This window comes from Kitasatospora sp. NPDC094019, from assembly GCF_044764505.1.
Lineage (GTDB): Bacteria > Actinomycetota > Actinomycetes > Streptomycetales > Streptomycetaceae > Kitasatospora.
The window spans coordinates 54,834-170,176 of record NZ_JBIWIF010000017.1 but is presented as its reverse complement, the minus strand read 5'-3'; the positions used below and the strand labels follow the sequence as shown (position 1 = coordinate 170,176).

At 74.1% G+C, this 115,343-nt stretch carries 89 protein-coding genes (2 of these 89 cut by a window edge); 68 read left to right on the top strand and 21 right to left on the bottom strand.

Translation table 11 applies throughout. The annotated features are described in order from the left end of the window. The 7 genes from ACIQ9P_RS30930 to ACIQ9P_RS30900 form a co-directional block, all read left to right on the top strand. Positions 1–164: the 3' end of a DNA translocase FtsK gene (locus ACIQ9P_RS30930; RefSeq protein WP_402363424.1), read on the top strand. It extends 2,530 nt beyond the left edge of the window; 164 of the gene's 2,694 nt are visible here — the last part of the coding sequence; its start codon lies off the left edge, out of view; the stop codon is at positions 162–164. A gap of 285 nt (positions 165–449) precedes the next feature. Beyond that, positions 450–1,322: a helix-turn-helix domain-containing protein gene (locus ACIQ9P_RS30925; RefSeq protein ID WP_402363421.1), complete on the top strand. Its 873-nt coding sequence runs from the start codon at positions 450–452 to the stop codon at positions 1,320–1,322. Between the two features lie 96 nt (positions 1,323–1,418). Beyond that, entirely contained in the window at positions 1,419–2,891 is a 1,473-nt protein-coding gene (rimO, locus tag ACIQ9P_RS30920; RefSeq protein ID WP_402363418.1) for a 30S ribosomal protein S12 methylthiotransferase RimO, read from the top strand. Continuing rightward, positions 2,888–3,526 (top strand): CDP-diacylglycerol--glycerol-3-phosphate 3-phosphatidyltransferase, encoded by a 639-nt coding sequence (gene pgsA / locus ACIQ9P_RS30915; RefSeq protein ID WP_402363414.1) that lies wholly within the window; start codon positions 2,888–2,890, stop codon positions 3,524–3,526. The genes rimO and pgsA overlap by 4 nt, the downstream gene beginning before the upstream one ends. Before the next feature lie 253 nt (positions 3,527–3,779). Beyond that, entirely contained in the window at positions 3,780–4,256 is a 477-nt protein-coding gene (locus ACIQ9P_RS30910) for a CinA family protein (RefSeq protein ID WP_402363457.1), read from the top strand. A 395-nt stretch (positions 4,257–4,651) separates the two neighbouring features. Continuing rightward, the gene (locus tag ACIQ9P_RS30905) at positions 4,652–5,020 is read left to right on the top strand and encodes a helix-turn-helix domain-containing protein (protein WP_402363411.1); all 369 of its coding nucleotides are present in this window, start codon (positions 4,652–4,654) and stop codon (positions 5,018–5,020) included. 52 nt (positions 5,021–5,072) lie between these two features. Then, complete coding sequence (locus ACIQ9P_RS30900; protein WP_402363408.1) at positions 5,073–5,366, top strand: hypothetical protein; 294 nt, start codon at positions 5,073–5,075, stop codon at positions 5,364–5,366. A gap of 93 nt (positions 5,367–5,459) precedes the next feature. Here ACIQ9P_RS30900 and ACIQ9P_RS30895 read toward each other — a convergent pair whose 3' ends face one another. Beyond that, a complete protein-coding gene (locus tag ACIQ9P_RS30895; protein WP_402363405.1) occupies positions 5,460–10,253 on the bottom strand; it encodes an ATP-dependent helicase in 4,794 nt (1,597 codons plus the stop codon). A 203-nt stretch (positions 10,254–10,456) separates the two neighbouring features. On the opposite strand from ACIQ9P_RS30895, the gene ACIQ9P_RS30890 reads away from it, so the two are divergent. The 7 genes from ACIQ9P_RS30890 to rny all read left to right on the top strand — a co-directional run bounded on the left by ACIQ9P_RS30890 (position 10,457) and on the right by rny (position 18,510). Beyond that, positions 10,457–12,154 (top strand): S8 family serine peptidase, encoded by a 1,698-nt coding sequence (locus tag ACIQ9P_RS30890; protein WP_402363402.1) that lies wholly within the window; start codon positions 10,457–10,459, stop codon positions 12,152–12,154. Between the two features lie 129 nt (positions 12,155–12,283). After that, entirely contained in the window at positions 12,284–12,835 is a 552-nt protein-coding gene (locus ACIQ9P_RS30885; RefSeq protein WP_402363398.1) for a GNAT family N-acetyltransferase, read from the top strand. Between the two features lie 52 nt (positions 12,836–12,887). Further along, a complete protein-coding gene (locus tag ACIQ9P_RS30880) occupies positions 12,888–13,082 on the top strand; it encodes a DUF3046 domain-containing protein (RefSeq protein WP_402363395.1) in 195 nt (64 codons plus the stop codon). 126 nt (positions 13,083–13,208) lie between these two features. Continuing rightward, positions 13,209–14,510 (top strand): AI-2E family transporter, encoded by a 1,302-nt coding sequence (locus ACIQ9P_RS30875; RefSeq protein WP_402363392.1) that lies wholly within the window; start codon positions 13,209–13,211, stop codon positions 14,508–14,510. Positions 14,511–14,664: 154 nt separating this feature from the next. Further along, a complete protein-coding gene (recA, locus tag ACIQ9P_RS30870; RefSeq protein ID WP_402363389.1) occupies positions 14,665–15,789 on the top strand; it encodes a recombinase RecA in 1,125 nt (374 codons plus the stop codon). 4 nt (positions 15,790–15,793) lie between these two features. Next, on the top strand, positions 15,794–16,816 hold the full coding sequence (locus tag ACIQ9P_RS30865; protein ID WP_402363386.1) for a regulatory protein RecX: 1,023 nt from the start codon (positions 15,794–15,796) through the stop codon (positions 16,814–16,816). Positions 16,817–17,058: 242 nt separating this feature from the next. Then, positions 17,059–18,510, top strand: a complete 1,452-nt coding sequence (gene rny / locus ACIQ9P_RS30860) for a ribonuclease Y (RefSeq protein ID WP_402363383.1) — start codon at positions 17,059–17,061, stop codon at positions 18,508–18,510. 89 nt (positions 18,511–18,599) lie between these two features. On the opposite strand, the gene ACIQ9P_RS30855 is transcribed toward rny, so the two are convergent. The 5 genes from ACIQ9P_RS30855 to ACIQ9P_RS30835 form a co-directional block, all read right to left on the bottom strand. After that, positions 18,600–20,435: an FAD-dependent monooxygenase gene (locus ACIQ9P_RS30855; protein WP_402363380.1), complete on the bottom strand. Its 1,836-nt coding sequence runs from the start codon at positions 20,433–20,435 to the stop codon at positions 18,600–18,602. Positions 20,436–20,569: 134 nt separating this feature from the next. After that, the gene (locus tag ACIQ9P_RS30850; protein WP_402363377.1) at positions 20,570–21,421 is read right to left on the bottom strand and encodes an amino acid ABC transporter permease; all 852 of its coding nucleotides are present in this window, start codon (positions 21,419–21,421) and stop codon (positions 20,570–20,572) included. After that, the gene (locus ACIQ9P_RS30845; protein ID WP_402363374.1) at positions 21,418–22,071 is read right to left on the bottom strand and encodes an amino acid ABC transporter permease; all 654 of its coding nucleotides are present in this window, start codon (positions 22,069–22,071) and stop codon (positions 21,418–21,420) included. The genes ACIQ9P_RS30850 and ACIQ9P_RS30845 overlap by 4 nt, the downstream gene beginning before the upstream one ends. 58 nt (positions 22,072–22,129) lie before the next feature. Next, entirely contained in the window at positions 22,130–23,038 is a 909-nt protein-coding gene (locus ACIQ9P_RS30840) for a glutamate ABC transporter substrate-binding protein (protein WP_402363371.1), read from the bottom strand. 151 nt (positions 23,039–23,189) lie between these two features. Next, positions 23,190–23,963, bottom strand: a complete 774-nt coding sequence (locus ACIQ9P_RS30835; RefSeq protein WP_402363368.1) for an amino acid ABC transporter ATP-binding protein — start codon at positions 23,961–23,963, stop codon at positions 23,190–23,192. A 413-nt stretch (positions 23,964–24,376) separates the two neighbouring features. Here ACIQ9P_RS30835 and ACIQ9P_RS30830 point away from each other — a divergent pair, with 413 nt between their 5' ends. Together ACIQ9P_RS30830 and ACIQ9P_RS30825 are read left to right on the top strand one after the other, a co-directional pair. Continuing rightward, a complete protein-coding gene (locus ACIQ9P_RS30830; RefSeq protein WP_402363365.1) occupies positions 24,377–25,132 on the top strand; it encodes a response regulator transcription factor in 756 nt (251 codons plus the stop codon). Between the two features lie 6 nt (positions 25,133–25,138). Beyond that, positions 25,139–26,578 (top strand): sensor histidine kinase, encoded by a 1,440-nt coding sequence (locus tag ACIQ9P_RS30825; protein WP_402363362.1) that lies wholly within the window; start codon positions 25,139–25,141, stop codon positions 26,576–26,578. 22 nt (positions 26,579–26,600) lie between these two features. Here the strand turns inward: ACIQ9P_RS30825 and ACIQ9P_RS30820 are convergent, their stop codons facing one another. Then, positions 26,601–27,608, bottom strand: a complete 1,008-nt coding sequence (locus ACIQ9P_RS30820; RefSeq protein WP_402363360.1) for a TAXI family TRAP transporter solute-binding subunit — start codon at positions 27,606–27,608, stop codon at positions 26,601–26,603. An 85-nt stretch (positions 27,609–27,693) separates the two neighbouring features. On the opposite strand from ACIQ9P_RS30820, the gene miaB reads away from it, so the two are divergent. Both miaB and ACIQ9P_RS30810 read left to right on the top strand, forming a co-directional pair. Continuing rightward, on the top strand, positions 27,694–29,196 hold the full coding sequence (gene miaB, locus ACIQ9P_RS30815; RefSeq protein WP_402363357.1) for a tRNA (N6-isopentenyl adenosine(37)-C2)-methylthiotransferase MiaB: 1,503 nt from the start codon (positions 27,694–27,696) through the stop codon (positions 29,194–29,196). 89 nt (positions 29,197–29,285) lie between these two features. Then, positions 29,286–29,984, top strand: a complete 699-nt coding sequence (locus tag ACIQ9P_RS30810) for a class III extradiol dioxygenase subunit B-like domain-containing protein (protein WP_402363354.1) — start codon at positions 29,286–29,288, stop codon at positions 29,982–29,984. A 49-nt stretch (positions 29,985–30,033) separates the two neighbouring features. Here the strand turns inward: ACIQ9P_RS30810 and ACIQ9P_RS30805 are convergent, their stop codons facing one another. Then, on the bottom strand, positions 30,034–30,321 hold the full coding sequence (locus tag ACIQ9P_RS30805; protein WP_402363351.1) for an antitoxin: 288 nt from the start codon (positions 30,319–30,321) through the stop codon (positions 30,034–30,036). A gap of 138 nt (positions 30,322–30,459) precedes the next feature. Between ACIQ9P_RS30805 and miaA the strand changes: the two genes are divergently transcribed. The 5 genes from miaA (at position 30,460) to hflX (ending at position 37,438) form a co-directional block, all read left to right on the top strand. After that, on the top strand, positions 30,460–31,419 hold the full coding sequence (miaA, locus tag ACIQ9P_RS30800; RefSeq protein ID WP_402363348.1) for a tRNA (adenosine(37)-N6)-dimethylallyltransferase MiaA: 960 nt from the start codon (positions 30,460–30,462) through the stop codon (positions 31,417–31,419). Positions 31,420–31,646: 227 nt separating this feature from the next. Beyond that, a complete protein-coding gene (locus ACIQ9P_RS30795; protein WP_402363345.1) occupies positions 31,647–32,195 on the top strand; it encodes a hypothetical protein in 549 nt (182 codons plus the stop codon). Between the two features lie 67 nt (positions 32,196–32,262). Next, a complete protein-coding gene (dapF, locus tag ACIQ9P_RS30790; protein WP_402363342.1) occupies positions 32,263–33,174 on the top strand; it encodes a diaminopimelate epimerase in 912 nt (303 codons plus the stop codon). Positions 33,175–33,389: 215 nt separating this feature from the next. After that, complete coding sequence (locus ACIQ9P_RS30785) at positions 33,390–35,822, top strand: RelA/SpoT family protein (protein WP_402363339.1); 2,433 nt, start codon at positions 33,390–33,392, stop codon at positions 35,820–35,822. Positions 35,823–35,929: 107 nt separating this feature from the next. After that, a complete protein-coding gene (gene hflX, locus ACIQ9P_RS30780; RefSeq protein ID WP_402363336.1) occupies positions 35,930–37,438 on the top strand; it encodes a GTPase HflX in 1,509 nt (502 codons plus the stop codon). A 107-nt stretch (positions 37,439–37,545) separates the two neighbouring features. Here the strand turns inward: hflX and ACIQ9P_RS30775 are convergent, their stop codons facing one another. Next, the gene (locus tag ACIQ9P_RS30775; RefSeq protein ID WP_402363333.1) at positions 37,546–38,724 is read right to left on the bottom strand and encodes a trypsin-like serine peptidase; all 1,179 of its coding nucleotides are present in this window, start codon (positions 38,722–38,724) and stop codon (positions 37,546–37,548) included. A gap of 329 nt (positions 38,725–39,053) precedes the next feature. Here ACIQ9P_RS30775 and ACIQ9P_RS30770 point away from each other — a divergent pair, with 329 nt between their 5' ends. The 5 genes from ACIQ9P_RS30770 to ACIQ9P_RS30750 are packed head-to-tail and all read left to right on the top strand — an operon-like array spanning position 39,054 to position 46,913. Further along, positions 39,054–40,922, top strand: coding sequence for an IucA/IucC family protein (locus ACIQ9P_RS30770; protein ID WP_402363330.1), 1,869 nt, complete (start codon positions 39,054–39,056; stop codon positions 40,920–40,922). Then, positions 40,814–41,539, top strand: coding sequence for a GNAT family N-acetyltransferase (locus ACIQ9P_RS30765; RefSeq protein ID WP_402363454.1), 726 nt, complete (start codon positions 40,814–40,816; stop codon positions 41,537–41,539). Before ACIQ9P_RS30770 ends, ACIQ9P_RS30765 begins: the two co-directional genes overlap by 109 nt. Positions 41,540–41,554: 15 nt before the next feature. Beyond that, a complete protein-coding gene (locus ACIQ9P_RS30760; RefSeq protein WP_402363327.1) occupies positions 41,555–42,964 on the top strand; it encodes a lysine N(6)-hydroxylase/L-ornithine N(5)-oxygenase family protein in 1,410 nt (469 codons plus the stop codon). Next, positions 42,942–44,768, top strand: a complete 1,827-nt coding sequence (locus tag ACIQ9P_RS30755) for an IucA/IucC family protein (RefSeq protein WP_402363324.1) — start codon at positions 42,942–42,944, stop codon at positions 44,766–44,768. The genes ACIQ9P_RS30760 and ACIQ9P_RS30755 overlap by 23 nt, the downstream gene beginning before the upstream one ends. Positions 44,769–44,780: 12 nt before the next feature. Further along, positions 44,781–46,913, top strand: a complete 2,133-nt coding sequence (locus ACIQ9P_RS30750; protein ID WP_402363321.1) for an ATP-dependent DNA helicase — start codon at positions 44,781–44,783, stop codon at positions 46,911–46,913. Positions 46,914–47,132: 219 nt separating this feature from the next. On the opposite strand, the gene lexA is transcribed toward ACIQ9P_RS30750, so the two are convergent. After that, positions 47,133–48,014: a transcriptional repressor LexA gene (gene lexA, locus ACIQ9P_RS30745; protein ID WP_380301925.1), complete on the bottom strand. Its 882-nt coding sequence runs from the start codon at positions 48,012–48,014 to the stop codon at positions 47,133–47,135. 345 nt (positions 48,015–48,359) lie between these two features. Here lexA and nrdR point away from each other — a divergent pair, with 345 nt between their 5' ends. The 15 genes from nrdR (at position 48,360) to ACIQ9P_RS30670 (ending at position 68,186) form a co-directional block, all read left to right on the top strand. Continuing rightward, positions 48,360–48,857, top strand: coding sequence for a transcriptional regulator NrdR (gene nrdR, locus ACIQ9P_RS30740; RefSeq protein ID WP_402363318.1), 498 nt, complete (start codon positions 48,360–48,362; stop codon positions 48,855–48,857). Positions 48,858–49,071: 214 nt separating this feature from the next. Beyond that, positions 49,072–51,984: a vitamin B12-dependent ribonucleotide reductase gene (locus ACIQ9P_RS30735; RefSeq protein WP_402363315.1), complete on the top strand. Its 2,913-nt coding sequence runs from the start codon at positions 49,072–49,074 to the stop codon at positions 51,982–51,984. Between the two features lie 136 nt (positions 51,985–52,120). Continuing rightward, positions 52,121–52,360 carry an RNA polymerase subunit sigma-70 gene (locus ACIQ9P_RS30730; RefSeq protein WP_402363312.1) on the top strand — a complete coding sequence of 80 codons (240 nt, stop codon included), beginning with the start codon at positions 52,121–52,123 and terminating at the stop codon, positions 52,358–52,360. Positions 52,361–52,363: 3 nt separating this feature from the next. Further along, positions 52,364–52,927, top strand: a complete 564-nt coding sequence (locus tag ACIQ9P_RS30725) for a Clp protease N-terminal domain-containing protein (RefSeq protein ID WP_402363309.1) — start codon at positions 52,364–52,366, stop codon at positions 52,925–52,927. A gap of 188 nt (positions 52,928–53,115) precedes the next feature. Next, the gene (locus ACIQ9P_RS30720) at positions 53,116–54,942 is read left to right on the top strand and encodes a sensor histidine kinase (RefSeq protein ID WP_402363306.1); all 1,827 of its coding nucleotides are present in this window, start codon (positions 53,116–53,118) and stop codon (positions 54,940–54,942) included. Then, positions 54,939–55,385 carry a roadblock/LC7 domain-containing protein gene (locus tag ACIQ9P_RS30715; RefSeq protein WP_402363303.1) on the top strand — a complete coding sequence of 149 codons (447 nt, stop codon included), beginning with the start codon at positions 54,939–54,941 and terminating at the stop codon, positions 55,383–55,385. Before ACIQ9P_RS30720 ends, ACIQ9P_RS30715 begins: the two co-directional genes overlap by 4 nt. Then, complete coding sequence (locus ACIQ9P_RS30710) at positions 55,382–55,771, top strand: DUF742 domain-containing protein (protein WP_402363300.1); 390 nt, start codon at positions 55,382–55,384, stop codon at positions 55,769–55,771. Before ACIQ9P_RS30715 ends, ACIQ9P_RS30710 begins: the two co-directional genes overlap by 4 nt. Continuing rightward, on the top strand, positions 55,752–56,414 hold the full coding sequence (locus tag ACIQ9P_RS30705; RefSeq protein WP_402363297.1) for a GTP-binding protein: 663 nt from the start codon (positions 55,752–55,754) through the stop codon (positions 56,412–56,414). The genes ACIQ9P_RS30710 and ACIQ9P_RS30705 overlap by 20 nt, the downstream gene beginning before the upstream one ends. After that, a complete protein-coding gene (locus ACIQ9P_RS30700; RefSeq protein ID WP_402363294.1) occupies positions 56,411–57,655 on the top strand; it encodes a cytochrome P450 in 1,245 nt (414 codons plus the stop codon). Before ACIQ9P_RS30705 ends, ACIQ9P_RS30700 begins: the two co-directional genes overlap by 4 nt. Before the next feature lie 74 nt (positions 57,656–57,729). Beyond that, on the top strand, positions 57,730–58,956 hold the full coding sequence (locus tag ACIQ9P_RS30695) for a cytochrome P450 (RefSeq protein ID WP_402363291.1): 1,227 nt from the start codon (positions 57,730–57,732) through the stop codon (positions 58,954–58,956). Positions 58,957–59,217: 261 nt separating this feature from the next. Beyond that, a complete protein-coding gene (locus ACIQ9P_RS30690) occupies positions 59,218–60,630 on the top strand; it encodes an ABC transporter substrate-binding protein (RefSeq protein ID WP_402363288.1) in 1,413 nt (470 codons plus the stop codon). 225 nt (positions 60,631–60,855) lie between these two features. After that, positions 60,856–61,848 (top strand): carbohydrate ABC transporter permease, encoded by a 993-nt coding sequence (locus ACIQ9P_RS30685; protein ID WP_402363285.1) that lies wholly within the window; start codon positions 60,856–60,858, stop codon positions 61,846–61,848. After that, the gene (locus ACIQ9P_RS30680; protein ID WP_402363282.1) at positions 61,845–62,762 is read left to right on the top strand and encodes a carbohydrate ABC transporter permease; all 918 of its coding nucleotides are present in this window, start codon (positions 61,845–61,847) and stop codon (positions 62,760–62,762) included. Before ACIQ9P_RS30685 ends, ACIQ9P_RS30680 begins: the two co-directional genes overlap by 4 nt. A 335-nt stretch (positions 62,763–63,097) precedes the next feature. Then, positions 63,098–66,160 (top strand): Ig-like domain-containing protein, encoded by a 3,063-nt coding sequence (locus ACIQ9P_RS30675; protein WP_402363280.1) that lies wholly within the window; start codon positions 63,098–63,100, stop codon positions 66,158–66,160. A 406-nt stretch (positions 66,161–66,566) separates the two neighbouring features. Next, positions 66,567–68,186, top strand: coding sequence for a DUF4153 domain-containing protein (locus tag ACIQ9P_RS30670; RefSeq protein WP_402363277.1), 1,620 nt, complete (start codon positions 66,567–66,569; stop codon positions 68,184–68,186). A gap of 127 nt (positions 68,187–68,313) precedes the next feature. Here ACIQ9P_RS30670 and ACIQ9P_RS30665 read toward each other — a convergent pair whose 3' ends face one another. Further along, positions 68,314–69,861, bottom strand: a complete 1,548-nt coding sequence (locus ACIQ9P_RS30665; protein ID WP_402363274.1) for an MFS transporter — start codon at positions 69,859–69,861, stop codon at positions 68,314–68,316. A 172-nt stretch (positions 69,862–70,033) separates the two neighbouring features. Between ACIQ9P_RS30665 and ACIQ9P_RS30660 the strand changes: the two genes are divergently transcribed. The 3 genes from ACIQ9P_RS30660 (at position 70,034) to ACIQ9P_RS30650 (ending at position 72,521) form a co-directional block, all read left to right on the top strand. Then, positions 70,034–70,729 carry a TetR/AcrR family transcriptional regulator gene (locus tag ACIQ9P_RS30660; RefSeq protein ID WP_402363450.1) on the top strand — a complete coding sequence of 232 codons (696 nt, stop codon included), beginning with the start codon at positions 70,034–70,036 and terminating at the stop codon, positions 70,727–70,729. Between the two features lie 270 nt (positions 70,730–70,999). After that, the gene (locus tag ACIQ9P_RS30655) at positions 71,000–71,710 is read left to right on the top strand and encodes a ribonuclease HII (protein ID WP_402363271.1); all 711 of its coding nucleotides are present in this window, start codon (positions 71,000–71,002) and stop codon (positions 71,708–71,710) included. Positions 71,711–72,143: 433 nt separating this feature from the next. After that, complete coding sequence (locus ACIQ9P_RS30650; RefSeq protein WP_402363268.1) at positions 72,144–72,521, top strand: hypothetical protein; 378 nt, start codon at positions 72,144–72,146, stop codon at positions 72,519–72,521. Between the two features lie 376 nt (positions 72,522–72,897). Here ACIQ9P_RS30650 and ACIQ9P_RS30645 read toward each other — a convergent pair whose 3' ends face one another. Both ACIQ9P_RS30645 and ACIQ9P_RS30640 read right to left on the bottom strand, forming a co-directional pair. Then, entirely contained in the window at positions 72,898–73,554 is a 657-nt protein-coding gene (locus ACIQ9P_RS30645) for a hypothetical protein (RefSeq protein ID WP_402363265.1), read from the bottom strand. Positions 73,555–74,080: 526 nt separating this feature from the next. Next, positions 74,081–76,279: a RecQ family ATP-dependent DNA helicase gene (locus tag ACIQ9P_RS30640; protein ID WP_402363262.1), complete on the bottom strand. Its 2,199-nt coding sequence runs from the start codon at positions 76,277–76,279 to the stop codon at positions 74,081–74,083. 231 nt (positions 76,280–76,510) lie between these two features. Between ACIQ9P_RS30640 and ACIQ9P_RS30635 the strand changes: the two genes are divergently transcribed. Further along, the gene (locus tag ACIQ9P_RS30635; protein WP_402363260.1) at positions 76,511–78,178 is read left to right on the top strand and encodes a DUF4192 domain-containing protein; all 1,668 of its coding nucleotides are present in this window, start codon (positions 76,511–76,513) and stop codon (positions 78,176–78,178) included. 28 nt (positions 78,179–78,206) lie between these two features. Here the strand turns inward: ACIQ9P_RS30635 and ACIQ9P_RS30630 are convergent, their stop codons facing one another. Continuing rightward, positions 78,207–79,523 (bottom strand): alpha/beta fold hydrolase, encoded by a 1,317-nt coding sequence (locus ACIQ9P_RS30630; RefSeq protein WP_402363257.1) that lies wholly within the window; start codon positions 79,521–79,523, stop codon positions 78,207–78,209. Between the two features lie 679 nt (positions 79,524–80,202). Between ACIQ9P_RS30630 and ACIQ9P_RS30625 the strand changes: the two genes are divergently transcribed. The 7 genes from ACIQ9P_RS30625 to ACIQ9P_RS30595 all read left to right on the top strand — a co-directional run bounded on the left by ACIQ9P_RS30625 (position 80,203) and on the right by ACIQ9P_RS30595 (position 90,756). Next, complete coding sequence (locus ACIQ9P_RS30625) at positions 80,203–82,338, top strand: glycogen debranching N-terminal domain-containing protein (RefSeq protein ID WP_402363447.1); 2,136 nt, start codon at positions 80,203–80,205, stop codon at positions 82,336–82,338. Positions 82,339–82,509: 171 nt separating this feature from the next. After that, complete coding sequence (locus tag ACIQ9P_RS30620) at positions 82,510–83,268, top strand: NUDIX domain-containing protein (protein WP_402363254.1); 759 nt, start codon at positions 82,510–82,512, stop codon at positions 83,266–83,268. A gap of 286 nt (positions 83,269–83,554) precedes the next feature. Next, a complete protein-coding gene (locus tag ACIQ9P_RS30615) occupies positions 83,555–85,276 on the top strand; it encodes an ATP-binding cassette domain-containing protein (RefSeq protein WP_402363251.1) in 1,722 nt (573 codons plus the stop codon). Positions 85,277–85,279: 3 nt separating this feature from the next. Next, positions 85,280–86,200: a hypothetical protein gene (locus ACIQ9P_RS30610; protein WP_402363248.1), complete on the top strand. Its 921-nt coding sequence runs from the start codon at positions 85,280–85,282 to the stop codon at positions 86,198–86,200. Between the two features lie 110 nt (positions 86,201–86,310). Next, positions 86,311–87,243: a FadR/GntR family transcriptional regulator gene (locus ACIQ9P_RS30605; protein ID WP_402363245.1), complete on the top strand. Its 933-nt coding sequence runs from the start codon at positions 86,311–86,313 to the stop codon at positions 87,241–87,243. Positions 87,244–87,982: 739 nt separating this feature from the next. Further along, positions 87,983–89,635: an RNA polymerase sigma factor gene (locus tag ACIQ9P_RS30600; protein ID WP_402363242.1), complete on the top strand. Its 1,653-nt coding sequence runs from the start codon at positions 87,983–87,985 to the stop codon at positions 89,633–89,635. A gap of 311 nt (positions 89,636–89,946) precedes the next feature. Next, a complete protein-coding gene (locus ACIQ9P_RS30595) occupies positions 89,947–90,756 on the top strand; it encodes a S1 family peptidase (RefSeq protein WP_402363445.1) in 810 nt (269 codons plus the stop codon). A 225-nt stretch (positions 90,757–90,981) separates the two neighbouring features. Here ACIQ9P_RS30595 and ACIQ9P_RS30590 read toward each other — a convergent pair whose 3' ends face one another. Continuing rightward, positions 90,982–91,212 (bottom strand): hypothetical protein, encoded by a 231-nt coding sequence (locus tag ACIQ9P_RS30590; protein WP_266274372.1) that lies wholly within the window; start codon positions 91,210–91,212, stop codon positions 90,982–90,984. A 584-nt stretch (positions 91,213–91,796) separates the two neighbouring features. On the opposite strand from ACIQ9P_RS30590, the gene ACIQ9P_RS30585 reads away from it, so the two are divergent. From ACIQ9P_RS30585 to ACIQ9P_RS30560, 6 genes are all read left to right on the top strand, one after another. Then, positions 91,797–93,908: a type IIA DNA topoisomerase subunit B gene (locus ACIQ9P_RS30585; protein WP_402363239.1), complete on the top strand. Its 2,112-nt coding sequence runs from the start codon at positions 91,797–91,799 to the stop codon at positions 93,906–93,908. 152 nt (positions 93,909–94,060) lie between these two features. Further along, positions 94,061–94,534, top strand: a complete 474-nt coding sequence (locus ACIQ9P_RS30580) for a DUF1453 domain-containing protein (RefSeq protein WP_402363236.1) — start codon at positions 94,061–94,063, stop codon at positions 94,532–94,534. 30 nt (positions 94,535–94,564) lie between these two features. Next, positions 94,565–95,731, top strand: coding sequence for a sensor histidine kinase (locus ACIQ9P_RS30575; RefSeq protein ID WP_402363233.1), 1,167 nt, complete (start codon positions 94,565–94,567; stop codon positions 95,729–95,731). Next, positions 95,728–96,468 carry a response regulator gene (locus tag ACIQ9P_RS30570; RefSeq protein WP_402363230.1) on the top strand — a complete coding sequence of 247 codons (741 nt, stop codon included), beginning with the start codon at positions 95,728–95,730 and terminating at the stop codon, positions 96,466–96,468. The genes ACIQ9P_RS30575 and ACIQ9P_RS30570 overlap by 4 nt, the downstream gene beginning before the upstream one ends. 123 nt (positions 96,469–96,591) lie before the next feature. After that, positions 96,592–97,089, top strand: coding sequence for a DUF485 domain-containing protein (locus ACIQ9P_RS30565; RefSeq protein WP_402363227.1), 498 nt, complete (start codon positions 96,592–96,594; stop codon positions 97,087–97,089). Further along, positions 97,086–98,861 (top strand): cation acetate symporter, encoded by a 1,776-nt coding sequence (locus ACIQ9P_RS30560; RefSeq protein ID WP_402363224.1) that lies wholly within the window; start codon positions 97,086–97,088, stop codon positions 98,859–98,861. Before ACIQ9P_RS30565 ends, ACIQ9P_RS30560 begins: the two co-directional genes overlap by 4 nt. A gap of 93 nt (positions 98,862–98,954) precedes the next feature. Here the strand turns inward: ACIQ9P_RS30560 and ACIQ9P_RS30555 are convergent, their stop codons facing one another. Together ACIQ9P_RS30555 and ACIQ9P_RS30550 are read right to left on the bottom strand one after the other, a co-directional pair. After that, complete coding sequence (locus tag ACIQ9P_RS30555; RefSeq protein WP_402363221.1) at positions 98,955–99,863, bottom strand: sucrase ferredoxin; 909 nt, start codon at positions 99,861–99,863, stop codon at positions 98,955–98,957. A 202-nt stretch (positions 99,864–100,065) separates the two neighbouring features. Continuing rightward, entirely contained in the window at positions 100,066–102,516 is a 2,451-nt protein-coding gene (locus ACIQ9P_RS30550; RefSeq protein WP_402363218.1) for a DNA topoisomerase (ATP-hydrolyzing) subunit A, read from the bottom strand. Positions 102,517–102,779: 263 nt separating this feature from the next. Between ACIQ9P_RS30550 and ACIQ9P_RS30545 the strand changes: the two genes are divergently transcribed. The 3 genes from ACIQ9P_RS30545 to ACIQ9P_RS30535 all read left to right on the top strand — a co-directional run bounded on the left by ACIQ9P_RS30545 (position 102,780) and on the right by ACIQ9P_RS30535 (position 107,085). Beyond that, positions 102,780–104,138: a M16 family metallopeptidase gene (locus tag ACIQ9P_RS30545; protein ID WP_402363215.1), complete on the top strand. Its 1,359-nt coding sequence runs from the start codon at positions 102,780–102,782 to the stop codon at positions 104,136–104,138. After that, positions 104,135–105,526, top strand: coding sequence for a M16 family metallopeptidase (locus ACIQ9P_RS30540; protein WP_402363212.1), 1,392 nt, complete (start codon positions 104,135–104,137; stop codon positions 105,524–105,526). The genes ACIQ9P_RS30545 and ACIQ9P_RS30540 overlap by 4 nt, the downstream gene beginning before the upstream one ends. Before the next feature lie 365 nt (positions 105,527–105,891). Beyond that, positions 105,892–107,085, top strand: coding sequence for an RtcB family protein (locus ACIQ9P_RS30535; RefSeq protein WP_402363210.1), 1,194 nt, complete (start codon positions 105,892–105,894; stop codon positions 107,083–107,085). Between the two features lie 115 nt (positions 107,086–107,200). Here the strand turns inward: ACIQ9P_RS30535 and ACIQ9P_RS30530 are convergent, their stop codons facing one another. Next, complete coding sequence (locus tag ACIQ9P_RS30530) at positions 107,201–107,638, bottom strand: MarR family winged helix-turn-helix transcriptional regulator (protein WP_402363207.1); 438 nt, start codon at positions 107,636–107,638, stop codon at positions 107,201–107,203. A gap of 214 nt (positions 107,639–107,852) precedes the next feature. On the opposite strand from ACIQ9P_RS30530, the gene ACIQ9P_RS30525 reads away from it, so the two are divergent. Continuing rightward, on the top strand, positions 107,853–108,560 hold the full coding sequence (locus tag ACIQ9P_RS30525) for a DUF4386 domain-containing protein (RefSeq protein ID WP_402363204.1): 708 nt from the start codon (positions 107,853–107,855) through the stop codon (positions 108,558–108,560). A gap of 358 nt (positions 108,561–108,918) precedes the next feature. Here ACIQ9P_RS30525 and ACIQ9P_RS30520 read toward each other — a convergent pair whose 3' ends face one another. Next, positions 108,919–109,548: a TetR/AcrR family transcriptional regulator gene (locus tag ACIQ9P_RS30520; protein ID WP_402363201.1), complete on the bottom strand. Its 630-nt coding sequence runs from the start codon at positions 109,546–109,548 to the stop codon at positions 108,919–108,921. 170 nt (positions 109,549–109,718) lie between these two features. Between ACIQ9P_RS30520 and ACIQ9P_RS30515 the strand changes: the two genes are divergently transcribed. Next, on the top strand, positions 109,719–110,741 hold the full coding sequence (locus tag ACIQ9P_RS30515) for a medium chain dehydrogenase/reductase family protein (RefSeq protein ID WP_402363198.1): 1,023 nt from the start codon (positions 109,719–109,721) through the stop codon (positions 110,739–110,741). 200 nt (positions 110,742–110,941) lie between these two features. Then, positions 110,942–111,211 (top strand): hypothetical protein, encoded by a 270-nt coding sequence (locus ACIQ9P_RS30510; protein ID WP_402363195.1) that lies wholly within the window; start codon positions 110,942–110,944, stop codon positions 111,209–111,211. Positions 111,212–111,432: 221 nt separating this feature from the next. Here ACIQ9P_RS30510 and ACIQ9P_RS30505 read toward each other — a convergent pair whose 3' ends face one another. Continuing rightward, positions 111,433–112,089: a response regulator gene (locus tag ACIQ9P_RS30505; RefSeq protein ID WP_402363192.1), complete on the bottom strand. Its 657-nt coding sequence runs from the start codon at positions 112,087–112,089 to the stop codon at positions 111,433–111,435. 130 nt (positions 112,090–112,219) lie between these two features. After that, positions 112,220–113,059, bottom strand: a complete 840-nt coding sequence (locus ACIQ9P_RS30500) for a sensor histidine kinase (protein ID WP_402363189.1) — start codon at positions 113,057–113,059, stop codon at positions 112,220–112,222. A 422-nt stretch (positions 113,060–113,481) separates the two neighbouring features. Between ACIQ9P_RS30500 and ACIQ9P_RS30495 the strand changes: the two genes are divergently transcribed. After that, positions 113,482–114,468 (top strand): thiamine pyrophosphate-dependent dehydrogenase E1 component subunit alpha, encoded by a 987-nt coding sequence (locus ACIQ9P_RS30495; RefSeq protein ID WP_402363186.1) that lies wholly within the window; start codon positions 113,482–113,484, stop codon positions 114,466–114,468. A 22-nt stretch (positions 114,469–114,490) separates the two neighbouring features. Then, positions 114,491–115,343 carry the 5' portion of an alpha-ketoacid dehydrogenase subunit beta gene (locus tag ACIQ9P_RS30490; protein WP_402363183.1) on the top strand. It continues 137 nt past the right edge of the window, so 853 of the gene's 990 nt are visible here — the first part of the coding sequence; its start codon is at positions 114,491–114,493; its stop codon lies off the right edge, out of view.

Sequence of the window (115,343 nt, the reverse complement as noted above, 5' to 3'; positions counted from 1 at the left end):
CGATGCTGCAGCGCAAGCTGCGGGTCGGCTTCGCCAAGGCGGGTCGGCTGATGGACCTGATGGAGTCGCGCGGCATCGTCGGGCCGAGCGAGGGCTCCAAGGCCCGGGACGTGCTGGTGAAGCCGGACGAGCTGGACGCGGTGATCGTCACCATCCGGGGGTGAGGCCGCCGCGGTGGCCCGGGAGTGTGTTCACCCGTCCGGACGGGGGTAGGCGGCCGGTGCGGAACCGATCGGGTGCGGACGGCGTCCCACGGGCGACGGACGAAGCGAAACCCCGGCGCGGGGGCTCCGGAGACGGCGGGCCCCGCGCCGACGGGCAGTCAGTGCACGTTCGGCCCCCGGCCGGGGCGGGCGAGCGCATTCGGGCCTGTTCCGCTTGAGAAACGATCCGCCCCCGCCCCTAGACTGTTCCCCAGCAGGTGGCCAACCGCTCGAAAGGCGTGCACCGTGACCATCGGCAAGTCTCCCGACCGCGAGAACGCCCCGTCGTCCGCGCTGCCCTCCGGCACCGCGGAACAGGCGGCCGATGCGCCGAGCATCGGCCGGGTGCTGTCCGCCGCCCGGATCGACGCCGGGCTCACGGTGGATCAGGTGAGCAGTGCCACCCGCGTGCGGGTGCCGATCGTGCACGCCATCGAGGAGGACGACTTCGGTCGCTGCGGCGGTGACTTCTACGCCCGCGGCCACATTCGCGCGATCGCCCAACTGGTCCGCGTCGACGGCGAGGCCCTGGTGGCCCGCTACGACGCCGCGCACGGCGGCTCCCCGGCCTCCAAGCGGCCCACCGAGCTGATCGAGAGCGGCCCGATCAAGGTCCCCGGCCGGGGCCGCCCGAACTGGACGGCGGCGATGGTCGCCGCGATCGTCGCGGTCGTCGGGGTGATCGGCTTCAACCTGGTGAGCGGCAAGGCCGGGACCGGCACCACCGGCTCCGCCAGCGCCCCGCTGCCCTCGGGCTCCGGCACCGGCTCGACGGCCGCGGTGGCCCCGGCGCCCACCCCGGCGGTCCAGCCGCCCGCGCCGGCGCCCAGCGCCGCCGCGATCGCCGCCGTCCCGGCCGACAAGGTCACCGTGAAGCTGGTCGCCGAGAAGGACACCAGCTGGGTCTCGGCGGTGGACGGAACCGGGAAGTCGCTGTTCCAGAACAACATCGAGGAAGGTCAGGACCAGACCTTCACCGATCCGAAGCAGATCAAGCTGGTGATCGGCAACGCCGGCGCCGTGCACGTGTACGTCAACGGCAAGGACCTCGGTCCGGCGGGCCGGAACGGCCAGGTGGTGCACGTCACGTACACCCCCGGAGACCCGCAGGCGGGCTGATGGCGAGGGGCGTCGGACCGGTCGGGAACCCGGCCGGAGCCAACGCGTGGCCTCCGGGGCGAACGGCTCCGGCGGCCGCGCGTTAATCTTGGCCCTATGCCTGATCGCCGTACTGTCGCCCTTGTCACGCTCGGATGCGCCCGCAACGAGGTGGACTCCGAGGAACTCGCCGGGCGACTGGAGGCCGATGGCTGGTTGCTCGTGGACGACGCAGCCGAAGCCGACGTCGCCGTCGTCAACACCTGTGGCTTCGTCGAGGCCGCCAAGAAGGACTCCGTCGACGCCCTCCTGGAGGCCAACGACCTCAAGGGTCACGGCCGCACCCAGGCCGTCGTCGCGGTCGGCTGCATGGCCGAGCGCTACGGCAAGGAGCTGGCCGACGCGCTGCCCGAGGCCGACGGCGTGCTCGGCTTCGACGACTACTCGGACATCTCCGACCGTCTGCAGACCATCCTGTCCGGCGGCCACCACGCCCCGCACCTGCCGCGCGACCGCCGCAAGCTGCTCCCGCTGAGCCCCGTCGAGCGCCAGGCCGCCGCCACCGAGGTGGCCCTGCCCGGTCACGGCGCCCCCGAGGACCTGCCGGCCGGCCTCGCGCCCGCCTCCGGGCCGCGCACCCTGCGCAAGCGCCTGGACGACAACCCGGTGGCCTCCGTCAAGCTCGCCTCCGGCTGCGACCGGCGCTGTTCGTTCTGCGCCATCCCGGCCTTCCGGGGCTCGTTCATCTCCCGCCGTCCCTCGGACGTGCTGCACGAGGCCCAGTGGCTCGCCGGTGAGGGCGTCCGCGAGGTCGTCCTGGTCAGCGAGAACAACACCTCGTACGGCAAGGACCTCGGCGACATCCGGCTGCTGGAGACGCTGCTCGCCGAGGTCGCCTCGGTCGAGGGCGTGGAGCGGGTCCGGGTGTCCTACCTCCAGCCCGCCGAGATGCGCCCCGGGCTGATCGACGCCATGACCGGCACCGCCGACGTGGTGCCCTACTTCGACCTGTCGTTCCAGCACTCCGCGCCGGCCGTGCTGCGGCGGATGCGGCGCTTCGGCTCCACCGACCAGTTCCTGGAGCTGCTCGGATCCATCCGCGGCAAGGCCCCGCAGGCCGGTGCCCGGTCCAACTTCATCGTCGGCTTCCCCGGCGAGACCGAGGCCGACTTCGCCGAGCTGGAGCGCTTCGTGACCCATGCCGGGCTGGACGCGATCGGCGTCTTCGGCTACTCCGACGAGGAGGGCACCGAGGCGGCCGGCTACGACGGCAAGCTGTCGGAGGACGTGGTCGCCGACCGCCTGGCCCGGCTCACCCGGCTCGCCGAGGAGATGACCGCGCAGCGCGCCGAGCAGCGGATCGGCACCGAGGTCGAGGTGCTGGTCGAGTCGGTCGACGGTGACGTGGTCGAGGGCCGCGCCGCCCACCAGGCGCCCGAGACGGACGGCCTCACCACCCTGCTCGGGGCCGAGGACGCCGAGGTCGGGCAGTTCTACCGGGCCCGGGTGGTCGCCAGCGAGGGCGTCGACCTGGTCGCCGAGGCGCTGGAGCAGGTGCGGGTCCTCCGGGCGCCCGGAGCGGGGGAATGACCCAGGGGCCCGGCGCCCCGGCCACGGCCCACCCGGGCAGACCGGCGGCCGCGGTGCCTCCGGCGCCGGGGATCTGGAACATCGCGAACGTGCTGACCATGGTCCGGCTGCTGCTGGTCCCGGTCTTCGTGTCCCTGCTCTTCGCCGAGGGCGGGCACGACCCCAAGTGGCGCTCGGTGGCGTGGGCCACCTTCGCGGTCGCGATGATCACCGATCTGTTCGACGGCGAGCTGGCCCGGCGCAAGGGCCTGGTCACCGACTTCGGCAAGATCGCCGACCCGATCGCCGACAAGGCGATCATGGGCGCGGCACTGATCGGGCTCTCGGTGCTGGGGGACCTTCCCTGGTGGGTCACCGCGGTGATCCTGGCCCGTGAGCTCGGCATCACGCTGATGCGGTTCTGGGTGATCCGCTTCGGGGTGATCCCGGCCAGCCGGGGCGGCAAGATCAAGACGCTCACCCAGGGCATCGCGGTCGGCATGTACGTCCTGGTGCTGACCGGCTGGCTGGCCACCGGCCGGGCCCTGCTGATGGGGGTCGCGGTCCTGCTGACCGTCGGCACCGCGCTGGACTACGTGAGGCAGGCACTGCGCCTGCGCCGGGAGGGTCTGGCCGCGCGACGCGCGACCGGGTGAACCCGGGCCGAAGCGGCCCCCCGGCGGCCCCCCGGGCCCACAATGACGGGTACTCCGGGGTGGGCCCGGGGGAACGCGAGGGAGGGACGTCGGGATGAGCGGCAGCGCCGGGCCGGGGCCGGAGGACGTCGGGCCGGGCGGTTCCCGGCCGATCGACCGCGGACCGGGCGGCTCCGGTCCGAGCGGTTCCGGTCCGGCCGGTACCGGGGTGTCCGGTACCGGGGTGGCCGATGCACGGGGGTCCGATTTCGGCCTGGCCGAGCGGGTGCACGCCGGACTGCGGGCGGAGGGCGGCACGGTGGCCGTCGCGGAGTCGCTGACCGGTGGACTGCTGGCGGCCGCGCTGGTGGACGTCCCCGGGGCGTCCGCGACCTTCCGGGGCTCGGTGACGGCGTACGCGACCGAGCTCAAGGCCGCGCTGCTCGGCGTCGACGAGGGACTCCTGGCGGTGCACGGGCCGGTCCACCCGGTGGTGGCCCGGCAGATGGCCGAAGGCGTGCGCAAGCTGCTCGGCGCCACCTACGGGATCGCGACCACCGGAGTGGCCGGTCCGGAGCCGCAGGACGGGCAGCCGGTCGGCACGGTACACCTCGCGGTCGCCGGCCCGGGGGGAAGTCTGGTCAGTTCGCCCCGGCTGTCGGGGGAGCGTGCCACAATCCGTCACGGGGCGGTGACCGCCGCTCTGGAGCTGCTCGTCGGGCGGCTCCCGTCCGGTACGCCCACGCACTGAGCTTCGTCCGCGCCGTCGCCACCGGGCCTCCGACCGTCCACGCACCACCTCCGCACCGGCTCCGTCCCGGCTCCCGCCGACGGCCGCCCACAGGATCTCCACCGAACCGATATCCGCCGAACTGGCGTGCGGGCATCGGACAACTGCGGGATCGTGTTACATCGGAGGCCCTGGTTGGGCAGAAACCAGGTGGCGAACGAGTGGCGCGGTGGTGGCCCGGTGCCGCCCGGAGGGTACGACGGGGTGCCCGTCGGCCCGGGCGCGACACCGAAACAGGGGAGGGGACAGCCTTGCAGCCCAGAGTGAACACGACCATGGTCCCCGCACGCGAAGCGGGCAAGGCGGTACGGTGGGGGCGTGACATCTCGATCCGCAGTCCGAGGAGGGAGGCACCGATGATCCTGCTTCGTCGCCTACTGGGCGATGTACTGCGTCGGCAGCGCCAGCGCCAGGGCCGCACACTCCGCGAGGTGTCGGCGGCCGCCAGGGTTTCGCTCGGATACCTCTCCGAGGTCGAGCGGGGTCAGAAGGAAGCCTCCTCGGAGCTGCTCTCCGCCATCTGCGACGCACTCGACGTCCGGATGTCCGAGGTCATGCGCGAGGTCAGCGACGAACTGTCGCTCGCCGAACTTGCGGCGATGGCCTCCCTCTCCGAAGGTGAACTGCTGAGGCCGGTGCTCGAACCGGTACCGCTGCCGGCCCCCGGTGCCGACCGGGCGAACATGTCGCCCAAGGCCGCCGCCATGGACGTGGTCGCCGCCTGACCCGGCCTCGGAGCGGGCCGTCTGCGGCCCGGATCGAGCGAAGGAGACGGTCGTGCGGAATGCGGCGGCGATGCGTGCCGGGGCCCGAATACGGCTCCGGCGGCTGCGGCCCCGGCGGATCCCGGCGCTGCTGGCGCTCCTGACGGTCCTGGCCGTCGGGTCCGGCTGGTGGCTGTCGGCAGGCGTCGGACGGCTGCCCGACGGGGCGATGCTGGGACTGCTGGCGGCCGGAGGCTGGGGCCTCGGGCTGATCCCGGTCCACGCCGACCGGTGGTCCACCGGCCCCTCGCGGCGCCGAACGGCCGAGCCGGTCGGACCGGTCGAGGCTGAGACCCCGATCGGGTGAACAGAACGCGGATGAGGGCCGCGGGAGCTTGGGCTCCCGCGGCCCTCGTCGCGTGTCCGGCCCCTTCGGCCGATACCGCCGGTGCCGCCGGGGTCAGGGGCGCAGCCGCAGACCGCGCGGGGTGGGGTGGAAGCCCGCCTCCTCCAGGGCGCTGCCGAGCGCGGAGCCGAGGGCGGGCTCACCGTTCGCCCGCTCGACGGTCACACTGCCGAGCGCCCCTGCCCGGGCCGCCCCGGCCAGCGCGGCCGCCGCCGCGGCCAGCGTCGCCCCGTCCTCCGGCCAGGCCAGCAGGGACTTGCCGCCGCGCTCGATGTACAGGCACAGGTCGCCGTCGACCAGGACCACCAGGGCACCGGCCTTCCGGCCCGGCCGGTGCGCCTTGCCCGAACTCTCGGCGGTGGGCGGCTCGGGCCAGGACAGCGCGGCCCCGTAGGCGTTGGCCGGATCGGCGGCGGCCAGCACCAGGGCCTGCGGGGGCTCGGCGGCCGGGGCGGCCGGCCACTCCGCGCTCCCGGCCCGCTCCAGCCGGCCGTTGACCGAGCGCAGCCGGTCGGCGGCGCCCTCCATGGCGAACTGGGCGCCGCCCAGCCCCTCGACGAAGTAGCCCCGGCGGGCCCGGCCGCGTTCCTCCATGGCGGCCAGTACCCGGTAGACCCCGGCGAAGCCGCCCGGGACCCGCTCGGCGACGACCGTGCCCCGGGTGAGCAGACCGTGCCGGTCCAGCAGGCTCTGGGCCCGGGCGGTGGCCCGGAGGGTCGGGTCGGGGGCGAACGGGGGCAGCAGCGACCAGCGCCCGCCCACCGTCGGCGGGCCGCTGCGCAGGGCCCCGCCGAGCCTGCCGTGGGGCCGGCCCGCGCCGCCGTAGCGGCCGCGCGGGGTGGCTCGGGGCGCCCGGTGCGCGGTGGCGCCGGCCGTCCGCCCGGAGCCGAGCAGGGCCCGCAGCGGGGCCAGGGTGTCGTTGCTGACGTAGCCGGCCCAGACGAGGTCCCACAGGGCCTCGACGATCTCGGGCTCGGGCGTCTCCGGGAGGTGGGCGACCAACTGGCGGAAGAACAGGCCGTAGCCGCCGGCCAGCGCCTCCAGCAGTGCGGTGTGCACCGGGGTGACGGTGGGCGGGACGGGTTCGGTCCGCAGCAGGTGGGCGTTCTCGGCCAGGTGCAGACTGATCCAGCCGTCCTTGCCGGGGAGCGCGCCCGCGCCGGCCCAGCCGATCTCGCCGGCCGCCGTCAGCTCGTCGAGCAGGCCGGGGGAGTAGTCGGCCAGCCGGGCCGGGAGGATCAGCTTCTCCAGTGCGGAGGCGGGCAGGGCGGCGCCCTGGAGCTGCTCGACCACCCGGAGCAGGCCGTCCGGTCCGCGCAGCCGATGGCCGGCCAGGTGCTGCCACTGCGGCAGGAAGGCGGCCAGCGCGCGGGGCGGGACGGGCTCGACCTCCTGCCGCAGGGCCGCCAGCGAGCGGCGGCGCAGTCGGCGCAGCACCTCGGCGTCGCACCACTCGACCGCGCCGGTGTGCCCGGGCGGGAGGGCGGGACCCGGCGCCTCCGGGGCGGGGTGGGCGCCGGACGGGCGGAACTCGCCCTGGACCAGGCGGCCGGTGGCGGTGAGCCGGTGCAGGGTGCCGGTGACCACGGCGGTGCCGAGGCCGAAGCGGGCGGCGGCCTCGGCGGCGGTGAACGGTCCGTGGGTGCGGGCGTGCCGGGCGAGCAGGTCGCCGAGCGGGTCCTTGACCGGTTCGGTGAAAGCCTCGGGCACGCCGACCGGGAGCGGGGTGCCGAGGGCGTCGCGCAGTCGGCCCGCGTCCTCGACGGCGGCCCAGCGCGGCTCCCCGGCGATCCGGACCTGGATCACCCGGCGGGCGGCCTCCAGTTCGAGGGCGAGGAGCGGTTCGGCGCCGCGGGCGGTCAGCTCGGCCTCGCTCAGCGGGCCGAGCAGGCGCAGCGCGTCGGCGACGCCCTCGGCGTCCTTGATCCGGCGCTCGGGGGTGAGCCGCTGGAGCTCGGCCTCCAGCTCGGCGAGGACCTCCGGGTCGAGCAGCTCCCGCAGCTCGGCCTGGCCGAGGAGTTCGGACAGCAGCCGGGAGTCGAGCGAGAGGGCGGCGGCGCGGCGCTCGGCGAGCGGGGAGTCGCCCTCGTAGAGGAACTGCGCGACGTAGCCGAAGAGCAGTGAGCGGGCGAACGGCGAGGGCTCGGGGGTGGTGACCTCGACCAGGCGGACGGCCCGGGATTCGAGGTCGCCCATCAGCTCGACCAGGCCGGGCACGTCGAAGACGTCCTGGAGGCACTCGCGGACGGCCTCCAGGACGATCGGGAAGGATCCGTACTCGGCGGCGACCTCCAGCAGCTGGGCGGCGCGCCGGCGCTGCTGCCAGAGCGGGGTGCGCTTGCCGGGGCTGCGGCGCGGGAGCAGCAGGGCGCGGCCGGCGCACTCGCGGAAGCGGGAGGCGAACAGGGCGGAGCCGCCGACCTGGTCGGTGACCAGCTGCTCGATCTCCTGCGGGTCGAACAGGGCGGCGTCGGCGCCGACCGGGGCGTCGTCGGTGACCGCCCCGGTCGCGGGGGCCGGTGCGGGGGCGGGGCCGCCGAAGTCGAAGTCGGGCGAGAACAGGTCGGCGTCGGGCAGCCGGAGCACGATCCCGTCGTCGGCGTGCATGACCTGCGGGTCGAGGCCGTGCTTCTCGCGCAGCCGGGCGGCCAGGGCGAGCGCCCAGGGGGCGTGCACCTGGGCGCCGAACGGGGAGTGGACGACGATCCGCCAGTCACCGAGCTCGTCGCGGAAGCGCTCGACCACGATGGTGCGGTCGTCGGGGAGGTGGCCGCAGGCGGTGCGCTGCTCGGCGAGGTAGTCGAGCAGGTTGGCGGCGGCCCAGTCGTCCAGGCCGGCCAGCTTCAGCCGGGCGGTGGCGGCGGCCGGGTCGAGCGCGGCCAGCTCACGGGTGAAGGCGCCGAGGGCCCGGCCGAGTTCGAGCGGGCGGCCGAGGGTGTCGCCCTTCCAGAACGGCAGCCGGCCGGGGATCCCGGGGGCGGGGGTGACCAGCACCTTGTCGTGGGTGATGTCCTCGATCCGCCAGGAGGTGGTGCCGAGGGTGAAGACGTCGCCGACCCGGGACTCGTAGACCATCTCCTCGTCCAGCTCGCCCACCCGGCGCCCGCCGCCGCCCTTGCGGGACGTCGCCGCGGACCGCCCCTCCGCGCGGCCCCCACCGGGCTCCTGGTCGGTGCCGGCGATGAAGACGCCGAACAGGCCCCGGTCGGGGATGGTGCCGCCGGAGGTGACGGCGAGCCGCTGGGCGCCGGGGCGGCCGGTGACGGTGCCGGCCACCCGGTCCCAGACCAGGCGGGGGCGCAGCTCGGCGAAGGCGTCGGAGGGGTAGCGGCCGGCCAGCATGTCGAGCACCGCGTCGAAGGCGGACTGCGGCAGGGTGGCGAACGGCGCGGCCCGTCGGACCAGGGCGAGCAGCTCGTCGACCGGCCAGGTGTCCATCCCGGTCATCGCGACCAGCTGCTGCGCGAGGACGTCGAGCGGGTTGCGGGGGACCCGCAGTGCCTCGATCCGCCCGGCCCGCATCCGCTCGGTGACCACGGCGGACTGGACGAGGTCGCCCCGATACTTGGGGAAGACGACGCCGGTGGAGACGGCGCCGACCTGGTGGCCGGCCCGGCCGACCCGCTGGAGGCCGGAGGCGACCGAGGGCGGGGACTCGACCTGGACCACCAGGTCGACGGCGCCCATGTCGATGCCCAGCTCCAGGCTGGAGGTGGCGACCACGGCGGGCAGCCGCCCGGCCTTGAGTTCCTCCTCGACCAGGGCGCGCTGCTCCTTGGAGACCGAGCCGTGGTGGGCCCGGGCGATCACCGGTGGGGCGCCGCGGGTGGCGCCGGCGCCGCCCATCAGCTGGGCGGGGGCGTGCGTCTCCGGCTGCGGGGCGCCGCCGGCCCGCTCCAGGGCGATCTCGTTCAGCCGGTTGCAGAGCCGCTCGGCCAGTCGGCGGGAGTTGGCGAAGACGATGGTCGAGCGGTGGGCCTGGACGAGGTCGACGATGCGCTCCTCGACGTGCGGCCAGATCGAGGCTTTCCGCTGCGGGTCCTCCTCGCCGGCGGCGCCGGTCGAGGGGGCGGCGGGCAGGTCGTCGAGGTCCGGGACCGGGACCACCACGGAGAGGTCGAACTCCTTGGTGGCGGGCGGCTGGACCACCTCGGCGCCGCGCCCGGGGCTGAGGAAGCGGGCCACCTCCTCGACCGGACGGACGGTGGCGGACAGGCCGATCCGGCGGGCCGGGCGGTCGAGCAGCTCGTCCAGCCGCTCCAGGGAGAGGGCGAGGTGGGCGCCGCGCTTGGTGCCGGCGACGGCGTGCACCTCGTCCAGGATCACCGTGTCCACGCCGCGCAGGGCCTCCCGGGCGGCGGAGGTGAGCAGCAGGAAGAGCGACTCGGGGGTGGTGATCAGGATGTCCGGCGGGTGGGTGGCGAAGCGCCGGCGGTCGGCGGCCGGGGTGTCGCCGGAGCGGATGCCGACCTGGACGTCCGGTTCGGGCAGGCCGAGCCGGACGGCGGCCTGGCGCAGGCCGGCCAGTGGGGCGCGGAGGTTGCGCTCGACGTCCACCGCGAGGGCCTTGAGCGGGGAGATGTAGAGGACCCGGCAGCGGCGGCCGGGCTCGGCCGGGGGCGGGGTGCTGCTGAGCCGGTCCAGTGCGGACAGGAAGGCCGCGAGGGTCTTGCCGGAGCCGGTGGGGGCGACCACGAGCACGTCGGTGTCCCGGCCGATGGCGCGCCACGCCTCGGCCTGGGCGGTGGTCGGCGAGGAGAAGGCACCCGTGAACCAGGCCCGGGTGGCCGGGGCGAAGCCGGCCAGGGGGTCGTCGGCCGGGGGCGGGGTCGGGTGCGCGGTCGCCATGCCCCCATGGTGCCGGGTGGCACTGACAACGCGGGCCGGGAGGCGTCGGAGCGGTGGCCGTTCGGGGCAATCGGGAAGGCGAGTCGGACAAACGGATCATATGGTGATGATTCATACCACCGTGATGACCCTGTGATGATCAGCCCTCCGGTGGCCGGCCGGCTCCGGCGCGGCCGCCGGGACCGACGAGCGGAGACCGTGCCATGGCGCAGGCGGACCCGTCCGGCCGCGGCGGTCCTGTCCCGGTTCCCGGTGCCGGCCCGGCTCCCGTGCCCGTCCGGGCGGCCGGTCCCGGGCGGCCGCCGGTCCGGTACCGCTCCCGGGGACCGCTCCGGGTCCTGCTCGCGATGCTGCTGACCGCGCTGGTCGTCGGGGGCGCGGTGCCCTACGTCGCCGGGCCCGGCCGCTCCTACCTCAGTTACCTGGTGCTGGCCGAGCGGGCCGACGCCGACGGGGCCGCGCGCGCCGCCGCCGAGGCCCGGGCCGCCGGGGGGCAGGTGGTCCAGGAGTACCCGCAGATCGGGGTGGTGCTCGCGTACGCGGGCGGGGGCTTCGCGGAGAAGGTCCGGGGCCGGCCCGGGGTGGCCGCGGTCGGGGCCAGCCGTACCTCGCCGGTGCCGGGACCGCCCCGGCCGCTGGACGGCGCCGGCGACTTCCGGGCCGGGACGGACCCGGCGTCCGGCGACCGGGCCGGGAGTGACCGGGCGGGCGGGGACCGGGCGGGCGGGGACCGGGCCGGGAGTGACCGGGCGGGTTCGGGTCCGGCGGGTGAGGGGCTCGGCGGGGACGGCAGGGGGGCCGGGGACGGCGGGGACGACGCCACCGCCACCGTTCCGGACCCGGGCGAGCAGGACGCGTGGAACCTCGCGCAGCTCGGCGCCGCCCCCGGCGCCGCCGCGGACGCCACTCCCAACCTGCTGCGCGGCCCCGGCACCCCCGTCGCCGACGCCCTGCGCAAGGTGCTGGTCGCCGTCCTCGACTCCGGCGTCGACGACACCCACCCCGATCTGCGCGCCGCCGTCGACCCGCGGAGCTCCGCCTCCTGCGCCGACGGCCGCCCCGACGCCAGGACCGGCGCCTGGCGCCCCGACGCCGGGGTCGGCGAGAGCGGCCACGGCACCCACGTCGCCGGTATCGTCGGCGCGGCGCGGGACGGCCGCGGCGTCAGTGGGGTCGCGCCCGGCGTGCGGATCGCCGCCGTCCGGCTGCTCGGTCCGCTCGGCCAGTACTACGCCGAGAACATCGTCTGCGGCACCCTCTGGGCCGCCGACCACGGCGCCAGGGCGATCAACAACAGCTACTTCGCCGACCCGTGGAAGTACAACTGCCCCGAGGACCCCGACCAGGCCGCGCTGACCGCCGCCGTCGGCCGGGCCGTCGCGTACGCCCGGGGCAAGGGCGCGGTGGTGGTCGCCTCGGCGGGCAACGACGGGCAGGACCTCGGCGCGCCCCGCACCGACGAGCGCAGCCCCAACGACCGCACGGCCGGCCCGCCGCAGTCCCGCCACGTCGGGCCCGAGTGCGTCCGGCTGCCCGGCGAACTGCCCGGCGTGGTCACGGTGACCGCCGTCGACCGGGACGGCCGCCCGTCCGCGTACACCAACTACGGGCGCGGCCACGTCTCGCTGGCCGCCCCCGGCGGGGATCCGGACGGCGGCGCCCGGGGAGCGGTGGTCTCCGACTGGCCCGGCGGCCGGTACGCGGCGCTGGCCGGCACCTCGATGGCCGCCGCGCACGTCACCGGCGCGGTCGCGGTGGCCGCCGCGCTGCACCCGGACTGGGGCTCCGACCGGCTGGCCGCCCTGCTCGCCGAGGACGCGGCGGCCGCCTGCCCGCCCGGACCGCACGTCTGCGGCGACCACGAGTTCTACGGCGCCGGGGCACTGGTGCTGCCGCACTGAGCCACGGGGCGGGGCCCGCCCGGACCGGCCCGGACGGCGGACGGGTGTTGCGGCGGAAGGGTGGTGCGGGGACGGAGGACCGCCGAAAACCAGGTGACGGAACGGGGCCGGCGGGCCGAGGATCGGGGGATGGACATCTTCCTCACCACCGAGCGGCTGGTGCTGCGCCGCTTCACCGCCGCCGACGTGGACGCCCTGGTGGAGCTGGACGCCGACCCGGAGGTGACCCGCTACCTCACCGGTGGCCGGCCCACCCCGCGCGCGGTGGTGGAGGACACCCTGCTGCCGCTCTACTTCGACCACTACCGGCGCTTCGGCGACCTCGGCTGGTGGGCCGCCGAGGAGCGGGAGGGCGGGGCCTTCCTCGGCTGGTTCGAGTTCCGGCCGACCGGCGGTGACCGCGCCGAGGTCGAGCTGGGCTACCGGCTGCGCCGCGCGGCCTGGGGGCACGGCTACGCCACCGAGGGTTCCCGGGCGCTGATCCGCCGGGGCTTCACCGGGCTGGGCGTCGAGCGGGTGGTGGCGTACACGATGGCGGTCAACCTCGGGTCCCGGCGGGTGATGGAGAAGGCCGGGCTGTCGTACGTGCGCACCTTCCACGAGGAGTACCCGGAGGCGATCGCGGGCAGTGAGCACGGTGAGGTCGAGTACGCGCTGACGGCCGCCGACCGGCGGCCCTGAGCGCCGCGGAAATGCCCGGACCGGCCGACGGGCGGTCCGGGATACTGGGGGCATGAGGCTGACGGAGTTCTGGCGGCGAATGTACGAGCACTTCGGCGAGACGTACGCGGAGTCGTTCGCGAGCGACCACGTGATGAGCGAGCTGGGCGGGCGGACCGTCCGGCAGGCGCTGGACGCCGGCCAGGAGGCCAAGGACGTCTGGCGGGTGGTCTGCGAGACCCAGGGCGTCTCCACCGTGCTCCGCTGACCGGGGTCACCGCGTTCCGACGGCCCGGGCCACCGCGTCCGGTCGGGCCCGACCGGCCCCGGCCCCGCTCCGCAGAACCCTCCGGCAGTGCTCGAACGTTCGTCGGGCATGGGTCAAACTGTGCGGGTGGCAAGCAGTGCAGAACCGCAGAATTCGGACAGGTCGGCGCAGGTCGCCGACGAGGCCGCGGGCCCTACGCCCGCCTCCCCGCCGGGCCCGCCCGGCCCGCCCGAGGGGCCGGCGGGGGTCGCCCGGACCGCGGGTGACGGCCTGTGGGGCACCGGCATGCCGCGCTGGCTGCCGCGGGCGATGGTGCTCGCCCTGCTCCTGGTCGGCGCGTTCCAGCTCGCCGACTGGGCCTTCCACCAGCTGATCGACCTCTTCGTGATGCTGCTGGTCTCGTTCTTCCTCTCGCTGGCGCTGGAGCCGGCGGTGGACCGGATGGCGGCCCGCGGCGTGCGCCGGGGCCTCGGCACCTTCCTGGTCTTCGTCGCGGTGGCGATCGCCGTGGCCGGCTTCCTGACGGCGCTCGGCACCCTGCTGGTCGACCAGGTCGCGAAGATCGCCGGCGACCTGCCCCACCTGCTGGACAACCTGATCGCCTGGATCAACCGGACCTTCCACCAGGACCTCTCGCTGGACGAGCTGCAGAAGAAGCTGCTCAAGGACTCCGGCGCGATCGAGACCTACGCCCAGCAGGCCGCGGACAACGTCTGGGGCGTCTCCTCGACCCTGATCGGCGGGCTCTTCCAGGCGTTCACCGTCGGCCTCTTCACCTTCTACTTCACCGCCGACGGACCCCGGGTGCGGCGGACCGTCTGCTCGATGCTGCCGCCCGCGAAGCAGGCGGAGGTGCTGCGGGCCTGGGAGATCGCGCTCGCCAAGACCGGCGGCTACCTCTACTCGCGGGCGCTGCTCGCGGTGGCGTCGGCGTTGGCGCACTGGGTGATGTTCGCGCTGCTGGACCTGCCGTACGCGGCCGCGCTCGCGGTCTGGGTCGGCGTCATGTCGCAGTTCGTGCCCACCATCGGCACCTACCTCGCCGGGGCGCTGCCGGTGCTGGTGGCACTCACCACCGAGCAGCCGGTGGACGCGCTCTGGGTGCTGGTCTTCGTGGTGGTCTACCAGCAGATCGAGAACTACCTGCTGCACCCGCGGATCACGGCGCGGACGGTCGACGTGCACCCGGCGGTGGCGTTCGGTTCGGTGATCGCGGGCGCGGCGCTGCTGGGCGCCGTCGGCGCGCTGATCGCGATCCCGGCGGCGGCCACCCTGCAGGGCTTCGTCGGTACGTACGTGCGCCGCTACGAGGTGGCCACGGATCCGCGGATCGACCGCGGTGAGCAGCGGCGGCACCGCCGGGAACTGCGTCGGGAGGCGGCCCGCCGGCTGCGGCGGATGGTCGGCGGGGACTCCGGGAGGAAGTAGGCCGAACGGCTCCGGCTTGATTCGAACACTTGTTCTTTGTACTCTCCGGCGCAGAGTTTTCCCCAGGCAGAGCCCGGTCGGGGCCGATTGTCGGTGGGAGGCGCTAGCGTCGAGGACGATGAAGCGCACAGCACAGAACCCGAGGGTGGAAGCCATGGCAGGTACGGACCGCGAGAAGGCTCTTGAGACGGCGCTCGCCCAGATCGAGCGCCAGTTCGGCAAGGGCTCGGTGATGCGCCTCGGCGAGAAGGCGAACGAGCCGATCGAGGTGATCTCCACCGGTTCCACCGCCCTGGACGTGGCGCTCGGGGTCGGCGGCATCCCGCGCGGCCGCGTGGTCGAGATCTACGGCCCCGAGTCCTCCGGCAAGACCACGCTGACCCTGCACCTGGCGGCCAACGCCCAGAAGGCCGGCGGCACGGTCGCCTTCGTCGACGCGGAGCACGCGCTCGACCCGGAGTACGCCAAGAAGCTCGGCGTGGACACCGACGCCCTGCTGGTCAGCCAGCCGGACACCGGTGAGCAGGCGCTGGAGATCACGGACATGCTGATCCGCTCCGGCGCGATCGACCTGGTGATCATCGACTCGGTGGCGGCGCTCGTGCCGCGCGCCGAGATCGAGGGCGAGATGGGCGACTCCCACGTCGGTCTGCAGGCCCGGCTGATGAGCCAGGCGCTGCGGAAGATCGCCGGTGCGCTGAACCAGTCGAACACCACCGCGGTCTTCATCAACCAGCTCCGCGAGAAGATCGGCGTCATGTTCGGCTCGCCGGAGACCACGACCGGTGGCCGGGCGCTGAAGTTCTACGCCTCCGTCCGGCTGGACATCCGCCGGATCGAGACCCTGAAGGACGGCACCGAGGCGGTCGGTAACCGCACCCGGGTCAAGGTCGTCAAGAACAAGGTCGCCGCGCCGTTCAAGCAGGCCGAGTTCGACATCCTCTACGGCGTGGGCATCAGCCGTGAGGGTGGCCTGATCGACATGGGCGTGGAGCACGGCTTCATCCGCAAGTCGGGCGCCTGGTACACCTACGAGGGCGACCAGCTCGGCCAGGGCAAGGAGAACGCCCGTAACTTCCTGCGGGACAACCCGCAGCTGGCCGACGAGATCGAGCGGAAGCTCAAGAGCAAGCTGGGCATCGGCCCGAAGGTCGAGGAGCCGGCCGAGGGCGAGTCGGCGGCCGGGGCCGAGGGTGCGGCCAAGCCGATCACCGCGACCGCCGCCAAGACGGCCGCGGCGAAGAAGACGACGACGGCCGCGGCGGCCGCCAAGGCATGAGCCGTTGACGCAGCACAGTGGGCCGATCGGCCCCGAGGAGGAGGACGACGACCACGGGCCGCCGGACTGGTTCGCGGCTGTCGCGGGGCCGCGGTCCGAGTCGCCGACCGAGCGGCGGGCCCGGTCGGAAGCGGTCTGGGATCCGGCGTGGGCGCCGGAGCCCGCGCCGGAGCGGGCCCGGGCGGTGAAGCACCCGGTGGCTCGCCCGGCGGACATGGGCGAGCTGGGGCTCCGCCAGGCTTCCGGCCTGCCCGCGGGGCGGCGTCGGCGGCGCTCGGCGCTGGAGGCGGAGAGCGGCGCTGCCGTCGGGGGCGGTTCGGGCGAGGGTGCGGGGACGGCCGGTCACGGGGGTGCGGCCGACCCCGCCCCGGAGTTCCCGGAGGAGCGCCCGAGGCGTCGGTCCGGCCGTGCCCGGGAGCGCGGTGCCGCCGGGGAGCGGGAGCAGGACGGCGCGGACCGGGGCCGGGCCGGTCGTGGGGCGGGCCGGAGCGCCCGGGCCGAGGAGCCGGCCGATCCCGAGAGCGTGGCGCGGGACATCTGCCTGCGTCTGCTCACGGGTGCGGCCAAGAGCCGTAAGCAGCTCGCCGACGCCCTGCGCAAGCGGGAGATCCCGGACGAGGTGGCCGAGGAGGTGCTGACCCGGCTGGAGGAGGTCGGGCTGATCGACGACGCGGCCTTCGCCCGGGCCTGGGTGGAGTCCCGGCACAGCGTCCGCGGGCTGTCCCGGCGAGCGCTGGCGCAGGAGCTGCGGACCAAGGGCATCTCCGGCGAGCGCGCCGAACAGGCCCTGGCCCAGGTCGACCACGACGACGAGGCCGAGGCGGCCCGGGCCCTGGTCGACCGGCGGCTCCGGGCCACCCGCGGTCTGGAGCGACAGACCCGCACCCGCCGACTGGTCGGGCTGCTCGCCCGGCGCGGCTACTCCGAGGGCCTGGCCTTCCGGGTGGTCCGCGAAGCGCTGGACGCGGAGGATCCGACGGACGGCGGCGGGGACGGCGACGAGGACGGGTACGGCTACGAGGGCTGAGCCAGGTCCGCCGTCGAGGCGGGGCCCGGTCGCCCCGAGTGTTACCCGAGGGTTGGTCAACTACCTGGCCAGTCTTGACCGTTTCGTAACCCGCGCCTAGCCTCGCACTCAGTGCGGGAGCACGTCGACCGTTCCTCGGCCGCCCCGGCCGTACGCCCGGCCATGCTTGGTGACCGGGCGGTTCCGGGTGGCCGCGCGGTGGTCCCTGGCGGCGTGCCGCGGTGGGACGGGGAGTGGGCAGCATGAGGATCACGCTGAGCGCCGGATCGGCCGCTTCCCTGTCGGCAGCCGTCCTGCTGGTGGTACTGGCGACGGCGTGGCTGGTGGCCCGGCGGCTGAGGGTCGTTCGCCGGCGCGCCGCCGCGGCGGCCGAGCGGGCCCGGCGGCAGGCCGAGCAGCAGGCCGACCGGCTGCGGGCCGAGCTCGACCGGCGCGAGGAGCGGTTGGCCGGGGAGTTCGACCGGTTGCGCACCCGGGAGGCCGATCTCACCGAGCGTTCGGCCGCGTTGGCCCGCACCGAGGCCGAGGCCGAGGAACTCCTCCGGCGCCGGGCGGCCGAACTGGCGCGGACCGCCGGGCTCTCCGCCGCCGAGGCCCGTGCCGAACTCGTCCGGGAGGCCGGTGCGGAGGCCCGGCGGGAGGCGGCGGTCACCGTCCGGGAGATCGAGCGCGCCGCCCGTGAGGAGGGCGAGCAGCGGGCCCGGGGCATCGTCGCCGGGGCGATCCAGCGGCTGGCGGCCGAACAGACGGCCGAGACCGCGGTGTCGGTGTTCCGGCTGCCCAACGAGGAGATGAAGGGTCGGGTGATCGGACGTGAGGGCCGCAACATCCGGACCTTCGAGGCCGTCACCGGCGTCAATCTGATCATCGACGAGACGCCCTCGGTGGTGCAGCTCTCCTGTTTCGACCCGGTCCGCCGGGAGACCGCCCGGCTCACCCTGGAGCAGTTGGTGGAGGACGGCCGGATCCACCCGCTGCGGATCGAGCACGCGCACGAGCGCAGCCGGGCCGAGGTCGAGCGCCGCTGTGTGCGGGCCGGTGAGGACGCGCTGCTCGCCGTCCGGGTCGGCGCCATGGACCCGGAGCTGGTCCGCACCCTGGGCACCCTGCGCTACCGGGCCTCGTACGGGCAGAACGTGCTCGGCCACCTGGTGGAGTCGGCGCACCTGGCCGGGATGATGGCCGCCGAGCTCGGGGTGGACCCGGAGCCGGTACGGCGCGCGGCGCTGCTGCACGACATCGGCAAGGCGCTGACCCACGAGGTCGAGGGCAGCCACGCGGCGATCGGGGCCGATCTGGCCCGGCGGTTCGGCGAATCGGCGGACGTGGTGCACGCGATCGCGGCGCACCACGGCGAGGTGGAGCCCCGGACGGTGGAGGCGGTGCTCACCCAGGCGGCCGACGCCTGTTCGGGCGGGCGGCCGGGCGCGCGCAAGGAGTCGGTGGAGGCGTATGTGCGGCGGCTGGAGCGGTTGGAGGAGATCGCCCGGGCGCACGACGGCGTGGCCACCGTCTACGCGATGCAGGCCGGTCGGGAGGTGCGGGTGATGGTCCGGCCGGAGGTGGTGGACGACCTCGGGGCGCAGGTGATCGCCCGTGAGGTCGCCAAGCAGGTCGCCGAGGAGCTGACCTATCCGGGCCAGATCCGGGTCACCGTGGTCCGCGAGAGCCGGGCGACCGAGGTGGCCAGGTAGGCGGCCCGGTGAGTACGGGGACCCGTCGTCAGCCCGTCGCCCCGCCGGCCCGCCCGTCAGTCCGTCAGCCCCGTCCGTCCGCCGCGCGGTCAGCGCCCGGACGGGCGGACCGGCGGGGCCTGCTCGGCGACCGGTTCGGTGCCGGCCGGGCCGGGGTCCGTCGCACCGGTCGACGCGGCACCGGAGGCCGCAGGACCGGAAGCCCCGGCACCGGGAGCGGCCGCACCGGGCGCCGACGCCTCCCGCTCGGGCCCGCCGGGGAGCGAGGCCGGGCCGCCCCTGACCCCGTCGGCCAGTGCCTGGAGGTCCTCCGCCGCCGCGCCCTGGGTGACGCCGACCAGATGGCCGTCGGGCCGGATCAGCAGCACGGTGTGCGGGCCGGCGCCCGGGTACGACTCGGTGACCAGGACCTCGGCCGGTACCGGCAGCGCGGCGGCGACCTCGGCCAGCCGGGGCATCAACCCGGCGCCCAGCCAGCGCTCCGCCGACCAGACGGCGGTGCCGGGCGCGACCAGCAGCAGCAGGAAGCCCGCGCCGAGCCGGGAGTGCAGCCGGTCGGGGGTGCCGTCGGTGGCCAGGACCGGCAGGTCGGGGACGAGCACCCCGGGGGCGGTGGCGGGCAGGAGTTCGCTGAGCGAGGTGGTGCCGCGGGCGCCGCGCTGGACCGGGACCCGCCCGGGCACCCCGGAAGGAGCGGCCGGATAGGCGGGGGCGCCGCCGAACCGCCCGGTGCCGAGGTGCCCGTCGGCGAGCATCGGCGCGTGCTTGCGGAAGGAGCCGGTGAGCAGCGAGCGCCGGGTCTGGGCCCAGCCGCGCAGCGGACGCAGCAGCGGCATGGCCTGGTCGACGGCGCGCAGCCGGGCGCCGACCGCCCCGCGGCGTTCGGCCTCGTAGCCGTCGAGCAGGGAACCGCCCGGGACGTCCCCCCGACCGCCGCCCGGGGGGAGGTGCCAGGCGAGTGCGAGTCGCCAGGCGAGGTTGTCGGCGTCACGCAGGCCGTCGGTGAGGTTCTGCATGCCGAGCGCGCCGTGCAGATGGGCGGCGTCGCCGGCCAGGAAGCAGCGGCCGACCCGGAACCGGGCGGCCAGCCGCTGCTGGGCGGTGTGGTCGGCGGCGGCGAGCAGGTCGAACTTCGGGAGCTCGCCGCACCAGCCGGTGAGGGTGGAGGAGACCCGGGTGAGCAGGGTGTCGCCGGTGACGATCCCGGGCCAGGTGGCGTGCGGGTCGACCGGTTCGGTGGGGGCGGGCCGTCCGGGGGGGAGCCGCCAGTCGAGCCGCCAGACGCCGTCCGGCAGCGGGCGGGCGGTGGCCTCGCGGTCGCCGCGCCACGGGGGCTCGCGGTGCAGCCGGGGTTCGGTGAAGGGCAGGTCGACCCGGACGGTGGCGATCGCGCTGCGGTCGACGGCGGGCCGGCCGGGGAAGCGGATCTTCAGCAGTTTGCGGACGGCCGAGCGGGCGCCGTCGCATCCGACCACATGGCTGCCGCGCCACCAGGTCTCGGTGCCGTCCTGCGGGTTGCGGGTGAGGACGTTGACGCCGTCGCGGTCCTGTTCCAGCCGGGTGATCCGGTGCAGCGGGACCAGCTTGACCAGCGGGGTCCCGGTGAGGGCGTCGCGCAGGCCGCGCTGGAGCCGGTGCTGGGGCAGGTGCAGGACGGGGGTGTCGGCGAGGTCGATCCGGAGCACCTCCTGGCGGCGGCGCCAGACACCGAAGGCGTCCCAGCGGGCGGCGTCCGAGGTGGCCCGGGTGTAGCCGATCCGGGTCAGGAAGGCGGCGGTGTCGCCACCGAGGACGAGGCTGCGGGGGCTCTCGGGGCTGAGCCCGCTGCCCTCGTCGAGGACGACGGTCGGCACCTCGTGCCGGGCCAGGGCGAGGGCCAGGGCCAGGCCGACCGGCCCGGCCCCGACCACGATCACCGGGTCCATGCCGGTCCCTCCGGGCCCGGGCGGGCGCCGTGGATCTCGGAGCACGGACCGGGCGTCAGCCTGCCGTCATATGCCGCGTGGATGCTCCCGGATGGTGTCACGAAGAGCAATGCAACAGTTCACCTGCGTGTCCGTCAAGCAGCAGCTGAAGTGCGCCGGTTCGCGCCGCGTCGGCCACGTGCCTCGATCCACCGGGCGAGCGCGGTGAGCAGGAGGCACATCGCGATGTAGAGCGGGCCGATCACCAGGACCACGGGGATGTAGGGGAAGCCCGCGGAGTTGAGCGGCTGGGTGGCGATCGCCTTCCCCACGAAGAGCAGCTCCTGGTAGGTGATGATGGCACCCAGCGAGGTGTCCTTGAGGGTGACGACCAGCTGGCCGATCATCGTGGGCAGCATCGAGCGGACCGCCTGCGGGACCAGGATGCCGGTCATCACCTGGGTCTTGCGCATGCCGAGCGCGAACGCCGCCTCGCCCTGGCCGCGCGGCACCGCGTTGACGCCGCTGCGGATGATCTCCGCCTGGACCGAGCCGTTGTAGAGGGTGAGGCCCAGCACCAGGGCCCACATCGGCTCCTTGGCGAAGAAGCCGTAGTAGAGCGCGACGATCAGGATCAGCAGCGGCATCGCCCGGAAGAACTGGACCACCGAGACGCACACCCAGCGCACCGGCCTGTGGTCGGAGAGCTGCCCGGCCGCCAGCAGCGCGCCCAGTACCAGCGAGAACACCGCCGCCAGCCCGAATGCCTTCAGGGTCGAGACCAGGCCGTCGACGATCCGCTGCTGGATGGTCGTGTACTGGAAGGCGTCCCAGAGGCCGGCGTCGAACTGGCCGTGGTCGTTCAGCGTGACGAGGACGTACCAGACCAGGCCGGCGATGCCGAGCAGCGAGAGCACCCCGAAGATCCGGTTGCGGCTGCGCGCCTTCGGGCCGGGGGCGTCGTAGAGGACGCTGGCCGTCGCGGAGCGGGTGAAGAGGTTGCTCATCGGGCCACCGCCAGTCGGGACTCCAGGAAACGGAACAGCAGGGCGATGGTGGCGCTGATCAGCAGATAGGCGCAGGCCACCCAGAAGAAGATGGCGAAGATCGAGTAGCCGTCGCCGTCGGAGAAGCCCTGCTGGACGCTGTACAGCTCGCCGACGCTGAAGGCGCCGGCGATCGCCGAGTTCCTCGGCAGCGCGATGAAGACGCTGCTCATCGGCGCCAGCACCGTCCTGGCCGCCTGCGGCAGGACGATCTGGGTGAGCGTCTGGCCGAAGGTCATCCCCAGGCTGCGGGCGGCCTCCGCCTGGCCCAGCGGCACCGTGTTGATGCCGGAGCGGAGCACCTCGCAGACGAACGCCGCGGTGTAGCCGCCGAGCGCCAGCACCGCGAACACGAGGTGGCTGAAGTGCACGCCCAGCGGCGGCAGGCCGAACGTCACGGCGAAGAACAGCACGGTCAGCGGGGTGTTGCGGAACAGCGTGACCCAGCCGGTGCCGAAGGCCCGGAGCACCGGGACCGGGGAGACCCGGAAGGCCGCCAGCAGGGTGCCCAGCAGCAGGGCGAGCAGCGCGCTGAGCGCGCTCAGCGCGATCGTCTGCAGGAAGCCGTCGCGGAACAGCGCGAAGTTGCCGTCCTCGAACAGGAAGCCCATCCGGCGGCCCTCCTCTCAGGGGTTCGTCGACTCGGGGGGAACGGGGGAGACGGGCGGATCAGTAACGGTCGAGGGCCGGCGGCTGCGGGGCCGCGGCGCCGGAGAGACCGAGGGTGGCGTCGTACGCCTTCTTCCAGTCGCCGTTGTCCTGGTGGGCCTTCAGCGCGTCGCTGATCGCGTCGCGCAGCGCCTTGTCGTCCTTGCCCAGGCCGACGCCGTAGTTCTCCTTGGTGAAGGGCTGGCCGACGACCTTGAGCTTGCCGGAGTACTTCGAGGCGTAGCCCTTGAGGATGGCGTCGTCGGTGGTGACCGCGTCGACCTCGCCCGACATCAGCTTCTCGACGCAGGCCGAGTAGGTGTCGAACTGGGTGATCTTCGGCGAGTACTTCTCGATGTTCTTGATCGAGGTGGAGCCGGTGGCGGTGCAGACGTTCTTGCCGTTGACCGAGTCCGGGCCGGTGATCGTGGTGTTGTCCTTCTTGACCAGCAGGTCCTGGCCGGCGACGTAGTACGGGCCGGCGAAGGAGACGGTCTTCTTGCGCTCGTCGTTGATGCTGTAGGTGCCGACGTAGAAGTCGATCTGGCCCTTGGAGATGGCCGGCTCGCGCTGCGAGGAGACCAGGGTCTGCCACTTGATCTGCTGCGGGGTGAAGCCGAGGTCCGCGGCGACCATCTTGGCGATCTCGATGTCGAAGCCGGTGCGGTCGCCGCTGGCGAGGTCCTCCCAGCCGAGGAACGGCTGGTCGGACTTGGCGCCGATGATCAGCTGGCCGCGCTTGCGGGCCTCGGCCAGCACGGCCGAGTCCACCTTGACGTCGGTCTTGACGGTGTAGGTGGGCAGCGCGGGGGCGGCGCTGCCGCCGGCCGAGGTGGTGCCGCCGCCGGGCGTGCCGTCCTTGCCGCAGGCGGCGGTGGCGGTGAGCGCGATGGCGCAGAGCGCGACGGCGAAGGTGCGACGAGTCCTCATGAGGGTAGTTCTCCTCGGGCTTGGCCACGGGTCGACCGGGCTCTGGCGAAGGGTGCGGTTCGGGTGGGGGCCCGGTCGGCGGGCGGAAGGCCCGGTGAGGGGCGGGCGCACGCTGGCGCCCCCGCTGCCGGCCGGGGGCCGGACCGGTGGATCAGTGCTGCAGGATCTTGGAGAGGAAGTCCTTGGCGCGCTCGGAGCGCGGCGCGGTGAAGAAGGCTTCGGGGGTGTTCTGCTCGACGATCCGGCCGTCCGCCATGAACAGCACCCGGTTGGCGGCGGAGCGGGCGAAGCCCATCTCGTGGGTGACGACGACCATCGTCATGCCGTCGGCGGCCAGCTGGCGCATGACCTCCAGCACCTCGTTGATCATCTCGGGGTCGAGCGCCGAGGTGGGCTCGTCGAAGAGCATCACCTTGGGGTTCATCGCCAGCGCCCGGGCGATCGCGACCCGCTGCTGCTGGCCGCCGGACAGCTGGGCGGGGTACTTCGACGCCTGGGCGCCGACGCCCACCCGGTCCAGCAGTTCCTGGGCGGTCCGCACGGCCTGGTCCTTGGCGATGCCGCGGACCTTCACCTGGCCGAGGACCACGTTCTCCAGCACGGTCTTGTGGGCGAACAGGTTGAAGCTCTGGAAGACCATGCCGACCTCGGCCCGCAGCCGGGCCAGCTCCCGGCCCTCGGCGGGCAGCGGGCGGCCGTCGATGGTGATGCTCCCGGAGTCGACGGTCTCCAGCCGGTTGATCGTCCGGCACAGCGTGGACTTGCCGGAGCCGGAGGGGCCGATCACTACGACCACCTCGCCCTGCTGGATCTCCAGATCGATGTCCTGGAGGACGTGCAGCGCACCGAAGTGCTTGTTCACGTTGCGCAGGACCACCAGGGGAGCGGCGTCGGCGCGGGAGTCCTGGTCGAGGCTCGTGGTCATCGGGCCTGCTCCCTCGGGTCGGCCCGTGGGTGCGAACTCCCTTGGGCGGCAATGGTGGTAGGAATCCGAGGGTCGCAGCCGGCGGAGCCGCGACCCTCGGTGGGCCGACCATAGGAGCCCTGACGGCGCCACGTCAGCCGATCTGAGTGGAATTTGAGGATCACGATCCGGCCACACGCCCGGCGAACGCTGTTCACAAAGGCCCGCTAGGGGCACAGTGACAGCGTCCGGGGGCCGCGGCGGGCATGATCACGGAGCCCCGGCGACGGTCGGCGGCCGCTGACCGAGCCTGGCGTCCGGGCGTCCGCTGGCCCATACTGCGCAGAACCGGGACCTGCCCGGCAGGGGCCGTGACCATCGCACGGCGACCGGGGGAGACCCGCCGGGAGACCGTCCGGGAGAGGAGGAGAACCATGCGACTGCTGCTCGTCGAGGACGACGAACGCGTGGCCGCCGCGCTGGTCGCGGTGCTGGGCCGGCACGGCTTCCAGGTCCGGCACGCCCGCAGCGGCCACGAGGCCCTGGACGCCCTGGTACCGGACGGCAACGAGCCGTACCGGGTGGTCCTGCTCGACCTCGGGCTGCCCGACCGGGACGGCTTCGAGGTCTGCAGCCGGATCCGGGCCGGCAGCGGCGTACCGGTGATCATGGTGACCGCCCGCGCCGACATACGCTCCCGGATCCACGGCCTCAACCTGGGCGCCGACGACTACGTCACCAAGCCCTACGACATGGGCGAGCTGCTCGCCCGGATCCACGCCGTGGCCCGCCGCGGCGCCGCCCCCGCCGCCGTCGCCGCGCCCGCCCCGGACTCCGTCCCGCAGCAGCGCGGCCCACTGGAGTCCCGCGGGATCGTGATCGACCGCGAGCGCCGCCGGGTCAGCGTCGACGGCCGGGACGTGCCGCTCACCCGCAAGGAGTTCGACCTGCTGGCGCTGCTCGCCCAGAGCCCCGGCGTGGTCTACCGCCGCGAGCAGATCTTCAGCGAGGTCTGGCGCAGCGGCTGGGAGGGCAACGGCCGCACCCTGGAGGTGCACATCGGCTCGCTGCGCACCAAGCTCGCCCTGCCCGGCCTGGTCGAGGCCGTCCGGGGCGTGGGCTACCGGCTGATCCCGGAGTGCCCGGCCCCCGCCGCCGACAGCACGCCCCCGGCCCGCGCGGAGCACTGACCGCACGTGCGCACCCGCCTGCTCGGCATCCTGATCGCGCTGATGCTCTGCGTGCTCGCCGCGCTCGGGATGCCGCTCGCCGCCGCGTTCGCCGCCGCCGAACAGAGCCGGGTGGTGGTCGACCGTCTGGACGACGCCGCCCGGTTCGCCCAGGACCTGCCGACCTCCGGCGTCTCCGGCCTCGAATCGGCGCTCAAGGGCGACCCCCAGCCCGCCCCCGGCGACCTCAGCCGCCGCCACGCGCTGGACGCGGAGGTGGTGCGCTACCACGAGCTGTACGGGGTGCGGATCGGCATCTTCCAGCGCGACGGCGTACCGATCGCGGTGGCCCCGGCCGACTGGCGGGTGCCCGTCAGCGGCTGGGCCGACCAGGCGTTCCAGGAGGCCCTCGACGGCCGGCGCAGCCACAACCCGCCCCAGGTCTGGCCGTGGACCCCGGACCGGACGCTCACCGTCGCCACCCCGGTGGTCCGCGACGGCGACGTGGTCGCGGTGGTGCTCAGCGACTCCCCGACCGGCGCGCTGCGCACCCGGGTGCTGCGCCAGTGGCTGGTGATCGGCGCCGGCGAGGCCGTCGCGATGATCGTCGCCGTGCTGCTCGCGGCCCGGCTGACCGAATGGGTGCTGCGTCCGGTCCGAACCCTGGACCGGGCCACCCACGACATCGCCACCGGCCGGATGAACGCCCGGGTGGCGCCGGGCGGCGGACCGCCCGAGCTGCAGCGGCTCGCCCGCTCGTTCAACGAGATGGCCGATCACGTGGTGCTCGCCCTGGACCAGCAGAAGGCGTTCGTCGCCGACGCCTCGCACCAGCTGCGCAACCCGCTGGCGGCGCTGCTGCTGCGGGTCGAGGTGCTGGGCCTGGAGCTGCCGGAGGGCCACGACGAGGAGCTCGGCGGGGTCCGTGAGGAGGGCGTCAGGCTGGCCCGGGTGCTGGACGACCTGCTCGGACTGGCCACCGCCGAGCACGCCCGGCCCGAGCCGGAGCCCACCGACCTGGCCGTGCTCACCCTGGCCCGGGTGGACGCCTGGCGTCCGCTGGCCGGTCAGCGCGGGATCGAGCTGGCCTGGGAGGGTCCGGCGCTGGCGCTCGGCCTGGCCGACCCGATCGGTTTCGGCAGCGCGCTGGACGCGGTGGTCGACAACGCGCTGAAGTTCGGCCCGCCCGGCAGCCGGGTCCGGGTGCTGGTCGCGGTGCGCCGCGAGGAGGTCGCGGTGACCGTCTCGGACCAGGGCCCGGGCCTCACCGAGGAGGAGCTCACCCGGGCCGGCGACCGCTTCTGGCGCAGCACCCGGCACCAGAACGTGGACGGCTCGGGCCTCGGCCTGTCGATCGCCACCACGCTGCTCCAGGCCGCCGGCGGCTCCCTCACCTTCGGCACCGCCGTCCCGCACGGCCTCGCCGTCACCCTCGCCGTCCCGCGCGCCCCCCAGCGGCGCGGCTGAGGGCCGGGGCCGGACCCGAGGGTCAGGGCTTGACCGAGCGGTAGTAGCGGGCGGCGCCCTCGTGGAGGGGGAGCGGGTCGGTGTAGACGGCGGTGCGGAGGTCGACCAGCTGGGCGGCGTGGACCTGGGCGCCGATCTGGTCGCGGCTGTCGATCACGGCCCTGGTGAGGCCCTGGACCAGGTCGTCGTCCACGTCGGCGCGGGTGATCAGCAGGTTGGGCACGGCGACGGTGGCGACCGCGTCCTCGGGTTCGGCATTGGGGTAGGTGCCCTTGGGCATCGTGGCCGCCCGGTAGGCGTCGGTGCCGCCGCCCTCGACCTTGTGGACCGCCTCGGCGAGGTCGCCCAGTGGCACGATCCGGATCCGGACGTGCTCGGACAGGTCGGTGAGCGCGCTGGTCGGCAGGCCGCCGGACCAGAAGAAGGCGTCCACCTCGCCGCGCCGCAGCCCGTCGGCGGCGTCGCCGATGCCCAGCGGGGCGGGCCTGATGTCGTGGTCCGGGTCCAGTCCGGCCGCGGCCAGCAGTCGCCGGGTGACGAGGTTGACGCCCGAGAGCGACTGGCCGACGCCGACCCGCAGGCCCTTGAGGTCGGCGGCCCGGTGCACCGGGGAGTCGGCCGGCACGATCAACTGGAGGTAGTCGTCGTAGAGCCGGGCGAGAGCGCGCAGCTTCTCCCGGCCGGGGCCGGTGTACTGGGCCACGGCGTCCGCGGTGGCTATCGCGAAGTCGTCCCGGCCGGAGGTGACCCGGCGGAGGTTGTCGACCGAGCCCTCGGAGTTGTCGAGCTCCAGGCGGACCCCGGGCATCGCCCTGGCCAGCTGGGCGTCCAGCAGCTGCCCGTACCGGTCGTACACCCCGCGCTGGACGCCGGTGGCCAGCCGGGTCTCGCCGCGCGGGTAGCCGGGGGAGCCGCTCTCCGAGAGCCACCAGCCGCCCAGGCCGGCCAGCACCAGGACGAGCGCCGCCACGATCCGCCACAGCGGTCGGCGGGCCGCGGTGCGGAACCGGGAGGAGCTGGTGGAGGCCATGGAAGGGATAGTGCCAGGCGTCCGCGGCGAACGGGAGGGGGCGGGACGGCGGAAGGTCCGGGGGAGCTGCCCGTACCCTGGTCGGGTGAGCGGTGACAGCGGATCGAAGAGCTACAAGGTCGTCACGTACGGCTGCCAGATGAACGTCCACGACTCGGAGCGGCTCTCCGGGTTGCTGGAGGACGCCGGGTACGTCAAGGCGGGCCAGGAGGGTGATCCCGACCTGGTGGTCTTCAACACCTGCGCGGTGCGGGAGAACGCGGACAACAAGCTGTACGGCAACCTCGGACAGCTGGCCCCGGTCAAGACCCGCCACAAGGGCATGCAGATCGCCGTCGGCGGCTGCCTGGCCCAGAAGGACCGCGACACCATCGTCGCCAAGGCCCCCTGGGTCGACGTGGTGTTCGGCACCCACAACATCGGCCACCTGCCGGCCCTGCTGGAGCGGGCCGCGGTCGAGCGCAAGGCCCAGGTCGAGATCCTGGAGTCGCTGGAGACCTTCCCCTCGACCCTGCCCACCCGCCGGGAGTCCGCGTACGCCGCCTGGGTCGCGATCTCGGTCGGCTGCAACAACACCTGCACCTTCTGCATCGTCCCCGCGCTGCGCGGCAAGGAGGAGGACCGCCGGCCCGGCGACGTGCTCGCCGAGATCGAGGCGCTGGTCGGCGAGGGCGTCATCGAGGTGACCCTGCTCGGCCAGAACGTCAACGCCTACGGCTCCGACCTGGGCGACCGCGAGGCGTTCTCCAAGCTGCTGCGCGCCGCCGGGCAGATCGAGGGCCTGGAGCGGATCCGCTTCACCTCGCCGCACCCGCGCGACTTCACGGACGACGTGATCGCCGCGATGGCCGAGACCCCGAACGTGATGCACCAGCTGCACATGCCGCTGCAGTCGGGCTCGGACCGGGTCCTCAAGGCGATGCGCCGCTCCTACCGGCAGGACCGCTTCCTGGGCATCATCCGCAAGGTGCGGGAGGCGATGCCGGACGCCGCCATCTCCACCGACATCATCGTGGGCTTCCCCGGCGAGACCGAGGAGGACTTCGAGGAGACCATGAAGGTCGTCCGCGAGGCCCGCTTCACCAACGCCTTCACCTTCCAGTACTCCAAGCGCCCGGGCACCCCGGCCGCCGAGATGGACGAGCAGGTCCCGAAGGCGGTCGTCCAGGCCCGCTACGAGCGGCTGATCGCGCTCCAGGAGGAGATCTCCTGGGACGAGAACAAGAAGCAGGTCGGCCGCACCCTGGAGGTCCTGGTCGCCGAGGGCGAGGGCAAGAAGGACGACCGGACCGACCGGCTCTCCGGGCGCGCCCCGGACAACCGGCTGGTGCACTTCACCCGGCCCGCCGAGCCGGTCCGCCCGGGCGACACGGTCACGGTGGAGATCACCTACGCCGCCCCGCACCACCTGCTGGCCGAGGGGCCGACGCTCGCGGTGCGGCGCACCCGGGCCGGTGACGCCTGGGAGAAGCGCAAGGGCGTGGCCGCGGCCAAGCCGGCCGGTGTGATGCTGGGGCTGCCGTCCATCGGCGCCCCGAAGGCGCTGCCGCTCGCCGCCCCGGCCGGGGGCGCCTGCTGCGGGGACTGACCCGACCGCGGGGCCGTCGGCCCCCGAACGGCCCGGGGGACCAGCACGGTCCCCCGGGCCGTTCGGCGTTCTTGGCTAGAGTGATCCACATGCTGGTTGCCGCCGCCGTGTGCCCCTGTCCGCCGCTGCTGGTCCCCGAGGTCGCCGCCGGGGCCGCGGCCGAGCTGGAGCCGCTGCGCGCGGCCTGCGACGAGGCGCTCGGGGCGGTGCTCGCGGCCGGGCCGGACCTGCTGGTGGTCGTCGGCACCGGACCGGAGGCCGAGGTCTGGACCGAGGGCGGGGCCGGGTCGTTCCACCGGTACGGCGTGCCGCTGGTCGCCGCGCTGCCGGGCGGCCGGGCCGAGGGCCCCGAGCTGTCGCCCGCGCTGACCGTCGGCGCCTGGCTGCTCGGCCGGGCCGGGGCGAGCGTGCCGACGCACGCCTGCGCGGTGCCCGCCGACGCGCCCGCCGACCGGATGCTCGGACTGGGCCAGGGCCTGGCCGGGCTGGCCGACCGGGTCGGGCTGCTGGTGATGGGCGACGGCAGCGCCTGCCGCTCGCTGAAGGCGCCCGGCTACCTGGACGAGCGGGCCGAGGGCTACGACGGGGCGCTCGCCCGGGCGCTGGGCACGGCGGACACGGCCGCGCTGGCGGCCCTGGACCCGGTTCTGGCGGCCGAGCTGAAGGCCGAGGGCCGGGCGCCCTGGCAGGTGCTGGCCGGCGCCGCCGAGGGCGCCGGCCTCACCGCGCGGCTGGGCTACCAGGACGCGCCGTACGGGGTCGGGTACCTGGTCGCCTCCTGGAGCTGAGCCCGGGGCCCGGTCCGGTCCGGGGCCCTCCCCCGGCCGGTCGCGTGCCTCAGCCGGTCGGGCCGGGCGTCCCGCCGGTCGGGCCGCTCTGCGCCGGGCCGGGCGTCCCGCCGCCCTCGGTGCCCTCGGGCTTGTGGGCGAAGTCGTCCACGGCGGTCCTGGCCTTGCTGGTGCCGTTCTCGATCTTGTCGCTGTACTTGCCCTTGGTGGCCTTGTCGATCGCGCCGCCCGCCTTGTCGACCGCGCTCCCGATCTGGTCGCTGTGCTTGCCGGCGAACTCGCTGGCCTTCTCCTTGAGCTCCTCGGCCTTGCCCTTGAGGTTGTCCATCAGACCCATGGCACCGCACCCTTCTGTCGCTGTCCCTCTCACAACGTCCGTCACGCCCGAACCGTTCGCAACGGGACGAGAAGGATGAAAACGGTCCGGAACGGGTGGCCGGGGCGGCCGGCCGGCGTTGTTTGGCAGACTTGTCCGGTGAGCAGCTCCACTACTGTCCCGCCCGGCCGCCCCCGCGTCGTCTCGGTCGTCGGCGCCACCGCCGCCGGCAAGTCCGACCTGGCCGTGGCCCTGGCCCGCGCCCTCGACGGCGAAGTGATCAACACCGACTCCATGCAGCTGTACCGGGGCATGGACATCGGCACCGCCAAGCTCACCACGACGGAGCGCGGCGGGATCCCGCACCATCTGATGGACATCTGGGACGTCACCGAGGCCGCCAGCGTCGCCGAGTACCAGCGGCTGGCCCGGGCGGTGATCGACCGGCTGCTCGCGGCCGGCCGCACCCCCGTCCTGGTGGGCGGCTCCGGCCTGTACGTGCGGGCGGCGATCGACGAGATGGAGTTCCCGGGCACAGACCCGGAGGTCCGGGCCCGGCTGGAGGCGGAGCTGGAGCGGCTCGGCCCGTACGCGCTGCACGGCCGGCTGGCCGCGCTGGACCCGGCGGCGGCGGAGGCGATCCTCACCGGCAACGGCCGCCGGATCGTCCGGGCGCTGGAGGTCATCGAGATCACCGGGCAGCCGTTCACCGCGAACCTGCCGAGCAACACCGCCGTGTACGACGCGGTGCAGATCGGCGTCGCGGTGCCGCGTCCCGAACTGGACGAGCGGATCACCCTGCGGGTGGACCGGATGTGGCGGGACGGGCTGCTGGACGAGGTGCGGGCGCTGGAGGGGCTCGGGCTGCGCGAGGGGCGGACGGCCTCCCGGGCGCTCGGCTACCAGCAGGTGCTGGACCACTTCGCCGGGAGCTGCACCGAGGACGAGGCACGGGCCGAGACCGTCCGGGCGACCAAGCGGTTCGCCCGCCGACAGGAGTCCTGGTTCCGCCGGGACGACCGGATCCACTGGCTCTCCCGGCCGGCCGGCACCGACCCGGCCGAGCTGCTCGACCGCTCGCTGGGGCTGATCGACCGTCAGGAAACGGCCGCCCGATAGGCGCTTTCCGGCCATCCGGCGGTGCAGTTGCGCAAGCAGAAGGCCGTGCAGGACAGCCCGGCGGTCACGGCCGGATCACGTGATGGCCACGGATCACCCGACGACCCCGGTCAGGCCCGGAACGCCACCCTGGACATGCCATCATCGATGTCATAAGGGTCGGCCCGGGCGGGCCGACCGGGCCAGGCCGCGAGTCGCACTCGTGTCGAACTGTCAGGGGAGGCCGCGTGTCCACGGGTACCGGCCCCGAGATCGGCCAGAACGCCGGACGTTCCGTGAACGGCGGGGCCACCGGCGGCAGGGCCGCGGCGCGGACCGCCGACCTCGACTCCTCGACGCTGCCGGACCTGCCGGTGCTGGCCGGACTGGACATGCCCACCTCGTACGCCCTCGCGCTGCCGGCGCTCGACACGAGTGCCCCCGCCGGCGCGGTGCACGAGCGGGAGATCCGGCCGCGCCGTCGGCTCCGCTGGTGGCAGACGCTGCCGATAGCCCTGCTGGCCACCGCCGGGTCGCTGATGTTCGCCTTCCCGCTGGCCTTCGGCTCGGCCGGGGCCGGCTCGGCGATGATCGGGATGCTCGGTCTGCTGCTGACCGCCGCCTCGCTCGGCTGGGGAGCGATGGCCGCCCGGCACGCCGGTTACAAGTGGCCCGGACTGCCGCGTCGCGGCACCGGCGAACGCGCCGGCTGGCGGGCGATCGTGATCTACACGCTGATCGTGCTGGCCGCCTGCGCGCTGGCCCTGTGGCGGGTCGTCCGGCTCTCCGGCCGGTAGTCGGCACGCGGTCCGCCGGGTGGAACCGGACGGCGGCCGTCCGCCGCGCCTCGGTACCATCGGCAGGGTGACCGCATCCTCCGCGCAGCCCGTCGGCCTCCCCTTCCTCAAGGGGCACGGCACCCAGAACGACTTCGTCATCGTCCCCGACCCGGACGGCCGACTGGCCATCGGCCCCGAGGCCGTCGCCGCGCTGTGCGACCGCCGCGCCGGCATCGGCGGGGACGGGCTGCTGCGCGTGGTGCGCTCCGCCGCCGAGCCGGCCGCCGCCGCCCAGGCCGACCGCGCCGAATGGTTCATGGACTACCGCAACGCCGACGGTTCGATCGGCGAGATGTGCGGCAACGGCGTCCGGGTCTTCGCCCGCTACCTGGTCGACGCCGGGCTGGCCGAGCCGGGCGAGCTGCCGGTCGCCACCCGGGCCGGACTGCGGACCGTGCGGGTCGCGGCGGACGCCCCGGACGGCACGCCCGGGGAGATCACCGTGGACATGGGCCACGCCGTGCTGCCCGGACCGGACGGCATCGCGGTGGCGGTCGGCGGGCGCAGCTGGCCGGCCCTGAACGTCAACATGGGCAATCCGCACGCGGTCGCCTTCGTCGAGAGCCTGGACCACGCCGGCGAGCTGCGGACGGCGCCCGCCACCAGCCCCGAGGGTGCCTACCCGGAGGGCGTCAACGTCGAGTTCGTGGTGGACCGGGGTCCCCGGCACGTCGCGATGCGGGTGCACGAGCGCGGCTCGGGCGAGACCCGTTCCTGCGGCACCGGCGCCTGCGCCGTCGCGGTGGCCGCCGCCCGGCGGGACGGCCTGGACCCGGCGGTCACCGGCGAGGCCGTGACCTACGCGGTCGACGTGCTGGGCGGCCGGCTGACGATCACCGTGCACCCGGACGGCCGGGTGGAGAAGACCGGCCCGGCGGTCATCGTGGCCGGTGGCGAGCTGGACCCGTCCTGGACGGCGCTGCTCGGCGGCGTCTGACCGACCCTCGGGGACCGTGGGCGCGGCCCGGGGGAGCGTTCTCCGGGCCGCGCGGCCGTCCGCGATCGCGTTTGCCCAATTCGTACGGGATCGAATCCGCCCGTTCGGGTGACAGGGATGACGGACGGGAAGCGGGGCCTCGCGGAACGTGCTCTGCTCGGTAGCATGGACCACCGGGTCGGCCCACGCCCCCGGTACCGCTGCCGGAGGTGCCGATGACCATCGAAGCCGGGCAGCCCCTGGCGGGGCAGCCGACGTCCGCACGGCAAGCCGGGCCCAGACGGCCGCTCGGCGGACTGGGCCGGGCCGCGCTCGGACGCGCCGGGCGCGCCGCGCTGCTGGCCACCGGCCGCCCGCCCGTGCCCGACGCCCTCGAACCGCTGGTGCAGGCCCACCGGCGCCACCATCCGCAGGCCGACCTCGGCCTCCTCGGCCGTGCCTACCGGCTCGCCGAGGAGAGCCATCGGGGCCAGAAGCGGAAGAGCGGCGAGCCCTACATCACCCACCCGCTGGCCGTCACCATGATCCTGGCCCAACTCGGCGCCGGGACCACCACCTTGGTCGCCTCGCTGCTCCACGACACCGTGGAGGACACCGAGTTGACGCTGGATCAGGTGGCCGAGGGCTTCGGGCCCGAAGTCGCCTACCTGGTCGACGGGGTGACCAAACTGGAGAAGGTCGACTTCGGGGCGGCGGCGGAGGCGGAGACCTTCCGCAAGATGCTGGTCGCCACCGGGGACGACGTCCGGGTGATGGTGATCAAGCTCGCCGACCGGCTGCACAACATGCGGACCATCCGGCACATGAAGCCGGCCAGTCAGGTGCGGATCGCCAAGGTCACCAGGGACGTCCTGATCCCGCTCGCCGAGCGGCTCGGCATCCAGGTGCTGAAGGCGGAGCTGGAGGACATCGTCTTCGCCACCCTGCACCCGGAGGAACACACCCGCACCCGGGCCCTGCTCGCCCGGCACGAGGACGGCCCGGACACCCTGCTGGCGCCGTTCGCGGGCGCCCTGGGCCGCCAGCTCGCCGAGGCCGGGATCGCCGCCGAGGTGACCGTCCGGCCCCGGCACTGCGTCTCGCTGCACCGGGTGCTGCTCAAGCGGGACGCCGCCCCGGGGCGGGACGGCCGACCGCAGGAGCCGCAGCCGGCCGACTTCGGGCGGCTGCTGGTGGTGGTCGAGGACAACGCCGACTGCTACGCCGTCCTCGGTGAGCTGCACACCTGCTGGACGCCGCTGCCGGGCGAGTTCAAGGACTTCGTGGCCGCGCCCAAGTTCAACCTCTACCAGTCGCTGCACACCGCGGTGGCGCTGGCCGGCGGCGAGGTGGTCGAGGTGCTGGTGCGCACCCGCCGGATGCACGAGGTGGCCGAGACCGGGGTGGTGGCGCTCGGCGACCCCCGGCAGTCCGCGCGCGGCGGCGAGCAGGCCCCGGACGAGCTGGACCGCACCGACCCGGCCCGGCCGGGCTGGCTCTCCCGGCTGCTGGAGTGGCAGCAGGAGACCCCGGACCCGGACGCCTTCTGGTCCGCCCTCACCGCCGACCTCGCCGGTGACCGCGAGATCACGGCGGTCACCGAACTCGGGGAGACGCTTCAGCTCCGGGCCGGGGCGACCTGCGTGGACGCCGCCTACCTGCTGGGCGAGGAGACCGGGCACCGATGTATCGGGGCGCGGGTGAACGGGCGGCTGGTGGCCCTCTCCACCGTGCTCCAGGACGGCGACCGGGTGGCCATCCTCACCGACGGCTCGGACACGCCCGACGGCCCGCGGGGCCCGTACGGCTCCGAGGGCCCCGACGGTCCCGACGGTCCCGACGGCTCCGAGAACTCCGGCCCCGCCCCCGAATGGCTCGCGCACGCCCGCACCCCCGCCGCCAGGATCGCCATCGAACGCTGGCTGGCGGACCACCCGCCCCGCCGTCCGGTGGTGCGTACCGGCCCCTCGGCGGGCCAGCCCGCGCCGCCCGCCCACCCCGTCGCGGCCGGTCGGCCCGCCGTCCCGGTCACCGCTGCCGGGCGCCCGGGCGCGCCCGTCCGGCTGGCCCGCTGCTGCACCCCGGTGCCGCCGGACCCGATCGTCGGCTACCCGATCCGCGGCGGCGCGGTCGCCGTGCACCGGGCCGGCTGTCCGGCGGGGGAGCGGATGCGGGACGACGGGCGCGGCGCGCTGGAGGTCCACTGGCGCCCCGGCGGCGCCCCGCCGGCCGGCTACCGGGCGACCCTGCGGGCCGAGGCGCTGAACCGGCCCCGGCTGCTCGCCGACCTCACCGCCGCGATCTCCGGGGAGGGTGTCGGCATCGTCTCGGCCGAGGTCGAGCCGCCGCAGGAGCTGCGGGTCCGGCACACCTACACCGTCGAGCTGCCGGACCCGGCCGCCCTGGCCGCGGTGCTGCGGGCCATGCTGCGGGTCTCCGGGGTGTACGACGTGGAGCGGCCGCACGCCCCGCCCGGCGGCGGTCCCGGCCGGGCCCCGGCGGTGCCGTCCGCCGCGGCGGACGGGCCGGCCCGCGACCCGGCGGCGCCGGAGGGAAATGCGGATGACCCGCCCGCGCCCGGCGTGCGACCATCATGGGGAATTCACGGCCGGACCGCGGCGTTCTCGGGGCAGAGGAGTCCCAGTCCGAACCGCGGCCCCGAGGGATAGCTCGCACCTCGCCCGAGTGGTAGTCGGGGCGGCGGCTGGGCAGACTCCCGGTACGACCGTCCGTACGGTCGTGCGCACGCCACCCGTTCCAGCAGCCGAAGGAAAGAATGACCTCCACGTTCGACACCCGCGACCAGACCGACGCCACGAGCCGCATCGACGGTCTGCGGGCGGAAGCCCTCATGGACGAGGACCTCGCGGCCATCGACGAGGACCACGGCCACGACTACGACGGCGACCAGTACGACCGCAGCGAGCGCGCCGCGCTCCGCCGTGTCGCCGGTCTCTCCACCGAGCTCGAGGACGTCACCGAGGTCGAGTACCGCCAGCTCCGCCTGGAGCGCGTGGTGCTCGTCGGGGTCTGGACCGACGGCACCCTGGAGGAGGCGGAGAACTCGATGGCCGAGCTCGCCGCGCTGGCCGAGACGGCCGGCTCCGAGGTGCTGGACGGTCTGATCCAGCGCCGTGACAAGCCCGACGCGGCCACCTACATCGGGTCCGGCAAGGCCAAGGACCTGCGCGACATCGTCGCCGCCAGCGGCGCCGACACCGTGGTCTGCGACGGTGAGCTCACCCCGGGCCAGCTGATCCACCTGGAGGACGTGGTCAAGGTCAAGGTCGTCGACCGGACGGCCCTGATCCTGGACATCTTCGCCCAGCACGCCAAGTCCCGCGAGGGCAAGGCGCAGGTCTCGCTCGCGCAGATGCAGTACATGCTGCCGCGACTGCGTGGCTGGGGCCAGTCGCTCTCCCGGCAGATGGGTGGTGGCGGCTCCGGCTCGTCCGGCGGCGGCATGGCGACCCGCGGTCCCGGTGAGACCAAGATCGAGACCGACCGGCGCCGGATCCGGGAGAAGATGGCGAAGCTCCGCAAGGAGATCGCCGACATGAAGAAGGGCCGCGACACCAAGCGCCAGGAGCGCAGGCGCCACCAGGTGCCGTCCGTGGCCATCGCCGGCTACACCAACGCCGGCAAGTCCTCGCTGCTCAACCGGCTCACCGGCGCGGGCGTGCTGGTGGAGAACTCGTTGTTCGCCACCCTCGACCCCACCGTGCGCCGGGCGCAGACCCCGAGCGGCCGGGTCTACACCCTGGCCGACACCGTCGGCTTCGTCCGGCACCTGCCGCACCACCTGGTCGAGGCGTTCCGCTCCACCATGGAGGAGGTCGCCGACGCCGATCTCATCCTGCACGTGGTCGACGGCTCGCACCCCGAGCCGGAGACGCAGCTGGCCGCCGTCCGCGAGGTGGTCGTCTCGGTCGACGCGCAGAACGTGCCGGAGATCGTGGTGATCAACAAGGCCGACGCGGCCGACCCGCTGGTGCTGCAGCGGCTGCTGCGCCGCGAGCCGCACGCCATCGTGGTGTCGGCCCGCACCGGCGTCGGCATCGAGGAACTGCTCGCGCTCATCGACGACGAGCTGCCCCGGCCGGCGGTCGAGGTGCACGCGCTCGTCCCGTACACCCAGGGCGCGCTGGTGTCCCGGGTGCACGCCGAGGGCGAGCTGCTCGGCGCCGAGCACACCGGCGAGGGCACCCTGCTGCACGCCAAGGTGCCGGCCGAGCTGGCCGCCGAGCTGGAGCCCTTCGCGGTGGCGCTGACGCCGCAGGGCTGATCCGGACCGCGCGAACGGCCCCGGTCCCCTCCCGCACGGGAGGGGACCGGGGCCGTCGGTGTGTCCGGCCGACCGTTCCCGGCCGTGGTCGTGCCGGGGCCGGGCTGCTACTTCTTCTTGGAGATCCAGTCCAGCGCCTGCTTGGCGACCGTCTCCAGGTACGGCCCGCTGAGCGAGGTGTGGTCCTGGGTGCCGATCGAGGTGTTGGAGACCAGGGCGAGTTTGCCGTCCGGCATCGGCGCGAACCAGCCGCCGCCGCTGGAGCCCTGGGTCATGTTGCAGCCGATGGTGAGCATCGACGGGCGCTTCGGGTCGAAGGAGAGCCGGGTCGGCTTCCCGCCCTCGCACTTGTACAGCTCCTGGCCGTCGAACGGCTTGTACAGCGGGTAGCCGACGGCGGTCGCGGTGACCTTGTCGCGCGGGGCGTCGAACCAGACCGGGACGGCCCCGCCGACCGTCTCCTCCAGCGACTTGCCGCTGTCGTTCTGGTTGCCCACCCGCATGATGGCGAAGTCGTACTGGTTCGCCGCGTCACCGGTGCCGCCGCCCTCGACCAGCCACTGCGGCGAGGTCACCACGTCCTTGGCCCACCAGGTGCCGAGCGGCGCCAGTTCGGCCAGCGGGGCCTTCTTGCCGCCGCTGGACGCGCCCGAGTTGTTGTAGGCGGGGACGAACACCAGGTCCTTGAAGTAGTTGCCGCCCTTGCCCGGGTGCACGCAGTGGCCGGCCGTCCAGACCAGGTTGCTCTTCCCCGGGTGCACCGGGTCCTGGACCACGGTGGCCGAGCAGTTGCCGCGGCCGCCCTCGGCGGAGAAGAAGACCTTCCCGGACGGCTGCTTGGTGTACGGACGCGGCACCGGAACGGCCTTGACCGTCGCGGGCTCGGGGTCGGTGACCCCGCCGTCGTCGGCGGGCTTGGCGGTGGGCGGCGCCGGGTCGGCCGGCTTGGAGTCGCCCATCTTGTCCGGGTTCCAGAAGTCTTTGACGATCGGGTTGTTGAAGACGTGCTTGGACGCCCAGTTGTCCCAGTCCTCGAACTTCCACCGGGTCAGGTCGTCCCAGCTCTTCGGCAGCCCGTCCAGCAGGCTGGTCGGAATGCCGGTGGGCAGGGTGATGCCGCCGATCACGCCGCCGCCCGCGGTGGAGGCGGAGACCGAGGTGCCCGCCGAGGGCGGCGGGGCGGCGGTCCCCCCGCCCGAAGGCCCGTCCGGGCCGCAGGCGGTGACGGCGAACAGGGTCCCCGCCGCGAGGACCGCGGCCGCGGCTGACCGGTGTATCGCTGGCATGAGTGCTGTCCCCCTGATGGTTCGGTGTGGGCGGCTGGCCGCCGCCCTGGAGTCTGCCACTGGCCACCAGGACGACCCCGGGCGGCCCCCGGTTGCGGATCCCGGTGGCGGTCACCGATCTGTGACGCGAGAGCCGCCGGCTCGTTGGCAGGGAGGACCCGACTCCCTCCCGAATGGTGAACCTTCACCGGTCTTCACCCGGACGAGTGAAGCGCCCTTGTGATCACCCGTCAGGGATAGGTAACCCTTACCTGACGCGACGGTGCGAGCGCCCGCCGGATTCCTCCACCCCACGCGCGTCGGCACTCCACGCGCACCAAGGAGCAGCATTGAGCACCGCCCTCACCGGAGCCCCGCCCGACCTCCCGGCCAGCCGCCCCGGCCCCGCCGCCACCCACCCGACCGCCGCCGCACCGACCGCCGCCGCACCGGTCCCGTCCGACCGGCTGCTCCACCCGGACCCGGCCGTCGCTGCCGAACAGGCCGCCGTGGAGGCCCTGTTGCGCTGCTGGGCCCGTGAGACCGGCGCCGCGCCCGGCCCGGACGGACACCTGCGGATCGCCGTCCTCGGCGGTGCCGCCCGCCTCTCCGCCCCCGTCCGGCACTGGTCACCGGCGGGCTGGCACCGGTTCGGCCGGGCCACCCTCGGCGCCGGCCCGGCGGGGGACGGCCACGACGCCCCGGTGGACGCCGTCACCGTGGCCGCTCTGCTCGCCGCCGCGGCCGCCGACCGGCCCGACCCCGGACAGATCGCCGACCTCGCCGCCCGGGTCGCCGACTCGGTGGTCCGCACCGCCGACATCCTGGCCCACCACCGCTCCGCCAACGCCCCGGTACCCGGCGGACCCGAACGCTCCGAGTTCCTCGCCGCCGAGCAGTCCCTGCTGCTCGGCCACCCGATGCACCCCACCCCCAAGAGCCGCGACGGCCTCGGCCCCGCCCAGAGCGCCGCCTACTCGCCCGAACTGCACGGCTCCTTCCAACTGCACTGGTACGCCGTCGACCGCGAACTGCTCGCCGCCGGCTCCGCCCTCACCGAGGGCGCCGACCGGATCACCGCCCGGCTCCTCGGCGACCCCGCCCTGCTGCCGCCCGGCACCGCCGCCCTCCCGCTGCACCCCTGGCAGGCCCGCGAACTGGCGCACCGCCCGGCCGTCGCCGCCCTGCTCGCCGAGGGCCGGCTGCACGACCTCGGCCCGGCCGGCGCCGCCTGGTACCCGACCTCCTCGGTGCGCACCGTCTACCGGCCCGGCACCCCCTGGATGCTGAAACTCTCGCTCGGCCTGCGGATCACCAACTCCCGCCGGGAGAACCTCCGCAAGGAGCTCCACCGGGGCCTGGAGATGCACCGGCTGCTGGAGAGCGGCCTCGGCGCCGAGTGGCGGGCCGCGCACCCCGGCTTCGACATCGTCCGCGACCCCGCCTGGATCGGCGTCGACCACCCCGGCCTCGGCGACCCCGGCGGCCTGGACACCGTGCTGCGGGCCCAGCCCTTCGCCCCCGGCGACCGCGCCTACTGCGTCGCCGGACTCGTCGCCGAACGGCCCCTCCCGTCCGGTCCCGGCGATGAGACCGGCCCCGTCCGGTCCCGGCTCGGCGACCTGCTGCGGACGCTCACCACCCGCACCGGCCGGCCGCTGCCCACCGTGGCCGCCGAATGGTTCCTGCGCTACCTGGACGCCGTCGTCCTGCCCGTGCTCTGGCTGGACGGGCAGGCCGGCATCGCGCTGGAGGCCCACCAGCAGAACAGCCTCGTCCTGCTCGACGCCGACGGCTGGCCGAACGGCGGCCGCTACCGCGACAACCAGGGCTACTACTACCGGCACAGCGCCACCGACCGGCTCACCGCCCGACTGCCCGGTCTCGGCACGCGCAGCGACACCTTCCTCGACGACCCGGTGATCGACCACCACTTCGCCTACTACCTGGGCATCAACCACGTCCTCGGCCTGGTCGGAGCCCTCGGCTCGCAGCGGCTCGCCGACGAGGCCGTCCTGCTGGCCGCGCTCCGGCGCTTCCTGACCGGCCCGGCCGCCCGCGCCACCGGCTCCGTGCTGCCCGGCCTGCTGCTCGACGCCCCGACCCTGCCCTGCAAGGCCAATCTGCTCACCCGGATCCAGGGCCTGGACGAGCTCGTCGGGCCGGTCGCCACCCAGTCCGTCTACATCGAGCTGCCCAACCCGGTGGCGGGCGCGTGAGCGGCCCGGTGGACGGGCACACCAGGTACACCGGGTCCGTCGGGGGCACCGGCACGGCGGACGATCCGGCGGAATGGGGCGACATGGCCACCGACGCCGGGGAGTTCCGGCTCCGCCGGGTCCGGCTCCCCGCCGACCTCGGCCTGCTCACCCGCTGGATGAACGACCCCGAGGTGGCCGCGTACTGGGAACTCGCCGGACCGGCCGCCGTCACCGAACGCCACCTGCGCGCCCAGCTCGACGGCGACGGCCGCAGCTTGCCCTGTCTCGGACTGCTCGACGACACCCCGATGAGCTACTGGGAGGTCTACCGCGCCGACCTCGACCCGCTCGCCGCCCACTACCCCGCCCGGCCGCACGACGCCGGCCTGCACCTGCTGCTCGGCCCCGCCGGCAGCCGCGGCCGGGGCCTCGGCACCATCCTGCTCGCGGCCCTGACCGAACGCGTGCTGCGGGAGCACCCCCGCTGCGAACGCGTGGTCGCCGAGCCGGACGTCCGCAACCGGCGCTCCGTCCGCGCCTTCCGGAGAGCCGGCTTCCGGCTCGCAGCCGAACTCGACCTGCCCGACAAGCGGGCCGCCCTGATGGTCCGCGACCGCACCCCGCACCCCGCCTAGGACAGCACCCGCCTCATGGACACCCCAGCCACCCCGCCCGGACCGTACGACCTGCTCGGCATCGGCATCGGCCCGTTCAACCTCTCGCTCGCCGCGCTCGCCGAGCCCGTCCCCGGGCTGCGCACCCTCTTCTGCGACCGGCGCCCGGAGTTCCGCTGGCACCCCGGGATGCTCGTCGAGGGCGCGCGGATGCAGGTGCCGTTCCTCGCCGACCTGGTGTCCCTGGTCGACCCGACCAGCCCCTGGTCCTTCCTCAACCACCTGCGGGAGGAGGACCGGCTCTTCCCGTTCTACTTCACCGAGCGCTTCCAGCTCACCCGCCGCGAGTACGACCACTACTGCCGCTGGGCCGCCGAACGGCTCGCCAACTGCCGCTTCGGCACCGAGGTCGCCGCCCTGCACTGGACCGGCGACCGCTACCGCGCCGACCTCCGCGAACCCGCCACCGGACGGGAGCACACCGTCGAGGCGCGCAACGTCGTGCTCGGCGTCGGCACCCTGCCCGTCCGCCCCGCGGCCTTCGCCGCGCTCGACGGCCACCCCGGGGTCCTCCACTCCGCCGACTACCTCGACCGGCGCGACGGCCTGGCCGGCGCCCGCGACATCACCGTGGTCGGCAGCGGGCAGTCCGGCGCCGAGATCTTCCTCGACCTGCTGCGCCGCCACGACGACGACGGCGTGCGGCTGCGCTGGCTCACCCGCACCCGGGCGCTCGCGCCGATGGAGTACTCCAAACTCGGTCTGGAGCACTTCACCCCCGACTACACCCGGTACTTCCACGGTCTGCCCGAGGCCGTCCGCGACCACCTGGTCGAGGCCCAGTGGCAACTGCACAAGGCCGCCTCCGCCGAGACCCTCGCCGAGATCCACGACCAGCTGTACGAACGCACCGTCGGCCGCCCGGTCGGCGCGGCACCGGTCGAGATCACACCCGGCACCGCCGTCACCGCCGCCCGGCCCGGCCCCTGCGGCGGGCTCGAACTCGACTGCCGGCACAGCGACTCCGGCACCGCGCACGTCCTGCGCACCGACGCCGTGGTGCTCGCCACCGGCTACCGGGCCGTCGCCCCGGCCGCCCTGGAGCCGCTCGCCCACCTGATCGACCGCGACCCGTCCGGCCGCTACCGGGTCGACCTCGACCACCGGGTGGCCACCCGCCCGGAACTCACCGGCGGGCTGTACGTGCAGAACGGCGAACTGCACACCCACGGCGTGGGCACCCCCGACCTCGGCCTCGGCGCCCACCGGGCCGCGGTCATCCTCAACGCGGTGACCGGGCGGACCGTCCACCGGCTGCCGCGCCGCACCGCCTGGACCGGCTTCGCGCCGCCCGCCCCGGCCGCCACCTCCGCCGCCTCCTCCGTTCCCGCCTCCAGCCTCCCCCGACCCCAGGAGCCGACCCGTGCCGCAACCGCCGGCCGCTGAACCGCCGCTGTACCTGCCGCCGCAGCTCACCGCCGGCCATTGGCAGCGGGCCGGCCGCGCGCTGCTCGCCAAGATGCTCGGCGAGTTCGCCTACGAGGAACTCCTCGCCCCGACCGGGACCGGGGCCCCGGACGACTGGCTGCTCACCCTGCCCGGGGCCGAGTACCGCTTCGCCGCCCGGCGCGGCGCCTACGGCGGCTGGCTGGTCGACCCCGGCTCCGTCCGCTGCGACGACCCCGAGGGCCTCGACCCGCTGCGCTTCCTGGTCCACGCCCGGCACGCCCTCGGGCTGCGCGGCGACACCACCGGCCACCTCCTGCGCGAACTCACCGCGACCCTGATCGCCGACGCCCACCTGCTGGCCACCGGCCTCAGCGCCGCCGAACTCGCCGACCTCGGCCACACCGAGCTGGAGGGCCGACAGGGCGGCCACCCCTGGATCGTCCCCAACAAGGGCCGGATCGGCTTCTCCGCCGCCGATGCCGCGCGCTGGGCCCCCGAGGCCCGCACCCCGCGCCCGCTGCCCTGGATCGCCGTGCACCGCCGGCTCGCCGAGTACCGGGGCGTCGCCGGCCTCGCCGACCCCGAGCTGCTGTACCGCCGGGAGCTCGACGACCCGGCCGCGCTGCGGGCCCCGCTCGGCGCCGACGCCGACGACTACCTGCTGCTGCCGGTGCACCCGTGGCAGTGGGACGAGACCGTGGTGCCGCTGTTCGCCCCGTGGATCGCCTCCGGCGAGATCGTGCCGCTCGGCACCGACGGCGACCTCCGGCTGCCCCAGCAGTCGATCCGCTCGTTCTTCAACGAGAGCCGCCCCGAGCGCTGCACGGTCAAACTGCCGCTGGCCGTCCTCAACACCCTGGTCTGGCGCGGCCTGCCCACCGAACGCACCCTGGCCGCGCCCGCCGTCACCGCCTGGATCCACGGGCTGCGCGACGCCGACCCCTTCCTGCGCGAGGAGTGCCGGGTGGTGCTGCTCGGCGAGATCGCCTCCGTCACCGTCGACCACCCCGTCTACCGCGACCTGCCCGAGGCCCCCTACCAGTACAAGGAACTGCTCGGCGCGATCTGGCGGGAGCCGCTCGGCCCGGCCCTGGCACCCGGCGAGCGCGGCCGCACCCTGGCCGCCCTGCTCCAGACCGGACGCGACGGACGGCCGCTGGCCGCCGAGCTGGTCGCCCGTTCCGGCCTCGCCCCCGCGGAGTGGACCGGTCGGCTGTTCGCCGCGATGCTGCCGCCGCTGCTGCACTTCCTCTACCGGTACGGGCTGGTGTTCTCCCCGCACGGCGAGAACGCCGTCCTGGTCTTCGACGAGCGCGACGTACCGGTCCGGCTGGCGGTCAAGGACTTCGTCGACGACGTCAACCTCAGCGACCAGGACCTGCCGGAGCTGCGCGACCTGCCCGCCGAGGTGGACGCGGTGCTGCTTCGCGAGGACCCGCAGGGCCTGTGCCAGTTCCTGCACTCGGGGCTGTTCATCGGCGTCTACCGCTATCTGGCGCCGCTGCTGGAGGCCGGGACCGGCCTCGCCGAGGCGGAGTTCTGGGCCCTGCTGCGGGCCGAGATCCACCGCTACCAGACGCGGTTCCCGCAACTCGCCGAGCGGTTCGCGCTGTTCGACCTGTTCCGGCCCCGGATCGACCGGCTCTGCCTGAACCGCAACCGGCTGCTGCTGGACGGCTACGGCGACCGCCCGCACCGCCCGCACGCGGCCCGGCACGGCACCGTGCCGAACCCGCTCGCCGCGGGCGGGACCGGTTGGCTGCCCCGCCGTCGGGACCGGATTGTCACCCCTGCCCCGTAGGCTGGGACGGTCATGACGAACGACTCCGAATCCCAGCTCCCCGCCGAGGACGCCGACGAGGCCGGGAGCGTCGCGGACGCCCCGGCGGAGGCCGTCCCCCGCGCCCGCGTCCCCGAACTGCTGCACGCCGCGGTGGCCTCCGTCGGCGGCGTCGAGCGCCCCGGACAGCTCCGGATGGCCGAGGCCGTCGCGGACGCCGTCGACCACGGCGAGCACCTGTTGGTGCAGGCCGGCACCGGTACCGGCAAGTCCCTCGCCTACCTGGTGCCGGCACTGGCCCACGGGGACCGCGTGGTGGTCGCCACCGCGACCCTGGCGCTCCAGCGCCAGCTGGTCGAGCGGGACCTGCCGCGCACCGTGGAGGCGCTCCATCCGGTGCTGCGGCGCCGTCCGCTGTTCGCGATGCTCAAGGGCCGCTCCAACTACCTGTGCCTGCACCGGGCCAACGAGGGCACGCCGAGCGAGGAGGGCGAGGGCCTGTTCGACCCGGTCGAGGCGCTGGGCGGTCCCGCCGGCAAGCTCGGCAAGGAGGTGCTCCGGCTGCGCGACTGGGCGGACGAGACGGAGACCGGCGACCGGGACGACATGACCCCCGGCGTCTCCGACCGGGCCTGGGCCCAGCTCGCCGTCACCTCCAAGGAGTGCCTGGGCGCGACCCGCTGCGCGTACGGCCAGGAGTGCTTCGCGGAGAAGGCGCGGGAGCGGGCCAAGCTCGCCGACGTCGTCGTCACCAACCACGCGATGCTCGCGATCGACGCGATCGAGGGCGCTCCGGTCCTGCCCGAGCACGGGCTGCTGATCATCGACGAGGCGCACGAGCTGGTGAACCGGGTCACCGGGGCGGCCACCGCCGAGCTGACCGTCGGCGCGGTGAACCGGACCGTCAAGCGGGCCGCCCGGCTCGCCAACGAGAAGGCCGTGGACGCGCTCCAGGCCGCCGCCGAGAACTACCACGGCCTGATGGAGACCGCCCAGCCCGGCCGGGTGGAGGAGCTGCCCGAGTACCTCGGCTACGCCGTGACGGCGATCCGGGACGCCTCCCGGCAGGTGATCACCTCGCTCGGCGAGACCAGGGACAAGGGCCTCAGCGACGAGGACGCCGTGCGCAAGCAGGCGATGGCCGCCGCCGAGTCCCTGCACGAGACCGCCGACCGGCTGCTCCAGGACTCCGAGTACGACGTGGTCTGGATCGAGCGCAGCGACCGCTACGGGCTCGGCACCGCCTCGCTGCGGGTCGCCCCGCTGAGTGTCTCCGGGCTGCTGCGGGAGGGCCTGTACAAGGAGCGCTCGGTGGTGCTCACCTCGGCCACCCTCAAGCTCGGCGGGGACTTCACCGGGGTGGCCGCCTCGGTGGGACTGCCGTCCGACGCCCGGTTGCCGGACGTCCGCACGCCCGGTGACAACCCGGAGGCGGTGGGGGAGGGCATGGACGACGAGCCGGTGCCGCACTGGCGGGGCATCGACGTCGGCTCGCCGTTCAAGTACTCCAAGCAGGGCATCCTCTACGTCGCCAGGCATCTGGCCGATCCCGGGCGTGATCCCGAACGGCCGGACATGCTGGACGAGTTGGCCGATCTGATCGGCGCGGCCGGCGGGCGCACGCTGGGGCTGTTCTCCTCGATGCGGGGGGCGCAGACGGCCGCCGAGGCGATGCGGGAGCGGCTGGACCAGCGGATCCTGCTCCAGGGCGAGGACACCCTGGGCGAGTTGATCCGCGAGTTCGCCTCGGACGCGACCACCTGCCTGTTCGGCACGTTGTCGCTCTGGCAGGGCGTGGACGTGCCCGGCTCGGCCTGCCAGTTGGTGGTGATGGACCGGATCCCGTTCCCGAGGCCGGACGACCCGCTGATGAGCGCCCGGCAGAAGGACGTCGAACAGCGCGGCGGGAACGGCTTCATGGCCGTCGCGGCCACCCACGCGGCGCTGCTGATGGCGCAGGGCGCGGGCCGACTGGTGCGGGCGGCGGCCGACCGGGGTGTGGTGGCGGTGCTGGACCCGCGGGTGGAGACCAAGCGCTACGGCGGCTTCTTCCGCTCCTCGATGCCGGAGTTCTGGTACACCACTGACCGCAACCAGGTGCGCCGCTCGCTGGCGGCGATCGACGACTCGGCGGCGCCGGTCCGGCCGGTGCCGAAACGGGGCTGAGGCAGGCCGGGACAGGGTCGCGACAGGGCCGAGGCGGCCCCCGGTGGTTTCGTCGGGAGGCGTTTCGGGCGGGGCCGTTCGGGGCGGGGCCGGGCAGGCCGGAGGGGCTCCACGCGGTGTGCGGGGAGCCCCTTCCTGTGGGTCCGGTTCCTGCGGGGCCGGGCGGGGTGTGCCGGGTGCGGCGGGCCTCCGGAGCCTGCGCGCGCCGAGCGGGTGCGGTCAGAGCCGGCGGAGGACCGCCACGACCTTGCCCAGGATGGTCGCGTTGTCGCCGTTGATCGGCTCGTACGCGGGGTTGTGCGGCATCAGCCAGATCCGGCCGTCCTCGCGCTTGAGGCGCTTGACGGTGGCCTCGCCGTCGATCATCGCGGCCACGATGTCGCCGTTCTCGGCCACCGGCTGGCGGCGGACGGTGACCCAGTCCCCGTCGCAGATGGCCGCCTCGATCATCGAGTCACCGCGCACGGTGAGCGCGAAGAGCTCGCCCTCGCCGACCAGCTGCCGGGGCAGCGGGAAGACGTCCTCGACGGTCTGCTCGGCCAGGATCGGCCCACCGGCGGCGATCCGGCCGACCAGCGGCACGTAGGAGGTGGACGGCCGGCCGGCCGTCTCGGCGGTGTTCGGCCGGGCCACCTCGACGCCGCGGACCTCGTAGGCGCGCGGACGGTGCGGGTCCCGCCGCAGGAAGCCCTTGCGCTCCAGCGCCATCAGCTGGTGGGCCACCGAGGAGGTGCTGGACAGGCCGACGGCCTGGCCGATCTCGCGCATCGACGGCGGGTAGCCCCGGCGCTGCACGGAGTCCCTGATGACCTCGATCACCCGGCGCTGGCGCTCGGTGAGGCCGGCCTCGTCGGTCCGGATGCCGGGCGGGCGGCCCGGCGCGGAGCGGGTCGGCGCCGGGTGGGCGTCGTCCAGGGCGGGGGAGTGTTCGATGGGCTGGTCCGGAACACGCCCGACCCCGGAAATGCCCGGGCCCGTGGGGCGGTGATCCTCGCTGCGGTCCATGCTGATGTCCACACTCTGCTGATTCGTGGTGCGCTGCCCCACCTTGAGCTGGGAGTGCTCCTGCACCGGGATGGTGTTGCTTTCGACGGCGTTCACGGCTGCCCCTCTCGACGGCTGTCCTCTCCTTTTTCCAGCCCAACGCACCTCGTATCGAAAGGTTGCGCCAAACACACGTTCGAGTGAATTATTCGGGAGTTGGCTGACTCGATCAAGGCTTTGTTGTACATCGATTAAATGTTCGATCGGAAATCGACTCCGAGGGTATCGCCCGCGCCGACACGCCGACGCCCCTCCTTCGCTCCGAAACCTAGATGTAGTGGCTACAGTCCTCTCCGTGGCCCAGTACTTGTGGTCGAGACCTCAAGATCGGGTTGCTCGCAGGGCCCCGGGATCGCATAGACTCGACCAAGTCCGCACGTCCTGCCAAGGAGGGATCCTCAGGTGCACTGCCCCTTCTGCCGGCACTCCGACAGCCGCGTCGTCGACAGCCGGACCACCGAGGACGGCAGCTGCATCCGCCGCCGCCGGCAGTGCCCGGACTGCGGTCGCCGATTCACCACGGTGGAGACGGCCGCCCTGATGGTCATCAAGCGCAGCGGCGTCACCGAGCCGTTCTCCCGGGAGAAGGTCATCTCCGGAGTCCGCAAGGCGTGCCAGGGCCGCCCGGTCACCGAGGACGCCCTCGCGCAGCTGGGCCAGCGGGTCGAGGAGTGCGTGCGGGCCACCGGCAACGCCGAGCTCACCACCCATGACGTCGGGCTCGCCATACTCGGCCCGCTCAAGGAACTCGACGTCGTCGCCTACCTGCGCTTCGCGAGCGTCTACCAGGCGTACGACGGACTGGAAGACTTCGAGGCCGCCATCGCGGAACTCCGCGCCGAGCAGCCCGCCCCCGAGGCCGACGGCGCCTGCGTGCCCGTCGCCGCCGCCGCGCCCTGACGGGCCCGGCCCCTCCACCGGCCCCTTTCCGGGGTCGGCGCAACCCCTTCGGTCCCCCGGGGCCGACGTGTGCCCGAAATCGGCGCACAGACCATGACAAAACGTGCGCGGTGGGTGAGGATCCCTGCCTGCCGCACACCGGAAGAGCGAACCAGCCGTGCCCGGATTTTTCGGTGCACTTCGGGCGTTTGCCCAACCAGGAGGAGGAACAGAAGTGACAGACACCACGAGCGGTTCCGCACGCGGGTCGAAGTCCGACCGGACCGCGGGCAAGGGTGCCGGCAAGGCCCCCAAGGGCGGCCTGCGGATCGAGCGCATCTACACCACCCCTGGCGTGCACCCGTACGACAAGGTCAGCTGGGAGCGGCGCGACGTCGTCATGACCAACTGGCGTGACGGCTCGATCAACTTCGAGCAGCACGGCGTCGAGTTCCCCGACTTCTGGTCGGTCAACGCGGTCAACATCGTCACCTCCAAGTACTTCCGCGGCGCCCTCGGCACCCCGCAGCGCGAGTGGAGCCTCAAGCAGATCATCGACCGCGTGGTCCTCACCTACCGCGCCGCCGGCGAGAAGAACGGCTACTTCGCCACCCCGGACGACGCCGAGGTGTTCGAGCACGAGCTGACCCACGCCCTCCTCCACCAGGTGTTCAGCTTCAACTCGCCGGTGTGGTTCAACGTCGGCACCAAGCAGCCCCAGCAGGTCTCCGCCTGCTTCATCCTGGCCGTCGACGACTCCATGGACTCGATCCTCGACTGGTACAAGGAAGAGGGCATGATCTTCAAGGGCGGCTCCGGCGCCGGCCTCAACCTCTCCCGGATCCGCTCCAGCAAGGAACTGCTCAGCTCCGGCGGCAACGCCTCCGGACCGGTCTCCTTCATGCGCGGTGCCGACGCCTCCGCCGGCACCATCAAGTCCGGCGGCGCCACCCGGCGCGCGGCCAAGATGGTCGTCCTGGACGTCGACCACCCCGACGTCGAAGCCTTCATCGAGACCAAGGTGAAGGAGGAGGAGAAGATCCGCGCCCTGCGCGACGCGGGCTTCGACATGGACCTCGGCGGGGACGACATCACCTCCGTCCAGTACCAGAACGCCAACAACTCGGTCCGGGTCAGCGACGAATTCATGACCGCCGTCGAGAACGGCACCGAATTCGGCCTCCGCGCCCGGATGACCGGCGAGGTCATCGAGACCGTCGACGCGAAGAAGCTCTTCCGCAAGATGGCCGAGGCCGCCTGGGCCTGCGCCGACCCCGGCATCCAGTACGACTCGGTCATCAACCACTGGCACACCTGCCCGGAGTCCGGCCGGATCAACGCGTCCAACCCCTGCTCCGAGTACATGCACCTGGACAACTCCAGCTGCAACCTGGCCTCGCTCAACCTGATGAAGTTCCTCCGCGAGGACGACACCTTCGACGCCACGGCCTTCGCCAAGGTCGTCGAGCTGGTCATCACCGCGATGGACATCTCCATCTGCTTCGCCGACTTCCCGACCGAGAAGATCGGCGAGACCACCCGCGCCTTCCGCCAGCTCGGCGTCGGCTACGCCAACCTCGGCGCCCTGCTGATGGCCACCGGCCACGCCTACGACAGCGAGGGCGGCCGCGCCCTGGCCGGCGCCATCACCTCGCTGATGACCGGCACCGCCTACCGCCGCGGCGCCGAACTCGCCGGTGTGGTCGGCCCGTACGACGGCTACGCCCGCAACGCGGCCCCGCACCAGCGGGTCATGAAGCAGCACGCGGACGCCTCGAAGGCCGGCGTGTCCTTCGACGAGCTGGACGCCCCGGTCTGGACCGCCGCCACCGCCACCTGGGACGACGTCCTGCGGATCGGCGCGCAGAACGGCTTCCGCAACGCCCAGGCATCGGTGCTCGCCCCGACCGGCACCATCGGTCTGATGATGGACTGCGACACCACCGGCGTGGAGCCCGACCTCGCGCTGGTCAAGTTCAAGAAGCTCGTCGGCGGCGGCTCGATGCAGATCGTCAACGGCACCGTCCCGCGCGCCCTCAAGCGTCTCGGCTACCAGGACGAGCAGATCGAGGCGGTCGTCGCCCACATCGCCGAGCACGGCAACGTGGTGGACGCCCCGGGGCTGCGGCACGAGCACTACGAGGTGTTCGACTGCGCGATGGGCGAGCGCTCCATCTCCCCGATGGGTCACGTCCGGATGATGGCCGCGATCCAGCCGTGGATCTCCGGTGCCATCTCGAAGACGGTGAACATGCCGGCCTCCGCGACCGTCGAGGACGTCGAGGAGATCTACTTCGAGGCGTGGAAGACGGGCGTCAAGGCGCTCGCCATCTACCGCGAAAACTCGAAGGTCGGCCAGCCGCTCTCGGCCAAGACGAAGGACTCCGCGGCGAAGGCCGAGGAGGCCGCGGCCCCGGCCGCCGTCGAGAAGGTCGTCGAGTACCGTCCGATCCGCAAGCGCCTGCCCAAGGGCCGCCCGGGCATCACCACCTCCTTCACGGTGGGTGGCGCCGAGGGCTACATGACCGCCAACTCCTACCCGGACGACGGCCTCGGCGAGGTCTTCCTGAAGATGTCCAAGCAGGGTTCGACCCTCGCGGGCATGATGGACGCCTTCTCCATCGCCGTCTCGGTGGGCCTTCAGTACGGTGTTCCGCTGGAGACCTACGTCTCGAAGTTCACCAACATGCGGTTCGAGCCGGCCGGTCTGACCGACGACCCGGACCTGCGGATGGCGCAGTCGATCGTCGACTACATCTTCCGTCGCCTGGCGCTGGACTTCCTGCCGTTCGAGACCCGTTCGGCACTCGGCATCCACTCGGTCGAGGAGCGTCAGCGCCACCTGGAGACCGGTTCCTACGAGCCGCTGGAGGCGGAGGAGGAGCTGGACACCGAGACGCTCGCGCAGTCGGCCCCGGTCGCTCCGGTCACTCCCGTTGTCGCGAGGCCGGTGGCGGCTCCGGCCCCGGTCGCGGCCCCGGCGCCCAAGGCCACCCCGGCCCAGGCCCACAACTCCACCGAGCTGATGGAGATCCAGCTGGGCATGAGCGCGGACGCGCCGCTCTGCTTCTCCTGCGGCACCAAGATGCGCCGCGCGGGCAGCTGCTACCTCTGCGAGGGCTGCGGCTCCACCAGCGGCTGCAGCTGAGCACAGCCGCCGCCGCACCGGTGAGGTGAGACGGCGCTGAAGGCGGGGCGAGGACAGGTGATGTCCTCGCCCCGCCTTTTCGGCTTTTCTGTCAACTTTGGTTGACAGCTCGCCATCGTCAACCTAGGTTGACACTATGAGTGAGAGCGGAGAACTGGCGGCCGCGGCGGCCAGTCGGGATCCGGCCGTGGGGCTCCGGGCGGTCCGGGCGTTGCGCGACCTGGCGGACCGGCTGGAGGGGCTGCAGGTCGGCAACGCGCGGGACCAGGGCTGGTCGTGGCAGGACATCGCGGTCTGCCTCGGGGTGACCAGGCAGGCGGTGCACAAGAAGTACGCGCGGCGCGGTGCCGGTGGAAGCGGGAAGGACGGGGACTGAGCGATGTTCGAGCGATTCACCGAGGAGGCCCGGCGGGTGGTCGGGCAGGCGGGGCGCGAGTCGGCGGAACTCCGGCACGGGCACGTCGGGACCGAACACCTGCTGCTGGCCGTCCTGGCGGAGACGGCGGACCCGGCGGCGCGGGTGCTGATCGAGGCGGGGCTCGACCACGCGGAGGCCCGGCGGGCGGTCGGGCGGCTGCTCGGGAGCGGCGGCGACGCGCGGGCGCTGGCCTCGATCGGGGTTGACCTGGAGGCGGTGCGCGAGGCGGTGGAGTCCGTGTTCGGTGCGGGTGCGCTGGAGTCCCCGCCGCCGCCGGAGCCGCGGCGTCGCGGGTGGTTCCGGACCGAGGGGCGGGCGGGGCGGAGCCCGTTCACGGCGCGGGCGCGCAAGGCGGTGGAACTGTCGTTGCGCGAGTCGCTCCGGATGGAGTCCGGCCGGATCGCGGTCGGCCACCTCCTGCTCGGGGTGCTCCGCGAGGGGGAGGGGCTCGGGGCGCGGGTCGTCGCCGACCACGGACTGGACCTCGCCGAGGTGCGTCGTGCGGTCGAGGTGGCGATGGAGTGAGGGGATGGAGGTGGATCGGTATACGGAGCGTGGCAGGAGGAGACTGACCGTCAACTTACCGGTTGAGCACATCGTCTGAATGGATATGATCGGCCGACTGCGTGAACCGAATCGCCGCCCGGAGACGTTCCACGACGTCGGCCGGGCGGTCGCGCATTCGCCCGACTTCTGCCGAGGACACCGCACCGATGACAGAAACCACCAGCCCCGACGGTGGGCCCAGCCGTCGACCCGACGTGCGTACCAGGGCCGTTGTCGCGGCCGCCGCCCTGTTGGCGGCGGTGGCCGGGCCGGTCGGGGTGATGCGGGCCTTCGACGCCGGGCAGCCGCTGACCGCCGCAGCCGTGGCGGCGGTCACCGCGCTCTGGCTGATCGCCGTCCGGCAGGCCGGCGGCGCCACCGAACGGGCCCGTCGGCTGGAGTTCGAACTGGCCACCCGGGAGGACGATTCGACGGCGGCGCTGGTGGTCGCAGGCGCGGCCCGGCAGGGCGAGGCCGCCGCCGTGGCGCGGGCCGCCGCCGCCGAGGCCGAACGGGACGGGGCCGGGGCCGCGCTCGCCCGCGCCGAGGAGGAGGCTTCCGCCGCCCGCGCGGACGCGGACGCGGCCCGGGCGGAGGCCGCGGCGGAACGCGCCGAGCGGGCCGCCGTGGACCGGCTCGCCGACGAGGTGCTGCCCGTACTGGTGAAACGGCTGCGGAGCGGTGCGACCGTGGACGCCGTCCTGGTCCCGTACCGCGACCACCCCCAACGTCCGCTGCTGCGCGCCGTGGCGGAGGAGATCGGCCGCGGCGAGCGCCTGCGGGCCGCCGCCCTGGCGGTCTGCGCCACCGCCGCCGGGCGGGTTCAGGCCCTGGCCACGAGCATGCACGCGGAACTGCGCGAGATGCAGCACCGGCACGACGAGGAGGTCCTCGGCGATCTGCTGCGGCTGGACCACTCCACCGCCCAGGCGGGCCGGATGGCCGACAGCATCGCGGTGCTGACCGGCGCCCGCTCGGGCCGCCGCTGGGGCCGGCCGATCCCGGTGGAGTCGGTGCTGCGCGGCGCGCTGGGCCGGATCGGTGCCTACCAACGGGTCAGGCTGCACAACGCGAGCACGGCCGCGGTGGCCGGGTTCGCGGCCGAGGGCGTGATGCACGCGCTCGCCGAGCTGCTCGACAACGCGACCACCTTCTCCGCGCCGCCGGCCGAGGTGCACGTCTACGTCGAGGAGGTGCCGGCCGGTCTGGTGGTCACCGTCGAGGACAGTGGCCTGGGCCTGAGCGACAGTTGGCTGCGCCGCGCCGAGCGGGCCGTCTCCGCCGAGTCGTTGGACCTCGCCACGCTGTCGGCGGGCACCCGGATCGGTCTCGCGGTGGTCGGCGTGCTGGCCCGCAAGCACGGGCTGCAGATCTCCTTCCGGCCGTCGGCGCGCGGCGGCACGGGGGTGGTGGTGCTGATCCCGCAGCAGCTGGTCACGCACCCCGCGACCGGGCCGGCCCCGCTGCCCGCGCCGGTCGAGCGCGTCGTCGAGCGGGCGCTCGGCGCGGGCCCGCGCCCCGCGCTCACCCCCGCCCGCCGGGCGCCCGCCGGGCCCGCCGCCCCGGTGGCCGCTCCGTCGGCGGAACCGGTGCCCGTCGTGCCCGCCGTGCCCGCCGTCACCGACAGCGGTCTGCCGCAGCGCCGTCGCGGCCGGACCATGGCCGCCGCCGGTCCGGCGGCGGCTCCCGCCGAGCGGCCCGCCCGTTCCGACGGGGCGAGCGCCGCCGCCAGGCTGGGCGCCTTCCGCCGGGCCGCCCTGCCCGCCGCCGGTCCGGCCCTCGCCGCCGGTCCGGCCCCCGCGGCTGAGGCCGCCGCCGAGCCCGCCGCCGCGGAGCCCACCGCCGGTTCCGCGGCCGGCAACCCGAACTCCGTGCCCGCCGACGCCCCCGCGCCGGCCGAGGGCGCCGTACCGCTCCAGGACACCCCGTGCGAACGGTCCGCCACGGACCCCGCGTCCGACGCCTCCCCCGTCACCGAGAAGGACTTCCGATGAGCAGTGCCACCGACCGCGACCTCGACTGGCTGCTGGAGAACCTGCTGAGCAACACCCCCGGTACCCGGCACGCCCTGGTGCTCTCCGCCGACGGCCTCAAGCTCTGCCACACCTCCGGCCTCGGCAACGACCGGGCCGACCAGCTCGCCGCCATCGCCTCCGGTCTGCAGAGCCTGGCCCACGGCGCGTCGATCGAGTTCGGTGACGGCACCGGCGGGGTGCGGCAGTCGATGACCGAGTTCCACGGCGGAGTGCTGTGCATCGTGGCCGCCGGCGAGGGCGCCCACCTCGCCGTGGTCACCGACGAGGACGCGGACGTGGGCGTGGTCGGCCACAACATGCACGGGCTGATCGAGCAGATCGGCGTCCACCTCAGTGCCCCGGCCCGGGAGGCCGCGGCCGGGGCGGACGGCCCGGTGACCGACGGGAGCGCCCGGGCATGAGCGGGCGCGGGGGGAACACCGACGGGCGGCCGGGGCGGACGGGCCGGGACGACGACCCGGACCGCCTGTACACCATCACCCGGGGCCGCAGCCGGGCGCCGGAGAACGCGTTCGACCTGGTCACGCTGATCGTCGCCGAGCGGGAGCCGGCGCCGGGCATGCAGTCGGAGCACGCGCGCATCCTGCGGATGTGCGGGGCGCCGATCGCCGTGGTGGAGGTCGCGGCGGAGCTGGCGCTGCCGGTCTCGGTGGTGAAGATCCTCCTCGGCGACCTGCTGGAGGCCGGGTCGATCACCGCCCGCCACCCGCGGTTCGCCCCCAACAAGGCCCGGCTGCCCGATCTCGACACGCTGAAGCAGGTACTGCATGGACTCCAACGGCTCTGAGGGGCGGGACGCCCGGCCGAGCGGGCGGACACCGCTGCGCCGCACCGCCGACAACGCGTTCAAGATCGTGGTGGTCGGCGGCTTCGGCGTGGGCAAGACCACCCTGGTCGGCGCGGTCAGCGAGATCCGCCCGCTGAACACCGAGGAGACCCTGACCCGGGCCGGGGAGGGGATCGACGATCCCACCGGTGCCTGGGGCAAGCGCTCGACCACGGTCGCCTTCGACTTCGGCCGGATCACTCTCTCCGCGAGCCAGGTGCTGTACCTGTTCGGCGCGCCGGGGCAGGAGCGGTTCTGGTTCCTCTGGGACCGGCTGTTCGCCGGGGCCCTGGGGGCCGTCGTGCTGGTGGACACCCGGCGGCTGGCGGACTCCTGGTACGCCATCGACCGGCTGGAGCACCACGGCACGCCGTTCGTCGTCGCCCGCAACAACTTCGGCGACCCGACCCACACCCTGGAGCAGGTCCGGGAGGCGCTCGACCTGCCGCCCGAGGTACCGCTGCTGGACTGCGACGCCCGGGACCGGGAGTCCGGCAAGCAGGTGCTGATCGAGCTGGTCCGTCACCTGACCGCCCGGGTCGAGGCCGCGACGGCGGGCACCCCCGCCGCGGCCGCCCCCGTCCCTGAGGAGAGCACCCCGTGACCGAGCCCGCCGCCACCCCGCCGCCGGGCTGCCCGGCCCACGCCGGCGCCACCCCGCTGTACGGGCCGCGCTTCCAGACCGACCCGTCCCAGCTCTACCGGGAGATGCGGGCCGGGCACGGCCCGGTCGCGCCGGTCGAACTCGCCGGCGGAGTACCCGCCTGGCTGGTGATCGGCTACCGCGAGCTCCAGCTCGTCACCGGTCAGCCGCAGCTGTTCGGCCGGGACTCCACCCGCTGGAACGGCTGGGCGACCGTCGCCGAGGACTGGCCGCTCAAACCGATGATGGCGCCGGTGCCGTCGATCCTCTACGCCGAGGGCGAGGAGCACGTCCGGCGCTCCCGGGCGGTGACCGACGCGCTGGCCGCCGTCGACCCGTACGAGCTGCGCAAGCACAGCGAGGAGCTGGCGGACCGGCTGATCGACGACTTCGCCGGGCGCGGCGAGGCGGACCTGGTCGCCGAGTACGCCCACCGGCTGCCGCTGCTGGTGCTCTGCCGGGTGCTCGGGCTGAGCGAGGAGCGGGCGCCGGTGCTGATCGAGGGCCTGCTGACCATGCTGGACGGCGGCCCCGACGCTCCGGCCGGCGCGCAGCGGTTGCTCGCCGCGATGCTGGAGCTGGTCGAGGAGAAGGCGGCGCGCCCGGGCGACGACGTGGCCTCGCGGATGCTGGCGCACCCGGCCGGTCTCAGCCACGACGAGATCATGCGGGACCTGCGGGTGATGCTGATCGCCGGTCACCAGCCGACCTCGTACTGGATCTCCAACGCGCTGCGGCTGATGCTCACCGACGAGCGGTTCGCGGCCTCGTTGTCGGGCGGGCGGCGCAGCATCGGCCAGGCGCTGAACGAGGCGCTCTGGGAGGACACCCCGACCCAGATCTTCGCGGGCCGCTGGGCGACCAGGGACACCCGGTTGGGCGGGCAGCGGATCGCCGCCGGGGACATGCTGCTGCTGGGTTTCGCGGGGGCCAACGCGGATCCGTCGGTGCGGCAGCCGGACGGGCGGCCGGCCGAGGGCAACCGGGCGTACCTGAGTTACTCGTACGGCGAGCACGGCTGTCCGTTCCCGGCGCAGGAGGCGGCCGAGGTGATCGCGACCACGGCGGTCGAGGTGCTGCTGGACCGGCTGCCGGACCTGCGGCTGGCGGTGGCCGAGCACGCGCTGGTGTGGCGGCCGTCGGCCTGGGTGCGCGGGCTGGTGGCGCTGCCGGTGTCGTTCGCCCCGGGGTTCGCGGGCTGAGTCCGGCGCCCGGAGCCCCGGTCGTCCCGGGGCCGCTGTACCGCTTCACCAGAACCGAAGGAGTGCTCGTAGTCATGACCGTCCCCGCCCCGTTCGTTCCCGCCCCGTTCGTTCTCGATCCGCTGGCCCGGGACAACGCCGCCGAGGGCGCGCTGCTGCGCGCCGCCGGTCCGGTGGTGCCGGTGGAGCTGCCCGGTGGTGTCACCGCCTGGGCGGTGACCCGGCACGGGCCCGCCCGCGAGTTGCTGACCGACGCCCGGCTGGTGAAGGACGCCCGGCACTGGGCGGCGTTCCAGCGCGGCGAGGTGCCGAGGACCTGGCCGTTGATCGGTCTGGCGGTGCCCGGTCCGAGCATGGTGACCACGGACGGCGCGGAGCACCGGCGGCTGCGGGCGCTGGTGGCGCACGCGTTCACCCCGCGTCAGGTGGAGCTGATGCGCCCGCGGGTGGAGGCGATCACCCGGGAGCTGCTGGACACGCTGGCGGCGGGGGAGCCGGTGGTGGACCTGAAGTCCGCCTTCGCCTTTCCGCTGCCGATGACGGTGATCTGCTCGCTGCTCGGCGTCCCGGAGTCGGAGCACGCGCTGCTGCGCGACCTCTACGAGCGGTTCTTCGGCGCCCGCCCGAACCCGGAGGGCATCCAGGCGACCATCGCCGGGCTGAACGCCTTCGTCAACGGTGTGGTGGCGCAGCGCCGGGCGGTGCCGGGGGACGATCTGGCGAGCGTGTTGCTGCAGGCGGACACCGAGGGCGGGGCGCTGACCGACGCGGAGGCGGCGGCCACCCTGCGGGTGATCATCGCGGCGGGTCACGAGACCACGGTGAACCTCATCGGCAACGCGGTGCGGGCGCTGCTGGCCCACCCGGACCAGCTGGAGCTGGTGCGGGCGGGCAAGGTCGGTTGGGACGCGGTGGTGGAGGAGTCGCTCCGCTGGACACCGCCCACGAGCAACTTCCTGTTCCGGTTCACCACTGAGGACGTGGCGGTGGGGGACACGGTGATTCCGGCCGGGGAGCCGGTGCTGGTGTCCTACAACGCGATCGGCCGGGACCCGGCGCAGCACGGGGTGACGGCGGAGGTGTTCGACGTGACCCGGGATCCGATCCGGCATCTGTCGTTCGGGCACGGTCCGCATGTCTGCCCGGGCTCGCCGCTGGCCCGGCTGGAGGCGGGGATCGCGCTGCCGGCGCTGTTCGAGCGCTTCCCGGGGCTGTCGTCGGCGGTGCCGGACGAGGAGCTCCGGCCGAGCGGCTCGCTGGTGGTGAACGCGCTGAAGGAGTTGCCGGTCCGGCTGTTCTGACGGCCGGGCGGCCGAGGGCGGGCGCCGTTCCGACGGTGGGGCGGCCGGGGTGGCGGGGCTGCTCCGGCGGCCGGCGGGGCGGGTCACAACTGGGGCGCGCGGTGGCGAAGGGCGTGCGGGGACCTTGGCGGCAGGTCGCGGCTGCGTTACCGTCGTCGGATCGGCCGGCCGCCGCGTCCATGTCGAACGTCTAACTCCGGTACAGCGCAATGCCGTTCTGTCGCACAGCCGAGCGTTCGCGCCCCGGCGAGGAGGACCGCGTTGACTCCCACCCCGACCGTGCCGTCCACGACCGCGCCGCCCCCGTCCCCCGCCCGCCGGCGCCGTCCGCTCGCGGCGGTGGCCCTGCTGGCCGTCGCGGCGCTGACCGCGGCCTGCTCCAACAGCACCGACAGCTCGGGAGGTTCGGGCGGCACCGCCGGTCAGACCCTGTCCGGTGACTGCGCCCGCTACCAGCCCTACGCCGGCCACGGCGGCACCACGGTGACGGTGTTCGCCTCGATTCTCAGCCCCGAGTCGGACAATCTGGAGAAGTCCTGGGCCGATTTCGGCCGGTGCACCGGCATCCGGATCAGCTACGAGGGCAGCAACGACTTCGAGTCCCAGTTGCCGGTGCGGGTGAGCGGCGGCAACGCCCCGGACTTCGCGATCATCCCGCAGCCCGGTCTGCTCGCCCAGATGGTCAAGAGCGGCAAGGTGGTGAAGCCGCCGCAGCAGACCGTGGCGAACCAGGAGAAGTGGAGCCCGGTCTGGAAGACCTACGGGTCGGTCAACGGCACCTTCTACGCGGCGCCGATGAGCGCCAACATGAAGTCCCTGGTCTGGTACTCGCCGAGGACGTTCAAGCAGGCCGGCTACGAGGTCCCGAAGACCTGGGCCGATCTGATGGCGCTCAGCGACCGGATCGCCAAGACCGGCGGCGGCGCCAAGCCGTGGTGCGGCGGCATCGCCTCCGGCACGGCCACCGGCTGGCCGGCCACCGATTGGCTGGAGGAGGTGGTCCTGGGTTCGTACGGCGGTGAGGTCTACGACCAGTGGGTGAACCACCAGGTGAAGTTCTCCGATCCGAAGATTGCCGCGGCGATGAGGACGGTCGCCGACTGGATGCAGAACCCGGCCTGGGTCAACGGCGGCTACGGTGACGTGAAGTCGATCGCCACCACGACCTTCCAGGACGCGGGCGCGCCGATTCTCACCGGCAAGTGCCTGCTGCTCCAGCAGGCTTCGTTCTACAAGGCGCAGTGGCCCAAGGACACGAAGATCGGTCCGGACGGCGACATCTTCGCCTTCCACCTGCCCGCGGTGAACCCCTCGGTGCCCAACCCGGTCGAGGGCGGCGGGGAGTTCCTCACCGCGTTCGCGAGCCGGCCCGAGGTGCAGGCGGTGCAGAACTACCTGTCCAGCTCGGACTGGGCGAGCAGCCGGGTGAAGACCGCGACCGGCTGGGTTTCGGCCAATCAGGGCGTGGACAAGAGCCTCTACACCGATCCGATCGACCGGATCTCCGCCGACGCGCTGACGGACCCGGCGGCGACCTTCCGGTTCGACGGTTCGGACCTCATGCCGGCCGCGGTCGGCTCCGGGCAGGAGTGGAAGTCGCTCACCGCCTGGTTCGCCGAGGGACAGTCGATCCAGAAGACCGCCGCGGACATCGACGCCGCCTGGCCGCAGTAGCGGCGCGCGTCACGGGACCACCTGCCGAAGGGCGGTGCGGGGCCACCCACCCGCACCGCCCGCCCCCTCCGCTCCCTGCTTCCGCCGGCCCCGCGCGTGCGCGGTCGTGGTCGGGTTCCGCCGCGTTGCCTCGTTCGGTTCCGCCCCGTTCCAGGTACCGCCGTTCCCGGTACCCCGTTCCCGGTATCCCCCGTTCCGCCTTCCGTTGGGAAAGGACGTGACGCCATGTCCCTCGCCGCCGGTGCCTGGGGCGACGCGATGGTCAAGTTCGGCAACGGCCTCGGTGCGATCGCCGGCTTCGTCGGCATCCTGTTGCTGGTCTTCCTGGTCGCCGGCCGCGCCTCCGGCCGGATCGCCCGCCCGCTGGCCGTGCTGGTGCTGCTCGGACCGGCGCTGGTCCTGCTGCTGCTCGGTCTGGTCGCGCCGCTGGTCCGTACCGTCTACCTGAGCCTCTACAGCGACGACAGCAGCCGCTTCGTCGGCGGCGAGAACTTCGGCTGGGCCCTCACCACCGGCTCGGTGCGCGAGGTGCTGGTCAACACCCTGCTCTGGCTGGTGATCGCGCCGCTGGCGGCGACCGCGCTGGGGCTCGTGCTGGCCCTGCTGGTGGACCGGATGCGTGGCCAGGCGGTCTACAAGTCGCTGATCTTCATGCCGATGGCGATCTCCCTGGTCGGTGCCTCGATCATCTTCAAGTTCGTCTACGAGTCGCGCGACCACGCGCAGCGGCAGATCGGTCTGCTCAGTCAGCTGGCGATCTGGCTCGGCTGGGACGACCCGCCGAACTGGATGCTCTCCCAGCCGCTCAACACCTTCCTGCTGATGGCGGTCATGGTGTGGGTGCAGACCGGCTTCGCCATGGTGGTGCTGTCGGCGGCGATCAACGCGATCCCGGACGAGGTCACCGAGGCGGCCCGGCTGGACGGCGCCCAGGGGCTGCGGCTGTTCCGGCACATCACCGTGCCGATGATCCGCACCACGGTGGTGGTGGTGCTGACCACGGTGATGATCACCACGCTGAAGGCGTTCGACATCGTCCGCACCATGACCGGCGGCAATTTCGGCACCCAGGTGCTGGCCAACGAGATGTACTCGCAGTCCTTCGTCCAGTTCAACACCGGACGGGGCAGCGCGCTGGCGGTGATCCTCTTCCTCGCGGTGCTGCCACTGGTGGCCTACAACATCCTCCAGCTGCGCAAGGAGCGTGCGGTCCGATGAGCGTACGGCGGGACGGCGGCGCCGTCCGGAAGACCTTCTCCTCCCCGCTGGCCTCGGTGTTCGTGATCGTGGTGACGGTGCTGTGGACCGTCCCCACCCTCGGGCTGCTGGTCACCTCGCTGCGCCCCAAGCAGGACGTCACCGCGGACGGCTGGTGGAACGCCCTGCTCCACCCCGACCTCGGGCTGGACAACTACCACACGGTGCTGTTCGAGGGCGGCTCCGGCGTCTCCACCGGTCTCATGCCGTTCCTGGTGAACTCGCTGGCGATCAGCGTTCCGGCCACGCTGTTCCCGCTGGCGCTGGCGGCGATGGCCGCCTACGCGCTGGCCTGGGTGCGGTTCCGGGGCAGCGACACCCTGTTCTTCGTGGTCTTCGCGCTCCAGGTGGTGCCGCTGCAGATGGCGCTGATCCCGCTGCTCCAGCTGTTCTCCGGCGGAGCGCACCTGGGCTCCCTGACGCTGCTTCCTGCGCTGGACCTCAAGGGCACCTACGCGCCGGTGTGGCTGGCGCACACCATGTTCGCGTTGCCGCTGGCGATCTTCCTGCTGCACAACTTCATCGCCCAGTTGCCCCGAGACCTGATGGAGGCGGCGGTGGTGGACGGCGCCTCGCACTTCAAGATCTTCCGCTCGATCGTGCTGCCGCTCTGCACGCCCGCGCTGGCCTCGTTCGCGATCTTCCAGTTCCTCTGGGTCTGGAACGACCTGCTGGTGGCGCTCACCTTCGCCGGCGGCACCCCGGAGGTGGCGCCGATGACGGTGCGGCTGGCGCAGCTGTCCGGTTCCTTCGGCGGCCGGTGGGAGCTGCTGACGGCGGGGGCGTTCCTGTCGATCGTGATCCCGCTGGCCGTGTTCTTCGCGCTCCAGCGCTACTTCGTGCGCGGGTTGCTGGCCGGTTCGGTCAAGGGCTGACGCCGGACCGGCCACCGGCCGCCCGGTCGGTCCGGAGCTTGCCCCGGTCCGCCCGTTCCCTCCGGGAGAACGTCGGGGTTCAGGCCGTTCCATGGCGAATGTGTTGATTTCGTGGACACGGTCGGCGGGTTGCCGGTACACCGTTAGGGGCTGGTCGGCCGAGATGACACAGGGGGGCGGTCATGGCAGACAGGGGCACACGCCTGGGCGGGCGTACGGACAGACGCGCGGGCGCCCGGGGCGGTGACGCTCGGGGCGTCGGCGGGCGTGGCGGCGGGCGTCGGTGGCGGCGGGCCGGAGGGCTGCTGGCGGCCCTTGCCACGGCGGCGGCCCTGATGTCCGGGCCCGGCGCGCCCCCGGCGGTCGCCGTCACGGCGACGCTCGGCACCACGGCGGTCGGCACCGCCACCGACACGGCCGACTCCAACTACCTCAACGCCTCGCGGTACGTGACCGGTTCGGCCGGCGGCACCGTCGGCAGCGTCTCGGTGTACGTGGACGGCGTCGACGCCGCGCCCAACAACCGCTTCCAGACCGCGATCTACCAGGACAACGGCGGCAGCCCGGGCGCCCTGCTGGCGAGCAGCGCGACCGCCACCCTCACCGGGCCGGGCTGGAACACCGTCCCGCTGACGGCCACCTTGGCCGCCAACACGCCGTACTGGCTGGCCTACAACACCAACGGCTCCGGGCCGACGGTCAACAACCTGCGCTACAGCCCGGGCGGCACCAGCGTGTACGGCAACGGCGGCCTGTCGTTCGGCAGCTGGCCGGCCACCGCGGGCGCGGTCACCGGCAGCGGGCTGAGCTTCTCGATCTACGCCACGTACACCCCCGAGGCGGCCCCGCCGCCCCCGCCGCCCGGCGCGGGCCCGGGCACCGAGGGCCCGATCCTGCTGGTCACCAGCCAGGCCAACCCGTACACCCGGTACCTGGCCGAGATCCTCAAGGCGGAGGGCCTGAACGCCTACCGCCAGGTCGACATCTCGGCCGTGACCGCCGGGGTGCTGGCCTCCGCCGAGGTGGTGCTGCTCGGCGAGATGCCGCTCACCGCCGCCCAGGCCGCGCTGTTCACCACCTGGACCAACGGCGGCGGCGAACTCGTCGCGATGCGCCCCGACCGGCAGCTCGCACCGCTGTTCGGCCTCACCCCGGCCACCGGCACCCGCGCCGACGCCTACCTCAAGGTGAACACCGCCGCCGCGCCCGGCGCCGGGATCACCGGCGACACCATGGGCTACCACGGCCCCGCCGACCTCTACACGCTGAACGGCGCCACCGCCGTCGCCACGCTGTACAGCGACGCCGCGACCGCGACCGCCAACCCGGCGGTCAGCCTGCGCACGGCCGGCGGCGGCCGGGCCGCCGCGTTCAGTTACGACCTCGCGAAGTCGGTGGTGCAGACCCGGCAGGGCAACGCCGCCTGGGCCGGCCAGCAGCGCGACGGCGTCGACGGCTACGAGGCCAGCGAGATGTTCTTCGGCACCGGCGGCCAGCCCGACTGGAACGACCTGGACAAGGCGCTGATCCCGATCGCCGACGAGCAGCAGCGGCTGCTCGCCAACCTGCTCACCCAACTCGCCGCGACCGCCCAGCCGCTGCCCCGGTTCTGGTACTTCCCGCGCGACGTCAAGGCCGTCGTGGTGATGACCGGGGACGACCACGGCGTGGGCGGCACGGCCGGCCGCTGGGACGGCTACATCGCGCAGAGCCCGCCCGGCTGCTCGGTCGCCGACTGGGAGTGCGTCCGCGGCTCCTCCTACATCTACACCGACGACCCGCTCACCCCGGCCCAGGCGAAGGCGTACAGCGACCAGGGCTTCGAGGTCGGCGTGCACGTCACCACCAACTGCCGTCCCTGGGGCAGCACCTCGACCCTGCAGGGCTACTACCGGGACCAGTTGGCGGCCTGGCGGGGCAAGTACCCGAACCTGCCGAACCCGTCCAGCAGCCGCACCCACTGCGTGGAGTGGGACGACTGGGCCACCCAGGCGAGGACCAAGCTCGCCAACGGGATCCGGCTGGACACCGACTACTACTTCTACCCGTCGAACTTCACCCAGGACCGGCCCGGTTACTTCAACGGCACCGGGCAGATCATGCGCTTCGCCGACACCGACGGCAGCGTCATCGACGAGTACCAGGCCACCACCCAGCTCACCGACGAGTCCGGCCAGTCGTACCCGGGCACCGTCAACACCCTGCTCGACGCGGCGTACGGCGCCAAGGGCTACTACGCGGCGCTGACCGCCAACATCCACACCGACTTCGCCGCCTCCGCCGCCTCGGACGCGGTGGTCGCCGCCGCCAAGGCGCACGGCGCGCCGGTGGTCTCCGGCCGGCAGATGCTCACCTGGCTGGACGGGCGCAACGCCTCGGCGTTCACCGGGCTGTCCTGGAACGGGAGCGCGCTGACCTTCGGCATCACCGGCGGGGCCAACGGGTTGCGCGCCATGCTGCCGGTCGACGCGGCGGCGGGCACGCTGACCGGGATCAGCTCGGGCGGGCGCGCGGTGCCGTACCGGGTCGAGACGGTCAAGGGCATCGCCTACGCCTTCTTCGACGGCGCGGTCGGCTCGTACACCGCGAGCTACGGGCAGGACACCACCGCGCCCACGGTGATCGGCACCACCCCGGCCGGTGGCGCGGACGGGGTCGCCCCGGGCTCGGCGGTGCGGTTCTCCTTCAACGAGCCGCTGGACCCGGCGAGCGTCACCGGCGGCTCCGTCACCCTGCGGGCCGCGGCCGGCGGCGCTGCGGTCGCGGGCTCGGTGGTCCACGACGCGGCGGCGAACGGCGTGGTGTTCACGCCGTCCGCGCCGCTGGCGCTCACCGCCGGGTACAGCGCGACGGTGCAGGGCGTCCGGGACCGTTCGGGGAACGCCCTGGCCGCCCCGTACACGTTCTCCTTCACCACCGGGGGAGCGGAGCCGCGGACGATCGGGAACACGGCGGTGGGCTCGCTGATCGACGACACCGACTCCAATCACCTGAACGGCAGCCGGGTGACCACCGGCGCCGACCCGGCGGCGCTCACCGCGCTGAGCGTGCACGTCGGACCGATCGCCGCGGCGCCCAGCAACCGGTACCAGCTGGCCGTCTACACCGATGCCGGGGGCTCGCCGGGCACGCTGGTCGCCGCCACGGGCTCGGGCACGCTGACCGCCAACGCGTGGAACTCGCTGCCGGTGAATCTCACCCTGAGCGCCAACACCTCGTACTGGTTCGTCTACAACACCAACGGCACGAGCACGACGGTGAACAACATGAACTACTCGACCGGCACGGCCGGGCAGGGGGCGTACAGCAACACGGTGGTTCCGTTCGGGACCTGGCCGGCGGACTTCGGGCCGGCGGTGAAGGACAGCTTCCGGTACTCGCTGTACGGGACGTACTGACTGTCGCTGCCGCAGCGGTAGCGGTAGCCGCAGCCGTGGCTGTCGCGGCCGGGGTGGTGGCCGGGGTCGTGGCCGGAGTGGTGGCGACGACGGGTTCCGATCAGTGCTCGGGCTTCGGGCCGGGCTCTGTCACAGAGGTGTGACAGGGCCCGGCCCGGTGTTTTTGAACCTGTTCAGAATGGTCTACAGTCGGCTTCGGCCGTGGTGCCCGGTGTCCTCACCGGCGTGGTTCCGCGTGCTCGTCGGCGGACCGCCCGGAGGGTGGATTCCGCATGTCCACCCGATCATTGAGGGGGATCCCATGTCCGGATTCAGCGTTCCCGCCGCGGACGGAGTGCCGTCCCGGCCCGCTGCTGCTCCCGGTGCTGCTCCTGGTGCGGACGAGGGGGCGGGGGAGGCTGGCCCGGTGGCCGGACCCACCGGGGTCTTCGGACCTGCCGGTGGTTACGGCCCCGGTGGTGCTCCGGGTGCCGCCCCCGGCGCGGGCCCGTTCCGGGCGCCCGGCGTCCCCGCGCCGCAGCCGTTCCAGTGGCTGCGGCCCGGCGACCCGGAGCGGAAGGCCCCGGCCACCGGCCGGACGGTGCTGGCGGCGGTGCTCGCCGGCCTGCTGAGCTCCTGGCTGCTGATCGACGGACTCGGCGTCAACCTGCTGCTCTGCGCCGCGGCCGCCACCGTGGGCGCCGGCGCCTCCGCCCGGGCCGCCGGCCGTAGGCCGAGGGCCTGGACCGTCCTGTGGAGCGGGCTCGCGCTCGCCCTGCTCGCCGTCCCGGCGCTGTACGAGGCGGACTGGCCGGTGCTGCTGAGCACTGTCTGCGCGGTGGGCCTGGCCTCGCTGGCCCTGCACGGCGGACGGCGCTGGACCGGGGTCCTGCTGGCGCTGCCGGGTCTGCTCTGGCAGCTCGTGCCCGGCCTGGCGTGGGCCGGGCGGGCCCTGCGCGGCCGGCGCGCGGGCGACCGGAGCCAGGTGGTGCCGGTGGTCAAGGGCGTCCTGGTGGCGGTGGTGCTGCTGATCGTCTTCGGCGCCCTGTTCGCCGGCGCGGACGCGGCCATGGCGAACGTCCTGGAGAGCCTCGTCCCCAGCGTCGACCTCGGGGAGCTCCCGGCCCGGGCCGCCCTGTTCGTCCTCGGTCTGGCGACCGCGCTGGGCTTCGCCCACATCGCGGCGGGTCCCCGGCGCTGGGACCGCACCCCGGTCCGGCCGGGCCGCGCCCGGGGCCGGCTGGAGTGGGCCCTGCCGCTGGCCGCGCTGAACCTCATGTTCGGCGCCTTCGTGGTGCTCCAGGCGGTGGTGGTGCTCGGCGGCGCCGAGGCGATCCTGGAGCGCACCGGGATGAGCCGCTCCGAGTACGCCCGGCAGGGCTTCTGGCAGCTGCTGGTGGTCACCGTGCTGACCCTGGTGGTGGTCGCGCTCGCCAAGCGCTGGGCGCCGCGCGGCACGGAGGCCGACCGCCGGCTGGTGCGGCTGCTGCTCGGCGCGCTCTGCCTGCTGACCCTGGTGGTGGTGGCCGCGGCGCTCGGGCGGATGTGGTTCTACGTGGACGCCTCCGGCCTGACCACCCTCCGGCTCTGGGTGCTGGTGGTGGAGGGCTGGCTGGGCGTGGTGTTCGTGCTGCTCATCGTGGCGGGCCTGACCCCGTCGGCGGGCTGGCTGCCGCGCGCGGCGGTGCTCAGCGCCGCACTGGCCGCCGCCGGTTACGGGCTGATGGGGCCGGACGTGATGGTCGCGCAGCACAATGTGGCCCGCTTCGAGCGGACCGGGCAGATCGACCTGCGCAACGTCCGCTACCTCTCGGCGGACGCCGTGCCGACCCTGGACCGGCTGCCCGGCGACTACCGGACCTGTGCCCTGAGCCTGGTGGCGGCCAACCTGCGGACGGACGGTCCCGCGCCCTGGTACGCCACCAGCCTGGCCGAGTCGAGGGCCCGCGCGATCCTCGCCGAGCGGCCGTCGCCCGACCGTCTGACGGGCGGGGAGGACGCCTGCGACCGGGTGGGCATGAGCCGCGACTACGCCTTCGAGGGCTGAGCGGGAGCGGGGGATGCACCAGGGCCGGTCGGGAGCGTGTCGCTCCCGACCGGCCCTGGTGCCCGGTGCTTCCGGTGCGGCCCACCGGGACGGCGGCCCGGACGGGCGGCCGGGATGGGTGGCCGGGTCAGTGCATGGCGACGCCGGCGGTGTCCGACGGCAGGTCGGCGGCCTTCGCCTTGATGGCGAGGACGGCGATCAGGAAGGCCAGGCCCGCCATCGCGGCGCCCACGATGAAGCCGTGCGAGATGCCCTGCGCGAGCACCTCGTTGGCCGCGGCGGTGCCCTTCGGGAACTCCTGCTTCTCCAGCAGCCATGCCTTCTGCTCCGGCGTGGCCGTGGCCATGAAGCCGGGCAGCTGGACCTTGGCCTCGGAGGTGGCGTAGTGCGCGAACACCGTGGTCAGGATCGACAGGCCGAGCGAGCCGCCGATCTGCTGCATCGAGTTCAGCAGGCCGGAGGCGGCGCCGGTCTCCTCGCCGGAGACGCCCGCGACCGACAGCAGCATGACCGGGACGAAGACCAGGCCCATGCCGAAGCCGAAGACCACCGTGGGGCCGAGGATGCCGTCCACGTAGCCGCTGTCCGCGTTCATGAAGGTCAGCCAGGTGAGCCCGATGGTGACGAGCAGCGCGCCGCCCGCCATGAACGGCTTCGGGCCGTACTTGGCCTGCAGGCTGGAGGCCAGCTGGGCGGCCACGATGATCGAGGCACTGATCGGCATGAAGGCGAAACCGGCCTTGAGCGGGCTGTAGTCCAGCGGGCCCTGCACGAAGAGCGTGATGTAGAAGAAGATGCCGAACATGGCGGCGGCGATGCAGAGCATCATCACCAGACCGCCGGTGCGGTTCCGGTTCGCGAACAGCTTCAGCGGGGTGATCGGCTGCGCGGTGCGGGTCTCGATGACCACGAACGCGGCCACCAGCACGGCGCCGCCGATGAACGAGCCGAGCGTCACCGGGTCCGTCCAGCCGTCGGACGCGGCGCGGATGAAGCCGTACACCAGACCGACCAGGCCGAGCGTCGAGGTGAGTGCGCCCGGCAGGTCGAACTTGCCCGGGTGGCGCTCCGACTCGGCGATGTAGCGCGGCGCGGCGAGCGCGATCAGGACGGCGATCGGCACGTTGACGAAGAAGACCCAGCGCCAGTCGAGGTACTCGGTGAGCAGACCGCCGGCCAGCAGGCCGATCGCCGCGCCCGAACCGGCCACCGCGGAGAACACGCCGAAGGCCCGGTTGCGTTCGGGCCCCTCGTCGAAGTTGGTGGCGATCAGGGCGAAGGCCGTCGGCGAGCAGATCGCGCCGCCGATGCCCTGGAGCGCGCGGGCGGCGAGCAGCATGCCGCCGTCCTGCGCGAAGCCGCCGAGCAGCGAGGCCAGCCCGAACAGCAGTGTGCCGGCGATGAAGACCCGGCGTCGGCCGAGGATGTCGCCCGCGCGCCCGCCGAGCAGCAGCAGGCCGCCGAAGGTGAGCGTGTAGGCGTTGATCACCCACGAGAGGTTGGTGGTGGAGAAGTCCAGCGCGTCCCTGATCTGGGGCAGCGCGATGTTCACGATGGTGGCGTCGAGCACCACCATCAGCTGCGTGGCCGCGATGACGGCGAGGGTGATGCCCTTGTTCGGGCCGTGCCCGCTCCGCGCCGGAGAGTTCTTGCTGAGTGTGTCGGAGATAGCCAAGTTGATGCCCCCTGCTGGCTACTGCTTCGTATGCTGCGGACCTGGGGTCCGGCTCGGCCCGACGGCGTCCCGCGGGCTATGAAGGAACGGTATCGTTCACTACTGTGGACGATAGCGTCGGCGAGATTGTGAACGCAAGCGTTCCTAAGGGTGGGTGACGATGGATCAATTGGTGCGACGCCAGGAGAAGGAACGCTCGGCCGGCCGACAGGCCCCCCGGGTCGAGGCGGAGCGGGCGCCCGAGCCCACGCGGGGCCCCTGTCCCGTCCAGGTCGTGGCCGAGGTGCTGACCAGACCGGCACGGCGGCGCGGGCGGGAGCTGGAGGCGGCGATCTTCGAAGCGACGCTCGATCAGCTCACCTCCGGCGGATTCGCGCGGCTGACGATGGAAGGGGTCGCCGGGGCCGCGCGGACCGGGAAAGCCGCGCTGTACCGGCGGTGGGCGTCCAAGGTGGAACTGGTCGTCGACGCCCTGGACTCCACTCTCCCACGCCCCACCGACACCCCGGACTTCGGGTCCGCCCGTGAGGAACTGCGGCACCTGGTCGAGAGTTTCGCCTCGGTGGCCCGCTCCCGGGCGGGCGGCGCCGTGACCGCGGTGATGGCCGAGCTGGACCACGAACAGGCGGAGCTTTTCAAGGACTTCATCGCCCAGCGGATGATCGAGCCCACCAAGGGCGTGATCCTGGAGATCCTCCGCCGGGGCGCCGAGCGCGGCGACGTCCGGCCGGACGCGGCCACCCCGCTGGTCGCGGACGTGGTCCCGGCGATGCTGCTGTACCGGGTGAAGGTCTGCGGCCGCCAGGTCGGGCCGGAGTTCGTCGACCAGTTGGTGGACGAGGTCCTGGTGCCGTTGATCCGGGTGTGAGGGGAGCGGCCGCCCGGTCGCCCGCTCCGGTCGCCCGCTCCGGTCGGCGGGTGGGCCGGCGGCGGGTGTCCGCCCGGCCTCCCGGCGGTCCTCCACCGGGCCTCCTGTCCGGCTTCCGTCCGTCCGGCTTCCGCTCGGCCGTCCGTCCGTTCTTCGCCGCGCTCTCCCGGCCGGCCGTGGTGCGGGTCGGGGCCGGGGTCGGGGTCGACCGGGTCGGGGGTGCGGGCGGGTGGCTTAGGCTGGAGTCCGACCAGCTGAACGGACCCCCTCATGCCCATCGTCCCGCCGACGCACTCCGTCGAGCGCTCGCTCCGCCGGGCCGGCGCCAAGATCGTGGTCGGCCTCGACGAGGTCGGGCGGGGTGCCTGGGCCGGTCCGGTCACCGTGGGCGCGGCCGTCACCGGCCTGCGCCGGCCCCCCGAGGGGCTGACCGACTCCAAGCTGCTCACCCAGCTCCGTCGTGAGGCGCTCGCGCCCGTCCTCGCCGACTGGGTCACCGCGTACGCCCTCGGTCACGCCTCCGCCCCGGAGTGCGACGAGCTCGGGATGACGGCCGCGCTGCGGCTGGCCGCCGTCCGGGCGCTGGAGGCGCTGCCGGTGGAGCCGGACGCGGTGATCCTGGACGGCAAGCACGACTACCTCGGCGGCCCCTGGCAGGTGCGCACGGTGATCAAGGGCGACCAGTCGTGCGTCTGCGTGGCCGCCGCCTCCGTGCTCGCCAAGGTCCACCGTGACGGCATGATGGCCGAACTCGGCGAGGAGCACCCCGAGTACGCCTTCGCCGACAACGCCGGTTACCCGTCCCCGGTCCACCGGGCCGCACTGGAGGAGTTCGGGCCGACCGAGCACCACCGCCTCTCCTGGTCCTATCTGGACGCGCTGCCCGAGTGGCGTCATCTGAAGCGGGTCCGGGTGGTGCCCGGTCCCGCCGGGACGGTCGCCGCGGAGTCCGCCGGGGAGCAGCTCGCGCTCGGTTTCTGACACTACGTCGGGATATTTCGACCGCGGACCGTAGGGCGCGCGGTGTCCGATGGGTGGGGCGCCCGTGCGCGTTCGACCGGCATTTGATAGATATCCGGGTATGCCTGTCTTCCCCGAGGAGCCGGAGATCAACGAGAGCCTCCCGGGCCCCGGCGTTCCCAGTCCCCGCGAGTCGGACGCACAAGCCCTCCGCGCGCCAGCCACCGGCGGCGCGACCCCCGTCGTACCGTCGGCCGCCGGCTCCGTGCCGGTCCAGGTGCCGGGCCCCCGCCCCGCACCGCCGCGAGCGGCGCAGCCGCGTTCGACGAGCGCGCGTGCGAACCGTCCGGGGCCGTCGCCGAGGCCGAGCCCGATTCCCAAGCCCGGTCCTCGACCCGCGCCGCAACCGGCGTCGGTCGAGGTGCGGCACGTCCCCGCCACCCGGGCGGCGGCGTTGGACCGTGCCGACGAGACCGTCGACCGGCTGCTGGACGGCGGCCGCGAGCCGGGCTCCGTCCTGGTGCTCACGGTCGGCGCGGCGCACCCGTGGCAGCAGCACGAACTCTCCTTCGGGGAGGAGCGCTACTGGGCGCAACTCGCCGAGGGCGGCGACGTCTTCTACGCCGACGCGGAGCTGGCCCGCCCGGTCCGCCGCGCGGTGGTCGTGCTGGTCGTCAACGGCGGTTCGGCCGAGCGCGCCGCGGCCGCGTACGCCAAGGCGCTGCGGCACGCGGAGGAGCTGCTGGTGGTCTGCGGCGGCACCGACCCGGCGGTCGCCGGTGCGGCGCTCGCCGCCGTCGGCGCACCCGCTCCGCGCGTTCTGCCCGCCTGAGGTCCGTGCCCGGGTCCGCTACCCGCGGGGGCCTTCCGGCCCTCGCGGCACCGGCCTCCCGGCCCGGTCGACGGCCCTGTCCTGTCCGCTCCCCCTGATCCCCGTCCCGAACCTGTCCCGAACCCGTCCCGGCCCGGTGCCCCGTGGGTGCCGGGCTTCGGCATGTCCGGGGCCGGACTCCCCGCGGACGTGGTGGCGGGACCGGGTCGGCGGGCACGGGCCCTGACCGCGCGGGTCCGGGCCCGTCCGGCCGGCGGCGGCGCAGGCCGGGCCCGAGGTGTGCCGGACCGGTGGCGGCCTTCACCGACTGCGGGCGGCGCGGAGCGCGCCGTCACGGACGGACGCCGTCACGGACCGCGGACGGGAGGCCGTCCGGTCAGCGGGTGCCGGTACGTCGGGCCGGTTCGATCGCGGTGACCCTGGCGGGCGTCCACGGGCGGTCGCCCTGGCGGGACCGCTGGGGCCGCTCGCCCCGTTGCGGACGCTCGGGTGCCTGCCGCAGCGGGCGCTGGCCGTGCGAACCCTCCAGCGCCGTGCGTGGGGGCAGCTCCGTCACGGTGTGGACCGGGCCTTCCGCCCACGAACCCGCGTGCGGATTGCGGCCGCTCCGCCCGTCCCCGAGGATCTGCCAGCCGACCGGGGTCAGCGCCACGTACGCTCCGCAGCGCAGCCCGTGCAGGGCGGCGGCGTCCCGCAGGGCCCACATCCACGCGCCGTCCTGCTCCGTCCAGCCGGCCGCGCCCTCGCGGCAGCGCAGCAGTACGGCCGTCCGGGCCGGGCTGGACAGGCGCAGGTCGTGCGGGGTGACCTGGCGCAGGTGGGCGAGGATCGCGTTGCGGTGCTGCCAGCCGTCCGCGTCGTGCGGCCAGGGGGTGAAGGAGGCCGACGCGGTCACCCGGTGCTCCTGGTCCAGGACGGCGACCACGACCGTGCCCGGCTGCGGAAGGTGCCGCTGGTGCAGCTCCAGCACGAAGTCGCGGGGGTCGCGGAGCAGTGGGATCCCCGAGGCCGCCCAGGTTTCCAGGTCGAGCATCCGTCTGGGCGACGAGCTCCGGGCGAGGGGATACTGACCTCGGTCGATGCCGCTGATCACGATCCTCCTTCCCGACCCACGGGCGCGCGGGCGCATGCGTACGCCGAAGGCACGGTCCATGGGACTGGGCTCCGGGTACGGTCCAATTCTCAGGGTAGGAGGGGTGGAGCGGCAATGATGAAATGATGAACGCCGCCCGAAAGCCAACGTTCTGCCGGATATATTCCACGCTCGCGTGAAACCGGCCGGTACGCCTCCGGACCGCCTTCCGGCCGCGTCGCAGCGCGCTCCGAAGCATCTCCGACACCTCCGTTCCTCCTTTCCGTCGACCGTCACCCGTTGATCCGTCCGGCGGAACCAGCCGGCTCAGGGGCCCTGCCGCCGGCCCGTCCGCACGCTGCTCCCGCTCTCCCGCCGTTCGTCCTCCCCGGCCGTTCCGGTGCCCGCGCCGGACCCCCGCGGTCCCCGCGCCGTCCTCGCGCCGTCCCCGTGTCGTCCCCGTGTCGGAGCGGGCGCGTGTCCGCCGTCAGCCCTGGACCGCCAGGACGAGCGGCAGGACCGCGCTCGCCCCCGCCCGGCGCAGCAGTCGGGCGGCCACGGTGACCGTCCATCCCGAGTCGACCAGGTCGTCCACCAGCAGCACCGGTCCGCCGGCGGCCGCCAGCGCCGAGGCCAGCTCCGGCGGCAGGGTGAGCGCGCCCGCCACCGAGTTCAGCCGCTGGGCGCTGTTGCTGCGCGAGCCGTGCGGCGGCTGACCGGTGGCGTACTCGATCCGCCCGAGCAGCGGCATCCGCCCGATCTCGGCGATCCTGGCGCCGAGGCTGCCGACCAGTTGCGGCCTGGACGCGGAGGCCATGGTGACCACGCCGACCGGCCGGTCCAGCCGGGCGCCGTCGGCCGCCTCCGGCCCGGCCCAGCCGCCCGGCCCGCGCGCCCAGTCGGCCAGTACGGTGACCAGCGCGTCCACCGCCTCGCCGGGGACCGGCCCGTCCGGGGCCTGGTCGGCGAGCAGGGACCGCAGCCGGTTGCCCCAGCCGATGTCGGAGAGGCGGCCGAGCGCCCGGCCCGTCTCGGCCTGCTCCCCGGCCGGGATGCGGCCCTTGAGCGGCACGCCCAGGGCGTCCATCCCGGTGGGCCAGAGCCGCCGCGGCTCGAAGCCGACGCCGGGCCGGCCGAGCGCCGCCCGGGCCGCCTCCAGCGCCTCGGCCGAGACCTCGGGCCCGTGCAGCGGCCCGGCGCAGTTGTCGCACCGGCCGCACGGCACGGCCTCCTCGTCGTCCAGCTGGCGGCGCAGGAACTCCATCCGGCAGCCGCCGCCGGTCGCGTACTCGCGCATCGCCCGCTGCTCGGCCTCCCGGGAGGCGGCCACCTTGGCGTAGCGGGCGCTGTCGTACTCCCAGCTCCGGCCGGTGGCCGTCCAGCCGCCCTTGACCCGGCGGACGGCGCCGTCCACGTCGAGCACCTTGAGCATGGTCTCCAGCCGGGCGCGGCGGAGGTCCACCCGGGGCTCCAGCGCGGCGGTGGAGAGCGGTCGGCCGGCCTCGGCCAGCGCGTCGATGGTGCGGCGGACCTGCTCCTCGGGCGGGAAGGCGAGCGAGGCGAAGTAGCGCCAGATCGCCTCGTCCTCGCGACCGGGCAGCAGCAGCACCTCCGCCCGGTCGACCCCGCGCCCGGCCCGGCCGACCTGCTGGTAGTAGGCGATCGGGGAGCTGGGCGAGCCGAGGTGGACCACGAAGCCGAGGTCGGGCTTGTCGAAGCCCATGCCGAGGGCGGAGGTGGCGACCAGCGCCTTGACCCGGTTGGCCAGCAGGTCGGCCTCGGCGGTGCGGCGCTCGGCGTCCTCGGTGCGGCCGGAGTAGGAGGCCACCGGGAAGCCGCGCTCGCGCAGGAAGGCCGTCACCTCGTCGGTGGCGGCGACCGTGAGGGTGTAGACGATGCCGGAGCCGGGCAGCCGGTCCAGGTGGTCGGCGAGCCAGGCCAGCCGGTGCGCCGGGTCGGGCAGGGCGAGCACGCCGAGGGTGAGGCTCTCGCGGTCGAGCGGGCCGCGCAGCACCAGGGCGTGCTCGTCGCCGGCGCCCGTGCCGAGCTGCTCGGCGACGTCGGCGGTGACCCGGGCGTTGGCCGTGGCGGTGGTGGCCAGCACCGGGACCCCGGGGGTGAGCTCGGCCAGCATGGTGCGCAGCCGTCGGTAGTCGGGGCGGAAGTCGTGGCCCCAGTCGGAGATGCAGTGGGCCTCGTCGACCACCAGCAGGCCGGTGGAGGCGGCGAGCTTGGGCAGGACGTGGTCGCGGAAGTCGGGGTTGTTCAGCCGCTCGGGGCTGACCAGCAGGACGTCGACGGCCCCGGCGGCGACCTCGGCCTGGACGGCGTCCCACTCGTCGGTGTTGGCGGAGTTGATGGTGCGGGCGTGGATCCCGGCCCGGGCGGCCGAGTCCACCTGGTTGCGCATCAGGGCGAGCAGCGGCGAGACGATCACCGTCGGGCCGGCGCCCCGGGCGCGCAGCAGGGAGGTGGCGATGAAGTAGACGGCGGACTTGCCCCAGCCGGTGCGCTGCACCACCAGGGCCCGGCGGTGGTCGACGACCAGGGCCTCGATGGCCGTCCACTGGTCCTCGCGCAGGGTGGCGCCGGGGCCTGCCAGCTCGCGCAGGACGGCCTCGGCCCGGGTCCGGACCTCGGCCCGGTCGGCGGTGGTGGCGGTGGTGTGGGTCTTCGGCTGCTCCATGGCGTCCATGAAACCCCGAGCGACCGACAGCGGGCGAACGGCGGTGGGTGAGGAGAGGTCGAAGTCCGGAGGTATTTCATCCGTTCTTCTGCTGAACGGCCGTCATTTTTCCCCCGGGAGAGTGGACCGGCCCTACGCCGAACGAGGGAGGAGTTATTCACAGGCCGGGTTTATCCACAGATTTTGAGAAGGTTTTCGGGGGCCGCGGGAAATCGGGACAACCTTCGGGCCATGACCAACGAACACATCGTGCTTCCCTTCGGCGACGGTCCCGGCGGCCGTTCGATCACCATGCGGAGCCCGGCCGACATGGCCGAGGCGCTGCCCTTCCTCCTCGGCTTCTTCCCCGACGACAGCATCGTCGCCGTCGGGCTGCAGCCGCCCGGTCTGCACCAGGGCGGGGTGATCCGGCTGGACCTCCCCGAGTCCGCGGCCGACTGGCCCTCCGCCGCCGAGGAGACGGCCGCCCTCCTGGTGCGGCTCTCCGAGCGTCAGGAGCAGCGGCCGGTCCAGGTGCTCCTCTACCTCTGCCAGGATCCGGCCGGGCGGGGGCCGGGCCGGGAGCACGGTCCGCCGGTGGCGGAGCGGCTGCGGCCGCTCGCGGAGCGGTTGCGGCAGTCCTTCGAGATCCGGGGCGTGCGGGTCAAGGAGTCGCTCTGCGTCTCGGCGGGCCGCTGGTGGTCCTACCTCTGCACCCGGGAGGGCTGCTGCGGCTCGGGGGGACACCCGATCCGGCGCGAGCCCGGGCCCGGCCCGGTCGCCGTCGCGGCGACCTTCGCCGGTCTGGCGCCGCGCGGCAGCCGCAAGGAGATCCTGGCCGGGCTGGCCCCCATCGGCCCGCCGGGGGCGGAGTCCGCGCGGGCGGCCCTCGCCCGGGCCGGGGCCGGACCGGGGACCGCCCCGGGCGGGCGGCGGCCCGACCGGCGGGAGGGCGCCCGGCTGCTCGACACGGCCGTGGCCGACTTCATGGCCGGGGCCGTCTCGCTCGACGACGACCGGGCGGCCCGGCTGCTGCTGGCGCTCCAGGACCGGGTCCTGCGGGACCGCGCCGCCGAGTACGCCCGGCCGGCCGAGCTCGCGCCCGTCCGGCGGCTCTGGACCTTCCTGGTCACCCGCTGCGTCGCGCCCCACGAGCGCCTCGCAGCCCCGCCGCTCACCCTGCTGGCCTGGGTGTCCTGGGTCGCGGGGGACGCCGCGACCGCGCGGGTGGTGCTGGGCCACACGCTCCGCCGCGCCCCCGGCTACCTGCTCGCGCAGCTGCTCTACGAGTCGATGAACGCCGGGCACGCGCCGGAGGTGTTGCTGGCGAGCATCGAGGACGAGCGCTGCCGTCGCACCGAGCGGGAGCGGGCGGAGGGTGAGGTGGCGGCGGCCGAGGAGTCGGCGCGGACCTCGGCCCCCGGGCCGGAGGACGGTGGCGCGTCCGGCCCCGGCGCCGACCCGGCCGGGGGAGGAGCGGCGGAGCCCGGGCCCGATGGCGCGGGGGCGGGAGGCCCCGAGCCGGGGAAGGCCCGGCGGCGTCGACGGCGGCGCGGTCGCCCGGTCTCGGGCTCGACGCCCGCCGACGTCCCGCCGGGGCCCGCCACCCGTACCGCCGAGACCGCCGGTACCGCGGAGCCCCCCGGCCACCCGTCCGGCCCGGACAGGGCGGAGCGGGCCGGTGCGGAGCCGGAGGGGAGCGGGCGGGCCACCGGAGCCGCCGGGGCTGTCCGGAAGGCCGGAGGGAAAGGCGAAGGCGCCGCCCGGTCCGGTACCGGCGGCGGTCCCCCGGAGCGGCGGGGCGGGCCCCGCCGGGCACGGATCCCCGGTCCGGCGCCCGCGGCGGCGGCCGTCCGCTCCGGGGTCCGCCGCCGTCGGGGCGCCTGCGGGGCGGAGCGGGGGCAGTGCCGTGCGCGGTGACCTCCGGGCGGCACCGGGCGGGGGCGCGCTACACCTCGCCGCGCGCCATCGCGATCAGCCGGTCCAGCACCTTGCCGCCGCTGACCCGGAGGCCGTCGTGCTCCCACTCGTTGGTGATCCAGGTCCGCACCCCCCGCACGGCCCGCGCGGTCTCCAGCGAGTCGGCGGTGTCGACGTACATGTCGTCGTGGTAGACCGCCGCGAACACCGGCACCTCGTTGGCGGCGAGCACGGCCGGGTCGTACAGGTCGGGCCAGTCGGCACGGGCGGCGAGCAGCTCCGCGGTCTCCTTCAGCGGGCGCAGCGCGGGATCGGTGTCGAACATCCAGGGGTAGATCATCTCCCCGCTGAACAGCACCGGCGCGCCCGACTCCAGCGCGGCGCGGGCGTCGAACTCCGGGAACTCCGCGCGCACCCGCTCGGCGGACCAGGCGGTCCCGGCCGGGTCCACCGAGCGCTGGCCGTAGATCGACTCGTGCAGGACGGCGTAGAGCGGGCCCTGGGCGAAGGAGAGCTGCGCCTGGGCGCCGGCGAGGAAGGTGTCGGAGAGTTCGGGGCCCTCGGTGCCCTCCACCCAGGCGTCCTCCAGCAGGTAGTGGAGGGTCCCGGAGCCGCTGCCGGTGCCGAGCAGCATCCCGAGGGCCTGGAACGCCTCGACGGTGAGCAGTCCGCCGTCGGGGAGGGTGGCCGGGGTCGCGGCGAGGTGTCCGGCGATCCGCCGCACCGCGTCGACGTCCTGGGGGAACCGCGTGTAGTGACCCTCGTTCTTGCCGACGACCCGGGGGTACGCGGCCCGGTAGACGTCGTCGGCGGAACTGCGCAGACCGGCCAGTCCGCCGGTGACGAAGGCCCGGTCCAGTCCCTCGGGAGCGATCGAGAGGTAGGTGAGGGTGCAGAAGCCGCCGAAGCTCTGACCGAGCACGCTCCAGCGGCGGTCGTCGCCGAGCAGCCGGCGGCGGATCAGTTCGGCGTCCCGCACGATCGAGTCGGCCCGGAAGTGCGCCAGGTACTCCGCCTGCTCCCCGGCCCCGCCCCGCCGGGCCAGCGTCTGCCGGGTGGCGGGAGTGGACCGGCCGGTGCCGCGCTGGTCGAGCAGGAGCACCCGGTGGTCGTCGAGCGCGCGCTCCAGCCAGCCGTCCCGGCCGAGCGGTCGGCCGGCCCTGCCGCCGGGGCCGCCCTGGAGGAACAGCAGCCAGGGCAGGTCGGTGTCCGCGGTCCGGCCCGAGGCCACCACCTCGCGGGCGTACACCTCGATCTGCTCGCCCTGCGGGGCGGCGTGGTCGAGCGGCACCTGGAAGACGTGGTCGGTGAAGGCAATCCCGGGCAGCCGGCTGGCGGTCGACATACAACTCCTCGGTCTCTGCTGGTCACAGCGGTCGCGTCGGCCTTGACCGGGGTTGCCGGTGGCGGGGTCGCGACCCCCGCACCGTATCCTGGCCGCGGCCCGGGGCCGCCCCCGGCGGCAGCCGCCCGCGACCGCCCACCCGGCGGCCCGTGCGGCCGGGCCGGGACCACGGATCGGCAGCCCCGGCGGGCAGCGCGCGGTCGCGGTGCACCGGGCGGGCCCCGGTCGCCCGGCGGGCGTGACCTGTGACCGGTCTCCGGCGTTGACCCCGGGGGCCCTGCGCCCGGGCGCCAACGCCCCGCGCGTTGCGGACCGGGACCGGTGACGGCTCCGTCGGACGGGGCGCGGTACGGGCCGCCGTCCGACGGTCACCAGGGCGGAGCGCGCCCACCGGCTCCGGGCCGGCGGTGGGGTGCGGTCGGACCGTCGGGCCCGACCGGACACCGGAGAGGCGGGGGCCCTCCGGGCGCGAGGACGCCCGGGGACCGACAACGCGGGGCGGGTACCGACTCGGTGCCCGGCACCGCATGGCACGGCCCGGCACCGGGTACGGCCAGACACGGCACGGACCGGCGGGGGCTTCCACCGGTCCGCAACCAGCACGCGATCGAGCATGCTCGCGGCCCATCGGCCTGACCGGCCACCGGACCGCCGAGGGGAGGAGAGTCCGGTGACCGCGATGAGGCCGCCACAGGCCGCACCGGCCGAGAGTGTGGTCGGCGCGCCGAGACCGGCGGGCCGGCCGGACCAGGTCCACCCGGCCGGCCCCGGTGGTCCGGCCAGGTCCGCGCCGCCGCGCCCGCAGCCGGCCGCGGTCCACCAGGCGGTGCTGTGCGTGAAGGCGCCGGCGATGGCCGCCTCGGACTCCGACGGCCAGTTGCGCGGGCACGGCCTGCACGGGTTCTACCGCTCCGGCGTCCGGGTGGTGGCCCGGATGGAGGTGCGGCTCGGCGGGATCGAACCGCTCCCGCTCCAGGGCACCCTGACCACCGCCGCCCAGGCCCGCTTCCTCGGGGCCGTCCGCCTCCCCGGCGACCTCGATCCGGACCCGGCGCTCACCGTCGAGCGGCTGCGGCACGCCGACGGCGTGGAGACCGTCACGGTGCGCAACGCCGGCGGCCGCCCGGCCCGGCTGCCGCTGGAGATCGCGCTCTCCACCGACCTCGGCCCGGTTGCCGAGATCGCCGCCGGTCACCGCTCCCCGGACCTGCCGGGCCAGGTCCAGTCCGCCGGTCTGCGCTGGGCGGGTCCCACCCACAGCGCCACCGTCAGCGCCCAGCCCTCGCCGCACGCCGTACTGGCCGGTGCCGGTGTGCTGCGGTGGGACCTCGACGTCCAGCCGGGCGCGCGCTGGTCGGTCGAGCTCCGGGCCGAGCTGGAGAGCACGGTGCCCGCCCCGCGCCCGCCCGGTGGCCGCGGCCCCGGTGTCCCGCTGCCCTGGGCCGAGCCCGAGGTGCGCTGCGACGACCCGCGCGTGGCCCTGGTGGTGTCCCGTTCCCTGGACTCCCTCGGCGGGCTGCTGTTCGCCGACCCCGACCGGCCGACCGACCTCTACCTGGCGTCCGGCGCGCCCTGGCGGTTCGGCCTCGCCCCGGCCGACGCGCTCTGGGCGGCCCGGATGGCCCTGCCGCTCGGCACCCGGCTCGCCGCCGGGACCCTGCGCGCCCTGGCCCGCCGTCAGCAGCAGCAGTCCGCCGGTGGGGCGGGCGGGCCCGGTCAGGGCGGCCACCGCCCGGAGGGCCTGCTGCCCGGGGCGCTGCGGCACGGCGGCCCGGAGCTGCCGCCGACCTGCACCGCCACCGAGGCCACCCTGCTGTTCGTCACCGTGCTGGCCGAGGCATGGCGGTGGGGCATGTCCCGGGCTGAGGTGGCCGAACTCCTCCCGGCGGCCGAGCGCGCGCTCGGCGCGCTGCGGGAGGGCCTGGTGGACGGTTTCGTCACCGACCTGAGCCGCCCGGTCGAGGATCGCGCCGCCCACCCGGTGCCGGCCAGGGCCGAGGTCCAGGCCCAGGCGCACCGGGCGGCCCTGCACGGGGCCGACCTGCTGGCGGCCTTCGGCCGGCCCGGCGCGGAGGAGTGGCGGGGCTGGGCGGCGGCCCTGCGCGGCCGGTTCCGCGAGCGGTTCTGGGTGGACGACCTGTCGGGTGGCCGTCCGGCCGCCGGGCTCGCCCCGGGCGGGCAACCCCTGCCCGCCGTGGCCGCCGCCCTGGTCCATCTGCTCGACGCCGGCCTCGCCGCCGACGGCGGCCGCCACGAGACCCTGCTGGACCGTGAGCAGACCAGGCTGCTCGCCCAGCGGCTGGCGGCCCCCGAGCTGGACAGCGGTTGGGGGCTGCGCACGCTCAGCGCCAAGTCCCCCCGGTTCAACCCGCTCGGCCACCGCAGCGGGGCGGTGCGGGTGCACGAGACGGCACTCGCGATCGCCGGGCTCGCCGAGGCCGGCCACGAGAACGAGGCGGGTGCCCTGCTGGAGGGGCTGCTCGCGGCGGCGGCCCACTTCGAGGGACGTCTGCCCGAGATGTACGCGGGGGAGCAGTGGACGCCGGGCTCCCCGCCGGTGCCGCACCCGGGCGCCTGCCGGCCGGCCGCGGTCTCGTCCGCCGGGGCCGCGTACGCGGTGTTCGCGCTCGCCGGGGTCCGGCCGGACGTTCCCGGCGGGCGGGTGCTGGTCCGCCCGGTCAGCACCGCGCCGCTCGGGGAGCTGGAGCTGACCGGACTGCGGGTCGCCGGCGAGCCGTTCTCGGTGCGGGTCAGCCGGATCGGCGTGGCGATGGTCGAGGAGGCGTCCGCGGAACTCCAGCTGGTGGCCCGCTGACACCGGTGCCGTCGACACCGCCACCACCACCGGCGTCGTCACCGCCGCTCGCCCCGCCCGCGCGGTCCGGACCGCGCCGGTCCGCGGGCGGCGGACGGCCGGGAGGGCGTCCCAGCACGGTCCGTACGCGGGCCTGTGCTTATCGTCAGAAAGACGACTATGATCGTCGCCATGTCGCGTTATGACCCGTCGGCCTTCCCCCCGTTCGCAGTCACGGTCGACCTGGTCGTGCTGACGGTGCGCGAGCACGCGCTCTGTGCCCTGCTGGTCCGCCGGGGCGAGCCGCCCTACCAGGGCTACTGGGCGCTTCCGGGCGGTTTCGTCCGCCCCGGCGAGGGCCTGGCCGAGGCGGCCTCGCGGGAGCTGGCGGAGGAGACCGGCCTGCGGGCCCACTCCGCCCCCGGGCACGACGCGGCCGGGCCCGGTGCCGCCGGTGCCCACCTGGAGCAGCTCGCCACCTACGGCCACCCCCAGCGCGACCCGCGGATGCGGGTGGTCAGCGTCGCCTACCTGGTCCTCGCGCCCGACCTGCCGACTCCCCGCGCGGGCGGTGACGCGAGCGGCGCCCGCTGGGCCCCGGTCACCGAACTCCTCGGCCCGGACGGTGACGACGGCGTCCCGCTCGCCTTCGACCACGGGCTGATCCTGGCGGACGGGGTGGAACGCGCCCGTTCCAAGATCGAGTACTCCTCGCTGGCGACGGCGTTCTGCGCGACCGAGTTCACCGTGGGCGAGCTGCGCCGTGTCTACGAGGCGGTGTGGGGCGTGGTGCTCGATCCGCGGAACTTCCACCGCAAGGTCACCGGCACCCCGGGCTTCCTGCTCCCCTCCGGGGGGACGACGACCCGTCAGGGCGGCCGCCCGGCACAGCTGTTCACCTCCGGCGGGGCCAATGTGCTCAACCCGCCGATGCTGCGCCCGGAGTCCTGAGCCGCCCGCTCGTCGCGGTCGCGGCCGGAGCTCCCCGGTCGGGCCGGCGCCCGGCCCGGGCCGCACCCGGTGGGCCCCGTCCGGCCGAACCCCGTCCGGCCCCGGGTCTCGGTCGCAGGATCGGATTGTCCCCTGATCGGGTGAGGTGTGCGGGCGGTCGGCCCGTGGCGCTCCCGTAATGCCCGGAATCTCCGGCGCGGGCCCCTAATGTGCTGGCGCGGAACCGTGCGGGTGCGACCCGGCGCGGCGCGGACCAGGTCGGCCGAGGGCATGGGAGCAGCCAGCGATGATCCAGATCACCGGACTGACCAAGGTTCACCGAGGGGGAGGCCCCCCGGCGCTGCTGGACCTGACCTTCGAGGCCCGCCCGGGCGCGGTGACGGCCCTGCTCGGCCCCGAGGGGGCGGGCAAGTCGACCGCCCTGCGGCTGATGCTGGAACTCGAACGGGGCCGGGGCGTCACCCTCTTCGACGGCCGCACCTACCGTCGGCTGCGCCGGCCGGAGCGCGAGGTCGGCGTGGTCCTGTCCGGGCCCGTCGACGCTCCCGGGGCGGCCGACCTCGCCGGACACCCCGGCCGGAAGGCCCGGGGGCACCTCCGGATGCTGGCGGCCGCCGTCGGCGCGCCCGCCCGGCGGGCGGACGAACTCCTGGAGCGGACCAGGCTCGCGGCTGTCGCCGAACAGCGCCTGCGCACCTTCTCGCCGGGCATGCACCGGCGGCTCGCCCTCGCGGCGGCTCTGCTCGGCGAGCCCGGCACGCTGCTCCTGGACGCGCCCACCGAGGGCCTGTCGCCGCGCAACGTGGAGTGGTTCCACGCCTTCCTGCGGTCCTTCGCGGCGGACGGGGGGACGGTCCTGGTCACCACCCGCACCCCGCAGGAGGTCTCGGAGCTCGCCGACCGGGTGGTGACCCTGGACCGGGGGCGGACGGCCGCGGACCAGTCGGTGGCGGAGTTCCGGCGCACCCGGCTCAGTCCGGAGGTCGCGGTGCGGGGTCCCCAGATGGCCCGGCTCGCCGATCTGCTGGCCGGTCAGGGCGCGCAGGTCCGGCGGGCCGGCGGTACCGAACTCGCGGTGTCCGGCGTCGGCCGGACCGAGATCGGCGAACTCGCCTACCGCCACGGCATCCTGTTGCACGAACTGGCCGACCGGGTCTCCGAGCGGCCCGCGCCCCGGGCGGAGCTGCGGGTGGTCGCGGCGGTCCCGGGCCACCCCCGGCCGCCCCACACGGCGGAGATGCCGGTGCCGGAGGACGCGGTGGCGGTGGCGCCCGTACGAGCCGGGCAGGTCGCACCGGCCGGGCCGGCGCGGCGGGCCCGGGAGGCCGAGGAGGCCGACCGGACGATGGCGATGCCGGTGGCGCAGTCCCGGCCCGCGGCCGCCGCCCGGGACCTGGAGGCCGCCCCCACCCTCGCCCTGCCGGTCGCGCCGTCCCCGGCCGTGTCCCGGTCCCAGTCCCGGTCCCAGTCCTCGTCCTCGCCCTCGTCCTCGATCGTGACCGCGGCCGGTCCGCCGGTCGGCGGTTCGTCGGCGGTGACGGCCGCGGCCGCGCCCGGCACCGCGGCGGGCACCGCGCCGGGGCCCCGCCGCGGTGCCCGGGCCGTCGCCCGGCGTTCGTCCGGGGCGGCTGAGGTGGCTGGCACGGCCGGTGGAAGCGTGTGGACCGGCCGCCGGAGCGGCGGTCGGCGCGAGGACGAGACCTCCCCGGTGGTCGCGGTGGACCGGCTCTTCCGGGACGGACTGACCGGTCTGGCGCGATCGGCGCAGACCCCGGCGGCCGCGCCGGGGACCGAGGTCCACGAGCGCCCGGTGGAGACGGCCGGCGGGCCCCCGGCCGGCGGACTGCTCGGCGACGACACCGTCCGCCTGGGCCGCGTCACCCGCCCGCAGCCCGACGGGTCCGGGCGTCCCGCACCCGACCGGCCGGCCCCACCGGGGGCGGATCCGGCCGGGGTGGACCCGGTGGGCCCGGTTGTTCCCGTCACCTCTGACCTTCGGAGCGAGTGAACCGTGCGTGTTCTGGCCTATGAGCTGCGCCGGGTGCGCGGCCTGCGTTCGACCTGGCTGCTGCTGGGGCTCGTGGTGATCGGTGACGCGGTGGTCGCCGGCCTGTTGGCGGGTCAGGTGACGGACCGGGCCCTCGGGGGCGCGGCCGCCGTGCGGCTGCTGACGGCGGCGGTGCCGCTGGTGCCGCTGCCGTTCGCGGCGCTGGGCGCCGGGGTGCTGGGCGCGCTGGCGTACGGCCACGAGGTGCGGCACCGGGGGCTGGCGGCCTCCCAGGTGGCGTACCCGCGCCGGGTCGGGCTGCTGACGGCCAAGCTGGCGGTGACCGGCGCCTTCGCGGCGCTGCTCGCCCTGGTCACGCTGCTGGTCGACGCGCTGACCGTGCACTTCGCCCTGCCCGCCGGGGTGGCGGTGGCAGCCTGGTCGGACCCGGCCGCGCTGTCGGCCCGGGTGGCGGAGGCACTGGCCCCGTCCGGGCCGGGCGGGCTCGGCGTGCTGCCGCCGGTGGCGGCGCCGCTGGCCCTGCTGGCGGGGCAGGGGGCGCCGACGGCGCTGCTGGCCTTCGTGCTGCTGGTGGTGGCCGCGGGCTGGACCGGGGTGCTGACCGCCGCGCTGACCCGGAGCGCCACCGCCGGGGTGCTGCTGCTCTGCGCGCTGCCGCCGCTGCTGGAGTCCGCGGTGGCGCTGGTGCTGCGGCGGAGCGGCACGCCCTGGCCCGCCCGGGCGGCGGAGCTGCTGCCGTTCCCGTCGGGGATCGAGTGGGCGTACGGATGGGTGTACGGCGGGGACGGCCGGGTTGCGGGCGGCGGTGCGGTGCCGGCGGCCCCGGCGCTGACCGATCCGGCGCTGCTGGCCGCCGTGGCGACGCCGGTGCTGGTGTTGCTGCTGGTCACCCTGGTGGTGCAGGCCCGGCGCCGGGCGCTCTGAGCCCGCGGCGGGGCCGGGGCGGTTCGCCAAGATCGACCAAGGGTGACCGTAATGAGTGGTTCGCCCTGATAAGAAGTCAATTATCCAGTCACGGGCGATCACCCTTTCGTGTGCTTTTCACGAGAATTCTCAAGCTGTGCCCGCGGATCGCCGACAAAGGAGCTGTGAGTACCCTTGCGCACCCCACCATGACCCCCGCCCGTTCCGCCGATGGGGCCATCCCCGGCTCCGCCGACCTGGACCGCTACTCCTACGCCGACCGGCCCATCCCGCCGGCGCCCCGCTGGGAGGGCGCCGAGTCGGACCTCGCCCGGGTCGGCCGCAAGACCACCAGCAGCCGGGGCCGCGGCCTGCACGGCCAGCTGGTCCAGCAGTTGGGCCAGATGATCGTCTCCGGCGACCTCGGCGCCGACCGGCCGCTGGTCCCGGAGGAGATCGGCCAGCGGTTCGAGGTCTCCCGCACCGTCGTCCGTGAGTCGCTGCGCGTGCTGGAGGCCAAGGGCCTGGTCAGCGCCCGCCCCAACGTCGGCACCCGGGTCCGCCCGGTCAGCGACTGGAACCTCCTGGACCCGGACATCATCGAGTGGCGCGCCTTCGGCCCGCAGCGCGACGAGCAGCGCCGGGAGCTGTTCGAGCTGCGCTGGGCGATCGAGCCGCTCGCCTCCCGGCTGGCCTCCGGCCACGGCCGGGAGGACGTCCAGCAGCGGCTGGCCGAGCTGGTCGAGATCATGGGCCACGCCTGCGCCCAGGCGGACCTCACCACCTACGCCCGGGCCGACACCGAGCTGCACGTGCTCATCCTGCAGCTGGCCGGGAACCGGATGCTGGAGCACCTCTCCGGGATCGTCGCCTGCGCGCTCCAGGTGTCCGGCGGGCCGGCCACCTCCTGCGAGCGGCCCTCGGAGTCCTCGGTCGGGATGCACGCCCGGCTGGTGGACGCGCTCGGCTCCGGCGACGGCGGCGCCGCCGAGACGACGATGCGGGCGCTGCTCACCGCCCACCCGGAGATCGAGCCGTCCGTCCCGGCACCCCGGGAGCACTGAGCGGACCGCCCGGCGACCGGACACCGCCGTCCCGCCCCGCGATCCGCTCCCCGATCCGTCCTCCGACCCGTCCCGTCGTGATCCGACGTCGGTGATCACCCAGCGGCCTCCCGCAGTCCCCCTCGCGACCCCCGGCCCCCCGGCTGCCGCCACGGTGCGGCCGGGGGGCCTCCGTACGCCCGGGGCCGCGCGGACCGGAGCGCGGACCGGAGCGCTGAACCGAACACGGACCGGAGCGCGGAACCGAACACGGACCGGAGCGCGGAACCGAATGGGGAACGGAAACGGAACCGAACGCGGAGCGGTGGGGGCGGACGAGGTGGGGGACGAAAAGGAGACGGAGGGGGCTGAGGGGACGGAGGGGGTGCCCCGAGGGCGGCCCGGAGCCGTTCGACACCCGCCGATGAGTGGAATGGCGTGTCCATGGTGAATGGTTGGGTCGCGGGTGGGGGATGATGGAGGTCGGCCCCGGGCCGCGACCACCGACCGGTGTGACCCGCGACACGAAGGCCATGCGTAACACTTGACGAGCGGCAGCGATGTCTCCTGAGCGGGAGCAGCTCCGGAATAACCCAACACGTCAGAATGCTGTGTTGGTCCGCGGCGCTGCTGCCGTCCTGCAAACCCAGTCCTCAAACCCGAGTCGGTCGGAATCGACACCGCGTGCCCGACGCGCGATCTCCTTCCCCGCCCGCTCGGGCGGCCGGTACGGGTTCGAGTCCACTCATCGTCCGAGAGGTTGTTCGTGTCGGCCAGCACATCCCGTTCGCTTCCCCCCGAGATCGCCGAGTCCGCGGCTCTGCTGGCGCTCATCGAGCGGGGCAAGGCCCAGGGGCAGATCGCCGGTGACGACGTACGCCAGGCGTTCGAGGCGGACCAGATCCCGGTCACCAAGTGGAAGAACGTCATGCGCAGCCTCAACCAGGTTCTGATTGAGGAGGGGGTGGACCTCATGGTCAGCGCGGCCGAACCGGCCGGCGCCAAGCGCAAGAGCGTTGCTGCCAAGAGCCCCGCCAAGCGCACCGCGACCAAGGCGGTCACCACCCGGAACCCGGCCGCTCCGTCGGCCCCGACCAAGCCGCCCGTGCGCATCGCGCCGGGTGCGCCCGTCTCCACTCCGACGGTCGCGGCCGCCGCCGCGTCGGTCAGCACCGTTTCCGCCGAGATCACCGTCGAGGGGGCGACCGTCGGCACCGAGGTGAAGGCGGCCGTCGCCAAGAAGGCCGTGGCCAAGAAGGCCGTCGCCAAGAAGACCGCGGCGCCGGCCAAGAAGGCCGCCGCCAAGAAGACCACAACCGCCAAGACCGCGGGCAAGGGCGGCGAGGAGGAGACCCTCGGCGAGGAGGAGACCCTCGAGGACGCGGCCCTGCCCGGCGACAAGCCCGCCGCCGAGGGTGACGCTCCGGAGGAGGAGTCGGAGGGCTTCGTCCTCTCCGACGACGACGAGGACGACGCCCCGGCCCAGCAGGTGGCCGTCGCCGGTGCCACCGCGGACCCGGTCAAGGACTACCTGAAGCAGATCGGCAAGGTCCCGCTGCTCAACGCCGAGCAGGAGGTCGAGCTCGCCAAGCGGATCGAGGCCGGCCTCTTCGCCGAGGACAAGCTCTCGGCCGCCGACAAGCTCGCTCCCAAGCTCAAGCGCGAGCTGGAGATCATCGCCGAGGACGGCCGCCGGGCCAAGAACCACCTGCTGGAGGCCAACCTCCGCCTGGTGGTCTCGCTGGCCAAGCGCTACACCGGTCGCGGCATGCTCTTCCTGGACCTCATCCAGGAGGGCAACCTCGGTCTGATCCGTGCGGTCGAGAAGTTCGACTACACCAAGGGCTACAAGTTCTCCACCTACGCGACCTGGTGGATCCGTCAGGCGATCACCCGCGCGATGGCCGACCAGGCCCGCACCATCCGTATCCCGGTGCACATGGTCGAGGTCATCAACAAGCTGGCCCGCGTCCAGCGCCAGATGCTCCAGGACCTGGGCCGCGAGCCCACCCCGGAGGAGCTGGCCAAGGAGCTCGACATGACCCCCGAGAAGGTCATCGAGGTCCAGAAGTACGGTCGCGAGCCCATCTCGCTGCACACCCCGCTCGGCGAGGACGGCGACAGCGAGTTCGGTGACCTCATCGAGGACTCCGAGGCGGTCGTCCCGGCCGACGCGGTCTCCTTCACCCTGCTCCAGGAGCAGCTGCACTCGGTGCTGGACACCCTGTCCGAGCGCGAGGCGGGCGTGGTCTCGATGCGCTTCGGCCTGACGGACGGTCAGCCGAAGACGCTCGACGAGATCGGCAAGGTGTACGGGGTCACCCGTGAGCGCATCCGCCAGATCGAGTCGAAGACCATGTCCAAGCTGCGCCACCCGTCGCGCTCCCAGGTGCTGCGCGACTACCTGGACTGATCGACGGTTCGGCACCAGCGGTTCGACCGGAAGGCCCGGAGCTTCGTGCTCCGGGCCTTCCGGCTGTTCGGGAGGGGTGGGCGTCACCGTCCGGGTGGCGGTTGTCGCTCGTCCGGGTGGCGATGCCGTTCCGAGCGGTGGCGGAGCGTGGCCGGTCACCTACGCTGTGGCGGTTGCCTGCTGCCGAGCCACCTGGAGACACGGTGCCGCCCACCCCGGACCGCCCGGACCGCGCCGACCCGCCGACCGCCGCGCCCCGCGCCGCCCGCCCCGCTCCCGCCCGGCCGTCCCGGTACCGCCGGGCCGCCGTGCTGACGCTGCTGGCCGCGCTGCCCGCGCCGCTGCTGGTCCTCGGCCCGGCCACCGCCGCCGCACAGGCCCGACCGCAGGGGCGGATCGTCGGCGGAACGACCGAGAGCACGGGCGACCACCCCTGGGTGGTGGCCCTGGCCAGTCGGCAGCAGTTCGGCTCCGGCCGCTCGGGTCAGTTCTGCGGGGGAGCCCTGGTCACCCCGACCAAGGTGGTGACCGCCGCGCACTGCTTCTACGACGAGTCCGGCGGGCACCAGGTGGACCGGCCCGGGCTGCGGGTCGTGGTCGGCCGGGACGACCTGCGTGGCACGGTCGGCCGGGAGGTGGAGGTGCGGGAGGTCCGGGTCCACCCCGACTACTCCTTCACCACCAACATGAACGATGTGGCGGTGCTCACCCTCGCCGAGTCGCAGGGGGGCCGACCGGTGATCGACCTGGTCGGCCAGGGCGAGACCGAACCGTACCGCCCGGGGACGCCGGCCCGGGTCTACGGCTGGGGCGACACCACCGGCCACGGCGACTACTCGCCCCAGCTGCGGGGCGTGGACGTGCCGGTCATCGCGGACCGGACCTGCGCCCAGGCGTACCCGGGCGGCCAGGACGGGCGTTTCGACGCCCGTGGCATGGTGTGCGCGGGCGAGGAGCGGGGCGGGAAGGACGCCTGCCAGGGCGACAGCGGCGGGCCGCTGGTGATCGCGGGCCGGCTCGCGGGGCTGGTGTCCTGGGGGACGGGCTGCGCCGAGGCCGCCCACCCGGGCGTCTACACCAGGATCGCCTCGGTCTCCGACGCCGTCCGTTCCCTGCTGTAGCCGAACGGGCACGGACCGCCGCCCGATCGGGCCGCCTCCGGTCTGGAGACGGCGGACGGCGCGGAGCGCGCCGGCTCCGGGAGCGGCGGGTCCGGGAACACCGGTCCGGGAATGACGAAGCCGGGCGACCGGCCCCAGGGAGGGCGGTCGCCCGGCTCACCCGGTCGCACGCGGTGTGCTACCGGACACAGCTCGACGTCGGTCTGCTGCTGTCGGCGCTCGGAATCAGCGCTCGTCCTCGTTGGCCGTGGCGGCGGTGGTGCCGAGGCGGTTGCTCTCGTCCTGTATCTCCACGGCGATCTTCTTGAGCTCCGGCTCGAACTTCCGGCCGTGATGGGCGCAGAAGAGCAGCTCTCCACCGCTGGCGAGTACGACGCGCAGGTAAGCCTGGGCGCCGCAGCGGTCGCAGCGGTCAGCCGCGGTGAGCGGGCTCGCAGGGGTCAGAACAGTAGTCACGTCGCCTCTTCTCTAGCTCGACGAGCTGTCGTACCAGGGTCAACATCCAACCAGGCCGAAAACGTTCCCGCTCGTGGCTTTTCTTCTCTGAGGATTCTGCTGTCGTTGATGAGGACGTGCCCCGGGGGCCGGTGGTTCATGCGTACCGGATCCCAGGATCCGCCCGCGGCTCGAACGCCCGATCGGAACCGGGTGCGGGAGTCCGCGTAGCATAATCCTCTGCTGGGTTGGAGCATAAGCCCCGTCCCGGGCCCCGGTAGCCTGCATAACGGCAGTTCCGGAGCCTGTGCCCGGTTCCACGGTCCGCCAGGAACGGTGGTACCGGGAGGAGATGGAGCGCCGGCGTCCCGAATCCGGCGCGGCTCTTGTTCGCGGAGCGCGTACAAGCTGCGCGGGATCGGCCCGTCGTGCTGTGCACACAGCGGAGGGGTGCGCACACGGAGGGGGACGGCTGTCGGTGCGATGTGCTGCACTGGCGGACGCTCCGGACCTGTTCGGGTGTGCCGGGTGTACCGGACGTGCCGCATGTGCTGGATGTGCCGGATGTGACCGATGAGACAGAACTTCACCGAGGAGAGTGCCGCGTGAGTGCCGAAACGACCGTGCCGTCCGCTCTGCTGGCCGGCGACGACGGTTCCAACTACACCGCTCGGCACCTGCTCGTCCTGGAGGGTCTGGAGGCGGTCCGCAAGCGCCCCGGGATGTACATCGGCTCCACCGACAGCCGTGGCCTGATGCACTGCCTCTGGGAGATCATCGACAACTCGGTGGACGAGGCGCTGGGCGGCTACTGCGACCGGATCGAGGTCGTCCTGCACGAGGACTCCTCGGTCGAGGTCCGCGACAACGGTCGCGGCATCCCGGTGGACGTCGAGCCCAAGACCGGTCTGTCCGGCGTCGAGGTCGTGATGACCAAGCTGCACGCCGGCGGCAAGTTCGGCGGCGGCTCCTACGCGGCCTCCGGCGGTCTGCACGGCGTCGGCGCCTCCGTGGTCAACGCGCTCTCGGCCCGGCTGGACGTCGAGGTCGACCGCGGCGGCCACACCCACGCGATCAGCTTCCGGCGCGGCACCCCCGGCATCTTCACGGAGGCCGGCCCGGACGCCCCGTTCGAGGCGGCCAACGGCCTCAGCCGGGCCCGCAAGGTGCCCAAGGCCCGCACCGGCACCCGCATCCGCTACTGGGCGGACCGGCAGATCTTCCTCAAGGACGCCAAGCTCTCGCTGGAGCACCTGCACAACCGGGCCCGGCAGACCGCCTTCCTCGTCCCCGGCCTGACCATCCTCGTGCGTGACGAACGGCTCACCGAGAGCGACCGGGTCGACGAGAGCACCTTCCGCTACGACGGCGGGATCGCCGAGTTCTGCGAGTTCCTGGCGCCGGACAAGCCGATCAGCGACGTGCTGCGGCTGCACGGCGAGGGCACCTTCAAGGAGACCGTGCCGGTACTGGACGAGCTCGGGCACATGACGCCGACCGAGGTCACCCGGCAGCTCGGGGTGGACATCGCGCTGCGCTGGGGTACCGGCTACGACACCACGCTGCGCTCCTTCGTCAACATCATCGCCACCCCCAAGGGCGGCACCCACGTCACCGGCTTCGAGCGCTCGCTGGCCAAGACCGTCAACGAGGTGCTGCGGGCCACCAAGCTGCTCCGGGTCGCCGAGGACGACGTCACCAAGGACGACACCACCGAGGGCCTGACCGCGGTGGTCACCGTCCGGCTCGCCGAGCCGCAGTTCGAGGGCCAGACCAAGGAGGTGCTCGGCACCTCGGCGGCCAACCGGATCGTCGCGGCCGTCCTCGCCAAGGAGCTCAAGACCTTCCTCACCTCCGGCAAGCGGGACGAGAAGGTCCAGGCCCGGGCGGTGCTGGAGAAGGTCGTGGCCGCCGCCCGAACCCGGGTCGCCGCCCGCCAGCACAAGGAGGCCCAGCGCCGGAAGACCGCGCTGGAGACCAGTTCGCTGCCCGCGAAGCTGGCCGACTGCCGCAGCGACGACGTCGAGCGCAGCGAACTCTTCATCGTCGAGGGGGACTCCGCGCTCGGTACCGCCAAGCTGGCCCGCAACTCCGAGTTCCAGGCCCTGCTGCCGATCCGCGGCAAGATCCTCAACGTGCAGAAGGCGTCCGTGAGCGACATGCTCAAGAACACCGAGTGCGCGGCGATCATCCAGGTGATAGGGGCCGGTTCGGGCCGCACCTTCGACATCGACCAGGCCCGCTACGGCCGGGTCATCTTCATGGCCGACGCCGATGTCGACGGCTCGCACATCCGCTGCCTGCTGCTGACCCTGTTCCAGCGCTACATGCGGCCCATGGTCGAGCAGGGCCGGGTCTTCGCGGCCGTGCCGCCGCTGCACCGGATCGAGCTCACCAACCCCAAGCGCGGCCAGGAGAAGTACCACTACACCTACTCGGACGCCGAGCTGCGCTCCACCCTGCTGGAGTTCCAGCGCAAGAACCTGCGCTGGAAGGACCCGGTGCAGCGGTACAAGGGCCTCGGCGAGATGGACGCCGACCAGCTGGCCGAGACCACCATGGACCCGCGCCACCGCACCCTGCGGCGGATCAACCTGGGCGACCTGGACCAGGCCGAGAAGGTCTTCGACCTGCTGATGGGCAACGACGTGGCGCCGCGCAAGGAGTTCATCGTGGACTCGGCGGCCACCCTGGACCGCTCGCGCATCGACGCCTGAGCGAAACCGTCGGCGAGGGGCCCTCCACCCACGGGTGGAGGGCCCCTCGCGTCGGGTTCCACCCGCGGTCCACCCCGGCTCCGATCAGCCGCGGGCGGCGGATCCGTAGCGTCGGAGAGGTCAGACAGACCCTCCCCGGACGGAGAACCCCGATGCCCACCCTGGTCGACGCCGCTCTCGTGGTCGTGGTGATGGTCCTCGTGCTCCGGCGCCAGATGCGCCCCCGGCGCCTGGACGCCGACCGCCGCTTCTGGGTGCTGCCGCTGGTCCTCGCCGCCGTCGCGCTGCGGGACCCGCAGCTGATCGACCGGCGGGACACCGCCTGGTCCGTCGCCCTGCTCGGCTGCGGTCTGGTCGCGGTGCTCGCGGCCGGCTCGGTGTGGGGCTGGACCGTCCGGCTGTGGCGGGAGGCGGACGGGGCGCTCTGGTCCCAGGGCACCCGGGCCACGATGGCCGCCTGGGGCGGGATGGTCGCGATCAGGGTCGGCCTGTTCGGGCTCGGGGCGGCGCTGCACCTGCGGCAGTCGAGCAGCGGGCTGCTGCTGGGCCTGGCGGTGCTGCTGCTGGTCCGCTCGCTCGTGGTGCACTGGAGGGCACGGGACCTGGGGGTCCTCCGGGCGTCCTGACCACCGTCGCGCGAACGAGGAGGCACTGCCTTGGCCGAGGCCGACCGGCTCCGCACCCGCTGGCCGTCCCGCGAGGGGCTGGAGCGGGACGCCGACACCCGTCCCCGGCGGATCCTCGCCGGACTCGGGCGGCTCGCCCTGCTGGTCACCGTCTGCTGGGGGACCTTCTCCGACGGCCGGTACTCCGGCTGGGCGGTGGCGGCCGAGGCCGCGGGGCTGGTCGCGGTGGTCGTGCTCGTGGCCGGCTTCCTGCACGCCTGCCGGGAGCAGCGCCCGGTGCCGGCGTACGCGTCGGCGGCCGGGTTGTTCGCGGCCGCCTGGATCGCCGACACCGGTCAGTTGTACCTGCTCGCCGACGTGCTCTGGTACGGGCTGGCGGTGACCGCGCTGGTCCGGCTGCCGCCCGCCCCGGCGCTGCTCACCGCAGGGGCCGCGCTCGGGTCGTACGCGGCGGTCAGCTCGGCGGGCCCGCTGAGCGTCATGGCCACCTGCGGCGGACTGCTTCTGCTCGGCTACCTGCTGCGGCTGGACATCGAGGCGCGCGGGACGGCGCGGCGGCTGCTGGTCCAGGAGCGGGCCGCGCGGGCCGCCGAGGCGGAGAGCGCCGCGCTCGCCGAACGGGCCAGGATCGCCCGGGAGATCCACGACGTGCTGGCGCACAGCCTCTCCGCCCAGCTGGTGCACCTGGAGGCGGCCCGGCTGATGCTGGACGCGGGCACCGACCGGGAGCAGGTCCGGGAGCGGGTGGTGGCCGCCCGGCGGATGGCGCAGGACGGGCTGGCCGAGACCCGGCAGGCGCTGTCGGCGCTGCGCGGCGAGTTCACCCCGGTCGGCGACTACCTGGTGGAGCTGACCGGGCGGGAGCGCGCGGAGTTCCGGGTGGCCGGGACGCCGCGTCCGCTGGCCGCCGAGGTGGGGCTCGCCGTCCGGCGCACGGCGCAGGAGGCCCTGACCAATGTGCGCAAACACGCCCCCGGCGCGCGCTGCACGGTGGAGCTGCGCTATCTGCCCGAGGAGGTGGAGCTGGAGGTGCGGGACGAACCCGCGGGGCGGGCGGCGGCGCCCGGAGGGCTGGCGGCGAGCGGCGGCGGGTACGGTCTGCTGGGGATGCGCGAACGCGCGGAACTGCTCGGCGGCACCCTGCTGGCGGGCCCGCACGAGGGAGGATGGCGCGTGCTGCTGCGAGTGCCGGCATGACGGGGCCGACGGTGACCAGGGTGCTGGTCGCGGACGACCAGACGGTGGTCCGCGAGGGCATCGTGATGCTGCTCGGGCTGCTGCCGGGGATCGAGGTGGTCGGTGCGGCGGCGGACGGCGAGGAGGCGGTCGCGCTGGTCGCGCGGCACCGTCCGGACGTGGTGCTGATGGACCTGCGGATGCCGCGCTGCGACGGCGTCGAGGCGACCCGGCGGATCCGGGCCGGGTACCCGGGCACCGAGGTCGTGGTGCTCACCACCTACGCCGACGACGAGTCGCTGTTCCCGGCCCTGCTGGCCGGGGCCCGGGGGTATCTGACCAAGGACGCCGGCGGCGAGGAGATCGCCCGGGCGATCGCGGACGTCCGCTCGGGGGCGGCCGGGCTCTCGCCGCAGGTGCAGTTGCGGCTGCTGGAGCGGCTGTCGGGGGAGTCCGCATCCGGTGCGGCGGGCGCGGCCGGTGTGCCCGGGACGGCGGGTGCGGCCGGTGCGGCCGGCCGGGTGCCGTCCGGGGAGCGGGCCCCGGAGCCGCCGGACGGGCTGACCGCGCGGGAGGCGGAGGTGCTGGGACTGATCGCGGAGGGCCTTTCCAACACCGAGATCGCCCGTCGGCTGTACGTCGGTCCGGCGACCGTGAAGACCCACATCAACAACCTGTTCGCCAAGACCGGCGTGCGGGACCGGGCGCAAGCGGTCGCGTACGCCTTCCGACACGGAATCACCGGGTCGCCGCAGTAGTCGGATGAGCGTCTGTCGGATCATCGATCACCTCATCGAGTGAACGTATCTGCGTTGGGAGTTTGGGGAGTTGGGGCGCCCCCATGATGGTTCGGGTCACAACCCCCCGGTCCAGGAGCAGCCGTGCCACAACCGCAGACGAGAAGTCCAGAGCCGGGCGGACAACTGGACTGGTGGGCCACGGCACCGGCCGCACCACCGACTTCACCACCGGCGCCACCACCGGCACCGGTACCGGCGCCGACGCCCCCCGCACCGACCGCGCCCTCCGCCGGGGCCGATCCCGGGACAGGGCTCTCGGACGACGCCAGCACCGAGGTCTACCGCTCCGTCCAGAACAGCCTGGCCTTCCAGCGGATCCGCCACAGCTACCGTTCCTTCGTCTTCCCGGTCAGCGGGGTGTTCCTCGCCTGGTACCTGCTGTACGTGGCCGCCCAGGCCGCCGCCCCCGGGCTGATGCGCGCCCCGGTCGCCGGCCCGGTCAACGTGGCCTGGCTGCTCGGCCTGCTGCAGTTCGCCACGACCTTCCTGCTGACCTGGCTCTACGCCCGCAACGCCCGCACCCAGCGCGACCGGGCGGCCCTGTCGCTGCGCTGGGACACCCAGGACCAGTTGCGATGAGGACGGCCACCCCGCCCCCCGTCGCCCCCGCCGGCGACCACCACGACCTGGCCGTGGTCCTGTTCGCCGTCATCGTCCTGGTCACCCTGGGAATCACCTTCTGGGCCGGCCGCCGCCGAGGCGGCGGCGCCGACGACTTCTACGCCGGCGGCCGCGACTTCACCCCGTTGCAGAACGGCTTCGCGCTCTCCGGCGACTACCTCTCCGCCGCCTCCTTCCTCGGCGTCGCCGGGCTGATCGCGCTGTTCGGCTACGACGGCGTGCTCTACAGCATCGGCTTCCTGGTCGCCTGGCTGGTGGTCCTGATGCTGGTCGCCGAGCTGGTCAGGAACGCCGGCCGGTACACCCTGGCCGACGTGCTGGCGCTGCGGCTGCGCCGGCGCAAGGTCCGGGCCGCGGCCGGCGGGGCCAGCGTCGTGGTCACGCTGTTCTACCTGGTCGCCCAGATGGTCGGCGCGGGCAGCCTGGTCGCCCTGCTGCTCGGCACCAACAGCGCCGAGGCCAGGACCTGGACCATCGTGGCGGTGGGCGGTCTGATGATCGTCTACGTGACGGTCGGCGGGATGCGGGCCACCACCTGGATCCAGATCGTCAAGGCGGTGCTGCTGATCGCCGGCTCGGTGCTGCTGACCGTGCTGCTGGTGGTGCGCTTCCACGGCGACATCGCCGAGCTGATGCGGCAGGCGGCCCAGCACAGCGGCGCCGGCCAGCGCTACCTGGAACCCGGGCTCAAGTACGGCAAGAGCTTCACCAGCCGGCTGGACTTCTTCAGCCTCGGCCTCGCCCTGGTGCTCGGCACCGCGGGTCTGCCGCACATCCTGTCCCGCTTCTACACCGTGCCCACCGCCCGGGCCGCCCGGCGTTCGACGATGTGGGCGATCGGACTGGTCGGCGGCTTCTACCTGATGGCCATCGCGCTGGGCCTCGGCGCCACCGCGCTGGTCGGCTCGGCGGAGGTCCGGCACGCCAACGCGGCGGGCAACACCGCCGTCCCGCTGCTCGCCCTGGTGCTCGGCGGCGGCAACGGTTCCACCGGTGGCGTGGTGCTGTTCGCGGCGATCTCGGCGATCGCCTTCGCCACCATCCTGGCCGTGGTCGCCGGGCTCACCCTGGCCTCCTCGGCGGCCTTCGCCCACGACATCTGGGCGGGCGCCTGGCGGGCGCGTCCCCGCCGCTCGCGCTCCGGCCGCGGGGCGCGGGGCGCGCGCGGCCGGCGGGCGCCCGTTCCGGCCTCCCGCCGGGCCCGCGGCGGCGCGGACGCCACGACCGGAACGGCGGCGGTGACGGCGGACGGGGTACCGGCCGACGGGGTGCCGGTGACCACGGAGCGCCAGGAGGTGCTGGTGGCCCGGATCGCGGCGGTCGGGATCGGCGCGGTGGCGATCGTGCTGAGCCTCTTCGCACAGCAGCTGAACGTCGCCTTCCTGGTCGGCCTGGCCTTCGCCGTGGCCGCCTCCGCCAATCTGCCGGTGCTGCTCTACAGCCTGTTCTGGCGGCGGTTCACCCCGCGCGGCGCGGTCTGGTCGGTGTACGGCGGACTGATTCCGGCGGTGGTGCTGGTGGCCTTCTCGCCGGTGGTGTCCGGGACCAAGGTGGCGCTCTTCCCCGGCGTCGACTTCCACTGGTTCCCGCTGGAGAACCCGGGCATCGTCTCCATCCCGCTGGGCTTCCTGGCCGGGTGGATCGGCACTCTCAGCTCGCCCGAGCCGGCCGATCCGGACCGGTACGCCGAGCTGGAGGTCCGCTCCCTCACCGGGGCCGGGGCCGCCTGACGGCGCGCGGACGACCGACGAACGACTGCGACCCCCGACGGACTTCCGCCGGGGGTCGCAGTCGTTCGTCGGTCTCCCGGGGCGCGGGCGCGGTCAGAGCTCGCGCAGGGAGGTGACCTCCATCCGGGACGGCGTGCCCGCCGCCTTGCCGCAGCTCTCGGGCCGGGCCGGCTCGCTGACGCCCTCGGCCACCTCGACCTCCCAGGACCGGCCGTCCTCGTGCCGGACGGCGACCCGCCAGCGGCCCGCGCCGTCCGCCCGCTGGGCCAGGGTCAGCGCGTCCGCCCGGGTCTCGCCGGTGACCAGCCGTACCGCCTGGTCGGCGGCCTGGCCCGGCCGGTCCCAGCCGGAACAGCCGCGCGACCACTCCGGCGCCATGTGGCCGGACGCCGTGGCCGCCAGCACCTCCTTGGCCGACTCGGCGGTCAGCCGTCCGTAGGTGTAGCCGTACGGCAGGACCAGCATCGTCGGGGAGAAGCGGTGCCCGCCCAGATGCGTGACCTCCCACACCTCGCTGTGCCCGGCGGCGACCAGCTCGGCCGCGAGGGGGCGGCCCAGCAGGGCGCAGCAGCGGTCGCGGCGGCCGTTGGTGCACACCAGGGCGATCGGGCCGCCGACGTGGGGGGTTCCGAAGCCGCCGTGGTCGCCGGCGCCCAGCGCGGTGAAGTCCAGGGCGAGCAGGTCCGCCGGGTCCGCCACCTCGCTCCGGCGCACCCAGCTCCGGCCGGGGGCCGGGACGGTGTGCGCCACGACCACCTCGTGCCGGGGGGTCGGCAGGCAGTCCGCGTGCCGACCGGGGCGGCGGATCAGCGCGACCCGGACGCCGGTGCCCGCGGCCGCGGCGTCCAGCGCGCGGCCGACCTCCGGGTCCAGGTGGCTCTGGCCGAGCGCCTTGGCCCCCCACGGGCCGGCCTGTTCGACCAGCAGCCAGGTGGTGGCGGTCGCGGCGGTGGCGGCCAGCGGCTCCGACAGTTCACGCGACAGCGTCGCACAGGTGCTCACGGCGGTAAGGCTACCCTTGCCGGTCGTCCGCGGCCCGGCCGCCGAGGTGTGTCCAACTGCGGACCGGCCGACGCCGTCCGCGCGGGGTGCTCGGGCCCGCTCGGGCCCGCTCGGGCCCGGGCACCCCGGAACATCGGGGCCGGGAACGCCGGAGGGGCGCCGACCGAGCCGGTCGGCGCCCCTCCGGGGGCGGGCCCCCGGGTCAGACGGGGCCGGCCACGGTGGTGATCGGGCTGGTCACCGGGGTGCCGGAGCCGTCCCGGCGCGGGTCGCGCTCCGGCAGGTCGACCGGCGCGCCCTTGGCGCCGGCGGCGCGGGCGGGGGCCGGGCCGGCCCAGGCGAAGGCGAGCGCGTCCTCGCCGCGCAGGAAGCGCTGGCAGCGCACCCCGCCGGTGGCCCGGCCCTTGCGCGGGTACTGCTCGAACGGGGTGACCTTCCAGCTGGACTGGGTCTCGCCGGTGAGGGTGCCGGCGGCCCCGGCCACCGAGACGACCACCGCGTCGACGGCCGGGTCGACGGCGGTGAAGGAGAGCACCCGGGCACCGTCGGACAGCTTGACGCCGGCCATGCCGCCGGCCGGCCGGCCCTGCGGGCGGACCTGCCCGGCGGGGTAGCGCAGCAGCTGGGCGTCGGAGGTGATGAAGACGAGGTCCTCCTCGCCGGTGCGCAGTTCGACCGCGCCGACCACCTCGTCGCCGTCCTTGAGTCCGATCACCTCGAACTCGTCCTTGTTGGCGGGCCATTCGGGGACCACCCGCTTGACGACGCCCTGGACGGTGCCCAGCGCCAGGCCGGGGGAGGACTCGTCCAGCGTGGTCAGCGCGAGCACCCGCTCGCCGTCCTCCAGCCGGAGGAACTCGGTGACGAGCGCCCCGCCGGCCAGCGTCGGCGACGGGGTGGGCGGCAGCGCGGGCAGGTCGATGACCGGCAGCCGCAGGACTCGGCCGGCCGAGGTGACCACGCCGATGTCGGCGCGGGCGGTGGTCGGCACCGCGGAGACGATCACGTCGTTCTTGGCGCGCTTCTCGGACACCTCGAACGGCTCGCCGTCGGCGGTGCGGGCGAGCAGGCCGGCGGAGGAGAGCAGTACCCGGCACGGGTCGTCCGCGACCTCCAGCGGAACGGTCAGCGAGGCGGCCGGAGCGGCACCCGCCTCCAGCAGGACGGTGCGCCGTTCGGTGCCGAACTGCTTCGCGACGGCGCCGAGTTCGGTGGACACCACGCTGCGCAGCCTGGTGTCGGACTCCAGGATCTCGGTCAGCTCGGCGATCTCCGAGTTGAGCTTGGCCTGCTCCTGCTCCAGCTCGACCCGGTCGAACCGGGTGAGCCGGCGCAGCGGGGTGTCGAGGATGTACGCGGTCTGCGTCTCGCTCAGCGAGAAGCGCTCGATCAGACGCTCCTTGGCCTGGGCCGCGTTGTCGCTCGACCGGATGAGGGCGATCACCTCGTCGATGTCGACCAGGGCGACCAGCAGGCCCTCGACCAGGTGCAGCCGCTCCTGGCGCTTGCGGCGGCGGAAGTCGCTGCGCCGGCGGACCACCTCGAAGCGGTGGTCGACGTAGACCTCCAGCAGCTCCTTGAGGCCGAGGGTGAGCGGCTGGCCGTCGACCAGCGCCACGTTGTTGATGCCGAAGGTCTCCTCCATCGGCGTCAGCTTGTAGAGCTGCTCCAGCAGGGCCTCGGGCACGAAGCCGTTCTTGACCTCGATGACGAGGCGCAGCCCGTGCTCGCGGTCGGTGAGGTCCTTGACGTCCGCGATGCCCTGGAGCTTCTTCGCGTTGACGAGGTCCTTGATCTTGGAGATGACCTTCTCCGGGCCGACGTTGTACGGCAGCTCGGTGACCACGATGCCCTTGCGGCGGGCGCTGACGGCCTCGACGGTCGTGGTGGCGCGGATCTTGAAGGTGCCGCGGCCGGACTCGTAGGCGTCCCGGATCCCGGAGAGACCGACGATCCGTCCACCGGTGGGCAGGTCGGGGCCGGGGACGAACCGCATCAGGGTGTCGAGGTCGGCGGTCGGATGCTTGATCAGGTGCCGGGCGGCGGCGACGACCTCGGAGAGGTTGTGCGGCGGCATGTTGGTGGCCATGCCGACGGCGATGCCGGTGGCGCCGTTGACCAGCAGGTTGGGGAAGGCCGCCGGGAGGGCCAGCGGTTCCTGCTCGCTGCCGTCGTAGTTGGGGCCGAAGTCGACGGTGTCCTCGTGGATCGACTCGACCATGGCCATCGAGGCGGCGGTGAGCCGCGACTCGGTGTAGCGCATCGCGGCCGGCGGGTCGTCGTTGCCGAGCGATCCGAAGTTGCCGTGGCCGTCGATCAGGGGCAGCCGCATCGAGAACGGCTGGGCCATGCGGACGACCGAGTCGTAGATGGAGGCGTCACCGTGCGGGTGCAGCCGGCCCATCACCTCGCCGACCAGGCGGGCGCACTTGACGTGCCCGCGCTCCGGGCGCAGGCCCATCTCGTTGGCCTGGTACAGGATGCGGCGGTGCACCGGCTTGAGGCCGTCCCGCGCGTCCGGGAGGGCCCGGGAGTAGATGACGGAGTAGGCGTACTCGAGGAACGAGCCCTGCATCTCGTCCACGACGTCGACGTCGAGGATGCGCTCCTCGAAGTCTCCGGGGGGCGGGGTCTGCGAACTGCGGCGGGCCATCGCGGCGGGGCTCCCTTACGTCTCGCTTGCTTCTCGTCCACGTCTCGTCGGCGCGGTCTCGCCGGGCTGTCGGCTGTGTTGTCAACAGGGCTCGGCGCCCCCATTGTGGACCCTCCCGCCGACAGTCCCGGCCAGCGCCCCTCTTCCGCCCCTGGCGAACGCCCTGTCCGCGCGGACACATCCACGCCGCTCGCGCGTTGCACCACAATGGGGGACGCCACACGAAAGACCCCCGACGTCGACGACGGGAAGGACCCGAGCGCATGGCCAACCCGGCCCCCGCCTCCGAGCAGCGAGGCATCGCCATCACCGAGCACCGCCTGGCCAATGGCCTGCGTGTCGTCCTCTCCGAGGACCACCTGACCCCGGTGGCCGCGGTCTGCCTCTGGTACGACGTGGGCTCCCGGCACGAGGTGAAGGGCCGTACCGGACTGGCCCACCTGTTCGAGCACCTGATGTTCCAGGGGTCCGCCAACGTCTCCAACAACGGGCACTTCGAGCTCGTCCAGGGCGCGGGCGGCTCGCTCAACGGCACCACGAGCTTCGAGCGCACCAACTACTTCGAGACCATGCCGGCCCACCAGTTGGAGCTCGCGCTCTGGCTGGAGGCGGACCGGATGGGCTCGTTGCTGGCCGCCCTCGACGACGCGTCGATGGAGAACCAGCGCGACGTGGTGAAGAACGAGCGCCGCCAGCGGTACGACAACGTGCCCTACGGCACCGCGTTCGAGCGGCTCACCGCGCTGTCGTTCCCGGACGGCCACCCGTACCACCACACCCCGATCGGCTCGATGGCCGACCTGGACGCGGCCACCCTGGAGGACGCCCGGGCGTTCTTCCGCACCTACTACGCGCCGAACAACGCGGTGCTCTCGGTGGTCGGCGACATCGACCCGGAGCAGGCGATCGCCTGGGTGGAGAAGTACTTCGGCAGCATCCCTGCGCACGACGGCAAGCAGCCGCCGCGCGACGGCGCCCTGCCGGAGAGCATCGGCCGGGAGATCCGCGAGCTGATCCGCGAGGACGTGCCCTCCCGCGCGCTGATGGCCGCCTACCGGCTGCCGCACGACGGCACCCGCGAGGCGGACGCCGCCGACCTGGCGCTGACCGTCCTCGGCAGCGGCGAGTCGAGCCGGCTGTACAACCGGCTGGTCCGCCGGGACCGCACCGCCGTCGCCGCGGGCTTCGGCCTGCTGCGGCTGTCCGGCGCGCCGAGCCTGGGCTGGCTGGACGTCAAGACCTCGGGCGACGCCACCGTCGAGCAGATCGAGGCGGCCGTCGACGAGGAGCTGGCCAGGTTCGCGGCCGAGGGCCCGACCGCGGCCGAGCTGGAGCGCGCCCAGGCGCAGATCGAGCGCGAGTGGCTGGACCGGCTCACCACGGTGGCCGGCCGGGCCGACGAACTCTGCCGCTACGCCGTCCTGTTCGGCGACCCGAAGCTGCTGAACGACGCCCTGCCGAAGGTCCTCGACGTCACCGCCGAGGAGGTGCGGGCCGTCGCCGCGGCCCGGCTGCACCCGCAGAACCGGGCGGTCCTGGTGTACGAGCCGACCACGGCCGAGGACACCGCCGCCGACACCGCTGCCACCGCCGAGACCGACGAGGAGGGCGCCGCCGTATGAGTACCGAGTACGTCCCCGCCATGACGTTCCACCCGCAGCCCCAGCCCGGGACCCCCTCCCCGTGGGCGTTCCCGGCACCGGAGCGCGCCGCGCTCGGCAACGGCATCACGGTGCTGCACTGCCACCGTCCCGGTCAGCAGCTGGTGGCCGTCGACGTGCTGCTCGACGCCCCGCTCGCCGCCGAGCCGGAGGGCCTGGACGGTGTCGCCTCGATCCTGGCCCGGGCGCTCAGCGAGGGCACCGACACGCTGACCGCCGAGGAGTTCGCGGCCGAGCTGGAGCGGGCCGGCGCCACCCTGGACGCGCACGCCGACCACCCGTGCATCCGGGTCTCGCTGGAGGTCCCGGCCTCCCGGCTGTCCCGCGGCCTGGACCTGCTGGCCGCGGCGCTGGGCAGCCCGGCGCTGCCGGAGGACGAGATCGAGCGGCTGGTCGCCAACCGGCTGGACGAGATCGTGCACGAGCAGGCCAACCCGGCCCGCCGGGCCGCCAAGGCGCTGTACGCCTCGCTGTTCGACGGCGCCGACCGGCTCTCCCGCCCGCGCGGCGGCACCTCCGAGACGGTCAAGAGCATCGACCGGGCCGCCGTCCGGGCCTTCTACGAGGGGCATGTGCGGCCCGCCACCACCACCGTGGTGGTGGTCGGCGACCTCACCGGCACCGACCTGCCGGCCCTGCTGGAGGCCACCCTCGGTGGCTGGAAGGGCGCCCCGGCCGCGCCGGCCGCGCACGCCCCGGTGACCGGCGACGACACCGGCCGGGTGATCATCGTCGACCGGCCCGGTTCGGTGCAGACCCAGCTGCTGATCGGGCGGATCGGCCCGGACCGGCACGACCCGGCCTGGGCCGCGCAGATCCTCGGCACCTACTGCCTGGGCGGCACCCTCACCTCCCGGCTGGACCGGGTGCTGCGGGAGGAGAAGGGCTACACCTACGGCGTGCGCGCGTTCGCGCAGCCGCTGCGCTCGGGCGCCGACGGCAGCGGGCGGGCGATGCTGGCGATCAGCGGCTCGGTGGACACCGCCTCCACCGCCCCGGCGCTGGCCGACACCTGGACCATCCTGCGCACGCTGGGCGCGGAGGGCCTCACCGACGCGGAGCGCGAGGAGGCGGTGCAGTTCCTGGTCGGGGTGGCGCCGCTGAAGTACGAGACGGCGGGCTCGGTGGCCGGCACCCTGGCCGACCAGGTCGAGCAGCACCTGGCGGACGACTTCCAGGCCGAGGTCTACCGGCAGCTGACCGAGCTGTCGACCGCCGCGGCGACTGCGGCCGTGGTGAGCGCCTTCCCGCCGGACCGGCTGGTGACGGTCCTGGTCGGTGACGCCTCGGCGTTCGCGGACCAGGTGCGTGAGCTGGGCATCGGCGAGGTGACCGTGATCGGCGCCTGATCCGGCGACCGGTCCGGCACCGGACCCAGGGGCCCGGTGGAGCGTCGCGACGCTCCGCCGGGCCCTTTCGCGTGCCGGTGCCGGCGCGGCCGGGCCGGCGTTAATTCCGTTGCCCGGGCGGTGCGGTGTGTGGCTGGATATCCCCAGGCAACCGGTGCACACACGGAGAGGAGGCGGTCACCATGCGGGTCGAGCCCTATCGACAGTGCTCCCCGAGACTGTCCTCCCGATGCCCCCTGGCGGTCTGAGCACCGCTCCCGCGTCGGCCGAGCGCCGCCGCCCCTGACATCCCCGCGCCGCGCCGGGTCCTTTCGCGCGGCACCAGCCCGCACTCGAACCGTCCGACCCCAGGAGGTCGTTGAACCATGTCGTACACCGAGGTACCCGGGGTCCGGACCCCGATCCGGATGTGGACCGACCCGGCCACCGTCGAGGGCCAGGCCATGCAGCAGCTGCGCAACATCAGCTCGCTGCCCTGGCTGCACGGGCTCGCCGTGATGCCCGACGTCCACCTGGGCAAGGGCGCGACCGTGGGTTCGGTGATCGCGATGCGCGGCGCCGTCTGCCCGGCCGCGGTCGGCGTGGACATCGGCTGCGGGATGAGCGCGGTGAAGACCTCGCTCACCGCGAAGGACCTGCCGGACGACCTGTCGCGGCTGCGCTCGCAGATCGAGCGGACCATCCCGGTCGGGCGCGGTCTGCACTCCGACCCGGTCGACCCGGGCAAGCTGCACGGCGTCCCGACCGCTGGCTGGGACGACTTCTGGCAGCGGTTCGACGGGGTCGCCTCCGAGGTGAAGTGGCGCCGGGACCGGGCGGCCCAGCAGATGGCGACGCTCGGCGGCGGCAACCACTTCATCGAGGTGTGCGTCGACGACACCGGCGCGGTCTGGCTGATGCTGCACTCGGGTTCGCGCAACATCGGCAAGGAACTGGCGGAGCACCACATGGGCGTGGCCCAGTCGCTGCCGCACAACCAGGGCCTGGTCGACCGTGACCTCGCGGTGTTCATCGCGGACACCCCGCAGATGGGCGCGTACCGGCAGGACCTCTTCTGGGCGCAGGAGTACGCCAAGCGCAACCGGGCGCTGATGATGGCGCTGTTCCAGGACGTGGTCCGGCGCGAGTTCCCCCGGGCGAAGGTCGCCTTCGACGAGGTGATCAGCTGCCACCACAACTACGTCGCGGAGGAGCGCTACGACGGCGTCGACCTGCTGGTCACCCGCAAGGGCGCGATCCGGGCCGGGGCGGGTGACTACGGGATCATCCCGGGCTCGATGGGCACCGGGTCGTACATCGTGCGCGGGCTGGGCAACGAGGCGTCGTTCAACTCGGCCTCGCACGGCGCCGGCCGGAAGATGAGCCGCACCGCCGCGAAGAAGCGGTTCAGCACCAACGACCTGGTCGAGCAGACCGCGGGCGTGGAGTGCCGCAAGGACGCCGGGGTGGTGGACGAGATCCCGGGCGCCTACAAGTCGATCGAGAAGGTGATCGAGCAGCAGCGGGACCTCGTCGAGGTCGTGGCGCACCTGAAGCAGGTGGTCTGCGTCAAGGGCTGAGCCCTTCGGCGCCCGTCGTACCGAGCCCCCGGCCGTCCGGCCGGGGGCTCGCGCGTGCCCGGATCCGGTGGGCCGGACGACGGGCCGGGACCCGGCCGACCGGGACCCGGCCGGGTCAGGCGGTGTCGCGCCGGGGGTTCAGCCGCCGGTAGCCGGGGTGCACCCCGGCGGTGAGCTGCTGCGTCTCGGCGACCCGGCGCAGCAGCCCGGCCAGGGCGATACGTTCCTGCGGATCGAGGCCGGTGCAGATCGCCTCCTCGTGGGCGAGCGCGGCCTCGGCGAGCCCGCGCATCGCCTCCTCGCCCTTGGGCGCGAGGTAGAGGTCCTGGAACCGGCGGTCCTTGGGGTTGCGCCGGCGCTCGACCAGCCCGCGTTCCTCGATGGCGTCGATGAAGGCCACGAACCGGCTGGGCGACATGCCGAGCCGCCGGGCGAGTTCCTGCTGGTGCTGGCCGGGCGCCAGGCTGACCGCCCGCAGCAGGCCCGCCTGGGCGGGGGTGAGATCCAGCTCGGCGACCCGCCGGGCGAAGCTCTGCGCGGCGTGCTCACCCAATTGGGACAGCAGGAATGCGACTTGGGCTCCTTGCGGTCCCGGGTGGGGCGCCGGGGCGCGGTCGGGAGGTTCGGTCATGGGAAACACGATACCAGTGGACAATGATGTCCCCGAGTGAACTATTCTGGACAAGGAACTACTGGCGTCGGTGCCGACCCGTCCGGCGTCGGCCTCCGGACCACCCATCGACCCGTTCCCGACTGGAGTGCCCCTCATGACCACGACATCTGCGGTGCCGGCCGCCTCCGCCCGGCGTCAGCAGTCAGGTCCGCCCTTGCTGCTGCCCGCCGTCGCGTTCGCGGCACTGATGGTGGTGTCCATCGTGCTGGCCCGGCAGACCCCGCTGCCCACCGATTCGGCGGCCGACACCCTTGCCTACTACAAGGACCACGCGACCGCCGCCAAGGTGTCCGGGATGCTGCAGTTCGGCGCCTCGATGCCGCTCGCGGTCTGGGCCGCGATCGTCTACCAGCGGCTGCGCCGCCTGGGCGTCACCGCTCCCGGCCCCGGCATCGCGCTGGTCTCCGGCGTGCTCGCCTCCGCGGCGATGGCGCTGTGCGGCCTGACCGTCTGGGTCGCCTCCCGGTCCGGGGACCTCGGCGACGCGTCGCTGGCCCGCTCGCTGGCCGACCTCACCTTCGCCTCCGGCGGACCCGGGCACGTGGTGCCGTTCGCCGTGATGCTGGCCGGGGTGGCCGTGCCGATGCTGCTGCTCGGCTTCGGGCCGAAGGGCTTCGCCTGGGCCGGCCTGGTGCTCGCCGGGATCGGTGTGCTGGGCACCCTGGCCCTGCTCTCCACCAGCCTCGGCTTCTTCCTGCCGATCGCCCGCTTCGGCGGCCTGATCTGGCTGATCGCGGCCAGCGTGATCCTGCCCAAGCAGCGTCCGCGCCGCACTCCGGGTGCCGAGGCCGACCTGGCCTGACCCACCCGGTGTTCTCGACTGCTCCGGCGCGGTGACGGCCCGGACCCCCGTTGGTGGTGCTCCGGGGGTGGGCCGTCCCGGGCCGGGGGCGGGCGACGGGGCGCGGCGCCGTGAGGCGCGGCGGACCGGTCGCTACCGAGCGGGCCGCAGGGCTCGTGAGGAAAAGGGAGGGCGGCGCGGCGGTGTCCTGGGGAGGAAGGCCGCCGCGCCGCCTACCGTCGTACGGCGACCGGAGGGGGGTCGCCGGCCGACGGGGTGGTGCGGTGCGGTGCGGGACGCGCGTGGTGCGGGAGTGACAGGGGTGCAGGGGGTCCGCCCGACGGACCGGTGAGGTGCGGGCGGAGGAGCCGCCCGGTTGTCAGGCCGCCGCGAGACGGCGGTCGAGAACGGCGAGAATCAGCTCCTCGACGCGACGGGCGACCGGGTCGCTCTCGCCGCCCGGACCGGCCAGCAGGTCGAAGGTCTCGAAGCTGGTCAGCATGAACAGCATCTCCACCAGCTCGTCCAGCCCGGCCTCGTCGATCTCGGCGCCCCGGTCGGCGAGCAGCCGGCCCAGGACCACCTGGAGGCCGCCGCGCCGCCGCTCGCTGCGGCTCTGCAGCGCGGTGTCGAGCTCCGGGTCGAGGATTCCCAGGCCGCGCAGCCGGCGCAGGGCGACCCGGCCGGAGGCGTAGAAGCCGTTGAGCACGTCGAGCAGCGCGGTGAGCGCCTCGCGGCCGTTGGGGGCCATGAACGCCGCGGGCATCCTGGCCATCCCGCCGCGCTGGGCCAGATCGTCGAAGAGTGCCTCCAGGAGGCCGGTCTTCGAGTCGAACTGGTAGTAGACGGTCATCCGCGCCACTCCGGCGGTCTTGGCGACGGCGTCCATGCTGAACGAGGCCGGGCCCTTCTCCCCGGTGAGCAGCTCGCAGGCCGCCTCCAGAATGCGGGTGCGGGTCTGTTCGGCGGCTACCTGGCGTTGGCCGGCTCGGTACTGGCGTGGGCTCATGGGCTGTTGACGTCTCCTGAGGCGGGTGCTATCACATTCATTGTACACTCAGTCTATATAAAAATACGGGGGCAGGGAACGGGTGCGGCGGCGGCCGCCTCCCGCACCCGCCCCCCGCAGAGGACCGGCGCCACTCCTGTCACGACATCCCCCATACCGCGGAGGTCACGATGAGGTACCGCCATGTGAGTGTGCCGAGGCTCGGCGGAGCCGAGGTCCTGAGGCTGTCCAGCGACGAACTACCGGCACCGGCCGTCGGCCAGGTCCGGGTCCGGGTGCTCGCCGCCGGCGTCTCCTACGGTGACATTCTGCTCCGTGCCGGCGTGATCCCCGGCGGGCCCAAGCGGCCCTTCACCCCCGGATACGACCTGGTGGGGGTGGTGGACCAGGTCGGGCCGGGCACCAGGGCCCCCGAACCGGGCACCCGGGTGGTCGCGTTGGTGCGCAGCGGCGGCTACGCGGAGTACGCGCTGGTGGCCGCCAACCGGCTGGTCCCGCTGCCGGACGGCGTCGACCCGGTGGAGGCTTCGGCGCTCGCGCTGAACTACTTCATCGCCCAGCAGATGCTGCACCGGGTGGCCGAGGTCCGGCCGGGCGGCACCGTCCTGGTGCACGGGGCGTCCGGCGGCGTCGGCACCGCCTTCCTTGAGCTGGCCGGGCTCGCCGGGGTCACCGTCTACGGCACCTGCTCCGCCGCCCGGGCCGACCAGGTGCGGGCCCTCGGCGGACGCCCGATCGACCGGGACACCGAGGACTTCCGCCGGGTGGTGCGCGGCCTTCCGGGCGGCGCGGTGGACGCGGTGTTCGACCCGATCGGCGGTCCGCACTTCCTCCGTTCGTACCAGGCGGTGCGGCGCGGCGGCGTGATGATCGGCTTCGGCCAGAACGCGGCGCTGCGCGGCAACCAGCGGGACCTGCTGACCGGCGCCCAGGGCTTCCTGGGCGGCATCGTGCTGCCGAAGCTGATCCCGGACGGCAAGCGGACGCTGTTCTACAACGCCTGGAGCCTGGAGAAGTCCCACCCGGCCGCGTACCAGCAGGACCTCGCGACCGTGCTGGAGCTGCTGCAGAAGGGCCTGGTCAAGCCGCGGGTGGGCCGCACCATGCCGCTGGACGAGGCGGCGGAGGCGCACCGGGCGATGGAGACCGCCGCGATCACCGGGAAGATCGTGCTCGTCCCGACCGCGGGCTGACCGAAGGGGCGCGCCCCCCGGGCACGGGGCGCGCCCGGTCCGCCGTACCCCGGTCCCCGATCGGGCGGGCGGCGGCCGGGGACCGGGAAGGAAAGGTTCCCAGCGTGTTGGGGATTCCCGACCCATGACGATGGGACGGCCGGTCCGCAGGATGGCGGTAGCACCGCTTCCCCCGTTGCCGTCCCGTCGGAGGCCCCCCGATGCGAACCGCCCTGCGCCGTGCCCACCGCCGTCTGCTGCTGCGCCGCTGGATGCGGCGGTCCGGCCGCTACCTGGCGGACGGGCTGATCTGGCTCGGTCTGGCGATGGGGGCGATGACCTCGCCCTCCGCGCTGCCCGGGGGGCGGAAGCCGGAGGACGTCCTGCCTCCGGTGGGGGTGCCGGAGTGGCACCCGGAGCGGAGTGCGGCACCGGCCGAGCCGCTGAGCCTGCGCGAGGAGGAGCTCTGGGCGCAGCTGCTGGAGCGCTGACCGCGCTCCCGTGCCCCGGCCCGGCCGACCGGCTCGGACCCGGGGCGGCCGGCCCTGCCGGCCGCCGGGCCTGATCGCCGGGCCTGAATGGCCGGGCCTGAATGGCCGGGCCTGAATGGCCGGGTCCGACTGCCGGGTCCGGCCGGACGGAGTACCGGGTCCCGTCCCGCACCCGGACGGAGTACCGGGTCCCGTCCCGCACCCGGCCGGAGTACCCCGCCCTAGCTGCCGAGTCCGGCCCGCCGGGCCCGTACCGCCGCCTCGGCGCGGTCGGCCACCTGGAGCTTGCTGAAGATCCGGGAGAGGTAGTTGCGCACCGTCTTCATGGAGAGCCCGAACTCATTGGCGATGTGCGCGTTGTTGCGGCCGTCCGCCAGCATGGTCAGGACCGCCATCTCACGTGGGGTCAGGTCGGGGAACGGCTCGCGCTCCGGGGCCGGCCGGCGCACCTGGGCCAGCAGATGGGCGGCGGCCTCCGGGCCGAACAGCGCCCCGCCCTGGCTGACCGCGGTGATCGCCCGCCGGACGTCGTTCAGACCCGCGCCCTTGACCAGGTAGCCCCGCGCCCCGGCGCGGACCGCCGCGACGATGGACTCGTCGTTGTCGTCGGCCGTCAGCATCACCACCGCCACCCGGGGGTGGCGGGCGAGCAGGGTCCGGGTGGCCTCGATGCCGTCGGTGCCGGGCATGCTGATGTCCATCAGGACGACGTCCGGCGCGAGCCGCTCGACCGCGGAGAGCACGTCGGCCCCGCTGGATGCCTCGCCCACCACGGTCAGTGAGTCGATCCGGTCGAGGAGTTGGCGCAAACCCGCCCGGAACAGCTCATGGTCGTCGACGACCAGGATGCGGAGGTTTCGAGGTACGGCCGGATCCATGGGGGCTCCTAAGGGGAGGGTGAGGGAACACGGTCAACTCGTTGGGCGTACGGGGTCGCAGGGAAATGGCACGGGTCGGTCGGGCACGGAGTCCGTGGCCGCCGGGGCGGGGGAGAGGGGACGGAGCGGGTCAGTCGAGCCCGTGGGTACCGTCGACGAGCGCCGAGTGCGGCAGCCGGACCCGGACCACGGTGCCGTGCGGGGCCCTGGTCCCGATCGAGAAAAAGCCGCCGAGTTCTCTGGTGCGCAGGCACATCGAAGGAAGTCCGATTCCGCCGACCGCGTCGCCGGAAATGCCGATCCCATCGTCCTCGATGCACAGCACGAGGCCCTCGGGTCCGATCGAGGCGGAGATGCGGCAGAACGATGCCCGGGCATGCCGGACGACATTGGCGACGGCCTCGCCGGAGATGTTTTTCAATTCTTTCTGGACACGTGTCGGAAAATCGTCCAGGACGGCCGGGAGCTCGGTGACGACCCGGAGCCGGCCGGCCCCGGCCTCCTCGAAGGCGCGGGCCTGGCGGTGCAGGAACTGGCGCAGGGTGCCGGTGGCGGCGACGGTCCGGGGCTCGGAGGTGTCGAGGTCCCGGATCACCTGTCGGACATCCGCGATCGCGGTGCTGACGTCCTCCCGGGCCTGTTCGAGCAGGGCCGGGGCCTGGTCGGCGTCGCCGGTCAGGGTGAGACCGGCGAGTTCCATGCGCATGTGCAGCGCGGCCAGCCGCGGTGCCAGGGAGTCGTGCAACTCCCGGCGGACGCGGCGGCGTTCGTCGAGTCGGGCGGCGGCGGCCGGACAGCCGGACTCCGCTTCGTCGGCCGGCGCACCCGCCGGCCGGGGACGTGGCTGTGCCGGTGGCAGGCCGGCGGCGCCGATGCCGGTGACCAGCCCCAGCAGGGTGTTCACCAGCCGTCCGATCCGGTCGGAGGTGTTCCGTTCACCGCGCGTAGCTAGCGCCCCCACGCTGCTCACGGCCAGGTTCGTCGGTCTTCGGTCGGCCCTGCCGGAGGATTTGAGTATCTGGTCCAGCATGGTTCCTGAGATCCCCCCGTCGCTCGCGTCTTACCCACTGTGCACGGGCGTTCCTGGCGCGGGGAAATGGAATTCCTCGGTCATGTCCGAAAACAGGCACGGCGGACCTCTCGGTATCGGTCCGTCGTTCGTTTCTATGCCGTGATCCCAATCCACCCGGGACAAGACCTTAGGGGCGTGGTTGCGCAGGGCGCAAGGGTGGGACGGCCGGGTGGGGGAGGGGGCGGTGACGGATTCGGACACTTGGTTGCACCCATGTGAGTGAGCACTTACCCTCATGGAGTCGGGCCACGAGCGAGACCGGCGACCGAGGCGCGCGGCGCCCCGCCGGCCTTTCCCCGGAGAGCCGAGGAGGCGACCCCATGGGCACATCCCGCACCATCGATCTGACGCTCGATCAGATCGCCGAGATCTACCGGACCATGAGTGTGATCCGGGCCTTCGAGGACCGCCTGCACGGGTTGGCGAAGAACCTCCCCGGCGCGGTCCACCTCTACAGCGGGCAGGAGGCCGTCGCAGCGGGAGTGTGCGCGGCCCTCGCCCCGGACGACTACCTCGCCAGCACCCACCGCGGTCACGGTCACGCGATCGCCAAGGGCTGCGACGTCGAGGCGATGATGAAGGAGCTGTACGGCCGGCCGGACGGGATCTGCGGCGGCAAGGGCGGCTCGATGCACATCGCGGACTTCGACCGCGGCATGCTCGGCGCCAACGGCCTGGCCGGCGGCGGCGTCCCGCTCGCCTGCGGGGCGGCCCTGACGGCACGTCAGCAGAGCACCGGCCAGGTGTCGGTGGCGTTCACCGGCGACGGCGGCGCCAACCAGGGCGCGGTCCTGGAGAGCCTGGTGCTCGCCCGGATGCTCGACCTGCCGGTGATCTTCGCGATCGAGAACAACGGCTACGCCCAGGCCACCCCGGCCGCCACCCACTTCTCCGGGACCGACATGGCCCAGCGCGCGGCCGGATTCGGGATCCCCGGCGAGGTGGTGGACGGCTACGACGTGCTGGCCGTGCACGCCGCCACCGCCGAGGCGGTCCGGCGCGCCCGGGCGGGCGAGGGCCCGACCGTGCTGGAGTTCCGGGCCGAGCGCTTCCACGGCCACATGGAGCTCTGGGACGACCAGTCCTACCGGCCCGGGGCCGACCCGGAGCGGCTGCGGACGGACTCCGACCCGCTGCTGCTGCTCCGCTCCCGGATCGCCGACGGCACCGTGGGCGGCCCCGCCGCCTTCGAGCTGGACCGGATCGACCGGGACGCGACCGCCCTGGTCGAGGCCGCCGTCGCGGCGGCCGAGCAGCCCTTCACGGTCGACCCGCGCAGCCTGCTCGACCATGTCTACACCCGCTGACCCGCTCGGAGGAGGGAGTCCCATGCGCACGATCACCTACCAGCAGGCCATCGGCGAGGCGCTGGCGCAGCAGATGCGCTTCGACCGCTCGGTGGTCCTGATGGGCGAGGACAGTACCAACGCCTGGGGCCCGACCAAGGGCCTGCACCTGGAGTTCCCGGACCGGGTGCTCGACATGCCGATCACCGAGGCGGCCTTCGTCGGCGCCGCGGTCGGCGCCGCCGCGACCGGGCTGCGGCCGGTGGTCGACCTGCTGTTCGTCGACTTCGCCACCGTCGCCTTCGACCAGATCGCCAACCAGGCCGCCAAGCTGCGCTACATGGCCGGTGGCCGGATCTCGGTTCCGCTGGTGCTGCGCGCGATGTGGGGCACCGGCCTGCGCCGCGGCGCCCAGCACTCGCAGGCGCTGCACCCGCTCTTCGTCCACCTGCCCGGTCTCAAGGTGGTCGCGCCGTCCAACGCGTACGACGCCAAGGGGCTGATGGCGCAGGCACTGGTGGACGACGACCCGGTGCTGTTCCTGGAGCACAAGATGCTCTACTTCGCGCCCGGCGGTGTGCCCGAGGAGCCGTACGCGATCCCGTTCGGCTCGGCCAAGGTGGTACGGCCCGGCACCGACTGCACGGTGGTCGCGATCGGCCGGATGGTGTCGGTCGCGCTCGCCGCCGCCGAGCAGCTGGCCGCCGAGGGCGTGCAGGTCGAGGTGATCGACCCCCGGACGCTGTCGCCGCTGGACACCTCGACCATCTACGGCAGCGTCGAGCGGACCGGGCGACTGGTCGTGGTGGACGAGGCCCACCCGCGCTGCAGCCTGGCCACCGACATCGCCGCGCAGGTCGCGCAGGACCGTTTCGCCGCCCTGCGCGGCCCGGTCA

Bases quoted from the DNA above. Each gene is read 5' to 3' on its own strand.
- ACIQ9P_RS30720 (WP_402363306.1), top strand. From the start codon at position 53,116: ATGACAGAAACCACCAGCCCCGACGGTGGGCCCAGCCGTCGACCCGAC.
- hflX (WP_402363336.1), top strand. From the start codon at position 35,930: ATGACCTCCACGTTCGACACCCGCGACCAGACCGACGCCACGAGCCGC.
- ACIQ9P_RS30535 (WP_402363210.1), top strand. From the start codon at position 105,892: ATGTCGTACACCGAGGTACCCGGGGTCCGGACCCCGATCCGGATGTGG.
- ACIQ9P_RS30725 (WP_402363309.1), top strand. From the start codon at position 52,364: ATGTTCGAGCGATTCACCGAGGAGGCCCGGCGGGTGGTCGGGCAGGCG.
- rimO (WP_402363418.1), top strand. From the start codon at position 1,419: ATGCCTGATCGCCGTACTGTCGCCCTTGTCACGCTCGGATGCGCCCGC.
- ACIQ9P_RS30880 (WP_402363395.1), top strand. From the start codon at position 12,888: ATGAGGCTGACGGAGTTCTGGCGGCGAATGTACGAGCACTTCGGCGAG.
- ACIQ9P_RS30810 (WP_402363354.1), top strand. From the start codon at position 29,286: ATGCTGGTTGCCGCCGCCGTGTGCCCCTGTCCGCCGCTGCTGGTCCCC.
- ACIQ9P_RS30515 (WP_402363198.1), top strand. From the start codon at position 109,719: ATGAGGTACCGCCATGTGAGTGTGCCGAGGCTCGGCGGAGCCGAGGTC.
- ACIQ9P_RS30905 (WP_402363411.1), top strand. From the start codon at position 4,652: ATGATCCTGCTTCGTCGCCTACTGGGCGATGTACTGCGTCGGCAGCGC.
- ACIQ9P_RS30635 (WP_402363260.1), top strand. From the start codon at position 76,511: ATGACCAACGAACACATCGTGCTTCCCTTCGGCGACGGTCCCGGCGGC.
- ACIQ9P_RS30645 (WP_402363265.1), bottom strand. From the start codon at position 73,554: ATGCTCGACCTGGAAACCTGGGCGGCCTCGGGGATCCCACTGCTCCGC.
- ACIQ9P_RS30885 (WP_402363398.1), top strand. From the start codon at position 12,284: ATGGACATCTTCCTCACCACCGAGCGGCTGGTGCTGCGCCGCTTCACC.
- ACIQ9P_RS30625 (WP_402363447.1), top strand. From the start codon at position 80,203: ATGAGGCCGCCACAGGCCGCACCGGCCGAGAGTGTGGTCGGCGCGCCG.
- ACIQ9P_RS30545 (WP_402363215.1), top strand. From the start codon at position 102,780: ATGGCCAACCCGGCCCCCGCCTCCGAGCAGCGAGGCATCGCCATCACC.
- ACIQ9P_RS30845 (WP_402363374.1), bottom strand. From the start codon at position 22,071: ATGGGCTTCCTGTTCGAGGACGGCAACTTCGCGCTGTTCCGCGACGGC.
- ACIQ9P_RS30570 (WP_402363230.1), top strand. From the start codon at position 95,728: ATGACGGGGCCGACGGTGACCAGGGTGCTGGTCGCGGACGACCAGACG.
- ACIQ9P_RS30550 (WP_402363218.1), bottom strand. From the start codon at position 102,516: ATGGCCCGCCGCAGTTCGCAGACCCCGCCCCCCGGAGACTTCGAGGAG.
- ACIQ9P_RS30820 (WP_402363360.1), bottom strand. From the start codon at position 27,608: ATGGCCTCCACCAGCTCCTCCCGGTTCCGCACCGCGGCCCGCCGACCG.
- ACIQ9P_RS30830 (WP_402363365.1), top strand. From the start codon at position 24,377: ATGCGACTGCTGCTCGTCGAGGACGACGAACGCGTGGCCGCCGCGCTG.
- ACIQ9P_RS30895 (WP_402363405.1), bottom strand. From the start codon at position 10,253: ATGGCGACCGCGCACCCGACCCCGCCCCCGGCCGACGACCCCCTGGCC.
- ACIQ9P_RS30840 (WP_402363371.1), bottom strand. From the start codon at position 23,038: ATGAGGACTCGTCGCACCTTCGCCGTCGCGCTCTGCGCCATCGCGCTC.
- ACIQ9P_RS30560 (WP_402363224.1), top strand. From the start codon at position 97,086: ATGAGGACGGCCACCCCGCCCCCCGTCGCCCCCGCCGGCGACCACCAC.
- ACIQ9P_RS30850 (WP_402363377.1), bottom strand. From the start codon at position 21,421: ATGAGCAACCTCTTCACCCGCTCCGCGACGGCCAGCGTCCTCTACGAC.
- ACIQ9P_RS30525 (WP_402363204.1), top strand. From the start codon at position 107,853: ATGACCACGACATCTGCGGTGCCGGCCGCCTCCGCCCGGCGTCAGCAG.
- ACIQ9P_RS30730 (WP_402363312.1), top strand. From the start codon at position 52,121: ATGAGTGAGAGCGGAGAACTGGCGGCCGCGGCGGCCAGTCGGGATCCG.
- ACIQ9P_RS30835 (WP_402363368.1), bottom strand. From the start codon at position 23,963: ATGACCACGAGCCTCGACCAGGACTCCCGCGCCGACGCCGCTCCCCTG.
- ACIQ9P_RS30640 (WP_402363262.1), bottom strand. From the start codon at position 76,279: ATGGAGCAGCCGAAGACCCACACCACCGCCACCACCGCCGACCGGGCC.
- ACIQ9P_RS30775 (WP_402363333.1), bottom strand. From the start codon at position 38,724: ATGCCAGCGATACACCGGTCAGCCGCGGCCGCGGTCCTCGCGGCGGGG.
- ACIQ9P_RS30655 (WP_402363271.1), top strand. From the start codon at position 71,000: ATGCCCATCGTCCCGCCGACGCACTCCGTCGAGCGCTCGCTCCGCCGG.
- rny (WP_402363383.1), top strand. From the start codon at position 17,059: ATGAGGATCACGCTGAGCGCCGGATCGGCCGCTTCCCTGTCGGCAGCC.
- ACIQ9P_RS30520 (WP_402363201.1), bottom strand. From the start codon at position 109,548: ATGAGCCCACGCCAGTACCGAGCCGGCCAACGCCAGGTAGCCGCCGAA.
- ACIQ9P_RS30890 (WP_402363402.1), top strand. From the start codon at position 10,457: ATGGCGCAGGCGGACCCGTCCGGCCGCGGCGGTCCTGTCCCGGTTCCC.
- ACIQ9P_RS30495 (WP_402363186.1), top strand. From the start codon at position 113,482: ATGGGCACATCCCGCACCATCGATCTGACGCTCGATCAGATCGCCGAG.
- ACIQ9P_RS30680 (WP_402363282.1), top strand. From the start codon at position 61,845: ATGAGCGTACGGCGGGACGGCGGCGCCGTCCGGAAGACCTTCTCCTCC.
- ACIQ9P_RS30540 (WP_402363212.1), top strand. From the start codon at position 104,135: ATGAGTACCGAGTACGTCCCCGCCATGACGTTCCACCCGCAGCCCCAG.
- ACIQ9P_RS30675 (WP_402363280.1), top strand. From the start codon at position 63,098: ATGTCCGGGCCCGGCGCGCCCCCGGCGGTCGCCGTCACGGCGACGCTC.
- ACIQ9P_RS30705 (WP_402363297.1), top strand. From the start codon at position 55,752: ATGGACTCCAACGGCTCTGAGGGGCGGGACGCCCGGCCGAGCGGGCGG.
- ACIQ9P_RS30510 (WP_402363195.1), top strand. From the start codon at position 110,942: ATGCGAACCGCCCTGCGCCGTGCCCACCGCCGTCTGCTGCTGCGCCGC.
- ACIQ9P_RS30620 (WP_402363254.1), top strand. From the start codon at position 82,510: ATGTCGCGTTATGACCCGTCGGCCTTCCCCCCGTTCGCAGTCACGGTC.
- ACIQ9P_RS30685 (WP_402363285.1), top strand. From the start codon at position 60,856: ATGTCCCTCGCCGCCGGTGCCTGGGGCGACGCGATGGTCAAGTTCGGC.
- ACIQ9P_RS30750 (WP_402363321.1), top strand. From the start codon at position 44,781: ATGACGAACGACTCCGAATCCCAGCTCCCCGCCGAGGACGCCGACGAG.
- ACIQ9P_RS30855 (WP_402363380.1), bottom strand. From the start codon at position 20,435: ATGGACCCGGTGATCGTGGTCGGGGCCGGGCCGGTCGGCCTGGCCCTG.
- ACIQ9P_RS30505 (WP_402363192.1), bottom strand. From the start codon at position 112,089: ATGGATCCGGCCGTACCTCGAAACCTCCGCATCCTGGTCGTCGACGAC.
- ACIQ9P_RS30760 (WP_402363327.1), top strand. From the start codon at position 41,555: ATGGACACCCCAGCCACCCCGCCCGGACCGTACGACCTGCTCGGCATC.
- pgsA (WP_402363414.1), top strand. From the start codon at position 2,888: ATGACCCAGGGGCCCGGCGCCCCGGCCACGGCCCACCCGGGCAGACCG.
- ACIQ9P_RS30715 (WP_402363303.1), top strand. From the start codon at position 54,939: ATGAGCAGTGCCACCGACCGCGACCTCGACTGGCTGCTGGAGAACCTG.
- ACIQ9P_RS30580 (WP_402363236.1), top strand. From the start codon at position 94,061: ATGCCCACCCTGGTCGACGCCGCTCTCGTGGTCGTGGTGATGGTCCTC.
- ACIQ9P_RS30710 (WP_402363300.1), top strand. From the start codon at position 55,382: ATGAGCGGGCGCGGGGGGAACACCGACGGGCGGCCGGGGCGGACGGGC.
- recA (WP_402363389.1), top strand. From the start codon at position 14,665: ATGGCAGGTACGGACCGCGAGAAGGCTCTTGAGACGGCGCTCGCCCAG.
- ACIQ9P_RS30615 (WP_402363251.1), top strand. From the start codon at position 83,555: ATGATCCAGATCACCGGACTGACCAAGGTTCACCGAGGGGGAGGCCCC.
- ACIQ9P_RS30630 (WP_402363257.1), bottom strand. From the start codon at position 79,523: ATGTCGACCGCCAGCCGGCTGCCCGGGATTGCCTTCACCGACCACGTC.
- ACIQ9P_RS30785 (WP_402363339.1), top strand. From the start codon at position 33,390: ATGACCATCGAAGCCGGGCAGCCCCTGGCGGGGCAGCCGACGTCCGCA.
- ACIQ9P_RS30695 (WP_402363291.1), top strand. From the start codon at position 57,730: ATGACCGTCCCCGCCCCGTTCGTTCCCGCCCCGTTCGTTCTCGATCCG.
- ACIQ9P_RS30805 (WP_402363351.1), bottom strand. From the start codon at position 30,321: ATGGGTCTGATGGACAACCTCAAGGGCAAGGCCGAGGAGCTCAAGGAG.